General features: G+C 51.5%; 122 protein-coding genes (1 of these 122 running past the window's edge). 15 read left to right on the top strand and 107 right to left on the bottom strand.

Features of this window, described 5'->3' with window-relative positions:
* The 8 genes from EV294_RS06285 to leuC all read right to left on the bottom strand — a co-directional run.
* Positions 1-2669, bottom strand: the 5' portion of a protein-coding gene (locus tag EV294_RS06285; RefSeq protein ID WP_132304827.1) for a dynamin family protein. It extends 1000 nt beyond the left edge of the window; 2669 of the gene's 3669 nt are visible here — the first part of the coding sequence; its start codon is at positions 2667-2669; the stop codon falls past the left edge of the window.
* Between the two features lie 3 nt (positions 2670-2672).
* On the bottom strand, positions 2673-2942 hold the full coding sequence (locus EV294_RS06280) for an NAD/NADP transhydrogenase alpha subunit (RefSeq protein ID WP_127494012.1): 270 nt from the start codon (positions 2940-2942) through the stop codon (positions 2673-2675).
* Positions 2943-2947: 5 nt separating this feature from the next.
* A complete protein-coding gene (gene nth / locus EV294_RS06275; protein WP_132304825.1) occupies positions 2948-3649 on the bottom strand; it encodes an endonuclease III in 702 nt (233 codons plus the stop codon).
* Between the two features lie 174 nt (positions 3650-3823).
* Complete coding sequence (locus EV294_RS06270; RefSeq protein WP_132304823.1) at positions 3824-6307, bottom strand: S-layer homology domain-containing protein; 2484 nt, start codon at positions 6305-6307, stop codon at positions 3824-3826.
* A 35-nt stretch (positions 6308-6342) separates the two neighbouring features.
* Positions 6343-6939, bottom strand: a complete 597-nt coding sequence (locus EV294_RS06265; protein ID WP_132304821.1) for a GerMN domain-containing protein — start codon at positions 6937-6939, stop codon at positions 6343-6345.
* Positions 6940-7057: 118 nt separating this feature from the next.
* Positions 7058-8476 carry an N-acetylmuramoyl-L-alanine amidase family protein gene (locus tag EV294_RS06260; protein ID WP_132304819.1) on the bottom strand — a complete coding sequence of 473 codons (1419 nt, stop codon included), beginning with the start codon at positions 8474-8476 and terminating at the stop codon, positions 7058-7060.
* Between the two features lie 161 nt (positions 8477-8637).
* Positions 8638-9237, bottom strand: coding sequence for a 3-isopropylmalate dehydratase small subunit (gene leuD / locus EV294_RS06255; RefSeq protein ID WP_132304817.1), 600 nt, complete (start codon positions 9235-9237; stop codon positions 8638-8640).
* Between the two features lie 30 nt (positions 9238-9267).
* Entirely contained in the window at positions 9268-10683 is a 1416-nt protein-coding gene (leuC, locus tag EV294_RS06250; protein WP_132304815.1) for a 3-isopropylmalate dehydratase large subunit, read from the bottom strand.
* A 167-nt stretch (positions 10684-10850) separates the two neighbouring features.
* On the opposite strand from leuC, the gene EV294_RS06245 reads away from it, so the two are divergent.
* On the top strand, positions 10851-11744 hold the full coding sequence (locus EV294_RS06245) for a LysR family transcriptional regulator (RefSeq protein ID WP_132304813.1): 894 nt from the start codon (positions 10851-10853) through the stop codon (positions 11742-11744).
* Positions 11745-11748: 4 nt separating this feature from the next.
* Here the strand turns inward: EV294_RS06245 and EV294_RS06240 are convergent, their stop codons facing one another.
* Complete coding sequence (locus EV294_RS06240) at positions 11749-12543, bottom strand: carbon-nitrogen family hydrolase (protein ID WP_132304811.1); 795 nt, start codon at positions 12541-12543, stop codon at positions 11749-11751.
* Positions 12544-12661: 118 nt separating this feature from the next.
* Here EV294_RS06240 and EV294_RS06235 point away from each other — a divergent pair, with 118 nt between their 5' ends.
* From EV294_RS06235 to mtnB, 8 genes are all read left to right on the top strand, one after another.
* A complete protein-coding gene (locus tag EV294_RS06235; protein WP_132304809.1) occupies positions 12662-13111 on the top strand; it encodes a hypothetical protein in 450 nt (149 codons plus the stop codon).
* Positions 13112-13333: 222 nt separating this feature from the next.
* Complete coding sequence (locus tag EV294_RS06230) at positions 13334-14524, top strand: pyridoxal phosphate-dependent aminotransferase (RefSeq protein WP_132304807.1); 1191 nt, start codon at positions 13334-13336, stop codon at positions 14522-14524.
* Positions 14525-14893: 369 nt separating this feature from the next.
* Entirely contained in the window at positions 14894-16000 is a 1107-nt protein-coding gene (gene proB / locus EV294_RS06225) for a glutamate 5-kinase (RefSeq protein WP_132304805.1), read from the top strand.
* A 65-nt stretch (positions 16001-16065) separates the two neighbouring features.
* Positions 16066-17316: a glutamate-5-semialdehyde dehydrogenase gene (locus EV294_RS06220; protein WP_132304803.1), complete on the top strand. Its 1251-nt coding sequence runs from the start codon at positions 16066-16068 to the stop codon at positions 17314-17316.
* 24 nt (positions 17317-17340) lie between these two features.
* Positions 17341-18222, top strand: a complete 882-nt coding sequence (proC, locus tag EV294_RS06215; RefSeq protein WP_132304801.1) for a pyrroline-5-carboxylate reductase — start codon at positions 17341-17343, stop codon at positions 18220-18222.
* Positions 18222-19442, top strand: a complete 1221-nt coding sequence (locus EV294_RS06210) for a 2,3-diketo-5-methylthiopentyl-1-phosphate enolase (RefSeq protein WP_132304799.1) — start codon at positions 18222-18224, stop codon at positions 19440-19442. Before proC ends, EV294_RS06210 begins: the two co-directional genes overlap by 1 nt.
* Positions 19439-20107, top strand: coding sequence for a 2-hydroxy-3-keto-5-methylthiopentenyl-1-phosphate phosphatase (locus tag EV294_RS06205; RefSeq protein ID WP_132304797.1), 669 nt, complete (start codon positions 19439-19441; stop codon positions 20105-20107). The genes EV294_RS06210 and EV294_RS06205 overlap by 4 nt, the downstream gene beginning before the upstream one ends.
* 1 nt (position 20108) lies before the next feature.
* Complete coding sequence (gene mtnB, locus EV294_RS06200; protein WP_132304795.1) at positions 20109-20759, top strand: methylthioribulose 1-phosphate dehydratase; 651 nt, start codon at positions 20109-20111, stop codon at positions 20757-20759.
* Between the two features lie 133 nt (positions 20760-20892).
* Here the strand turns inward: mtnB and pyrE are convergent, their stop codons facing one another.
* The 4 genes from pyrE to EV294_RS06180 form a co-directional block, all read right to left on the bottom strand.
* Positions 20893-21429: an orotate phosphoribosyltransferase gene (gene pyrE, locus EV294_RS06195; protein ID WP_132304793.1), complete on the bottom strand. Its 537-nt coding sequence runs from the start codon at positions 21427-21429 to the stop codon at positions 20893-20895.
* A 102-nt stretch (positions 21430-21531) separates the two neighbouring features.
* Entirely contained in the window at positions 21532-22005 is a 474-nt protein-coding gene (locus EV294_RS06190) for a DinB family protein (RefSeq protein ID WP_132304791.1), read from the bottom strand.
* Positions 22006-22067: 62 nt separating this feature from the next.
* Entirely contained in the window at positions 22068-22868 is an 801-nt protein-coding gene (locus tag EV294_RS06185) for a TIGR00266 family protein (RefSeq protein WP_132304789.1), read from the bottom strand.
* A gap of 114 nt (positions 22869-22982) precedes the next feature.
* Positions 22983-24962, bottom strand: a complete 1980-nt coding sequence (locus EV294_RS06180; protein ID WP_132304787.1) for a glycoside hydrolase family 127 protein — start codon at positions 24960-24962, stop codon at positions 22983-22985.
* Positions 24963-25099: 137 nt separating this feature from the next.
* Here EV294_RS06180 and EV294_RS06175 point away from each other — a divergent pair, with 137 nt between their 5' ends.
* A complete protein-coding gene (locus EV294_RS06175) occupies positions 25100-25957 on the top strand; it encodes a helix-turn-helix transcriptional regulator (protein ID WP_132304786.1) in 858 nt (285 codons plus the stop codon).
* Positions 25958-26024: 67 nt separating this feature from the next.
* On the opposite strand, the gene EV294_RS06170 is transcribed toward EV294_RS06175, so the two are convergent.
* From EV294_RS06170 to EV294_RS06070, 21 genes are all read right to left on the bottom strand, one after another.
* The gene (locus tag EV294_RS06170; RefSeq protein WP_132304784.1) at positions 26025-26705 is read right to left on the bottom strand and encodes a DnaD domain-containing protein; all 681 of its coding nucleotides are present in this window, start codon (positions 26703-26705) and stop codon (positions 26025-26027) included.
* Positions 26706-26746: 41 nt separating this feature from the next.
* Positions 26747-27955, bottom strand: coding sequence for an acetate/propionate family kinase (locus EV294_RS06165; protein ID WP_132304782.1), 1209 nt, complete (start codon positions 27953-27955; stop codon positions 26747-26749).
* The gene (locus tag EV294_RS06160) at positions 27956-28828 is read right to left on the bottom strand and encodes a 3-hydroxyacyl-CoA dehydrogenase family protein (RefSeq protein WP_132304780.1); all 873 of its coding nucleotides are present in this window, start codon (positions 28826-28828) and stop codon (positions 27956-27958) included.
* Between the two features lie 245 nt (positions 28829-29073).
* Positions 29074-30573 carry an AAA family ATPase gene (locus EV294_RS06155; protein ID WP_132304778.1) on the bottom strand — a complete coding sequence of 500 codons (1500 nt, stop codon included), beginning with the start codon at positions 30571-30573 and terminating at the stop codon, positions 29074-29076.
* Positions 30566-31105: a hypothetical protein gene (locus tag EV294_RS06150; protein ID WP_132304776.1), complete on the bottom strand. Its 540-nt coding sequence runs from the start codon at positions 31103-31105 to the stop codon at positions 30566-30568. The genes EV294_RS06155 and EV294_RS06150 overlap by 8 nt, the downstream gene beginning before the upstream one ends.
* 134 nt (positions 31106-31239) lie before the next feature.
* On the bottom strand, positions 31240-31773 hold the full coding sequence (locus tag EV294_RS06145) for a cell wall elongation regulator TseB-like domain-containing protein (protein WP_132304774.1): 534 nt from the start codon (positions 31771-31773) through the stop codon (positions 31240-31242).
* The gene (locus EV294_RS06140) at positions 31770-33086 is read right to left on the bottom strand and encodes an amidohydrolase (RefSeq protein WP_481856039.1); all 1317 of its coding nucleotides are present in this window, start codon (positions 33084-33086) and stop codon (positions 31770-31772) included. The genes EV294_RS06145 and EV294_RS06140 overlap by 4 nt, the downstream gene beginning before the upstream one ends.
* On the bottom strand, positions 33055-33714 hold the full coding sequence (locus tag EV294_RS06135; RefSeq protein WP_132304772.1) for a redox-sensing transcriptional repressor Rex: 660 nt from the start codon (positions 33712-33714) through the stop codon (positions 33055-33057). Before EV294_RS06135 ends, EV294_RS06140 begins: the two co-directional genes overlap by 32 nt.
* Positions 33711-36572 carry an ATP-dependent DNA helicase DinG gene (dinG, locus tag EV294_RS06130; RefSeq protein ID WP_132304770.1) on the bottom strand — a complete coding sequence of 954 codons (2862 nt, stop codon included), beginning with the start codon at positions 36570-36572 and terminating at the stop codon, positions 33711-33713. Before dinG ends, EV294_RS06135 begins: the two co-directional genes overlap by 4 nt.
* Positions 36573-36587: 15 nt before the next feature.
* Entirely contained in the window at positions 36588-37430 is an 843-nt protein-coding gene (locus EV294_RS06125; RefSeq protein WP_132304768.1) for a tetratricopeptide repeat protein, read from the bottom strand.
* 109 nt (positions 37431-37539) lie between these two features.
* A complete protein-coding gene (gene panD / locus EV294_RS06120; protein WP_015844046.1) occupies positions 37540-37923 on the bottom strand; it encodes an aspartate 1-decarboxylase in 384 nt (127 codons plus the stop codon).
* Positions 37916-38809 carry a pantoate--beta-alanine ligase gene (gene panC, locus EV294_RS06115; protein WP_132304766.1) on the bottom strand — a complete coding sequence of 298 codons (894 nt, stop codon included), beginning with the start codon at positions 38807-38809 and terminating at the stop codon, positions 37916-37918. The genes panD and panC overlap by 8 nt, the downstream gene beginning before the upstream one ends.
* Complete coding sequence (gene panB / locus EV294_RS06110) at positions 38784-39704, bottom strand: 3-methyl-2-oxobutanoate hydroxymethyltransferase (protein WP_132304764.1); 921 nt, start codon at positions 39702-39704, stop codon at positions 38784-38786. Before panB ends, panC begins: the two co-directional genes overlap by 26 nt.
* A 246-nt stretch (positions 39705-39950) precedes the next feature.
* Complete coding sequence (locus EV294_RS06105; RefSeq protein ID WP_132304762.1) at positions 39951-40931, bottom strand: biotin--[acetyl-CoA-carboxylase] ligase; 981 nt, start codon at positions 40929-40931, stop codon at positions 39951-39953.
* Between the two features lie 2 nt (positions 40932-40933).
* Entirely contained in the window at positions 40934-42190 is a 1257-nt protein-coding gene (locus EV294_RS06100; RefSeq protein WP_243711587.1) for a CCA tRNA nucleotidyltransferase, read from the bottom strand.
* A 25-nt stretch (positions 42191-42215) separates the two neighbouring features.
* Positions 42216-43379, bottom strand: a complete 1164-nt coding sequence (gene bshA / locus EV294_RS06095; protein WP_132304758.1) for an N-acetyl-alpha-D-glucosaminyl L-malate synthase BshA — start codon at positions 43377-43379, stop codon at positions 42216-42218.
* 82 nt (positions 43380-43461) lie between these two features.
* On the bottom strand, positions 43462-44160 hold the full coding sequence (gene bshB1, locus EV294_RS06090) for a bacillithiol biosynthesis deacetylase BshB1 (protein WP_132304756.1): 699 nt from the start codon (positions 44158-44160) through the stop codon (positions 43462-43464).
* Positions 44157-44582 carry a methylglyoxal synthase gene (gene mgsA / locus EV294_RS06085; protein WP_132304754.1) on the bottom strand — a complete coding sequence of 142 codons (426 nt, stop codon included), beginning with the start codon at positions 44580-44582 and terminating at the stop codon, positions 44157-44159. Before mgsA ends, bshB1 begins: the two co-directional genes overlap by 4 nt.
* A 35-nt stretch (positions 44583-44617) precedes the next feature.
* On the bottom strand, positions 44618-45376 hold the full coding sequence (dapB, locus tag EV294_RS06080) for a 4-hydroxy-tetrahydrodipicolinate reductase (protein WP_208403170.1): 759 nt from the start codon (positions 45374-45376) through the stop codon (positions 44618-44620).
* Between the two features lie 48 nt (positions 45377-45424).
* The gene (locus EV294_RS06075; protein ID WP_165930584.1) at positions 45425-45967 is read right to left on the bottom strand and encodes a tetratricopeptide repeat protein; all 543 of its coding nucleotides are present in this window, start codon (positions 45965-45967) and stop codon (positions 45425-45427) included.
* A 54-nt stretch (positions 45968-46021) separates the two neighbouring features.
* Complete coding sequence (locus EV294_RS06070; protein WP_132304750.1) at positions 46022-46357, bottom strand: nucleotide pyrophosphohydrolase; 336 nt, start codon at positions 46355-46357, stop codon at positions 46022-46024.
* A 145-nt stretch (positions 46358-46502) separates the two neighbouring features.
* Here EV294_RS06070 and EV294_RS06065 point away from each other — a divergent pair, with 145 nt between their 5' ends.
* Positions 46503-47369 carry a YitT family protein gene (locus EV294_RS06065; RefSeq protein ID WP_132304748.1) on the top strand — a complete coding sequence of 289 codons (867 nt, stop codon included), beginning with the start codon at positions 46503-46505 and terminating at the stop codon, positions 47367-47369.
* A 2-nt stretch (positions 47370-47371) separates the two neighbouring features.
* Here EV294_RS06065 and EV294_RS06060 read toward each other — a convergent pair whose 3' ends face one another.
* The 60 genes from EV294_RS06060 to EV294_RS05770 form a co-directional block, all read right to left on the bottom strand.
* Positions 47372-48235, bottom strand: a complete 864-nt coding sequence (locus EV294_RS06060; RefSeq protein ID WP_165930583.1) for a sporulation protein YpjB — start codon at positions 48233-48235, stop codon at positions 47372-47374.
* A gap of 102 nt (positions 48236-48337) precedes the next feature.
* Positions 48338-48976 carry a DUF1405 domain-containing protein gene (locus tag EV294_RS06055; protein ID WP_207918105.1) on the bottom strand — a complete coding sequence of 213 codons (639 nt, stop codon included), beginning with the start codon at positions 48974-48976 and terminating at the stop codon, positions 48338-48340.
* 80 nt (positions 48977-49056) lie between these two features.
* The gene (locus tag EV294_RS06050) at positions 49057-49929 is read right to left on the bottom strand and encodes a menaquinol-cytochrome c reductase cytochrome b/c subunit (protein WP_132304744.1); all 873 of its coding nucleotides are present in this window, start codon (positions 49927-49929) and stop codon (positions 49057-49059) included.
* Between the two features lie 18 nt (positions 49930-49947).
* Complete coding sequence (gene qcrB / locus EV294_RS06045) at positions 49948-50619, bottom strand: menaquinol-cytochrome c reductase cytochrome b subunit (RefSeq protein ID WP_015844031.1); 672 nt, start codon at positions 50617-50619, stop codon at positions 49948-49950.
* Positions 50620-50633: 14 nt separating this feature from the next.
* The gene (locus EV294_RS06040) at positions 50634-51164 is read right to left on the bottom strand and encodes a Rieske (2Fe-2S) protein (RefSeq protein WP_132304742.1); all 531 of its coding nucleotides are present in this window, start codon (positions 51162-51164) and stop codon (positions 50634-50636) included.
* A 265-nt stretch (positions 51165-51429) separates the two neighbouring features.
* Complete coding sequence (locus tag EV294_RS06035; RefSeq protein WP_243711568.1) at positions 51430-51849, bottom strand: DUF2487 family protein; 420 nt, start codon at positions 51847-51849, stop codon at positions 51430-51432.
* A 150-nt stretch (positions 51850-51999) separates the two neighbouring features.
* Positions 52000-52182, bottom strand: coding sequence for an IDEAL domain-containing protein (locus tag EV294_RS06030; RefSeq protein WP_015844028.1), 183 nt, complete (start codon positions 52180-52182; stop codon positions 52000-52002).
* Between the two features lie 213 nt (positions 52183-52395).
* The gene (locus EV294_RS06020) at positions 52396-53415 is read right to left on the bottom strand and encodes a hypothetical protein (protein ID WP_347813049.1); all 1020 of its coding nucleotides are present in this window, start codon (positions 53413-53415) and stop codon (positions 52396-52398) included.
* Between the two features lie 791 nt (positions 53416-54206).
* Complete coding sequence (locus EV294_RS06015; RefSeq protein ID WP_132304736.1) at positions 54207-54806, bottom strand: histidine phosphatase family protein; 600 nt, start codon at positions 54804-54806, stop codon at positions 54207-54209.
* 115 nt (positions 54807-54921) lie between these two features.
* Positions 54922-55524: an anti-sigma factor gene (locus tag EV294_RS06010; RefSeq protein ID WP_132304734.1), complete on the bottom strand. Its 603-nt coding sequence runs from the start codon at positions 55522-55524 to the stop codon at positions 54922-54924.
* Positions 55521-56117, bottom strand: coding sequence for an RNA polymerase sigma factor (locus EV294_RS06005; RefSeq protein WP_132304732.1), 597 nt, complete (start codon positions 56115-56117; stop codon positions 55521-55523). The genes EV294_RS06010 and EV294_RS06005 overlap by 4 nt, the downstream gene beginning before the upstream one ends.
* 513 nt (positions 56118-56630) lie before the next feature.
* A complete protein-coding gene (locus tag EV294_RS06000) occupies positions 56631-57722 on the bottom strand; it encodes a prephenate dehydrogenase (protein WP_132304730.1) in 1092 nt (363 codons plus the stop codon).
* A 4-nt stretch (positions 57723-57726) separates the two neighbouring features.
* Positions 57727-58824: a histidinol-phosphate transaminase gene (gene hisC / locus EV294_RS05995; RefSeq protein ID WP_132304728.1), complete on the bottom strand. Its 1098-nt coding sequence runs from the start codon at positions 58822-58824 to the stop codon at positions 57727-57729.
* Between the two features lie 202 nt (positions 58825-59026).
* The gene (gene trpA / locus EV294_RS05990; RefSeq protein WP_132304726.1) at positions 59027-59833 is read right to left on the bottom strand and encodes a tryptophan synthase subunit alpha; all 807 of its coding nucleotides are present in this window, start codon (positions 59831-59833) and stop codon (positions 59027-59029) included.
* Positions 59830-61026 carry a tryptophan synthase subunit beta gene (trpB, locus tag EV294_RS05985; RefSeq protein ID WP_132304724.1) on the bottom strand — a complete coding sequence of 399 codons (1197 nt, stop codon included), beginning with the start codon at positions 61024-61026 and terminating at the stop codon, positions 59830-59832. The genes trpA and trpB overlap by 4 nt, the downstream gene beginning before the upstream one ends.
* The gene (locus EV294_RS05980; protein WP_132304722.1) at positions 61023-61685 is read right to left on the bottom strand and encodes a phosphoribosylanthranilate isomerase; all 663 of its coding nucleotides are present in this window, start codon (positions 61683-61685) and stop codon (positions 61023-61025) included. The genes trpB and EV294_RS05980 overlap by 4 nt, the downstream gene beginning before the upstream one ends.
* Positions 61682-62479, bottom strand: coding sequence for an indole-3-glycerol phosphate synthase TrpC (gene trpC / locus EV294_RS05975; RefSeq protein ID WP_132304720.1), 798 nt, complete (start codon positions 62477-62479; stop codon positions 61682-61684). The genes EV294_RS05980 and trpC overlap by 4 nt, the downstream gene beginning before the upstream one ends.
* Positions 62469-63521, bottom strand: coding sequence for an anthranilate phosphoribosyltransferase (trpD, locus tag EV294_RS05970; protein WP_132304718.1), 1053 nt, complete (start codon positions 63519-63521; stop codon positions 62469-62471). Before trpD ends, trpC begins: the two co-directional genes overlap by 11 nt.
* Position 63522: 1 nt before the next feature.
* Positions 63523-65085 (bottom strand): anthranilate synthase component I, encoded by a 1563-nt coding sequence (trpE, locus tag EV294_RS05965; RefSeq protein WP_132304716.1) that lies wholly within the window; start codon positions 65083-65085, stop codon positions 63523-63525.
* A 382-nt stretch (positions 65086-65467) separates the two neighbouring features.
* Positions 65468-65836, bottom strand: a complete 369-nt coding sequence (gene aroH, locus EV294_RS05960; RefSeq protein WP_132304714.1) for a chorismate mutase — start codon at positions 65834-65836, stop codon at positions 65468-65470.
* Positions 65837-65841: 5 nt separating this feature from the next.
* On the bottom strand, positions 65842-66936 hold the full coding sequence (gene aroB, locus EV294_RS05955; protein WP_132304712.1) for a 3-dehydroquinate synthase: 1095 nt from the start codon (positions 66934-66936) through the stop codon (positions 65842-65844).
* A gap of 179 nt (positions 66937-67115) precedes the next feature.
* Positions 67116-67277 carry a hypothetical protein gene (locus EV294_RS30235; protein ID WP_165930582.1) on the bottom strand — a complete coding sequence of 54 codons (162 nt, stop codon included), beginning with the start codon at positions 67275-67277 and terminating at the stop codon, positions 67116-67118.
* Between the two features lie 62 nt (positions 67278-67339).
* Complete coding sequence (locus EV294_RS05950) at positions 67340-68125, bottom strand: CheR family methyltransferase (RefSeq protein WP_132304710.1); 786 nt, start codon at positions 68123-68125, stop codon at positions 67340-67342.
* A gap of 37 nt (positions 68126-68162) precedes the next feature.
* The gene (ndk, locus tag EV294_RS05945) at positions 68163-68606 is read right to left on the bottom strand and encodes a nucleoside-diphosphate kinase (protein WP_132304708.1); all 444 of its coding nucleotides are present in this window, start codon (positions 68604-68606) and stop codon (positions 68163-68165) included.
* 180 nt (positions 68607-68786) lie between these two features.
* Positions 68787-69761 carry a polyprenyl synthetase family protein gene (locus EV294_RS05940; RefSeq protein ID WP_132304706.1) on the bottom strand — a complete coding sequence of 325 codons (975 nt, stop codon included), beginning with the start codon at positions 69759-69761 and terminating at the stop codon, positions 68787-68789.
* Positions 69762-69765: 4 nt separating this feature from the next.
* A complete protein-coding gene (locus EV294_RS05935; RefSeq protein ID WP_132304704.1) occupies positions 69766-70623 on the bottom strand; it encodes a menaquinone biosynthesis protein in 858 nt (285 codons plus the stop codon).
* Positions 70620-71249 carry a UbiX family flavin prenyltransferase gene (locus tag EV294_RS05930; protein ID WP_132304702.1) on the bottom strand — a complete coding sequence of 210 codons (630 nt, stop codon included), beginning with the start codon at positions 71247-71249 and terminating at the stop codon, positions 70620-70622. The genes EV294_RS05935 and EV294_RS05930 overlap by 4 nt, the downstream gene beginning before the upstream one ends.
* Entirely contained in the window at positions 71243-72118 is an 876-nt protein-coding gene (locus EV294_RS05925; protein ID WP_132304700.1) for a UbiA-like polyprenyltransferase, read from the bottom strand. Before EV294_RS05925 ends, EV294_RS05930 begins: the two co-directional genes overlap by 7 nt.
* Complete coding sequence (locus tag EV294_RS05920; RefSeq protein WP_132304698.1) at positions 72115-72861, bottom strand: demethylmenaquinone methyltransferase; 747 nt, start codon at positions 72859-72861, stop codon at positions 72115-72117. The genes EV294_RS05925 and EV294_RS05920 overlap by 4 nt, the downstream gene beginning before the upstream one ends.
* A 20-nt stretch (positions 72862-72881) precedes the next feature.
* Positions 72882-73733 (bottom strand): heptaprenyl diphosphate synthase component 1, encoded by an 852-nt coding sequence (locus EV294_RS05915; RefSeq protein WP_132304696.1) that lies wholly within the window; start codon positions 73731-73733, stop codon positions 72882-72884.
* Between the two features lie 123 nt (positions 73734-73856).
* A complete protein-coding gene (locus tag EV294_RS05910; RefSeq protein ID WP_132304694.1) occupies positions 73857-74414 on the bottom strand; it encodes a hypothetical protein in 558 nt (185 codons plus the stop codon).
* Between the two features lie 138 nt (positions 74415-74552).
* Positions 74553-74774 carry a trp RNA-binding attenuation protein MtrB gene (gene mtrB / locus EV294_RS05905; RefSeq protein ID WP_132304692.1) on the bottom strand — a complete coding sequence of 74 codons (222 nt, stop codon included), beginning with the start codon at positions 74772-74774 and terminating at the stop codon, positions 74553-74555.
* A gap of 226 nt (positions 74775-75000) precedes the next feature.
* Complete coding sequence (locus EV294_RS05900) at positions 75001-75276, bottom strand: HU family DNA-binding protein (RefSeq protein ID WP_127494178.1); 276 nt, start codon at positions 75274-75276, stop codon at positions 75001-75003.
* Positions 75277-75440: 164 nt separating this feature from the next.
* Complete coding sequence (locus EV294_RS05895; RefSeq protein ID WP_132304690.1) at positions 75441-76430, bottom strand: ABC transporter permease; 990 nt, start codon at positions 76428-76430, stop codon at positions 75441-75443.
* Entirely contained in the window at positions 76427-77941 is a 1515-nt protein-coding gene (locus EV294_RS05890; RefSeq protein ID WP_132304688.1) for a sugar ABC transporter ATP-binding protein, read from the bottom strand. Before EV294_RS05890 ends, EV294_RS05895 begins: the two co-directional genes overlap by 4 nt.
* Before the next feature lie 74 nt (positions 77942-78015).
* Positions 78016-79140 carry a sugar ABC transporter substrate-binding protein gene (locus EV294_RS05885; protein WP_132304686.1) on the bottom strand — a complete coding sequence of 375 codons (1125 nt, stop codon included), beginning with the start codon at positions 79138-79140 and terminating at the stop codon, positions 78016-78018.
* Between the two features lie 303 nt (positions 79141-79443).
* Complete coding sequence (gene spoIVA, locus EV294_RS05880; RefSeq protein ID WP_132304684.1) at positions 79444-80922, bottom strand: stage IV sporulation protein A; 1479 nt, start codon at positions 80920-80922, stop codon at positions 79444-79446.
* Between the two features lie 272 nt (positions 80923-81194).
* A complete protein-coding gene (locus EV294_RS05875) occupies positions 81195-81959 on the bottom strand; it encodes a DUF3939 domain-containing protein (RefSeq protein WP_132304682.1) in 765 nt (254 codons plus the stop codon).
* Positions 81960-81980: 21 nt separating this feature from the next.
* A complete protein-coding gene (locus EV294_RS05870; RefSeq protein ID WP_132304680.1) occupies positions 81981-82328 on the bottom strand; it encodes a 2Fe-2S iron-sulfur cluster-binding protein in 348 nt (115 codons plus the stop codon).
* Positions 82325-82936: a nucleotidyltransferase family protein gene (locus EV294_RS05865; RefSeq protein ID WP_132304678.1), complete on the bottom strand. Its 612-nt coding sequence runs from the start codon at positions 82934-82936 to the stop codon at positions 82325-82327. Before EV294_RS05865 ends, EV294_RS05870 begins: the two co-directional genes overlap by 4 nt.
* 28 nt (positions 82937-82964) lie before the next feature.
* Entirely contained in the window at positions 82965-83261 is a 297-nt protein-coding gene (locus EV294_RS05860; RefSeq protein ID WP_132304676.1) for a 2Fe-2S iron-sulfur cluster-binding protein, read from the bottom strand.
* Positions 83262-83306: 45 nt separating this feature from the next.
* Positions 83307-83486 carry a DUF2768 family protein gene (locus EV294_RS05855; RefSeq protein ID WP_132304674.1) on the bottom strand — a complete coding sequence of 60 codons (180 nt, stop codon included), beginning with the start codon at positions 83484-83486 and terminating at the stop codon, positions 83307-83309.
* 122 nt (positions 83487-83608) lie between these two features.
* Positions 83609-83884, bottom strand: coding sequence for a stage VI sporulation protein F (locus tag EV294_RS05850; protein WP_132304672.1), 276 nt, complete (start codon positions 83882-83884; stop codon positions 83609-83611).
* A 94-nt stretch (positions 83885-83978) separates the two neighbouring features.
* On the bottom strand, positions 83979-85013 hold the full coding sequence (locus EV294_RS05845; RefSeq protein WP_132304670.1) for an NAD(P)H-dependent glycerol-3-phosphate dehydrogenase: 1035 nt from the start codon (positions 85011-85013) through the stop codon (positions 83979-83981).
* 8 nt (positions 85014-85021) lie between these two features.
* Positions 85022-85627, bottom strand: coding sequence for a glycerol-3-phosphate 1-O-acyltransferase PlsY (gene plsY, locus EV294_RS05840; protein ID WP_132304668.1), 606 nt, complete (start codon positions 85625-85627; stop codon positions 85022-85024).
* Positions 85628-85639: 12 nt separating this feature from the next.
* Positions 85640-86962, bottom strand: coding sequence for a ribosome biogenesis GTPase Der (gene der, locus EV294_RS05835; protein WP_127494203.1), 1323 nt, complete (start codon positions 86960-86962; stop codon positions 85640-85642).
* Positions 86963-87042: 80 nt separating this feature from the next.
* On the bottom strand, positions 87043-87222 hold the full coding sequence (locus EV294_RS05830) for a capping complex subunit for YIEGIA (RefSeq protein WP_132304666.1): 180 nt from the start codon (positions 87220-87222) through the stop codon (positions 87043-87045).
* Entirely contained in the window at positions 87215-88129 is a 915-nt protein-coding gene (locus EV294_RS05825) for a YIEGIA family protein (protein ID WP_132304664.1), read from the bottom strand. The genes EV294_RS05830 and EV294_RS05825 overlap by 8 nt, the downstream gene beginning before the upstream one ends.
* Complete coding sequence (locus tag EV294_RS05820) at positions 88126-88770, bottom strand: YphA family membrane protein (protein ID WP_132304662.1); 645 nt, start codon at positions 88768-88770, stop codon at positions 88126-88128. Before EV294_RS05820 ends, EV294_RS05825 begins: the two co-directional genes overlap by 4 nt.
* Positions 88771-88911: 141 nt before the next feature.
* Positions 88912-90150 carry a 30S ribosomal protein S1 gene (gene rpsA, locus EV294_RS05815; protein WP_132304660.1) on the bottom strand — a complete coding sequence of 413 codons (1239 nt, stop codon included), beginning with the start codon at positions 90148-90150 and terminating at the stop codon, positions 88912-88914.
* Between the two features lie 78 nt (positions 90151-90228).
* Positions 90229-90804 carry a lysophospholipid acyltransferase family protein gene (locus EV294_RS05810; RefSeq protein WP_132304658.1) on the bottom strand — a complete coding sequence of 192 codons (576 nt, stop codon included), beginning with the start codon at positions 90802-90804 and terminating at the stop codon, positions 90229-90231.
* A gap of 4 nt (positions 90805-90808) precedes the next feature.
* On the bottom strand, positions 90809-91513 hold the full coding sequence (gene cmk, locus EV294_RS05805; protein WP_207918104.1) for a (d)CMP kinase: 705 nt from the start codon (positions 91511-91513) through the stop codon (positions 90809-90811).
* Positions 91514-91833: 320 nt separating this feature from the next.
* Positions 91834-92016 (bottom strand): hypothetical protein, encoded by a 183-nt coding sequence (locus EV294_RS05800; protein ID WP_132304654.1) that lies wholly within the window; start codon positions 92014-92016, stop codon positions 91834-91836.
* Between the two features lie 66 nt (positions 92017-92082).
* The gene (locus EV294_RS05795) at positions 92083-92736 is read right to left on the bottom strand and encodes a flagellar brake protein (protein WP_132304652.1); all 654 of its coding nucleotides are present in this window, start codon (positions 92734-92736) and stop codon (positions 92083-92085) included.
* A 60-nt stretch (positions 92737-92796) separates the two neighbouring features.
* The gene (gene ypeB, locus EV294_RS05790) at positions 92797-94155 is read right to left on the bottom strand and encodes a germination protein YpeB (RefSeq protein WP_132304650.1); all 1359 of its coding nucleotides are present in this window, start codon (positions 94153-94155) and stop codon (positions 92797-92799) included.
* Positions 94156-94228: 73 nt separating this feature from the next.
* Entirely contained in the window at positions 94229-94384 is a 156-nt protein-coding gene (locus tag EV294_RS30230; protein ID WP_015843979.1) for a hypothetical protein, read from the bottom strand.
* A gap of 52 nt (positions 94385-94436) precedes the next feature.
* A complete protein-coding gene (gene prsW / locus EV294_RS05785; RefSeq protein WP_132304648.1) occupies positions 94437-95135 on the bottom strand; it encodes a glutamic-type intramembrane protease PrsW in 699 nt (232 codons plus the stop codon).
* A 46-nt stretch (positions 95136-95181) separates the two neighbouring features.
* A complete protein-coding gene (locus EV294_RS05780) occupies positions 95182-96429 on the bottom strand; it encodes a Glu/Leu/Phe/Val family dehydrogenase (protein ID WP_132304646.1) in 1248 nt (415 codons plus the stop codon).
* 134 nt (positions 96430-96563) lie between these two features.
* Positions 96564-97178, bottom strand: coding sequence for a genetic competence negative regulator (locus tag EV294_RS05775; protein ID WP_132304644.1), 615 nt, complete (start codon positions 97176-97178; stop codon positions 96564-96566).
* Positions 97179-97380: 202 nt separating this feature from the next.
* Positions 97381-97746: a hypothetical protein gene (locus EV294_RS05770; RefSeq protein WP_132304642.1), complete on the bottom strand. Its 366-nt coding sequence runs from the start codon at positions 97744-97746 to the stop codon at positions 97381-97383.
* Positions 97747-97877: 131 nt separating this feature from the next.
* On the opposite strand from EV294_RS05770, the gene EV294_RS05765 reads away from it, so the two are divergent.
* Positions 97878-98732, top strand: coding sequence for a polysaccharide deacetylase family protein (locus EV294_RS05765; protein WP_132304640.1), 855 nt, complete (start codon positions 97878-97880; stop codon positions 98730-98732).
* Here the strand turns inward: EV294_RS05765 and EV294_RS05760 are convergent.
* On the bottom strand, positions 98722-98955 hold the full coding sequence (locus tag EV294_RS05760) for a hypothetical protein (RefSeq protein ID WP_132304638.1): 234 nt from the start codon (positions 98953-98955) through the stop codon (positions 98722-98724). The genes EV294_RS05765 and EV294_RS05760 overlap by 11 nt on opposite strands.
* Entirely contained in the window at positions 98952-99554 is a 603-nt protein-coding gene (locus EV294_RS05755; RefSeq protein ID WP_132304636.1) for a CPBP family intramembrane glutamic endopeptidase, read from the bottom strand. The genes EV294_RS05760 and EV294_RS05755 overlap by 4 nt, the downstream gene beginning before the upstream one ends.
* Positions 99555-99659: 105 nt before the next feature.
* Between EV294_RS05755 and EV294_RS05750 the strand changes: the two genes are divergently transcribed.
* Positions 99660-100565 carry a hypothetical protein gene (locus tag EV294_RS05750; protein ID WP_132304634.1) on the top strand — a complete coding sequence of 302 codons (906 nt, stop codon included), beginning with the start codon at positions 99660-99662 and terminating at the stop codon, positions 100563-100565.
* 11 nt (positions 100566-100576) lie between these two features.
* On the opposite strand, the gene EV294_RS05745 is transcribed toward EV294_RS05750, so the two are convergent.
* Positions 100577-100900, bottom strand: coding sequence for a rhodanese-like domain-containing protein (locus EV294_RS05745; RefSeq protein WP_132305308.1), 324 nt, complete (start codon positions 100898-100900; stop codon positions 100577-100579).
* Between the two features lie 393 nt (positions 100901-101293).
* Here EV294_RS05745 and serA point away from each other — a divergent pair, with 393 nt between their 5' ends.
* Entirely contained in the window at positions 101294-102886 is a 1593-nt protein-coding gene (gene serA, locus EV294_RS05740) for a phosphoglycerate dehydrogenase (RefSeq protein ID WP_132304632.1), read from the top strand.
* 200 nt (positions 102887-103086) lie between these two features.
* On the opposite strand, the gene EV294_RS05735 is transcribed toward serA, so the two are convergent.
* Positions 103087-104424, bottom strand: coding sequence for an arsenic transporter (locus EV294_RS05735; protein WP_132304630.1), 1338 nt, complete (start codon positions 104422-104424; stop codon positions 103087-103089).
* A 269-nt stretch (positions 104425-104693) separates the two neighbouring features.
* Here EV294_RS05735 and EV294_RS05730 point away from each other — a divergent pair, with 269 nt between their 5' ends.
* On the top strand, positions 104694-105992 hold the full coding sequence (locus tag EV294_RS05730) for a hypothetical protein (RefSeq protein ID WP_243711567.1): 1299 nt from the start codon (positions 104694-104696) through the stop codon (positions 105990-105992).
* Positions 105993-106212: 220 nt separating this feature from the next.
* Here the strand turns inward: EV294_RS05730 and EV294_RS05725 are convergent, their stop codons facing one another.
* The 9 genes from EV294_RS05725 to EV294_RS05685 form a co-directional block, all read right to left on the bottom strand.
* Positions 106213-107673 (bottom strand): HAMP domain-containing sensor histidine kinase, encoded by a 1461-nt coding sequence (locus EV294_RS05725; protein ID WP_132304628.1) that lies wholly within the window; start codon positions 107671-107673, stop codon positions 106213-106215.
* On the bottom strand, positions 107673-108389 hold the full coding sequence (locus EV294_RS05720) for a response regulator transcription factor (protein ID WP_015843966.1): 717 nt from the start codon (positions 108387-108389) through the stop codon (positions 107673-107675). Before EV294_RS05720 ends, EV294_RS05725 begins: the two co-directional genes overlap by 1 nt.
* A gap of 39 nt (positions 108390-108428) precedes the next feature.
* Positions 108429-109688 carry a cytochrome c biogenesis protein CcsA gene (gene ccsA, locus EV294_RS05715; protein WP_132304626.1) on the bottom strand — a complete coding sequence of 420 codons (1260 nt, stop codon included), beginning with the start codon at positions 109686-109688 and terminating at the stop codon, positions 108429-108431.
* Positions 109685-111352, bottom strand: coding sequence for a cytochrome c biogenesis protein ResB (resB, locus tag EV294_RS05710; RefSeq protein WP_132304624.1), 1668 nt, complete (start codon positions 111350-111352; stop codon positions 109685-109687). The genes ccsA and resB overlap by 4 nt, the downstream gene beginning before the upstream one ends.
* Before the next feature lie 21 nt (positions 111353-111373).
* Positions 111374-111901 carry a redoxin domain-containing protein gene (locus EV294_RS05705; protein ID WP_132304622.1) on the bottom strand — a complete coding sequence of 176 codons (528 nt, stop codon included), beginning with the start codon at positions 111899-111901 and terminating at the stop codon, positions 111374-111376.
* 91 nt (positions 111902-111992) lie between these two features.
* Complete coding sequence (locus EV294_RS05700) at positions 111993-112736, bottom strand: pseudouridine synthase (RefSeq protein WP_132305304.1); 744 nt, start codon at positions 112734-112736, stop codon at positions 111993-111995.
* 55 nt (positions 112737-112791) lie between these two features.
* Positions 112792-113325: a spore maturation protein gene (locus EV294_RS05695; protein ID WP_132304620.1), complete on the bottom strand. Its 534-nt coding sequence runs from the start codon at positions 113323-113325 to the stop codon at positions 112792-112794.
* Complete coding sequence (locus tag EV294_RS05690) at positions 113318-114016, bottom strand: nucleoside recognition domain-containing protein (RefSeq protein WP_132304618.1); 699 nt, start codon at positions 114014-114016, stop codon at positions 113318-113320. The genes EV294_RS05695 and EV294_RS05690 overlap by 8 nt, the downstream gene beginning before the upstream one ends.
* 98 nt (positions 114017-114114) lie before the next feature.
* Positions 114115-115242, bottom strand: coding sequence for a D-alanyl-D-alanine carboxypeptidase family protein (locus EV294_RS05685; RefSeq protein WP_481856049.1), 1128 nt, complete (start codon positions 115240-115242; stop codon positions 114115-114117).
* Between the last annotated feature and the right edge of the window lie 101 nt (positions 115243-115343).

Below are 115343 nucleotides of genomic sequence, written 5' to 3'. Positions count from 1 at the left end.
CGGATGCCATGCTGAAGCAGGTTGGTCTCGACGTGGCTAAGCACGCCTTCAAGCTCCTCCGCATCGGCTGCCAGATCGGCCGCGTTGACGAGGAAGAACATTTTATCAAGCTCGAATTGATCCTTCACGCGTCCAAGCTGCATCAGGAACTGACGGTCGGCTTGCGAGAAGGCATGGTTATAGTAAGTGACGAACAGGACTGCGTCCGCGTTCTTGATGTAATTGAAGGCTACGCCCGTATGCCGGGCATTCACGGAATCTGCTCCCGGCGTATCCACAAGAACGATCCCTTGACGCGTCAGCGGGCAATCGTAATGAAGCTCGATCTCGCTGACGAAGCAGGAACGGGACTCCTCGGCTACAAACTTCTCGTATTCGTCCTGCGAAACCGAGATTTGGGTGCCAAGCAGCGCTTCATGCGCCTCCCAGCCTTTGCGGGCTGCGCGAAGGAAGCTGTAATGCGGACGTCCTCCGGCATGGATCGCATCCGGCGTCAACATGTCAATGGCAAGCATGATAGCCGATGCATTCGGCAAGGCGGATTCGGATGCGTCCTCGCCAAGCAGCGCCAGCGAATAGCGCAAATCTTCGATAATGGCGTCATGGGACTTCATGACGACAAGGGCAGTGCCATGCTCGTGCTCCGCCGTTGGCGGCACGAGGCGGTTGATCGCCGCGGTTGTCGGGTTTGGCGACACCGGCAGCACCGGCTCGCCAAGCAAAGCGTTCGCGAGCGAGGATTTGCCCGCGCTGAAGGCTCCGAACAGCGCGATGGTGAACCGGCTGTCCCGCAGCCGGTTGGCTTTATCGCGCATAGCGTCCGCGCTGGCGGTCAGCGGCGCGTAAGGCGCGAGCAGCGCAGCAGCGCGCTCGAGGCGCGCCGCGGCGCTATGCTGCTGCGCGAGCGCCGCGCCGCCGGCGAGCGCGGCGCTATGCTGCGGCGCCGCTGCGCGAGCGGCCGCGCGCTGCTGCGCTGGCGCGCCGGCGTTGCCGCTTGGCGCAGCAGCGGCGCTTGCCGCCGGCGCAGCCGCGTGCGCGGCGCTAGGCGCCGGCAGCGCCGGCCGCGGCGCGCGCGGCGGCAGCGCCGCGGCGAGCTGCGCCGCATGCGCGGACGCGCGCTGCGCCAGCGCCGCTAGCTGCGCGAGCGCGCCGGCTTGCTCGCCAAGCGCCGCTAGCTGCGCGGCTGCTTCATTCGCCGCGGCTGTGCTCGCGGCGGCAACATGCTGCGCAAGCACGTCGATGATATCGAACGCGTGCTTGCGGTAGATGAGCTTCACTTCCGCGGCAAGCTCGCGGCTGTAGACCATCGTATATTCATTGCCGAAGGTCGCCCCGGTATTTACTTTCTCGATAAGCCAATTCGGCTCAGGCTGCCAGGACAAGCCGGAGGTCAGCTCCTGCTCCATCCGGTCAGCCGGATAGCCGGCCTTCTCAGCCGCACGGCGCAGCAGGTCCTTCACATGCCAGTCAATGGCCGCATTCACCTGGGAGGCAAATTCCGTCCGGAACGTCTCCAGTCTGCGTTCCTGCTCGGCAGCCGTTTTCGCGCCGGCAAACAGCAGGCCGGTCTTGAACCCTGGCTTCCGGCTTTCCAGGAAGACATGCGCTTTATCCCGCAATGGCGCCGGGGTAATGATCGCGTTATCCAGAAGCGACTGGACGCTGCGGCGGAGCTCAACGCGAAGGCGCTCCGGCTCCTCCGCAAGACGGTTCTTCTCGGCTTCAAGCTGAGCCATCTCCGCCTTTACCTTGGCTGCCGCTTCCTCGCCTCCAGCTTCGGCAATCAGGCGTTCACGCTCCGGTTCATCCCGCAGGTCCCACCATTTTTTGTGCTCGGCCACCAGATGATGCAAGGACGCATCTACGCTGTAAGCCGCAAGGGGCACTCTCTCCGCTGCCAACTGGGACAGCAACAGCTCGAACTGCTCCCATTCCTGATGAGGATGATCCGGCTGCCGCAACGACAAATAAACGATTCCCGCCGGCTCCAGGTGCCAAGCTTGAAACGCTTCTTCCACGCTCTTCCGGTACTGCTCGAATGATAATTCACGGTCACGGTGCTTATCAATTTGATTTACGATAAAGTATAAGGGCTTGCCCCAGTCCTTCAATTGCTTCGCAAACGCAAAGTTAATCTCGGATTGGACATGGTTATAATCCATGACATAAAAAACGACATCCGCCAAATGAAGGGCAGATTCGGTCGACATTCTGTGAGCGTCATCCGTGGAATCAATACCGGGAGTATCTAGAAGCACCGTATGGTCGCCAAGGCGGCCGGTAGGATAATAAATGGATACGGATTCGATGTTCTCGCCGTCTTTGCAATACGCGTCCAGCTGCTCGAGCGGAATATCCACGCTGACGCGCTCTCCGTTCTTCACGCTTACGACGCTTGCCTTTGCCGTCTCGCCGCCGCGAATGGCTACGACGTTCGCGCTCGTAGGTATCGGGCTGGACGGAAGCAGCTGTGCTCCGCATAATCGGTTGACCAGAGTTGATTTGCCGGCCGAAAAATGTCCGCAAAATGCAACAGTAAGCCGGCCTTCGGCCAGCTTACTGTTCAACTCCAGTACTTGCTTTGCGTGCAGACTGTCGCCCGCCGACTGCATTTCCTCAGCGACAAGGGACAGTGCTTCTGTCATGCTTCGTACTGTCGTTTCCATCATGGTCTATACAGCTTCCTCTTCCGCAGGCAGGCAGATTTCGAATACGTTGCCGTGCTGCAAAATCATAATGTTGCGCTCTTTTTCCTTCATAACAACGACTTCAGGCTTTTGGCGCATACGCTCGATGTACTGATCCGGCACATCGCCGGAGCCGCTTACGGTAACGCCTTCTACCAGAATATCCTCGTTCTCTTGCGGAGGTGCTTCGAGGACCTGTTCAAAAATATCGGAGAACAGTTCAAAATTGTTTGTATACACGGAAATGCATTTCATCGTCATCATCCTTCACTGGCTTTTTTCGGTTTAGTTGCCTTGATTTTAGTTTTCGTTTGTCCACCCGGCTTCATGCGCTGTTTGCCTTCCTTGCACAGATCCAGCAGCGGGCATATCGGACATTGCGGGTTTTGTGCTTTGCAATGATAGCGGCCGAAAAAAATAAGCCGGTGATGGGTGAGCGTCCATTCCTCGCGGGGCACAAGCTTCATCAGCTTCTTTTCAACTTCCAGCACGGTATCATCCAGCTTAGCCACGCCAAGCCGTTTCGATACCCGCTCCACATGCGTATCTACGGCGATTGCGGGTACGCCAAACGCGTTCGAGACAACAACATTGGCTGTCTTTCGCCCAACGCCGGGCAGCTCCGTCAGCTGCTCATGCCTCTCGGGAACTTCCCCTTCGTATTTATCGATTAGGATGCGGCATAGCTTTTGAATATTAGATGCCTTACTGCGGAATAGTCCGATACGGCGAATATCCTGCTCCAGCTCTTCCAACGGCACAGCCAAATAATCCTCCGGCCGTTTGTATTTCTGAAACAGATTGACAGTGACTTTGTTCACCGTCTCATCCGTACATTGCGCCGACAGCAGGACGGCAATGGTCAGTTCGAACGGGTTGCTGTGATGCAATTCACAATGCGCATCCGGGAACATCTCCGCCAACGTATCCAATATATGTCGCATCTTCTGCTTCGCATTCATCGTCTCTCTCCTAATCCCAAACACTATCGTTCAAAGTGTAGCGAAATTTGTCACGAGAAGCAACCTTATTCGGCCGTAAATAAAGAAAAAACCGCCCTTTTGGACGGTATTTTCACAAAATATAAGAATTTAGGCCGAGATCTTTTTTAAATCCCGTTAATTTTTAACAGAAGCCTACGATTTTACGATTTTGAGTGCCGTATTATTGAAGGCATAAACCGTAATCGTATCTCCGTCTTTTAATGCGCTCACTTGGATGGACGCATTGTTATACAGGATTTTGGTGTTCGAAGTAATATAGGCAAAGTTGCCGTTATCCTCCGACGTATTTTTGTAGGTCCACAGGGTTGCGTTAGGAGCATCGTACTTCCAGTAAGTACGCTTGTCGCCGACTGCTACCGTAACAATCGTCTGCTCGTTCTCGTCCTTGTAAACTTGAATGATATCTCCCGCGGCTACCGCGGAAGACGAATAGGTGGTCTGAGTCCCTTTGATGACTTTTATGCCTTTCGAGAACGTTACCGTTGACGATGTGCCGTTAGGTTCGGTAACGGTCAGGCTGCTTGCCCCAACGGAGGAAACGGTGCCGTATTTCATCGTAATCGTCTTCACCGACTGGATGTTGCTGCCGATGTAAGGGACATTAATGATGGTGCCGCTAGTCAGAGCGCCCACCGTTAAAGCATTCCCATTCTCGTCCGTGATCGGAACATTGACCAGCGAGATGTCTTTTTGCGAGTTATCCGCCGCTTTCACCGTAACAAGCTTTGTAGAAGCGTTTGCGGACACAACCTGGTACTGCAAGGTTTTATGGACCTGAATCGTAGCTGCCTTCTCCTGGTTGGCATCCAGCAGCACGGTTACGGTATCTCCTGCCTGCAGGCTTCCGATTGTCGGCACGGCTACGCCGGGAATTTGGAGCAGCGGCGATACGTAAGGAATGGTTACCTTTTCGCCTGAATCGAGTTTAACGGACAGTAATTTATCCGTGGTATTTACCGATACCAGGCTGCCCGTCTGTTTGTAAATAAAGCTAAGCGAGATAATGTTTTTGCCGGAATACGTAATTTTCACTTTGCGGTTCGCAACCAAGTAAGATCTCGCCTGGCTCACTGTAATGGACGATCCATTGTAATCAATCTTGGTGGAATCCGTGAGGAACAAGGCATTCGCGTTCGATGTGGCAGGATCGTATAACGTAAGCAGCTTATTGTCGCCGCTGTAATTGACAACCGTAGCGGAATCCATCGTCGAGACGTTCCGGTTTACGACTTCAATGCGAGTCACCTGCTGTTCATCGTTCAAAGTAAGCTTGATATTATCAACTTCCTTGAGCAAATCGCTCACCGTAGGCGCATCGATACCGTTTATTACAACAGTCACGTTATCGGCCAGAAATTTGGATTGCAGAGTACCGTCTGCCAAATAATTGATCAGGCCGCTGCCTGCGGAATAAAATTGTCCGGTTACGGTATTAGCGCCAGTCTGTACTTCTGCCGTGATGGATACAACCTGGGGAGCCGTGCGGAAAGTATCCTGTACGATGGTCAGATTCGTATCGCGCTTTAGATCGGAAATTTGGAGCGTTTTGCCGTTGCTGTCTTTTACGGTAACCGCGCTGCTATACGTGAACTTCACAGGCTCGTCGTTCACCCAAGCGTAGAAATAACGGTCCGTCGTATTGATGCGGTCCAGCTTGGCGATTGTCGTTTTGACATGCTGCTCCGTGCCTTGCGTTTCCACATACAGCGCTTTGCCGGAGCCGCCGATCAGCGTAACGTCCGTATACAGCTTGATATCCCCCGCCGCAACGGCGTTATCGCTGTCTGCCGAATAGTACAAGGTATTGGAATCAAGCGTGTAAGTCGTTTCTTTCCCTTCGCTGTACAGCGTGATCGATGTGGCCGTCTGCGCTGTAACAATGCCGTTTACTTGCCCTTCATACGCCACTTGGTACTGCTTCTCCGCCCGGCTGAACAAGGTTGCAAGGCTCGCCCGGTTAACCGGAGCTTTCGGATCAAACTTCGTCGCGGATACTCCCTTTACCAGATCAAGCGATACGGCCGCGTTGACGTAGCCTAAATATTTTGCCGTGATCTGATTGCCGTCAGCGAATGTAGAAGCAGTCTTGCTTAGATCATCCGCCAAAGCTTTTTTATCGATAGCTCTCACCATGAGCTTGGTTACCCATTCGCGAGTTGCCGGAGTTGTCCCCCATGTCGCTTTAGGATTTGCGGCCGCGTTGGCATACTCCTCGTTCTGATCCAGCAATCCGTGTTTGAAAGCTACAATAATATAAGGCTTTGCATAGTTGCTCACTTTAAAGGAATCGGGGTAGGCCACAATATCATCCGGATTTACTTCATCTTCTAGTCCGGCGAAGCGCAGCGCCATAACGACGGCCTCTTCTTGGGAAACGCTTTTTAGAGGGCGGAATTCCGTGGAACCGCTCGACGTTTTATATCCGTTAATAATGCCTTGAAGCGCCAGCTTCGAAACATGTTTCTGCGCCCATGCAGGGATCGTGTCAGCAAAAATGCTGGTCGATACTGCTGCAAATGCAGATGGAGCCGGCACTGAGATGGAGGTGCCACCGGCAAGCAAGGAGAACGCTAGAGCGCCGGCAATAAGTTTGGAACGGGACGAATGCATTGGCATGATTGAATAATCCTCCTCAATTCAATTGTTTGATACTAGGAATGACGAACCGTTGGATGGTCGAGGTCAAAGTGACCCATTAGGCTCTCCAGCGCTTTGCCGTCAACCAGAAGATCATAAGATTGCACAAAATCAAACTGGAACAATGTCTGACCAAGGGAATCCAGCAGCATTTGCTCTCCCGGTGCGCCAAGACGCGCGGTATCCGGCAGCTCAATATCGATTGTTACCGCATTATCCTTAAGCGTCACGGATTTGATCGGGATAGGCTTCCATAAATTCACCGTGTCTTCAGGACCGTCCTGCTGCAAAGCAGTTAATGCCTGCTTAATCAGATCTTCATTCGAGCTCGATTTCACTTGAACGTCCTTTGATACCATCTTCTCTAGCTCTGTATCGGAATAATAGATTTTAACCGTTGTTTCTTGTTCCGCCTGTACGGTCGGTTCCACGGACGGATCAGGAGTCGCCGTCGGCTCCGTTGTTGCGGGCGCTTCTATCGTTGGGCTTGGAGAAGGCGCATTGCCGCTTACTTCATTTCCGGACTGCCCGAGTGGTTTGTTCGTATTTCCGCATGCTGCTGCAGTCAGAATGACCGCAAATAATAATAGAATAATTGCCGGTTTGCGCACGATCGAATTCCTCGCTTTCTCAAGGTGAAACCGCCTTCGCCGCACTTAGACGGCAAGCTTGTTTCATTCCGGTGAGTTCTAAGCCCTTATCTAAGAGAGACGAATAAATTCTTAGAATCTAGGAAAGTTTCAGGTACTCCTTAATTCCAGCTACGATTTCCGCTGCCATTTTATTTTGCGCTGCATCGCTGTAGAGGATGTCGGAGTCGCCTTTATTGGATAAAAATCCGGTTTCGAGCAAAATAGCAGGCATCGTCGTTTCTCTCGTTACATGCAGGTTTCCGTATTTTACGCCGCGGTCCTTAAGGCCGGTAGCCTTCACGAGATGTTTGTGAATCACATTCGCAAGCGCTTTACTGCTGTCGCGCGTGTAGTAGGTTTCCGTTCCGGTTACGCTCGAAGTGGGGTTGCTGTTCCCATGAATCGAAATGAAAATATCCGCCTTGTTGTTCTTGGCGAACGTTACGCGGTCTGCAAGCGTTACGAATTTATCCTCCGGTCTGCTGAGCAGCGGCTTGATATTTTTTTCTTTGTCCAGCAAAGCTTTGACTTTGAGCGAGATGGCAAGATTCACTTCCTTCTCCCAACGCCCGTTGATGCTTTGCGCGCCCGGATCGGTTCCGCCGTGACCGGCATCGATAACAACGTTATAGACTTTATTGCCGGGATCCGTTGTAACGGGAGGAGGAGTCGTTTCCACGGGCGGCGGCGTAGTTGCCGGATCCGTAAGGCTAACCGTTAATACCCCCGCTCCGTTATCTTGAACCAATGCGTCCGCATCCGTATTCAAATCCAGCACTAGTCTAGCGGTAGCCGGATTCGTAGAGAATAGCGAATAACGGAACATGGAGATGTACGGATTATCCGCTACGGGAATCCTTGTTTCCGCACCGTTGAATTGAGAGGACATGACATCCGAGTAAGTCGTGTTCGGGAAATCGATAACGATACGACCCGGGTTGTCCAGCTTAAACGGTTTATTCGCCGTTACTTTACCGTCATAGTTGATGATAATGCCGAAGCTGCTGTCGTATTGAACGGAAGTGATTGAACCTGTCTGGCCGGGATCCGGCGTATTCGAAGGTTCTTCGGGGTCCGCTGCTTTGTACAAATAGACGGACTGCGACGGTTGATCCCATTTCACCGTTAATCCAAGCTGTTCGCTGACGAAACGGATTGGAATCATCGTTGTTCTGCCCTTCTGCAGCTTGGCAGACATGTCCATTTGCACCTTGTTGTTGTTGACGAGTGCAATGTTGTTGTCAATGGTAAGTACAATTTCGTTCTGATCGTTATGTATGGTGACTGTCTTTGTAGCTGCCGCCCAATTCACTTCATAGCCCATGTTCTCGGACACGACCCTGATTGGGACGAGCGTAAAATTGTTGACGATCTGCGGATCGTCAAAAGGCTTAAGCAATTGGTCGTTCAGATAAAGCTTTGGGACGACTGGCGTTGTTGCAGCTTGTCCCACTCCGGTGAACAAAGTAAACAGAACCGCCATAAACAACAAAATAGGTACAAACTTCTTCTTCATTTTCCACCTCGATGACTGAAATTGCCTGCATCGAATGGGAGATCATTCGACTTTGCTAGACGATTAAATAGACGCATTTTGTCAGAAAAAGTTGCGTATAGAGGAAAAAAGAGGACAACTCTTCTTTATCCGAAGAGCTGCCCTCTTTTCAAAGCTATCTATTAACCCAAGTAGGCAGGACGCTTTTGTTCGTAAGCCGTAATTTTGTCTTCGTGCTGAAGCGTCAGGCCGATATCGTCCAGACCAAGCAGCAGGAACTGGCGGCGGTGCTCGTCAAGATCGAAAGAAAGATCAAGTCCGTATTCGTCAGTCAGCTTTTTGTTCTCAAGATCAACGGACAGCTTGTAGCCCTCATGCTTCGCGGTGCGTTGGAACAGGTCTTCGACTTGCTCTTCGCTCAGCTTGATCGGCAGAATGCCGTTCTTGAAGCAGTTGTTGTAGAAAATGTCCGCATACGAAGGCGCGATAACAACCTTGAAGCCGTAGTCCAAAATCGCCCAAGGAGCATGCTCACGGGAGGAGCCGCAGCCAAAATTCGCGCGGGAGATCAGAACGGAAGCGCCTTGATAGCGCGGTTTGTTTGGTTCGAAATCGGCGTTGATTTCACCGTTTTCGTGAAAGCGCCATTCGAAGAACAGGAATTGGCCAAAGCCGCTGCGCTCGATGCGTTTCAGGAATTGTTTAGGAATAATAGCGTCCGTGTCGACATTCACGCGGTCGACCGGGGCAACGATGCCCGTAAGTTGTTTAAAAGCTTCCATGTCGGTAATACCCCTCTCTCACACGTTCAATTAGTTCAACACTTCGGATTTGATTTTCCAGTCGCGCACGTCCGTAAAGCGTCCGTTGATTGCGGCAGCCGCAGCCATTGCCGGCGATACGAGATGCGTACGTCCGCCCCGGCCTTGACGGCCTTCAAAGTTACGGTTGGACGTCGATGCGCAGCGTTGGCCCGGCTGCAGGACGTCAGGGTTCATCGCAAGGCACATCGAGCAGCCTGCTTCGCGCCATTCAAAACCGGCTTCCGTAAATACTTTGTCGAGGCCTTCTTTTTCGGCTTGCAGCTTAACGCGTCCGGAGCCCGGAACAACGATAGCCGTTACTTTCTCGCTTACTTTGTACCCGCGTGCGATTTCCGCCGCAGCGCGAAGGTCTTCGATACGGCCGTTTGTGCAGGAACCGATAAAGACGTAGTCGATTTCGATTTCGGACATTGGCGTACCCGGCTTCAAGTCCATATATTCAAGCGCTTTTTCAGCTGCTTTGCGTTCGTTTTCCGTTGGCAGATCTTTCGGGAACGGTACGGAAGAAGTGATGTCCGTGCCCATGCCCGGGGAAGTGCCCCAAGTGACTTGCGGGATCAGCGAATCAACGTCGAATTCAACCACGGTATCGTAAGCCGCGCCTTCGTCCGTTGTGAGCTGCTTCCAGTCTTCTACGGCTTCGTCGTAGTTGGCAGGAGCGTACTCGCGGCCTCTCAGGTAGTTGAACGTTGTTTCGTCAGGTGCGATCAGACCTGCGCGCGCGCCGCCTTCGATCGACATGTTGCAGACGGTCATACGCTCTTCCATAGTCAGGGAGCGGATAGCTTCGCCCGTGTACTCGATAACATAGCCGGTAGCGAAGTCCGTGCCGTATTTGGCGATAACGCCGAGGATCAAGTCCTTCGCGGTTACGCCTGGTTTGCGGGAACCGATGAAGCGAACTTCCATTGTTTTTGGCTTTGCTTGCTGCAAGCATTGCGTCGCCATAACGTGCTCAACCTCGGAAGTACCGATACCGAACGCCAGAGCGCCAAACGCGCCGTGGGTCGAAGTGTGGCTGTCGCCGCAAACGATTGTCTTGCCCGGGTAAGTCAAGCCGATTTCAGGACCCATAACGTGCACGACGCCTTGGTCGAGGTTGTGCAGGTCGAACAGCTTTACGCCGAAGTCCGCGCAGTTTTGCGTCAGCGTATCGATCTGTTGTTTGGAGATCGGGTCTTTAATATTGAAGCGGTCCTTGGTAGGAACGTTGTGGTCCATTGTCGCGAAAGTCAGGTCGGGACGGCGAACTTTGCGGTTCGACATGCGGAGTCCTTCGAAGGCTTGCGGCGAAGTTACCTCGTGTACCAGATGAAGGTCGATGTAAATGATGCTTGGTTTGCCCTCTTCTTGATGAATGACGTGCTTATCCCAGATTTTCTCAAACAGTGTTCTTTTCGTCATTATGTTCACCCCATCGTTCAAGCGAATAATCGCTTTGCTCTATTAGATGTTACTAGCATAGCACCTCCTTCTTGATTCAACAAAGATATAATATCTATAATGGTTATAGGCAATAGCTATAAAAGATCGATAACTATTCTCATTTGGACTATAAGGGGAATGCTGGAATGGAACTTAGACAACTTCAGTACGTGATTCAAATCGCAATCGAGAAAAATTTTTCGCGCGCTGCCGAGAAGCTGCATATTGCGCAGCCTTCCCTCAGCCAGCAGCTATCCAAGCTGGAGCAGGAGCTAGGCGTCCTGCTGTTCCGCCGCACGACGAATTCCGTTGAGCTGACGCAAGCCGGTCAGGTCTTCGTGGATAAATCGCAGTCGATTCTGGATGCCATCGAGCAGTTAAAGCAAGAGATGGACGATATGGCTCAGATGAAGCGAGGCCGTCTTGTCGTAGGAACGCTGCCAATTACAGGATCGCATATCCTGCCGCTTGTTCTTCCGGTATTCGGAGAGCTCTATCCGCAGATCGAGGTTATATTAGTGGAAGACACAACCGTCAAGCTGGAGCAGCTTACGGCTAACGGGGGGACGGATTTAAGCCTGCTTACTCTCCCTCTCGTCGATCAGACGCTGGAATGGGAACCGCTTATGGAGGAAGAAATTTGCCTGGCCGTTCCACCCAGCCATCGCCTGGCCGGACGCACCGACGAGATTTCGATCGAGGAGCTGCGGGACGAGCCTTTTGTCGGCCTGAAGAAAGGACAGGGCTTCCGCCAGATTCTCGTGCATCTATGCCAACAGGCCGGTTTTACGCCTAACATCGTGTTTGAGAGCAGTAATATTGAGACGGTTCAGTCGCTTATTGCGGGCGGGATGGGCATTACGTTTGTTCCGAAAATGCTCACCCGGGCCGCGGGCGGCGATTTTGTCCCCGCTTACTTAACGCTCAAGGGCCGTCCTTCGCGCACCTTGATTATCGCCAGCCGCAAAGGACGTTATTTGTCCAAGGCGGCCGTGGCGTTTATTGAAACGATGAACAAAACGATCAGCCAATATAAGTAGTTCCTTAATATAAGGAAGGTCTGCGGTCCTCGAATACCGGAATTTTGCCGCGTACGGTATCAACGAGAGATAAATCGATCTCGGCGTAAAGTATGGTCTCTTCTTCCGCCGCTTCGGCGATTGTCTCGCCCCAAGGATCAAGAACCATCGAATGGCCGAAGAAATGCGTCTCTCCGCTAATGCCTACGCGGTTGCACGCAATCACGAACATTTGGTTTTCGATTGCGCGGGCGGTCAGAAGCGTGCGCCAGTGATGCAGCCTTGGATGCGGCCATTCGGCCGGCACAAAGAGCAGCTTCGCTCCACCCAGCGCAAGCTTTCTGGCCAGTTCCGGGAAGCGGATATCATAGCAGATCATCATGCCTGCCCCCGCGCCTTCAATCTCAAGCTTGCCAAGCTTATCTCCCGCTGCGAGGTACTTCTCTTCGTCCATCAGGCGGAACAAGTGGATTTTCGAGTAATCCGCGATTTGGTTTCCTTCCCGGTCAAAAGCGAAAATCGTATTGTACACGCCGTCTTCCCGGCCTTCCGCGATCGATCCGGCGATGATATGAATGCCATGCTTGCGGCTGAATGCCGACAGGTAAGCTTTCGTGCGTTCTCCATGCGGGTCCGCAAGCTTCGTAATTTCCGTTAACGCATAGCCCGTATTCCACATCTCCGGAAATACGATGACATCCGGCTTATTAGGCTGGGATGCCGCCTCCTCGAGCATGCCGGACAGCTTGGCGAAATTCGCTTCCGGCTGTCCGACCTCTATATTCATTTGCAAAAGTGCAATGCGCATTGGCTGTGTCATAGGTCTTGTTCCCTTCATCAATTACTTTTCCCTAATGATACCTTCTCATGGTTCTGTGTCAAGATGGACAGATTAATGGAGAAGAGTTATTCATTCCCGGAAAAGGAGAGAAATAAAAATGCGCCAGAAACGATTAGCGTCCCTGCTGCTCGCTTTATGCTTCATGTTGACGTTCGCCTCTGCCTCCGCCTTTGCTTCAGCACCGGAGGATCAGCCTTTTAAGCCTGTTCAGGTATTTGACGTGAAAGCCGGAAAAGTCGTGCTTACAACGCCAAACGATAAGGAATACCAGGAATTTGCGAACAAATGGATCTCATCCATTACGGGACTTGCCCCTCAGCTCACGAATGACGACAGCTGCAATTACGTTTACCGCGTGCCGCTTGAGAAGCCCGTAACGATATCCGTGAACGGCACCAAGCTGCTGGCTGACGACGTGTTCTTATTTTATTGCGATGGCAAGCCTCCGCTTCTTCTCGTATTCGATGAGCAACGCAGACCCTACCTGCTGCTCTTCAAAGAAGACATTAAACCGTTTATTAAGAAAATCGGGATTCCGGCTGAGTAAATCAGCATCAATGCCCGCTCCATGCCGACTAATTTCATTCTAAGGATTTATAAGTTTTTGCTTATTAATCTCGCTTGGAATTCTTTGGAGTGAAACGCTCTCTGCATTATAATTACGGCATTTGCCGTTTCACCTTGACTCGACATAAACGGTTTTGACATGCTACATTAAAGCTAATGTCGTTCAGGCGATTAGAGAGCATTTATGGTGGAGTGTGAGCAAATGGAAACTCGAGTGAGTGAGCATGTTATAAAACCGGCAGACCGCATGACGGCGCTGCCAACGCAGTTTTTCGCCAAGCTTGTCGGCAAAGCAAATGCCCAAGCGGCCAAAGGCCGGGATGTGATCAATCTGGGGCAAGGCAATCCCGACCAGCCTACCCCTCCCCATATCGTAGCAAAGATGCAGGAAGCGTCTGCGAATCCGATGTACCACCGTTACCCGCCTTTCAGCGGTTATTCGTTCCTGAAGGAAGCGGTAGCCAAGCGCTATAAAGAAGATTACGGCGTTGAGGTTGATCCGGCTGCCGAGGTTGCCATTTTGTTTGGAGGCAAAACGGGTCTTGTCGAAATCAGCCAGTGCCTGCTTAATCCCGGCGACGTATGTCTTGTTCCGGATCCCGGTTATCCGGACTATTGGTCTGGCGTCGCGCTTTCCGGCGCGGAGATGAGCTTTATGCCGCTGACGGCGGATAACCGCTTCCTGCCTGACTATAGCGCTATTGATCCGGAAGCTTTGGAGCGCGCCAAGCTGATGTTCATCAATTACCCGAACAATCCGACAGGCGCCGTAGCGGATCCCGAATTTTATGAAGAGACCGTCGCCTTTGCCCGCCGTACGGGTGTCGTGGTTGCAAGCGACTTTGCTTACGGAGCCATCGGCTTTGACGGCAAAAAGCCGGTCAGCTTCCTTCAAACGCCCGGCGCCAAGGATGTTGGCGTAGAGTTTTATACGCTCTCCAAAACGTACAACATGGCCGGTTGGCGGGTTGGCTTTGCCATTGGCAACGCCCAAATCGTATCCCTGATCAATCTGATTCAGGATCATTACTACTGCAGCCTGTTTGGCGGCATTCAGGAAGCGGCGGCGCTTGCCCTTACGGGTCCGCAGGATTGCGTGACGGAGCTTACTGCCCGTTACGAAAGCCGGCGCGAGGCGGTATTCGGCGCGCTTGCGAAGATCGGCTGGAAAGCCGACCGTCCCGGCGGTTCTTTCTTCTGCTGGCTTCCGGTACCCGAGGGCTATACGTCGGAATCCTTCGCAGATCTTCTTCTCGAGCAAGCCGACGTTGTCGTTGCGCCGGGCAACGGTTTTGGCACCCATGGCGAAGGCTATGTGCGCCTTGGTCTATTGACCGGCGAGGAACGGCTCGTTGAAGCCATCGAGCGGATTGGCAAGCTAGGCATTTTTTAACCTGCCCGGCAGACCGGCATCCCCCGGTCTGCCGGCTGTTTTTATGGCGCTTGCCTTGCTTTACAGTAAGGTATGATCATGATATGCTAGCATTAACTGAACATGTAACGTGATGACGGGACTAGTAAGTGAGATGGCCGTGCCCAGAGAGCAAATTCGTCAGGCTGCAAGATTTGCCTCGGTTCCTTGCTGAATCCAACCCCCGAGCGGCCGGCGAGAGCCGGACAGCGCCTCCTGTTATGAGGCTTGAGATGGACCTGTATGCGCGTATTTGCCATTCGGTCAACAAAGGTGGTACCGCGGAAGCTATAGACTTTCGTCCTTTATGGACGAAGGTCTTTTTATTTTGTCAGGAAATGGGATGAGAAGATGTCGGAGAGAATTGTTGTCAAAATCGGTAGCAGCTCCTTAACCTCGGAGGAAGGCGGTTTAAACCGTGAACGTATCGCCTATTTTGCTTCTGAACTCGCCGCTTTGCACAAGCAAGGCTGCCCACTTATTCTGGTAACCTCCGGCGCGGTGGCTGCGGGCTTCCGCCAGATCGGTTACGCTGCACGGCCAAAAGCGGTACACGAGAAGCAAGCAGCTGCCGCGGTTGGCCAGGCGCTGCTCATGCAGGCTTATCAGGAAGCGTTCGGAGAGTTTGGCATCGGGGTTGCCCAGATCCTGTTGACCCGGGCGGACTTCTCCAACCGCAAGCGAATCCAAAATGCGCTCAAGACGATAGAGGAATTGCTTCGTCTCCGCATTCTTCCTATCATTAATGAAAACGACACGGTAGCTACCGACGAGCTTGAGCTGAAGTTTGGCGATAACGATAAGCTGTCCGCGCTGGTTGCGGCGATGACGAAAGCAAGCAGCCTGATCATGATTACCGATATGGACGGCTTGTATACGGAGGATCCGCGAAAAAATCCGGAAGCCGTCAAGATCGAACGGGTGGATCAAATCTCGGAGGAGATTATGCAGCTGGCGGGCGGAGCAGGCTCTGCGGTTGGCACTGGCGGCATGCGTTCCAAGATAGAAGCAGCGCGCATCTCCATGCGCGGGGGCGTAAGAGCTTTTATCGGAAAGGTTCAACAGCCTGGCGATTTGCAGCTGGCGGTTGACGGTACAGGCAAAGGCACTTATTTCGATACCCGGTTGCACAGCCTTCCGATGAAGAAGCAATGGCTCGGCTTCCACTCCAACCCCCATGGCCGCATTATCGTTGACGACGGCGCCGAGCATGCCTTGCTCGTACGCGGCAAAAGCCTGCTGCCGGCCGGCATCCGCGAAATTCAAGGCGATTTTCATTCGGGGGATGTTGTAGAAGTAACAAATCTGACGGGAGACACGATCGGACGCGGCGTAGTAAACTACGAAGCTTGGCAGGTTCAAGCCGTGGCCGGTCTCAGCACGGAAGAAGTAAAACGCCGGGTGGATGTAGGCAGAATCGAAGTCATCCACCGCGACGAGTGGGTTTCCTTGCGCTAATCTTTCATTAAGTCTATGCTTTCGAAGCATGAATGGCTTCGCAATTCATTTTAGGAGGAATCGAGATGGTTAGTGAAGTTAAACAAAAAGCAACGCTTGCCCAAGCCGCTGCCAGCATCATGAACAAAATGACGACCGAGCAGAAAAATGCCGCCCTTACGGCCATGGCTAATGCCTTAATTGAGAATCAGGCATCTATTATCGAAGCCAATAAAAAAGATCTGGAACGAGGCCGGAAAAACGGCACGAGCCCTTCCCTGCTGGATCGCCTCGCCTTGAACGAAAGCCGTGTTGCGGACATCGCGGAAGGACTGCGCCAGGTTGTGGAGCTGCCGGATCCGGTTGGCGAGCTGCTGGAGCAATTCGACCGTCCAAACGGCCTTCGGGTTGATAAAAAACGCGTGCCGCTCGGCGTTATCGGCATGATCTACGAAGCCCGTCCTAACGTTACCGTGGACGCTGTTGGCCTTTGCCTCAAAACCGGCAACTGCGTGGTGCTCCGCGGGGGCTCCGCTGCCCTGGATTCCAACCGCCGGATCGTGGAGGTGCTCCGCGAAGCGCTGGCCTCAACGGCATTGCCGCAGGATGCGATTCAACTGATAGAAGATTCCGACCGCGCTTCCGTCAACGAAATGCTTAAATTAAACGGATTGCTTGATGTAGTTATCCCGCGCGGCGGCGCGGCGCTGATCCGCAACGTAGTCGAAAACGCGACAGTGCCCGTTATCGAGACAGGTGCCGGCATCTGCCATACCTTCGTGGATGAGAGCGCGGATTACGACATGGCGGAACAAATCGCCTTCAACGCGAAGGTTCAGCGCCCTTCCGTCTGCAACTCGATGGAAACTTTGATTTTGCACCAAGCCTTTGCGGAGCGCCATCTGCGGCAAATCGCCGATCGCTTCCTTGCGGCTAATGTCGAGCTGCGCGGCGACAGCCATACGGCTGAGCGCGTACCGCAGGCCAAGCTTGCGACCGAACAGGATTTTGCGACGGAATATAACGATTATGTTTTAAATATTCGTATTGTAGCAAACTTAGATGAGGCGCTTGAGCACATTCGCAAATACAGCACGAAGCATTCCGAATGCATCGTAACGGAGAATGCATGGAATGCCGAGCGATTCTTGAACGAAGTAGACGCTGCGGCAGTCTATCACAACGCTTCCACCCGCTTCACGGACGGCTTCGAATTCGGCTTCGGAGCGGAAATCGGCATTAGCACGCAAAAGCTGCACGCGCGTGGCCCTATGGGACTGCCGGCTCTTACGTCAACGAAATTCCGGGTTTACGGCAACGGCCAAATCCGCGGTTAAGATAGAGTTTGGAGGGTGAACGAAATGTTATCGATGGAACAAACAAATGCCGGCGTTAATATCGAAGCTTTGAAAATAAGCTTCTATGGCGCAGGCTCGATGGCGGAAGCTATCGTACGCGGACTTATTAATCAAAAGCTGACAAAACCGGAGCAAATCTCGATGCTGAACCGCCAAAACGCGGACCGGCTGAATGAACTAAGCGAGAAATACGGCGTACAGACGGTATTGAACGGTACGACAAACGAGCAGTTTATTCAGGATGCGGATATTGTTTTCCTGGCGATGAAGCCTAAGGACGCGGTCAGCGCGATTTCGTCCATCAAGCACCTCCTTTCGGATAAGCAGCTGATCGTCTCGGTTATTGCCGGTCTGTCGATCTCTTCCATTGAGCGGGTGCTTGGCAGATCCGCCCCTATCGTTCGGACGATGCCCAATACCTCGAGCACAATTGGCCTTGGCGTAACGGGAATGAGTTATTCGGGCAGCGTGACGGAAGAGCAGCGCAAGCTTGCGGAAACGATGTTCGCTTCAATCGGCATTAACGCGGTTGTCGAGGAATCGCTGCAGGATTCGATCGTTGGCGTGTCGGGCAGCGGCCCGGCTTATGTCTATTTCTTCATGGAAGCGATGATGGAAGCCGCGGAGAAGCTTGGCCTCCCTGCTGAACAAGCCAAGGAGCTGATCGTTCAGACCGTGCTTGGCGCTGCCGAGATGGTCAGAACAACCGGCGAGGAGCCGGCTGAGCTCCGCCGCAAGGTTACTTCCCCTAACGGCACGACTCAGGCTGCAATCGAATCGATGGCGGCTAGCGGATTAACGGAAGCCGTCGTGCGCGGCATGCTGCGTTCGGCAGAGCGCGCCGGCGAAATCGGAGCAGATATTGAAAGGAGCACGTTGTCCTAATGAATCAAATGTGTGTTGCAACTTACCGCTGCTTTGACGAGAAAGCGGATTTCGATAAAAAAGCATTGTCCATCGCCGTTGGCTTGACGGTTGGCAGCTGGACGGAGCTCCCGGAGGCACGCAAAGCCGAGATGGAAAAGCATCTAGGCAAGGTATTGTCGGTTAACGTGCATGAAGAAGCAGGCAGCGAGCGTTACGCCGATATCCAGATTGCGTATCCGGACATCAATTTCAGCCGCGATATCCCCGCTCTGCTCGTTACGATTTTCGGCAAGCTGTCCATGGACGGCAAAATCAAGCTGATTGATCTGGATGTCTCGGAGCAATTCCAATCCGCCTTCCCTGGTCCCAAGTACGGCCTGGAAGGCGTACGCCAGCTTCTTGGCGTTCACGACCGCCCGCTTCTGATGAGTATTTTCAAATCGGTTGTTGGCCATGATCTTCCGAACCTGCAGGAGCAATTCTATAAGCAGGCGCTTGGCGGCGTCGACCTTATCAAGGATGACGAGATTTTGTTCGAAAACCCGCTTACGCCTCTGGAAAAGCGCGTGGAAGTATGCATGGAGGCGGCACGCAAAGCCCAGCAGGAAACCGGTCAAAAGCTGCTGTACGCGGTTAACCTGACAGGACCTACCTCGCAGCTCGCAAGCCAAGCCCGCAAAGCTATCGCAGCGGGCGCGAATGCTCTGCTGTTTAACGTATTGTCTTACGGCTACGATGTGCTGCACGAGCTAAGCAAGGATCCGGAGATTAATGTGCCCATTGCGGCGCACCCGGCAATGGCGGGCGCCTTTTATCCTTCTCCGCATTACGGGATCAGCGCTTCCGTCCTGCTTGGCAAGCTGATGCGCCTGGCAGGCGCGGATCTTGTTCTCTTCCCTTCCCCTTACGGTTCAGTCGTTATGCCGAAGGCTGAGAACCTGGCGGTAAAAGAAGCGCTTCTAGCGCCTTCGGATACGCTCCGGACGAGCTTCCCTGTACCTTCGGCCGGCATCCATCCCGGACTTGTTCCTCTTATACTGCGCGACTTCGGCACGGACGTGGTCGTTAATGCCGGCGGCGGCATCCACGGCCATCCGATGGGCACGGCGGCCGGCGGCAAAGCCTTCCGCAGCGCGATTACGGCAGCAATGAACGGCGTACCGCTTCGCGAGGCAGCGGCGCAGCCGGGTAACGAACCGCTTCAGGCGGCTATAGACGCATGGGGGATTAAGGAATGACAACAGCTAAGAAACGCATCATCTTCTGCGACTTTGACGGAACCATCACCGTCAACGATAACATTGTAGCTATCATCAAGCATTTCAACCCGCCGGGCTGGGAAGACATTGCAAATGCGGTTCTATCCCAGAAAATCTCGATCCGCGACGGCGTTGGCCAAATGTTCCGCCTCCTCCCGACTTCCATTCGGAAGGAAGTTGTGGAGTATGGCATTCATAACGTGCAAATCCGTGACGGCTTTGCCGAGCTGCTCCAATATTGCAAGGAAGAGCAGATCGAATTTTACGTGACAAGCGGCGGCATCGACTTCTTTGTGTATCCGGTGCTGGCCCGCTTTGGTATTCCGGAGGATCATATTTACTGCAACGGCAGCGACTTCAGCGGCGAGCAGATCGAAATTACATGGCCGCATCCATGCGATGAGCATTGCAGCAATGACTGCGGCATGTGCAAAACAACGATTATGCGCCGATTCCCGGCAAGCGTTTACGAGCGGATTATTATCGGCGACAGCGTAACCGACTTTGAAGGCGCCAAGCTGGCCGATACGGTCTTCTCCCGCCATCATCTGACCGATAAATGCAAGGAGCTTGGTCTCCCCCATACCGAATTTACAACCTTCCATGACATTGTGCATGAGCTGAAGAAAGAAAGGATCGTTTAATATGGCTTTTACCGATATTAAGCTGGAACAAAAGCAGCAGGCGCTCGCCGAGCTGCGCAGCGTTAAGGAACTGTTCGCCTCCCGCGGCTGGTTTGCCGGAACAAGCGGCAACCTCTCGGTTCGCGTAGGGGATTTCAACCCTGACGAATTCTATTTCGCCATTACGGCAAGCGGCAAGGATAAAACGGTACATACGCCGGAGGATTACCTGTTCGTCGACAAGAATGGCAAAGCTTGCGAAGCTACAAGCCTGAAGCCTTCCGCCGAAACGCTTATTCACAACGAAATCTACCGTTTAACGGGTGCAGGCGCTATTTTCCACGTTCACTCCGTGTACAGCGCCGTTATGTCCGAATGGTTCTGGGAGCGCAGAGCGGTTCCCGTAGACGGGGTAGAGCTGATTAAAGGCCTGAACATCTGGGAAGAGGAAGCGCATATCGATATTCCGATCGTCTCCAACTTCGCCGAGATTCCGCGCATTGTGCCGGAAGTGACGGAACGCCTCGACAAGAGGATTCCGGGCATTATTCTTCGCAAGCATGGCATTTACGCCTGGGGGGCGAACGCCTTCGAAGCGAAGCGCCATATCGAAGCGTTTGAGTTCCTGTTCGAATACGTTTATCGCTGGGAAATGCTGAACGGCCGCAAATGATCAGAAAGTGAGTTTTCAGGTTGAAAAGCTATATTTTCTAAACTGTTAAAGCGAAAAAGCTGGTCAACTCGTTGGATACGAGATTGGCCAGCTTTTTCATTTACCGCTATGCAATTAATAATTCCGGGTTTTGTTATACGCTCTCTTCGACTGCAGCCATTAACTCTTCCATCTTGAACAAGGAGCGGACTTCGAATTCCGCCTCTTCCAGATTGGCTCTGCCAGCCTTTTCGTTCTCGATGACGCAGAGCACCTCTTTCAGCTCCGCATCGTGGTTCAACAAATCCGCTGCGCTTAAGAGCACCTGTCCGCCCGTCGTGATGACATCCTCGATAATACAGACCTTCTTGCCCGTAATATCGATTCCTTCCGCCAATTTGCTTGTTCCGTATTCCTTCGCTCTCTTGCGGACGAAGACGACCGGAATGCCTGTTTTGAGGGAAAGCGCAGTGGCAATCGGAATACCGCCCATTTCAAGCCCGGCTAAAACTTCCGTTCCTTCCGGAACAAGGGGTGCAAGCTGTTCTGCGATCGCAGCTAATAGCACGGGATTGGATTCGAACAAGTATTTATCGAAGTAATGATTCGAGGTTTTACCTGAGCGAAGCTTGAATTCTCCCGTCAGTCGTGACGTTTGCATAATTTCTCTTGCAAGCTCTGTTTTGTTCATCTACAGTCCCCTTCTTCCTAAAAAGTGAATTCCCCTAAACATACGCCGTTTGAAAGTTTAGCAAATCTTAAAGGAATTGTCTATGCGGCTAAAGAGAATTTTTTAAATCGAAGTCGATTGATAATCATCCTTCAATAATTGCTTTGCGACGTAAAAAATCTGGCCCATGTGCTCCGAGTAATGCGTCGCGCATTGATGCAGCATATCCAGATTGCTGCGTTCCTTGCCGCGGACAGGCTGCGTCTGCTCCAGCTGCTCATCCGACAAGGTGCGAACGGTATCTATCACAAATTGAAAGCGTTCCTGTATCGTTCTTGTCAGTTCTTCACGTGTTAGGAAAGCCGGCTTTAACTCCGCATCCCGGTCTCTTACCATATCCTGAAAAAGAATTCCCTTATTAACCCGCTCCAAAATATTGCCTTCCATATGCCTGATTAACGTCGAAATGGAGTGGCTGTTAGGTCCCGGGCTCCAGTTCACCTGCACGTCATCCAATTGATTAAGCGCTTTCAAGATTCTCTGCATGATCTCTTCGAACTTCCTGATCAACCACATTCGATTAAATTCTTTGTTCATTGTTCATGACCTCCGCCAAAAAAACTCCATCCCACCGGGACGGAGTATAGTAGAATAGACTGCTAGTCACCCTTCAGCATATTGAAGATAGCGCCTGCCGCGCTTCCTTCGTCCTTGCCGCCCGTGCCGAATCCGCGGGGCGCTGCGGCGAATACGCGGCTCGCAAGTCTGCTGAACGGCAGAGATTGAATGTAGACGGTGCCCGGTCCTTCGAGCGTCGCGAAGAATAGACCTTCACCGCCAAACAGGAAGGTTTTCACCCCTTTTACCATCTCAATGCTGTAATTCACGCTTGGCGTAAAAGCCACGAGGCAGCCCGTATCGACGCGAAGCTTCTCCCCCGGATTCAGGTCCTTGCGGATAATCGTTCCCCCCGCATGCATAAAGGCAAGACCGTCGCCTTCAAGCTTCTGCATGATAAAGCCCTCTCCGCCGAAGAAGCCCGTTCCGATCTTGCGCTGGAACTCGATCCCCACCGACACGCCCTTTGCGGCCGCAAGGAACGCATCCTTCTGGCAGATCATTTTACCGCCTGCGGCATGGAGGTCGATCGGGATGATTTTGCCCGGGTACGGTGCGGCGAAGCTGGCCTTTTTCTTGCCCATTCCTTCATTCGTGAAGGCTGTCATAAACAAGCTCTCGCCCGTCAGAATCCGTTTGCCCGCGCTCATCAGCTTACCCATAAACCCGCCGGAGGATTGACCGCTGCCGTCTCCGAAAATCGCTTCCATGTTTATGCCGTCATCCATCATCATAAGGCTTCCCGCTTCGGCAATAACCGTCTCGGAAGGATCCAGCTCAATTTCTACAAATTGCATATCGTCGCCATGAATGTAATAATCGATTTCGTGGTTGCTCCTCAACCTAATCCCTCCTGAACGATAATAAAGCTCTCTCCTATCATACCACTACCATCCAATTATTTCCCAATAAAAAAAAGAAAGCATGCGGCATTCGCATGCTCTCCGTACCCGTTCTTATCCCAAAGCCCGTATCCAGACGGTCATCTCGCCTTTCTCCCGATTGCCCCAAAGATAATACGGGACGGCCGTCAGCCGGACCCGCTTTGAAGCGCGAAGCTTCGCGTACGGGCGATACGGCGTGTCTTCCTGCCAGGAATCCTGTTCGTCCAGCTGCCCTTCGGCTTCGATGACAACCGCTCCGCCCAGCAATTGATCGTCATAATAAGAATGAAGCACTCCGGAGGTAACAAGCGACACCGCCGCTAGCGGGCTTCCGTTGTCCGCTTCCTCCAAGCAGTAGACAAGTGGTCCGCGCTCAATCGCCACCTTGCCGGCATTTGCGCGGATTTGCGGATGTGCGGCCGTCAGTTGAGCCTCAAGCGCCGGCTCCCATTCCGCAACGTCTCCTTGCTGCCAATTACGGCTAACGAGCGCGTATCCATTCTCCACCGCGTATTCCGCTGTCCGGCCGTTAATATTCAGTACAGCTTTCCCTTTGCTCCAGGACGGGATGCGAAGAGCCAACGTAAACGGCGTGCCTGGAACATCGGCCATTTCGAATCGCGCATATCCTTTCCATGGCAGCTGCGACTGCTGCTTTAAGGAAACGGAGCCTGCGGCAAGCTCGAACCGCGCTTCGCTGCCGATAAACAGATGGGTGTAGATCGTATTGCTTGCGGCAGATACCGTGTAAATATAGTCATTCAAGGAGCTGAGCAGACGCGCCACGTTTGGAGGGCAGCAGGAGCAGCCAAACCATTTCTGACGCTCGGCCTTCACATGATGGCGGCCCGGATTTTTCTCGGAGGCTTGCGGCCATACTTCAAGCGGGTTGACGTAGAAGTAATGCTTGCCGTCCTGGGACATGCTGCCGACCACGTTGTTATATAATGCGCGCTCCATAACGTCGGCGTAGTCGCTTTTGGCTTCGAGCTTCAGCATCCGCTGCGCAAAGAAGATCAGACCGATAGAAGCGCAAGTCTCCGCGTATACCGTATCGTTCGGCAGATCGTAATCGAACGAGAATGCCTCGCCATGATGCGTGGAGCCGATGCCGCCCGTAATATACATTTGTTTTCCGGTCATGTTGCTCCATAACCGCTCGCAGGCTTCAAGAAGCTGCTTATCCCCGGTCAATCTCGCCAAATCCGCCATTGCGGTATACATATACACGGCGCGGACCGAGTGGCCGACCGCCGCTTCTTGCTCCCGAACCGGCTTGTGCGCCTGGTTGTATGCCAGCTGCTTCACGGTCGGAATTGGGCGTTTGCCTCCGGCCCATAAGCTATAGCCATCCCGCTGCTTCCCTTCTTCCACAAGGAAGTTCGGCTCCGTCCCGCGTTCGTCAATAAAGAACTGGGCCAGCTTCAAATACCGTTCTTCCCCAGTCGCCTGATGCAGCTTGACCAGCGCAAGCTCGATCTCCTGGTGGCCGTCATAGCCTCTCAGCTTTCCTTCCTCCGGGCCAAAGACCGAATCGATATGATCGGCGAACCGGCTCATGACGTCAAGCAGCTTGCGTTTTCCCGTCGCATCGTAATAGGCAACAGCCGCTTCCATCATATGGCCCGCGCAATACAGCTCATGCGCCTCATAAAGATTGGTCCACTGCTTGCCCGGATCTTTTATCGTGAAATACGTATTCAAATAACCGTTCTCATGCTGCGCCATCGCGATAAGATCGATTACTTCGTCAGCGTTACGCTCCAGCTCGGCATCGGGATGATTCGCCAAGGAGTAACCAACGGCCTCCAGCCATTTCGCCACGTCGCTGTCCTGGAACACCATGCCGCCGTAAGGATGCTCTTCAAGTCCTGCCGCGACACGGAAATTACGGATGGCATAGCTTGGCTCCGCATCCGCGATCCGGTCGTTTAACGCTTCCCATTGGTAAGGAATTACGGTCTCGCGCACCAGCTCCGTAAAGCGGTTCCAAAAAGCATCCTCAATATGTACCTGACTGCTTCCCAGCCGTCCGTTAAGTTGCTTCGCCATGAAAGTTCCTCCTGCTCGAATATAAAAGATTTGATTCTTGCTATTTTCTAGTTTATTCTCGAGAAGACAATGAAACTACAAGTAAAACAACCTTCCTTTTTATAAAATATAACACTGACAGGAGATGGTCTATCCGTATGACTCACGTATCCCTGCAGCTTCCTCCCATGCCTTATTACATCGCAACCGGGCAAACCTCATACAAGCCCGGCGAACAGCATCCCAACCGCCGCAACTTAGGTTTGTTTGATCTCCTTTGGGTGACTAAGGGTACCTTGTATATCGGAGAGGAAGACAAGCAGTGGGAAGTTTCGGCCGGGGAGACGTTGCTGCTTCTGCCGGACCGCTATCACTATTCGACTAAGCCTTGCGACAACGAAACGTCGTTTTATTGGGTACATTTTGACTTCAACGGTGAGTGGAAGGAGCATGCATCCGATGCCGCCTCCCCGCCTCTGCCCTTGCGTCACGCCTTTGAAAATCCGTATTTCATCCAGATTCCCAAATATGCTGCGCCGTATGAGTTTACGCTTGCCGAGCGGCATCTCGCTCAGCTGCTGGCTTATGCAAGCGAGCATCAACGAGGCGTTTATTGGCAGGAGCATCAGCTCTTTATCGAGCTGCTGGGCTTGCTGGAGGAACGCAAGGACCGCGAGAGCACGGACTCTCCGGCCATGAAGCTGGCAAGCAAAACGGAAGCTTATATCCGTCAGCACTATCAATCGGAGCTGACCAACGCGGTACTGGCAGAGGCTCTTCATTTTCATCCCAATTACATCGTCAGGTGCATGAAAGAAATCTATCACTGCTCTCCGATGGACTATTTGCATCAATACCGGCTCGAGCAGGCCAAGCTGCTGCTCGTGAAGACCGAATGGTCCATCGCGGTTATCGCCGACAAGACGGGCTTCCGCCATGCCCCCTACTTCTCCAACTGCTTTCGAGCATACACCGGCACATCGCCGCTTAAATACAGGAAGCAATTCTCGCGCTAACCGAATGAAAAAAGCCTTGTGCTCCTTCTTCAGGAGGCACAAGGCTTTCGTATAATGAAGATGAGTGCTATCCGCGCGGTCCGCGAAACTTCTGGGAATGGGCTCTTGCTTCGTCCACGTTCGTAACCCGGTTTCGTCCCCATTCGATCAGAATCCGGTCGATATAACGGAAATTGAGCTTGCCCGCAAACACGGCTTCCTTCAAGGCAAACCGGATCAGCTCATCCGCATAACGGTCCTGGTCCAGCCATCCCGATATCGTCTCGCATTCCATCGGCGATAACAGACGTCCAAATTCCTGCTCGAACACCGAGAATATGTTCCCCGGATCCGTCGCCCGTTTCACGGTTCGCCGCTCCGTTCTCCGGGTCTCCCGTTTCTCTTCGGCCGCCCATTCGGCAGCCTTGAGCAGCCAGCCGCTCCAATTATATTGCTCGGATTGAATTCCCGTTACCGGATCAATCCGCTCGTCGATGGTCAGGAAGCCTTCTTTCATCAAACGGCCAATCGTCTGCTCAATATCTCTTGTCGTAGAGCCGGTACGCTCCGCCAGCTGCTCCATCGTCGGAAACTCGACACCTTCCGCTTCCCCGAACAGCATCAGCTGCAGCAGCAGCATGGCTTCCGTATCGGATAAATTCAATTGGCGGTAAGACCGCAGGAGCAGTGCAGATACATGCACGCCTCCTTCTTTCATGACGGCCGCCATCCCCCGCGAATAGGCCTTCCACATGTCCTCATTGCTCATGCAACCGATCCCTCCGCTACCTTAACTACTGCCATATTCGATTAGTTAGACTCGCCTTTCACGATTTCGTACGTATCGCGGGCAATAAGGAGCTCCTCGTTCGTTGGCACAACCAGCACCTTTACGCGGGAAGCATCCGTCGAAATTTCGCGGACGTCCTTGCTGCGGATATTGTTGCGTTCCTCATCCAGCTCAACGCCCAGGAACGAGATGCCTTCGCAAACGGCTTTGCGAAGAACGTTCGAGTTCTCGCCAACGCCTGCCGTGAACAGAATAACGTCGACGCCGTTCATCGCGGCGGCGTAAGCTCCGATATATTTTCGGACGCGGTACGTGTACATATCAAAGGCCAGCTTGGCATTTGCGTCGCCTTCGCCCATTGCTTCCACGATTTCGCGCATATCGCTGCTGATGCCGGAGATGGCAAGCATACCGCTATGCTTGTTCAGCATGGAATTTACTTCGCTTAAGGTTAGATCTTCCTTGTTCATGACATACGGCACGATGGCCGGATCCAGGTCACCGCTGCGCGTACCCATCATCAGGCCTTCCAACGGCGTCATCCCCATGCTGGTATCGAACGATTTCCCGTCCATAATGGCCGTTGCGCTTGCCCCGTTCCCGATATGGCAGGAGATCACCTTCAACGATTCCAGCGGCTTGCCCAGGTACTTGGCAGCCTGCTCGCTTACGTATTGATGCGAAGTTCCGTGGAAGCCGTAACGGCGCACTTTATGTCGGCGGTACAGCACTCTCGGAATAGGGTACAGGTAGGATGTATTAGGCATAGTCTGATGGAAGGCGGTATCGAATACAACCACCTGCGGAACGTTCGGCATATTCGCTTCTACCGCGTTAATGCCCATCATATGGGCCGGGTTATGGAGCGGAGCAAGATCAAACAGCTTGCGGATTTCCTGCTTTACGTCAGCCGTTACAAGCGCCGAACTCTTGAACACTTCGCCGCCGTGCACGATCCGGTGTCCAACCGCATCGATTTCTCCCATCGAGGCAACGACGCCATGCTCGGGATGAGTCAGCATGTCGATAACCTTTTTAACCGCCGTTATATGGTCAAGAATTTCGCTGACTTGCGTAACGTCCGGCTTGCCGGGAGGTTCATGGGTCACGATCGAGGAATCCATGCCGATTCTCTCTACGCGCCCGCTTGCAAGCACCGACTCGTTCTCCATATTATAAAGCTGATATTTCAGCGAAGAGCTGCCTGCGTTAATTACGAGTACTTTCATCTAGATACGGTCCCCATCCTTGTCATATTTGAAAAATCCGACGCCCGACTTCACGCCGAGATGTCCTCCGCGCACCATCTTCTTAAGGACGATAGACGGACGGTACTTCAATTCCCCGTACTCGCGGAACATCCGGTCAAGGGCGGCAAGGACGGAGTCCAGGCCAAAGCGGTCTGCCATCTCGAACGGTCCGTTCTGGAACGAATAACCGATACGCATCGCATTATCGATATCTTCGGCCGAAGCTACGCCTTCCTCGAGAACATGCAGCGCTTCGTTAATGAAGAGGCAGATCAGACGGGTAGTCACAAAACCCGGCGACTCGAATACCATAATCCCTTTTTTCTCGATAACCTCATCCACGAATTCTTTCGTTGTGTCGAACGTAGCATCGGAAGTTTTCAAACCGCGGACAATTTCAACGAGATCGATCTTGGATACCGGATAAATAAAGTGAAGGCCGATAACGCGCTCCGGATGGCTCGTTACGCTTGCCAGCTCGGTCAAGCTAAGCGTGGAGGTATTGCTGGCGATAATGACGTTTTCGTCGCACATCTCGTCCAGCTTCTTGATTACCTGTTTTTTGCTTTCCAAATCCTCGGTGATGGATTCGATGACCAGCTCGCAGGAGGTCAAATCTTCATAGTTTTTGCATGTATGGATACGATTTAAAATCAGTTTTTTCTCGGCCTGCGTCAGAGCCCACTTCTCAATCTGCTTATCCAGGTTGAGTTCGATCATCTGCATTCCGTATGTTAAGCGTTCCTCCGAGCTTTCGATTACATACACATCCAGCCCTTTAGAAGCGAGCATTTCCGCAATTCCTTGCCCCATTGTACCGGCGCCGATAACGCCAACTTTTTTGATTGCCATAATTCTGTCGATTCTCTCCTCGTATGTTTTTCTCTTTTTCTAAACGTTATTGAGAATAATTCTCTCTTCCTCGCATCCATTATACCCTTTTTCAGACAAAGAATGAAGGCAGGAAGATGAACGGATCTTGAACACCTCATGAACAACGCATGAACGATTTATGCGCTTTTCCGATTAATTATGTTGACACCAAAAAATGAACGGCAGCTTAACCTGAACTGCCGTTCATTACGGTTTGCGACTTCTTATGCGCTTTGGGACAACCGGCTCAGAAGATCGCGGAAATCGTCGCCGCCAAGCGTTTCTTCCTTGATCAGCACATCCAGGGACTGAACGAATACTTGGCGTCTTGCTTCCAGCATCGCTTTCGTCTTGTCCATCAGCTCATCCAGAATCGAACGGGTAATGTTCGCCCATTTATCCGGCGTCATCATGTTGGCGTCAATGATGCCAAGCTCGGTAAGTCCCGATTCCACCATGGTGCGAACAATGTTCATCGCCTGGTCGAAATCTCCTCGGGAGCCGGTGCTTCGGCCGCCGTAAAAAATCTCTTCGGCAGCGGCGCCGCCAAGCGCGATCATAATCTGGCTTTCCAGGAACTCCTTCGTGTACAGGTAGCGGTCTTGCTGCGGGTTATGCCGGACATAACCAAGCGCTTGACCACGCGGGGATAAAGCAACCTGCGACACGCTTCCCGGCCGAACAAGCTCTGCAGATATAGCATGGCCAAGTTCGTGAAGCGCAACACGCTCGCGCTCTTCGGCCGTAGCTTCGCGATCCGTTTTCTCGCCCATCATCACCTTATCGATAGCCATTGCCAGATGCTGTTCCAGAATCGTCCCGCTTTGCTCGCGCATCGCGTAGATGGCTCCTTCATTCATCACGCTCTCCAGCTGGGCGCCGGAGAAGCCAAACGACTCGGATGCGACCCGTTCCAGGTCTACCGATTCGTCAAGCGGCTTGTTGGCCGCATGAAGACGCAAAATGTGAAGGCGGCCTTTCTTATCCGGCAGATCGACCCCGATGTGACGGTCGAAACGGCCCGGGCGAAGCAGCGCGCTGTCCAGCATCTCCTTGCGGTTCGTCGCGGCGATAATAAGGATCCGCGGCGCTTCGTCGGAATGAATGCCGTCCATTTCCGTCAGCAGCTGGTTCAGCGTCTGGTCGTATTCCCGATGCTGTCCGCCGTCCCGCTTGCCGCCGATAACATCGATCTCGTCAATGAAGATAACGGCGCTTTTCTTGCCTGACTTTCTTGCTTTCTCTCGAGCTTCCTTGAACAAATCCCGAATACGTCCCGCACCTACGCCGACATACATCTCGACGAATTCACTGCCTGACGCGGCCAGGTAGATGGAGTCCGTATAATGGGCTGCTGCCTTCGCAAGCAGCGTTTTGCCTGTTCCCGGAGGGCCCGTAAGCAGGATCCCTTTCATCGGGCGGATGCCAAGCTTTGCGATCTCGTCCTGTTTAACCAGGAAGTCCAGGGCCTCGGTAAGCTCTTGCTTGGCTCTGTCCTGGCCGCCGATCTGATCAAAGCTGATCGATACCGAGTGAATCTGCTTGCCGCGCTTTGACCCTGGCAGAGCGGTCATGCGTCCTTTGCCTCCGCGCGATGCAAACCAGACTCCTCCCGCCAGAGCGGCAAAAATCAGGAAGGGAAAAATATTTAATCCTCTGAAAGCAAGGAATACAACGGCCATCAGCACAAAACCTGCCGTAATCTCAATCCAATACTTACGCATTAGCCGACACCTCCAACATAGCGGGAGTGCGTGGAAGCACGACATACTTCGTCGATTTGCCATCCTTCAGCGTAATATACACATTGTTATCGTCAAGAGCGGTTTCGTATTTAATGCCTGCATGATCAGCGGTTGCCTTCTGCAGAGCATTCGGAATTTCCGAATAGTTCTTCTTCTCCATCGCTTCGGCCACGTCAAACAATACCGAAGACCAGACCTTCTCCAATTGCTCGCTTGGAGCCTGATTCGCGATATCGAGCGATAATTCGCGGCTGCCAATCGCCTCTTTGCCTTCTTTGGCAATGGATTCGTAGACGTCCTTCAAATTCGCGTCCGGCTTAAGAGTAACCTGCAACGAGACGCGGTTCTGATCTATAGTTGGGGTATTCGCCGAGGCGATACCATCAATTTGTCCAATAGACTTCTGAAAAGGAGAAACAACGGCAAACTGCTTGTATAGCATCCATCCACCAAAGAGCAGCAAGGCTGTCGCTAGAGCGGAGAGCACGAAAGGGACAATACGAAGTTTCATAGTTGGTTTCCTCCTCTATATCTGTTATATAGAAACACTGACGTATATCAACTCTGCCATACGAAAGTATATCATATATCAGCATCAAAGAGGCGGTGTAAAAACAGGAAGCGGAGCCAGCCGCGTTATTGCGGCTAGCTCGCTGTTTTGGCGGGAAGATGATATTCGGTCACGTACGTGCCGCTGCGGAAATCATAGAAATCGTAGCTGTATTTCTCGGGATTCTTGCCTTGCGAATAGAACACTTCCCAAACCAGCTGGCCGTTTAAAGTTCCCGGCTGAATGCGTTTAATCGCCGCATCCGGTTTCTTCTGCAAGACGGCTTTCTTAACGGTATCTTTATCCGTTGCTTCGGAGGCTTTAACCGTTTGAACGGTCTTCTCTGGACCGATCAGCCATACGTAAATTTCTTCTTTCGCGTCATTCTCGCCCTTCACGATCCACGATGTCGTATCCCAAACCTGCTTCGTGATGGATGATACCTCGGTCAGACCGGCTGCTTCCTTTGCCTCTTTCCGGATCGGATTCTCCGAATCCCAGAACGGCTGCTGAATCGTATTATAGTACATGATGACTACCGCAATTACAGCAACCAGGGCGACAAGGAAAACAGCCAGCCAGCGCTTCGGGCTCATCACCGGCTGACGTTTTCTCGTTGTCGCTCTCATTTTGCGCTTAGCAGCCGTTCAAAGCTGGCTTGAGCCTCGTAACGGATCTTTTCCTCGTCCATCGTCGTGCATTCGCCATTATGAACAACCTTCTTGCCGTCTACCCATACATGCTTGACGTCACGGCCAGACCCGGAATATACGAGATGGGATACGATATCCGTGAGCGGATAGTAATGAGGCTGATCCAGATCAATCGCGATAAAATCGGCCTTCATCCCTGCCGCGAGCTTTCCGATGCTGTCTTCCTGCCAGATCGAACGGGCACCGTAAACGGTTCCCATGCGCAAGGCTTCCATTGCCGGAATGACCGTCGGATCTCCGGAGATTCCCTTATGGAGCAGCGCCGCGAATTTGATCTCTTTGAACAGGTCCAGGTTGTTGTTGCTTGCAACGCTGTCCGTGCCAAGAGACACCGTCACTCCTGCGCGCAGAAGCTCCGGAACACGGGCTACTCCGCTTGCCAGCTTAAGGTTGCTGACAGGGTTATGGGATACGGCAACGTTGCGTTCAGCCAGCAGGGCAATTTCTTCATCGTTCAAATGGACGGCATGCGCGACAAGCGCCGGCCGCGAGAAGAATCCAAGCTTGTCCAAATGCTCGACTGGACGGGAGCCGTAGTCTCGGACATTTTGCTCCACTTCGGCAAGCGTCTCGGACATATGGGTATGAACCGGCAGATCGTAATCATGGGCAGCTTGTACAAACTTCTCGATATAATCCGGCGGGCAAGTGTAAGGGGCATGCGGAGAAATCATCGTTGTGATGCGGCCATCCCCCTTCCCGTTCCAATCGCGGGCAAAAGCAATCGCTTCCTTCAGCTTCGCTTGCTGGATCTCCTCCGAACACAACCCGATGACGCCGCGCGTCAGTGCGCCGCGGATCCCCGATTGCTCAACCATTTGCGCAACTTGATCCATCCGGTCATACATATCGACAAAAGCGGTTGTCCCCGTCCTCAGCATCTCCACGATCGCAAGCGCGCTGCCCGCCCGCGTATCCCGGTCGACGTATTTGGCTTCCATCGGCCACATCTTCTGCTCCAGCCATACCTGCAGATTCTGGTCATCCGAATAACCGCGCAGCAGCGACATGGCGGCATGGCCATGCGTGTTAATCAAGCCCGGCATAAAAGCCAGCTTGCTGCCGTCAAGGCGCTCCGCTTGCTCATCCAGTCCGGTTGGAGGCTCCGCTCCGATATATGTAATTTGATTGTCCGTGACGACCATATGGCCGCGGAAAACCGCATTAGCGTCGTTCATTGTCACAAACAGGCCGTTATCAATCCACAACTGCGCCATTTTCCTGCTCATTCCTTTCCTTCTCTAGATAATAAGCCAAGCTAAGCAATTCCCTCGTAAAATCCGCATGGTGAATGCGGATATGCTCGGGTAAACGCAAGATCGCCGGCGCAAAATTCAGGATGCCTTCGATTCCGGCCTCCACGAATTGATTGGCTACGTTTTGCGCTTCCGGACCGGGCACGGTAATAATGCCAATGCGGATATTGTTTTCTTGAACGGTCTCTTTCAGTTTGTCCATCGGCAGAATGGTCAGATTGTTGATCATCGTGCCGATCTTGCTGTGATGATCGTCGAAAACGGCGACAATTTTCATGTTGTCCTTGGAGTACTTATTGTAATTGCATAAGGCATGCCCAAGATTGCCGGCGCCAACAAGCGCGACGTTAATCCGCTGGTCGAGCTTCAGTATCTGCTGAATTTTCTCTATCAGATAAGAGACGTCGTACCCGATACCTTTACGGCCGAAGTCGCCGAAATAGGCAAGATCCTTTCGGATTTGCGCGGGATTGAGGTCCAGCTTGAGGCCTAGCTCCTGCGACGAAACCGTCTGTACTTCCCGGTTGTACAATTCGTTAAGCACCTGCAGGTAGATGGGAAGCCGTCTGACGACGGCCTCCGAAATTTTCGCCTGCTTCACCCGATTTCCTCCTCTTCCGATTGCAGCCATTCCCGCATCCGCGGTACCATCTGGTCGATATGCATCGTTTCGATTTTTGGACCAGGCAGCGAATAGAGGAAGTGCTTGCCGTAATACGTATCAATGACGCGCGTGTCGTAGATAATAACGATTCCTTTGTCCTTTGCCGTGCGCACAAGTCTTCCGAAGCCTTGCTTGAAGCGGATAACCGCTTGCGGAATCGACAGCTTCATGAAAGGGTTCTGCTTCTGCTTCTGCAAGAGCTCCGATTTTGCTTCGACAAGCGGATGATTCGGCGGCTGGAACGGCAGGCGGACGATAGCCAGGCATGTCAATGCTTCGCCAGGGATGTCCACCCCTTCCCAGAAGCTGCTTGTGCCGAGCAGTACCGTCTCCGGTTGCTGGGTGAACCGTCTTGTCAGCTTCGTCCGGTTGCCGCTGTCGATGCCTTGGCCAAGCACTTGAATGCCCGAGCCCGCCAAAGCTTCCTTAAGCGGTTCGTAGACCTGCTTAAGCATCCGGTAAGAGGTGAACAACACAAGCATGCGGCCTTTTGTCTCCACCGCGGAATCGGCAAGCGAGCTTACCAGCATGGAGATAAACTGCGGGTCGCCGGCCGAACCCTTCAGGGTCGGGAAATTGCGGGGAATAATGACCAGCGCCTGCTCCCTGTAATTAAACGGCGACGGCAGCTGCACGGTTTTCAGCCGATTGTTATCTTCGAAGCCTTCCAGACCGAGCTGCTCCTCCGCATATTGAAACGATTTATGAACGGACAAAGTTGCCGAAGTAAGAATAATGCTATCCTTCACGTCGAAGAAATATTGTTGAAGCTGCTTGCTAACGTCGACCGGTACCGCGTACAGATGCACGGAGCGGTAGCGGTAAGTCGTGCTTGCCTCGATCCAATAGACCTCGGAGTTCTGCTCCATCTTGAGAAACGTACGGAGATCATCCTTTACCCTAGTCAAATCGCGGACGACGCCGTTCAAATCCGTAATCAGGCCTTGTATGGATGGATCGTCAAGCCGATCCTTGATATCCGATGCCATTTTGTCAACCGTCTTCACAACGCGGCTCAGCTCGGTATGCACGTTATTCTCAATCGTCAGTACGTCGTCCCAGCCCTTGGGAGGCGTATCGCTCCGCAAACGGCAAACCGCCTGACCGTTATCGTTTCCTGCCTCGCCCGACTCCCCTACAAAGGCATACAGCAGCTCAAACAGCTTATCCCAGTGCTCCTTCACGTCCTGAAACACCGGTATAACCGTATCGATCGTTTCCGTCCAAGCCTGAACACGCTCGTCATCCTCCTGCTGAAGACGAAGCCTAAGCGCGGGAAGCAGACCGGAACGGGCATCCTTAAACAGCCGCGTGGTCTGATGAGTCAACGAAAAATAATTTAATTGCATGCCAAGATGCTTGCCCGCTACTTCTTCCACATGATGCGCTTCGTCAATAATCAGGTGGCTGTAGCTTGGCAGCAGGCGGTGATCCGCTTGAACATCCGTGAACAGCATGGAATGATTCGTTATGCATACATCGGCGATATTAGACTCATGCTTGGCGCGATGGTAATAGCAGCGCTTGAACCACGGACATTGGCGGTTGAGGCATGAATCCGCGTCGCTTGCGACGGTCGACCAGAAATCCGCTCCTTTATTGCCGAAATTCAGCTCTTCCTGATCGCCGGTTTCCGTTTCGCTGAGCCAAACAACCATTTGCGAAGCCGTAATGGCATCATCAATGGGAGCAACTAGATCCTTTGCATTGATTTTACTTTCAAATTTCCGCAGACACAAATAATTGCCTCTGCCTTTGAAGATCGAAGCTCGGAAATCAAAAGGTAAAATCTCGCGAAGCAGCGGAATATCCCGCTGGCGCAGCTGCTCCTGCAGATTGATCGTATGGGTGCTGACTACGATTTTGCTATCCTGGTGAATCCCGTAATACAGCGACGGAATCAAATAACCAAGGGATTTCCCTGTGCCCGTTCCCGCTTCAATCAGCAGATGCCGGTCATTGCACAAGGAATCGTATACCTCGCGAAACATCGTTGTTTGCGCTTCACGCTCTTCATAATTCGGATACTTTTCCATGAAACGCTGCCGGATGCCGTCCAAATATTGCTCGAAGGAAACATCCTTGAGCGGATCCTCCTCCTGGTCGGCGCGGGCAGGCTGTTCATCGGTCCATTCCCCGGCTTTCAGCGCGAATTGGTTGAAATACTGGTACGCATTCATATCGATGGAGGTATGAAGCTCGGCATATTTCAACGTTTCGGCCATAAACCAGCTCAGATCGCTTCCGTTGTCTATAAGAAAGGATAGCCGCTGCAAAGTAAGCAGCGGCAACTGTCTGAGCTTCTGTACGGATTGAGCAAATAATTCGGCCGTCGCTATCGCGTCGCTGTCGGCCCGGTGATGCTGATCATGGGCAATGCCGAAAAGCTCGGTTACGGCGCCTAGCTGATACGTCGTAATCGACGGGTACAATATTCTTAGCAGCTCAATCGTATCCAGCCGCCGACCGATAAACGGATGGTAACCGCACCGGTCAAGGGCCTGATTCAAAAATCCGGCGTCAAAGTTAACGTTGTGAGCAACCAGCACGGCATCCTCCAGATGGGGGATGAGCTGCATAAGCACCTCATCCAATTCTGGAGCGTCCGCCACCATAGCGGCGTCAATGCCGGTCAGCTGCGTGATGAAGGCCGGGATTTCTATTGTAGGGCGTACAAAGGAGCTGTAGGTTTCAACGATTTCGAGGTTATCGTTCAGCACGGCTAAACCAACCTGCAAAATATCGTCGCTGACGCCATGTCCCGTCGTTTCCAGATCCAATACTGCGTATTTCATTACGTTTCTATCCCCTCATAAGCAGCAAAGCTCGGTACTGCCGAAAAATAAGGATAATTGCTGCGGCGTTTCTTTACAACATTTTAAATTGTTTAACGGGTCCTTGAAGCTGGGGCAGGTTTCGTAAGCCTTTAGGAAAAACTGCTCCGCCTGCTCTAAGTTCATGTAAATCGCTTGAATGCACCCAAGGGCATTATAGCCTAAAGCACGCCACTTCGGATAGTCCGTTAATGAAACCAGCAACTGGAAATGCCGCTGCGCCTCACTCCAATTTTGCAGATGCATATGCGTCATTGCCAGATACAGCCGGGCCAGATTACATTCCGGAAGGTAAGATACAGCGGATTGAAAATGAGTGGCGGCATTGGAAAACATAAATAATTTATAATACCCCTGCCCCTTCGAGATCATCATCGCGTACTCGTATGGCACTTCCATATCGAGCTCCGCATTGTAAGCTTCCTCTGCCGAAACCTGTTCATGTTTCCCTGCCTGGTTGGCATAATGCATAGTCTGCGGCGGCGCAGTTGGCTTCTTGGCTGGCGACGGCGCCGCCGGTTCAGCTGCCGGTGAAGGCTTAGCAGGCGGTTCGCCAAGCTCCGTGCTGCTCTCCATCGCCAGCATGGGCGGCGGAATCATTTGCGTCACGGTGCCTTCCAAGGCAGCTGCATGCTGCTCCACGAAACAAGAAAACTTTTCCTCGAAATCAATCCAGTGCTCGACGAGGGAATCGCTCATTTTCTTGAGCATCACAAGCTGCTCGTCGAATTGGGCTTTCTGCTCGCCGGTTGCCGTTGGATAGGCTTCAATCAGGTGATCCAGCATTTCGTTCATGGCTTCGAACATTTGTTGAAACATTACGCATCCCGCCTTCACCAAAGAATTGAGGAGTGTTATGCTCATTCTTTGTTTCGGGAGTCCTTTTCATACCCCATGCCATTCGTTACATAGAGCTGGAACCCGGGCTTTACAAAACCGTCGCGTGGATTTCCTCGGACAGGCTTTTCAGCGGGCGGTTATCGCTGTCCAGAATCGTTACGATCGGCTTATGCGCGCGAGCTTCTTCGTTGGACATGGAAGCGTAAGAAATGATAATGACTTGGTCTCCAGGCTGAACCTGACGCGCAGCGGCGCCGTTCAGGCAGATAACGCCGGAGCCGCGTTTGCCCGTAATGACATACGTTTCAAAACGCGCGCCGTTGTTGTTATTTACGATTTGCACCTTTTCATTTTCCCAAATATCGGCCGCATCCATCAAATCCTCGTCAATGGTGATGCTGCCGACATAGTTCAGGTTCGCTTCCGTTACGGTAGCCCGGTGCAGCTTCGATTTCATCATCGTTCTATACATGATTTTTCACCTCGGTAGTTGGTACGAATAGGGCATTGTCAATGAGGCGCGTAGTGCCAAATTTAACGGCAAGCGCCAAAATATATTTACCGCTCTGGGCAGCAATTGGCTCGCCCCAGGCTGGCAGCTCCAGAGAAGGATAAGTCAGCCATTCCGCGTAGTCGATATCGGCTTGGCTAGCTTCACTGATTTTTGCTTTCACTCGTGAAAGAAGTTCCTCAGGCGTAATCCCCTTCTCTTCCACCCACGCTTTGGCTGCCGCAAGCGACTGCGATAAAACAACAGCCTGCTGGCGCTGCTCCGCCGACAAATAAACATTGCGCGAGCTGAGCGCAAGACCGTCCGGCTCGCGCACAATCGGACACGGCACGATCTCAACCGGAATATTCAGATCGTCGGTCATTTGCTGAATAACGGCAAGCTGCTGGGCATCCTTCATTCCGAAATAAGCCCGGTCCGGTTGAACAAGATGAAACAGCTTGCTGACGACCAGGCCAACGCCGTCGAAATGCCCCGGTCTGGAGGCCCCGCACAAACGATCCGTGAGCTGGCTAACAATAACCGAAGTGCGCGGCTTCGAAGGGTACATTTCCTTCACGTCCGGCATAAAGACGATATCGATGCCGTTCTCCTTCGCAATCGCGAGATCCCTCGCCTCATCGCGCGGATAGCGCTCGAAGTCCTCGTTAGGACCAAACTGCATCGGGTTAACAAAAATGGATAATACAGAAGCGGTGTTCTCCGCAACCGATTGCCGCATCAGGCTGGCATGGCCTTCATGCAGGAATCCCATCGTCGGCACTAAGCCGATTGTCGCATTGTCGTTAGATTTTTTAATAGAAATAAGTTCGTTTTTGAGTTCAGCTATGGTTCGACACAAAATCACGCCCCTGAGACTCCTCTCTGCTTGCTTGACTGTTGTTTGTATGAGTTGCTTCCCCCGCGCCATACAATTGATTGATCGCTGCCGGCTTGGCGCCAAACGTATGCTCTTCAGCCGGGAAAGCTCCCGCTTTCACTTCATTGACATAGCTGCTAATGGCACTTCGGATCGTGGAGCCGATATCCGCATAGGTTTTGACCATTTTTTTCTCGATATAAGGAGAAGAATATTGCAAAATATCATGATAAACGAGCACCTGGCCGTCGCAGCCGCGGCCTGCTCCGATCCCTATTGTAGGAATGGTCAGTTCTTTGCTGATGGCTTCCGCAATCGGTTCGGTTACGAGCTCAAGAACAACCGCAAATGCTCCCGCAGCCTCAAGCGCCTTCGCATCCTCCATCAGCTTTTCGGCTTCCTTGTCCAGCTTGCCCTGCACTTTGTAGCCGCCAAGCTGGTGCACGGATTGCGGCGTCAATCCGATATGCCCCATAACCGGAATTCCGGCTTTTACGAGTGCCGCGACTTCGGGCGCAATATCCGTACCGCCCTCCAGCTTAAGCGCCTGGGCTCCGCCCTCCTGCATCAGACGCGCTGCATTGCGGAGAGTTGTTTCGCGCCCGATGCCATAAGTCATAAACGGCATGTCGGTTACGATAAAGGTGTTTTTCGCACCGCGCGCTACGGCGCGTGTATGATAAATCATATCGTCGAGCGTGACCGGAATCGTCGTGTCATAGCCGAGTACGACATTGCCCAGCGAATCGCCGACCAGAATAACATCCAGTCCGGCTTCCTCTGCCAGTACGGCAGACGGGTAATCGTAAGCGGTCAGCATCGAGATTGGATTTTTGTCCTGCTTCATCTTCTTGAGGTTGGTAATCGTTAGACGTTTCCTCATTACGCTTCATCCCCTTTTAAGTTTTAGGATAAACACAAAAAAACCTTTTAGCCGCTGCTAAAAAGGTTCCCGAACGAAAAAGGAAACGTATGCTAAATAATTGCTTCCTTCTGTCTCGGTCCCTACGGCTCAGAGCAGAGTGTGCCTTGCTTGTTTATAACATTTATTACCCTTTGCAGTGCAGCTCTTACCAGATACCGCCTGCTTTCTTTATAGTAGCAAAAAAAGGCGTGCCCGTAAACGCCTTTAGCATACGGGCTCGCCCATTTCGGCGGAAAACACGACAACCGTGCTGCCGTCCTCTTTGCGAACGGTTAAAGCGCCGCTTGCATCGAGGCCAATCGGCACGCCGTCGATCGTTCCTTGCGGAGTGATTAGCCGCGCCGGCTTGTTTAGGGATACCGATAACGCTTCCCAAAGCGTAATAACCGGAGCAAATCCTTTGTCCAGATAGAGGAAGTACAACTGCTCCCACTCCTGCAGGAAATCGGTTATAACCGTAACACGGTCAAACCCGTCCCCTCCATTGGCGATTCGAAGAGAAGTAACCTTCTCCAGCATTTCCTCCGGGTAATCCGTCTTCTCCAGATTTACGCTTATGCCAATTCCGGCAATGACATAACGGAGACGTTCCTCTTCCGCCGTGGATTCCAGCAAAATGCCGCTAATCTTCTTCCCTTCGATCAGCAGGTCATTTGGCCATTTGATCCCAATCGGCAGCGCTGTAAGCCGGCGTAAGCTTCGGCATAAGGCAACGGCGGTAAGTAGCGTTAATTGCGGGGCAAAATGTATAGGCACGGAAGGACGAAGCACCATGCTCATCCAAATGCCCTTCCCCTGCGGCGATACCCAGCCGCGGCCCATCCGGCCTCGTCCGTTATGCTGCTGCTCCGCGATCACCAGCGTCCCTTCGGGAGCGCCTTCTTCCGCCAGCTTTTGTGCCAGATTTTGCGTGGAATCCACCGCTTCATGCCACTCGATCGAGCTGCCGAACACCTTGGACCTTAACTCGCTTATCAGCTTGGGAACGGACAAGGTATCCGGTGAAGACAACAGCTTATAACCAAGCCGTCTGGACGCTTCAAAGACGTATCCAAGCGATTCCAGCTTCTTGATCTGCTTCCATACGGCTGTCCTGCTGACGCCCAGCTCATGGCTGATCATTTCTCCGGACACGTATTCGCCGGGATTTTGTTCAAACAATTCAAGCAATCGGTTAGTTGACATCGTTATCGATCCTCGATATTCCATATTTGAGCTTGCTTTAGCAAAGCATCCTTCTCGTTGGGCAGCTTGTCCAGCGCAACCTCGAGCAAAAGACGATTAAGCAGCTGGCCCGTCCATGCTCCCGGTTCCATGCGAAGTCCTTCCGCCAGTTGTTTGCCATTTAGCTTCAGCTGCTTTAACGTTATGGCGGTCATGCCTGCCAGCCATTTATCAAACAAATTACACAGGTGATGAAGACTATGCTTATTATCCCATGCGATTATGGTAAGCCATCTAAGGGATGCTTCTTCCCCATATTGAAGGACCGTACTTGTCCAGACATGCCGCAGATCGGCATTCCGATTCTGTTGGTTCATGGCGGATTGGACGGACAAAACGGACAATATGGCGTTCATCTTCCGCGCAGGCAAACGCAGCGCCTTTAACGTTTCTTCCGCATCGCGAAGCGTGATCCCTCCTGCCATTAATAGCGCAGCATAACGGGTTTCCGGTTCATCCAGCTTGTTTAAATCACAATAATGGGTACTCTGCACCTGATCTAGCTTTTCTGCAGCAGGCAGGACCGTTCCGGTATTCTTTAGCAGCTTGCAGGCAGCGAGCAATTGCAATGCCCTTCCGGGATGGGCTCCGCCAATCATGCGGTCCAGCTCGGCTTGAACCCGCTCCATCGCAATATGCCGAAGCAATCCCCGATGCTTGATTAGCGCTCTCCAGGTAGAGTGAGCAATCGTGAACTCAAATTGCGAGGCAAACCTGATCGTCCGCAGCATTCTCAGAGCATCCTCCTGGAACCTGGCGTCCGCATCTCCTACGCAGCGAACGGTTTTTCTCTTGAGATCGGAAAGCCCGCGAAAAGGATCGTATAGCTCCCCTTCGGCATTCATCGCCATTGCGTTTATCGTTAAATCGCGGCGCAGCAAATCGCCGTCCAAGCGGTCGATGAACTCGACCTGCAATGGGCGGCGATGCTTCTCGTATTCCGATTCCGTACGGAAGGTCGTCACTTCATAAGAGCCGCCATGCTGGAGAACGGTCACCGTTCCATGCTGAAGTCCCGTCGGAATGCAGCGCGGAAAAATAGACATAACCTGTTCGGGTCTGGCCGACGTCGCGATATCGACATCCTTAATCGGCAGTCCCATAGCGGTATCCCTTACGCAGCCTCCGACAAATACCGCTTCAAAGCCTTGCTGCACAAGCGCTTCAAGCACAGGTAATGCCTGGAGCATAAGGTTAGGCAAAGCGAAGCGTGCTTCCATTGGACTCAAGCACTTCCTTCCTGATTTAAGCCTCGCATACCGGCATTGGCAAATCGGCTTCCATTCCCAGAACCCGGTAATAAATTTGTTCATATTGCGTGGTAATCACGTCATTGCAGAACTCGTTGCGCGCCCTGAACAAGCAGGCTTCCTTAAACGACTGATGAAGCTTTTCGTCCTTAAGCAGCCCCGCAGCGTAAGCGGCCATTCCTTCAACATCTCCGATTGGACACAAATAACCGGTCTCGCCATGAGTGACAAGCTCAGGGATCCCTCCGGCAGTCGAACCGACGGTTGGCACTCCGCAAGCCATCGCTTCAAGCGCAACGAGGCCAAAGCTTTCCTTCTCCGAAGGCAGGAGCAATAGATCAGCCATCGAAATCACCTGCGCAACGTCTTCCTGCTTGCCAAGGAAATGGACACGGTCTTCCAGACCCATTTGGCGGATTTTGCATTGGATTTTGGACAATTCCGGACCCTCGCCAACAAGCAGCAGCTTAGCCGGAATTTGCGAGGACACACGCTCGAAAACATCCACAACGTCGCTTACTCTCTTCACGGGACGGAAGTTCGATATATGCATAAGTATTTTTTCGTGCGGCTGCGCATAATCGGCCCTCAGAGAAGCTGCGTCGCGCGGGTAATAAACGCGTTTGTCCACGAAATTGTACGTCAGATCAATCGGTCGCGTAATATCCAGGAGCTGCCTGGTTTCATTGATCAGGTCCTGCGATACGGCCGTCACGGCATCGCTTTCGTTAATCGCCAGGCGGATCAAATCCTTTAGCGACTCATCCTGCGCAAGCACGGTAATGTCCGTGCCATGCAGCGTCGTAACGGTTTTGAAGCCGTCGCCAATCATTTGCTTAGCCAGATGCGCGCATACGGCATGAGGAACCGCGTAATGCACGTGAAGAAGATCCAGCTTCTCCATCTTGGCCACTTGGGCCATCTTGCTTGCTAATGACAGGTCGTATGGCGGATAACGGAATACGTAATAATCGTTGACTTCGACTTCATGGAAAAAGATGTTTTTATTAAATTTCCCGAGACGGAACGGTATGCTATGGGTAATGAAATGAATTTCATGACCGCGCTCGGCCATCAATTTGCCTAGCTCCGTAGCTACAACACCGGAACCGCCCAGGGTAGGATAACACGTGATTCCGATTTTTAATTTACGTGCCATATCGTAAGTCCACCCTCTCGTGTAACATGCTGATATTCTATATATTCGACATTATTTTGATTATGAGATTTTTTTCTTTTCGTTAAAACCACTCGATGGCATGCGGGCGCTTGATAGCAAAGCCCTCCGCATATTTCCAGCCGCGGGTCTGGCCAAGCAGACTATCCCGGGCTTCAACCCGCTCTATATAACGATCCGTAAGAGGAGTCGCCACTCGGTCTTCGCCGGGGGCAGCCGTTTGAAATTGAGATTGATAAGCCATTAAGGATTGTCTTTTCCGGTCGTAAAAGTCCGAAACGTTAACCATCAGCGAGACGTTATCGACATCGTTTATGTAATAATAAATAAATTGTTCAACCTGCGCGGCCGGCAGCTCCGGCATGTAACGACGCAGCTTTGCGTTAAACACGGCCTCTTCAACCAGCTTGCTGCACGCGATATGGTCCGGATGACGGTCCACCCAATAAGGAGCGAAAACGATGCGCGGACGTGCGCGGCGAATTTCCGCAACAATCGCATCGATGTGCGGCTTGCTGATTTCGAGCCCGCGATCTGGCAATCCAAGATTGGTGCGAGTATATAAACCAAGCACCGAGGAAGCCGCGGAAGCTTCCTGCTTCCTGAGCTCCACGGTGCCGTTAGAAGACATTTCCGCTTCGGTTAAATCACAGATCCCTACCCGTTTCCCGGCAGCCGTATACTTCGCGATCGTTCCGCCCATCCCGATCTCCGCATCGTCCGCATGCGCGCCAAAGACGAGAATATCTAACGGTTCGCTCATGGCGCATCCACACCCGGCTTATATTTGTGTACAAGCTCGCGCCATGCGAAATCGCCGCGTGCTAGCGCGCGGACGAGCAGCTCTGCTGTAGCCACGTTTGTAGCAACCGGAATGCCCTGCACGTCGCAAAGACGAAGCAAAGCGATAATATCCGGCTCGTGAGGCTGGGCCATGAGCGGATCCCGCAGGAATATAATCAGATCCATCTCGTTTTGGGCAACCAAAGCGCCGATCTGCTGGTCTCCGCCAAGCGGACCGGACATAAACCGTTGAATCTGCAGATTGGTTTTTTCCATGATACGGGTACCCGTTGTACCGGTAGAATATAATTCATGCGGCGCAAAAACACTCTCATAGGCGGTTACAAAGTTAACCATCTCTTCTTTTTTCCGGTCATGCGCGATAAAAGAAATTTTCAACATCCTATAATCCCCACTCTTTCTAGGCTGTATATAGATTAGTCCATCAAATGTTCAAAGCCATAAATCAAACCGCTGTAGCCCATCACTTTCTTAACCGCTACGTTAACGCCCGGCATATAACCGGCACGGTCATAAGAATCATGACGGATCTTCAGCGTCTGGCCATAACCGCCAAATACTACCTCTTGCTGTGCGAATACGCCAGGAAGTCTGACACTATGTATACGGAAGCCGTTATAATAACCGCCGCGCGCGCCTTCAATGACCTCTTCCTCATTGGGGTTGCCTTGGCGAAGCTCCTGGCGAACCTGCGAGATGAGCTCTGCCGTCTTGATGGATGTGCCAGAAGGGGCATCCAGCTTCTGGTCGCCATGATATTCGATAATTTCGACATGAGGCATATATTTGGACGCTTCAGCAGCGAATTTCATCATCAGAATCGCGCCAATCGAGAAGTTCGGAGCAATCAATGCGCCAATGCCTTTCTCTTGGCAAAGCTTGTCCAACTCTTCGATTTGTTCCGGCGTAAAGCCGGTAGTGCCCATGATGGGACGGACGCCATGCTCGATTGCGACCTTGGTATGATGATAAGCAAGTGCCGGCACGGTAAAGTCAACCATAACATCCGCTTTTGCACGGCTTAAAGCCTCCTCGATTGTTGCGCTAACGGTAACTCCCGTATTCGCTTTGCCCGCAAATACGCCGGCGTCCACAGGACCTGCTGAAGGAGCGACGGCAGCAACGAGCTCGAGCGCCTCGTCCTCCAGCACCATTTTCACAACTTCCCGGCCCATTCGGCCGCTTGCTCCGATTACTGCTACCTTAATAGCCACCAAGATCACCTATTCCTTCTGTTGTTGTTTGCCCATCACCCGTTTGCGCAGCATTCTGCGCTTCCGATTCATATCAGCGAATAAACGGCGCGCCGCGGAATGACCGGGATCCAGTCTGATTGCTTCCCTGGCGTTTAGGACGGATTCCTCCAGCTGCCCCATTTCCGAGTAGGTTAACGCTAGCAAATAAAACGCCTCGAAGCTAAGCGGATCCAGCTCTGCCGCCTGCTGCAGCAGAGGTATTGCATCCGCATACTGCGATGGCTCTTTCGCAAGCTTCTGCTCCGCAGCAGCCACCAGTAGTTTCGATTCAATCGTTTGCAAATAGTATTGATATTCGGGATGATTTCCGTCAAGCTCTACTGCTTGCTTCGCATATTGATGCGCCTTGGTCCACTTACCGCTTCTGGCGCATGAAACCGCGCATATATGTTGATAGCTCGCATTTAGAGGTTCTGCCGCTATCGCTTGCTCGAACCAATAAATCGCTTGTTCAAAATCACTGTTAAGAATAAACTCATACGCCTTCTTCACGCAGCTTTCCCCGTCCATCTGCCCATCCTCCTTGTACACAGGTTGATGGTACAGCATATGTAAAGGTGCGTTCTACTGTTCGCCGTTTTTTCTCGTCCAGCGGTTAGCGTCCCGGGTATTGAATTTCTTCATGACTTTGTTATGCGCTTCAGTCAAGTCAATGTTGAGCGAATTCGCAAAACAGGACAAAATAAATAAAATATCGCCAAGCTCCATCTCAATGGAGTTTTCTTCTTCATTCGGCTTCTTAGGTTTCTCGCCGTAACAGTGATTCACTTCTCTAGCGAGCTCGCCAACTTCTTCGCTCATCCGCGCCATAAGCGCCAACGGGCTGAAGTAGCCTTCCTTAAATTGACCGATATAAGCATCCACTTCGCGCTGGATATCGGCTAAAGATTTCTCTGCCATGTGTGAATAACCCTTTCTCCCTTATGTATAACGCTAATATCACCTATGTTAACGTAAAGAAGCGATGAAAACAATGTTTTTTGAACCGTCTGTTAAGCTATAATACATAAATAGCCCGTTCAAGAACTTAAAAGGAGTTTAATTTATGTCCCGGAAATTCATGCTTCAGCTTCAAACCGTACTGCCCATTTTGGTCGGTACAGCCATCTATGCGTTTGGCCTTCATTATTTCGTAATTCCGAATCAGCTGATGGAAGGCGGAGTAACCGGTATTGGCGTATTGCTCAATTATGCGGCCGGAATTCCTTTGTCTCTTTCCACGCTGATTTTGAACATACCGCTTTTCCTTATCGGCTGGAGGAAATTAGGCCTTGGCGAAATGGCCTACACATTAGTCGGCGTCGTTTCCTTATCGGGCTTCCTCGCCCTCATGGAATGGATGATCGACAAAGGTTGGATCGTCACCTTTCATAATTCGCATGATTACCTGCTTGCCGCCCTTTATGCCGGCGTTACCTTGGGAGGCGGGCTTGGCATCGTATTCCGTGCTGGCGGAACCACAGGCGGCGTAGACATCATCGCCAGAATCGCATCAAGGCGAAAGGCTTTCAGCATGGGGCAGTTTATATTGATTTCCGACGCCGTCATTATCGGAATTTCTTTATTGTACATACCCATTGAAAAAGTTTTGTACACACTGGTTACGGTCTTTGTTGCATCCAAGCTTATCGACTTCATTCAGGATGGCGCGTATGCGGCCAAATCCTTCTCCATTATTACCGAGCAAGGCAAGGAAATGGCTGCCCAGATCACTTCCGAACTCGACCGTGGCGTAACGTTAATGCCGGCAAGGGGCGCTTTTTCCGGACAATCAAAAGAGGTCGTCTACTGCGTTGTTCAGCGGCAAGAAATGCGCCGTCTTAAGAACATCATACGCCGTATCGACCCCAAAGCGTTTACCGTTATTAGCGAAGTTCACGATGTGCTTGGCGAAGGATTCAAAGAAGACTAAAATTACGACAATGGCTTTACGCCGTAAGGCTGCTGCTTGTACTTTCTCCAGCCCGTGTAGGTAAGAACTGCCATGATAATGGCGCCTAGAAGCAAAATCCAGCTTATGGGATGCGCTTCCCCAATCGGCGCCACGACCGGCTCCTCGTCTTGCGGTTGACCGTTATCGAATAACCGGTTTACCGAAAACTCAAGATCCGATATCGAATTATCCGTCCAATCCTGTTTGGTTTGCCCTTTCATCCCCGCTTCAAGAAGAACGTTCGTGTATTGCATCCGATCACGCAATTCGTCAATCCGTTCCGTTGGCCGCTGCATGGAAGCAGCGGCTTCAATGCGCGATAAATGTTGGTTAAAGCTGTTCATCGCCGCTCTCGCCGCGATCGCGCCATCATCCGTCTGCCTGTTCCAGGAGCGGTTCACCCTCTCCAAGTCCTCCAGCATCACTTTCTCATACTGCAGCCATAACGCATGGTCCGGACGCAGCAACGCATCCGTCGTTAAATGAATACGCGCCGCAGCCGTAAGCCAATCGGAGGTTACCTTACCGTTCTTAAGCGTGTAAGTAATCGAAGCGATACTCTCGTCCATCAGCTTCCATCCGGCAGCTTGTCCCGCTTGTCTGATATCGCTCTTGTTCATTAGCTTATCCAGCTGCTGGACATATTTATAGCCGGCTTGGCGATTGTTCGTGTAAGCAGCTTCGTATAAAGCAGCAGCCGTCTCGTCTAAGCGAAGCAGCTCATTCCTTGATTCGTTTTCATGGCCTGTCCCGATCAAGTCCGCAGGAAAGGCCTTGGCAGCCGTAACCGAACAGACGGTCATGACGATACATAAGAATAAGGGCAGCGCAATTCGTATCTTCATGGACATCCCTCCTAAAAACCGCACAATAGGCCAGCCTTGGCTCATGCGGTGATTTACGTCATAAACATTTGCTATGACCACTTTATGAAGGGATGTCCAAATTTATGTCTCTTTTCTTGCTCTTAATGCCAATCCGCCAACAATAAAGCTGAAGATGGTCAAGCTGTATGTAAACCATTTGACTGCGGTTAAATCATCCATAAGCTTGTCCGAAAGCCATGGAAACACATCATACGTATAATCCACGGTATCATTTAGCAGCAACCATAACGTACCGATTACGGCTGCCCATAAGCCGGCTCTCATAAAACGGGCATACAACAGCACTTCAACGGCCATTGCCGTATGCGAGACCATAAGCATCCAATGTTCCCATTGGAGCGGATCCCCTTGGATGCTTCCTGCCACAATCATAGAAACCGCCCAGATGCCATACTTAATAGAAGTAACAACCGCCAGGCCTTCGATAATCATCCGCGCTCCATTGACAAAACGGGAGTTCCCTTGCGGAGGAAACAGCCAATACAGCAAGGTTAAAGTAAAGAACAAGCTTGCTGTTGGGCTATCCGGGACGAATACAACCTGCCACAACGGATGATGGCTCACCGTATCTTCAATCTGATTGCCATACCAGATGTACCCGTAGACGGTGCCGAGGAAATTAAAGATAAACATTACCCACAAAAAGAGGCGATTTAATAAGAAAGAACGGCTCCAGAACCAAGATAAAGGTATGCCCATTGAAATACACGCCCCTGCTTCGGTTAGATTTGAAAAAACCTGACCGCATAAATACGATCAGGTTTTTATGGTGGTGCTATTTATTCAGCCGGCGCTTTTTGCTTCGCAAGCCAAGTTGTTAATTGGTCAATCTCTGCAGCGGATAGCTGATCTTTGAAAGCTGGCATGCCACCGCGGCCATTGGTCACGGTTTCAACCAGTTCTTCCTTCGACAACCTGTCGCCTACGCCAGTCAAAGCCGGTATCTTCGGCGGATTGCCCTTCAGATCGTTAGCATGACAAGCAACGCATTGCGCTTTCTTGACAATGTCCATTGCCGGGTCGTTGGCGTCAACCAGTGCAACCGTTTTTGTCGGCTTCGTCGCGCTAGGAGGCTCTTGACCTTTCTCGGCTGCTTCACGGGCTTTCTCTTCACGGACTTTATGTTCCGGAATCGAATTCGTAGCTTCCATTTCATGTGTGTAGTGACTCCAGGAGATAACCGTCAAATACACACAGGCGATCAAGGACAAGAACATGAGCGATGATGCGATTGGACGGCGATAGAACCGGCGCTCTTTGCCTGTATCCAGGAACGGAGCAAGCAGCAACCCGCCAAACATAATAGCCGGAACCCCCATCGTACCAAGCACGATGTAGTCGCCAGAAACCCATGGATATTTCAAAAACTGATACAAGAACAAGAAGTACCAGTCCGGCATCGGAATAAAGGATGCATTCGTAGGGTCCGCCGGATAACCAAGCGGTGCACCTTCCGCAATAGTCCAGGTTAGGAAACCAACCAGGACTACGCAGCCCACCATCCATTCCTTAAGCAGGAAGTTCGGTATGAACGCTTCCGATTTACCGGGGTAGGACGTATAGTCTGGCGGAATATTCGGATGATTGCTTTTCTTCACCCGCGAGTCGCCGACATAAACGACCTTCTCGTTCGATTTATGACCATGCGCCATAATAAATCCTCCCTTCGCTTAAAGTGGTCCCGAAATGCCTTGCTTCCGAATCATCAGGAAGTGCGCTGCAAGCATTGCAATAAGAGCGCCAGGCAGGAAGAATACGTGAATTGCGAAGAAACGTGTTAACGTTTGCGCGCCTACGATGTCGCCGCCGTACAGGAACTCACCAATGTAAGGACCGATATACGGTACGGATTCTGCGATCTGCACGCCTACCTTCGTAGCGAAGTAAGCTTTGTTATCCCATGGCAGCAGGTATCCCGTGAAGCCAAGGCCTAACATAATGAAAAAGATCAGCATCCCTACGACCCAGTTCATTTCACGAGGAGCTTTGTAGGAGCCCGTGAAGAATACACGCAAGGTATGTAAAAACATCATTACGATAACCAAACTTGCGCCAAAGTGGTGCATGCCGCGAACAATGCCGCCAAATGCAACCTTATGGTTCAAGTAGTCAACGCTTGCATAAGCATTGATAATGTCCGGTACATAGTACATGGTAAGGAACATGCCGGACAAAATTTGAATTACGGTGATAAAGAACGTCAAACCGCCGAAGCAGTAAACGAATGCCGAGAAGTGATGAGCAGGGTTAACGTGCTCCGGTACTTCATGGTCCGCTACATCCCGCCAAAGCGGCGTAATATCAAGACGTTCGTCAATCCAGTTGTACATCGATTTAAACATCTGCTATTAGCCTCCTATACGCGAGAGTTCGCTTTAATCGGACCTACATACACAAAACCGTTTTCAACTTTCACTTCATATTCATCTAATGGATTTGGGGCAACTGCAAGGTTTTTCCCGTCAACGGTATAACGTGCACCGTGGCAAGGACAATCATACTCGTGATGGCCAAGCGTATTCCAACCGATCGTGCAACCGAGGTGCTTACATACCGGCGAAAGCGCAAAAATCTGATTATTCGCATCCTTCGTAATCCAGGCAGAAAGTTCGGGATCGCTTACATACCAGCCATCGACCTGATGAATTTGGAACTTGAATTCTTGAGGCTCAGTTGTTATTTTGCTCTCTTCAACTACTTTAACCCATGTACCCTCGGCTTTTTTTGCCAAGAGCGGATCAACCGCAAAACGGACCATAGGCAAAACCGCGCCACCAACCATAAATGCAGTCGTACCGCCGAGTGTATACGACAAAAATTGACGCCGGGACATCTCTTTGCGTTGAACCGGACGATGCGCGGTTTCTTGATGTTCGTGGTTACTCATCTTCTGTTCTAACCCCCTTTGCCAACCATTTCTCGCGTTCAGCCACACGGCAAAACGCTTGACGAACTAGGACATAAACTATAATAGCCTAGGCGCTTGGGAGCGTCAAGAATATGGCTCGCGATTTATTTACCTATAAAATGCCATTCACAAATTTGTTGGCAATTTGTCACATTTAACCTTGCCTTAACTTTTGTTTCCCCAAAACCCATTTTTTTTATTCAAAAATACACCCGTTTGGAAGATGACAGCGCTTTATTGACGCCTAGGAGTCGCCGCGGTTCCACAAAGCCTGAACGGCTTTCGACACATTTGCGGAAGTTGGCGCTTCCCCTTCCCCGCCCGGACAGATCACAAGGTCGGCATCCGGGTATTCCAGACCGTCCTGATTCTTAGCCGAGATCACGATGACAAACCGGAATCCGGATTCCTTTAACGACCGGCAGGTTGTCGTAACTAGTGCCTCTGCAGACTCCGCATTCAAGTAATGCATCGCCGGATAGGTCACGATTCTTCCCTTAAAAGGAATTTCTATGAGGTCCATTACGTCCCTTAACTTTTCTAATGCAAGCGTTGCTTCATGCGGCTGCTCCAATCCCGTCATTCCGGTGACCGGCAGCAAGCATGTGTCGAGGTAAGGCTTAAGCTCGTCCCATTGTTGCTCGGCAATGTCGCTAAATTTCATTTCCTGCTCCCTTTCCTGTTGAGATTCGTCCGTAATCTCTATGTTACCCATAAAGGGGGTTTTTGCCAATCCAATCAACAAAAAAACTCCCGCTGCTATGACGGGTCCTTAAGTCCTCCATCATAGGGCGGAAGTTTCTATTCGCGCAAATTAGCTCTTTAATTGATTTAATTGAGCGGCTAAACGGTAGAACGTATCCTCGTCACCAACGGCCAGCGCTTGATCGATCGCTTTGTAGATCCGATCCGAGCGAAACTTGTGAACGGCTTCATCCAATACCATCTCCGCTGCTAATCCTAGCATTGCTTCATACGCAACTTTCATTTTGTCCATAGGATACACCTCCAAACCGGCGTTAAAGAGATCCTATCGTCTTCGACTATCGTCACGCGGTGATTCAAGTGAAAGAGTATAGGTCAACTCGTCATTCTCAGTCACAATCGAACCGGCTCCTACTTTAAGCATATTCACCATTCTGCGCGCCGATAAGTACGATTGCCCCCATTCCAATTAATATGCCATCGCCTAATTGGTTTCATAGAAAATTTAATAGAGAAACATCCGATCCTGATCTTCGAGGTTTACTCCGGCGACCAGCGCCCTTCCCAATTTGGTCATCCGCACAACCGTACCATTCTCCTGATGCTCGCCGATCCGTAGCATGCCCAGATGAACCATCATTCCGATTAACCGGATATCCAGCACCTTGTCGGCCGTGTCGTAATAGAACGGTTTGACAAAGGGGATAAGCACCTTGCGCAGCGAGTCAACCGTAACCCATTGCTCTGCCAGACTGTTCATCCAATGCACAAGCGAATGAATGTTCGGTATTGCCCCTTTGTACAGCTTCAGCCAGAATTTATAGATCTGCTCCATTTCACTCGCCGGCTTGCCGCGCAACCGTTCTTCGCCGCTCGGCGATAAGGTCAATACCAGATTATCGTCAGCGAAATACTTCATATAGCTGCAGTAGTCGAACAGGAGAGACATCCGGTTCGGATAATGGTGAAAATGTCTGCCGTAACCGAATCGCCATTCGCCTTTGCCCGGCAGCTCCTCCGAAATGGCCAGCTTTTCCAGAATCTGTCCGCTGAACCGTTTGTACATCGAACCGTCCGCCGACAGCTGCACCTCATTGTGGTAAATATAATGAAGCAGCTGATAAACATCCTCTTGAACAAGCAATTGTTCGTCCCGGTACATATGCGGCTCATCCGTATAGTGCAGCTCTGCTGCAAACTTTTTGCGAAGCGTTTCGCGGAATCTCGTTCTCAGGTCCTGCGGTACCTGGAACATATAACGATTCGTTCCGGTTACTCCGTTGAACAGCCATCCCTGATGCTTGAACCTGGAGATCATCTCGCGCGGTCCCGATTCTTTGGGCGCTTCGGCCTCGGCCTGCTTTTTCTTTGTGCGTTTCGTTTTCTTCTGCGGCGGTTCTTCCGCTGGGGGCTCCAGCTCGCCAAACTTGCTTTGCTGTACCCTTGCAATCAATTCTTCCAGACTGAAGGAATCTCTTGATTCAAATAGAAGCGAGTTCAAGAACCGCATTTCGTCCAGTTTCATACTGCTGATCTGCGCCTCAAAAACATCTTTCCGGCTGACGGTTGAGAGAATCGACTGAATCAAATCATTTTTTGAGTGGCCATTGCACTCACATTGATATACGGAGGCGATTCGGCTCAACTGCTGAATATCCGCATAGCCCAACATATCCGACAAATTCATGGTATCTCTCCTTTCCGTAACTGCCCGCCGTATGTGTCTCGATCGCGAGCTTATTTGATGCGCTAGCAATAATTAGTACCATTATGGGAAGAATTTTGAATTTTAAAACTAGTTGTGTGAAAAAGCTTCACATTGCATTAAAAAGCTTCGGTAATGCACGCTGCGCAAGCACATGTTCTTTCGATCGCCATTGATACCGGATTCCCTTCGATTCGAAGTTGTATGGAGGGGAATCCGGATATCAAAAGCGAACTAAAAGCTTTCTGGAAGAAAGCTGCTTCGAAAGCATAGTCCTCGCTTCTCAATGAACATTTGCTTGCTCCGCTTCCGCTCGCTCGGTTTTCCACACAAAAAAGCCTTGTAAAATTCAACAGCGGGAACGGCAAAAGGGCTGCCATTGATCTTGGCAGCCCTTGCTCTTCATAAAAAAGGCTGCCATGTAAACGGCAGCCTAAACTGTTGTTAAAAAATAAATTGACGAGGGAATGAACGGATATGTATCTCCTGGAGGAGCGTAGCGTTCGCCTTTGTCACTTCTGAATACACCTTATAAATCTAATCTATATTCAGAATGACAACAGCGGCCGGAAGGAGATACATTTCCGAGAATGGCAAGCTCGGAACCACCATCAATTGGTCGTTACTTCCTGCTCCTTCTCCAAATGACGAGTGCAATTATATAGAAGCGGAATCCATTGCTCATCCTTCAGCTGGAGAATCGAGTAAGAAAGATTGCCCAGCTGCTGCTTCTCGAGATCGACGCAAAGCGTATCGAACATTTGCGCCAGAAATCCGCCATGGGATACCACCAGCAGCCTGCCTTCCGGCCGCTGCTTCTGCCAATCCTGCAAGAATGACAGCCCTCTGGAGCGGACTTCGTCGTCCGTTTCCAGTCCTTGCGCAACCTCGCGCCAGTTCTCGCCCCAGCGCTCTACCCTCTCGGGCAGGGTCAGGCCTTCGACTTCGCCGAAATTGCGTTCCCGCAAACGAGGATCTCCGTCCAGAAGCGGAATACCCAGCTTGTCTGCTATAACCGCAGCCGTCTGGCGAGCGCGCTGCAGATCACTCGATATAACGGCATCCCACAACTTCTCATCTTTGCTTAATCGCTCGGCTAGTGCGTTCGCCTGTTTTTTCCCAAGCTCATTTAAAGGAATATCCGTCTGGCCTTGAATCTTCCCAAGCGCATTCCAATCGGTATTGCCGTGTCGTACCATACCAATAATCAATTGTGATTCCGCCCTTTCCGACAATAAAATGAGAAAACCTCTATCGCGGCAGCCGAATAAAACAGCCACGGTTAGAGGTTGAATATCTGAACAACACCTTAATTAAGCTTGTGCATTAGCTTCTCGTTCTAGACAACCAATTCAAGATTAACAACGTCATCACAATCCCAAGAAGAGATAGGGCGACCCAATATTGCGGGAAGGTTGGAACGACTTGAAGAACGAACGGATCACTAACGCTTGCCACGGGAACCTCGAATTCCGCGCTAATGACGAAATCGCTGCCGGAAGCATTAGCGGTATCCATTAATCCCGTCAGTTGCGCCATCTTTTCTTCCGGTGTGCCATGTTCGTTGCCTTTGATAAAGAATATAAGCGAACACGCGAATATGGCCAGACAAGCGGACAGCACAATCGCAAGGTTGCGCCTGAAAGCAGGCGAGAAATAATAGCTTTTCTGGGAAACCGGCATGAGCCACGATTGTTCAGCATAAATGCGATCCATAACGCTGCGATTGACATGCTCCATCTGGACCGTAACAACCTCATCCTCTTCCGAAAGCTTAAGGATCATCTCTTCGCTTTCTTCCCACAGACGGTATTGTTCGGAACAATGCTCGCAATCGAGCAAATGGGCTTCCATCGCTTCCCGTTCGGCATCTTCCTCTGATAAATATCCGAAGACATCGAACTTCTCTTGTACGTCATCGCATTTCATCGTGTGTTCATCCCTTCGTATTCTTCCATCATCGGCGTCTCGCCAAAGTAAGGCTCAAGCTGCGACTTTACGCTGGCTCGTGCCCGGAATAACAACGATTTCACGGAGCTGACCGTTTGACCCAGAATATTGGCGATCTCCTGGTAGTCCAACTGGTCATATTCCCGCAGAATGAGTGCTGAGCGTTGTTTCTCAGGTAAATTGTTAATCGCCTCGCGAACCATCGCCATCCGTTCGTTGCGCAGCACATGCTGCTCTGGCACTTGATCAGGCGGTGCAGCCGGCATCACATTCGACTCGTCAAGCGGGACGTGAGCCGACTTCTGTTTGCGAAGTTCGCTAAGCACAGTATTTCGTGCAATCGTATACAGCCACGTCGAAAAAGAAGCATCCACTTCGCGGAAGGAATGGAGGCTGCGGTATGCTTTATAAAACGTTTCGGAGCACAAATCCTCAGCGAGCAGCTCCAGCTTGGCACTTTTCAACATATGATAGATAAATGCTAGTATCTTGCGTTGGTAACGGCGCATCAGCTCCGAATAAAGCTCGATGTTTCCGTCCTTAATCTCACGTATTAATTGGGAATCAGTCATGACAGGCGAACCTCCTCACCTGCGAATTCTTCTTCCCAGTTCGATTATGTATCATTGTACCGAACCGGAAGCGAAAAGTTGCGGTCATTATCATAAAAAATTTCAATAAATACGATGTATGTAATTCGATTCGCAATAGCCAAATTCCTTCCTGTTTCGACAAAAAGGATTTTAATCCATATTTTAACAATACCCATTATCCTTCCGTATTGTAACACACCAATTCGCATTAGTCTCAAAAAATAAGTAAACTCTAATTTCCGGCTTGCGGGATTTTGTCGGAATTAGCCAGTTAGGCATGTCCACTAAAAAAGAACAAAAAAAAACCACTCCGAAGAGTGGCAGCATTCATATTGAACGCTATAGTTTTGGATAGGAGTGGAGAGAAACCATACTGTACTTTTATTATATGTATACGCTTCCACAATGTCAACGGTTTTTTTGAAAACGCTTAAACTTTTTTTGCCATCGGGAAAGAAAGCCTTGGAAAGCAAAAAAACCTCTTTCGAGGTTTTATTGGCGGACGGTATATCCGGTTTTGCCGAGCAGCTCCATCGCTTGATCCAGATCTTCTTGGGTCCGGAACGATAAACGAAGAACGCCGGGAACATCTTCCCTGCTCTCGATAATATTGATGTTGCTAAGATTTATCCGGGCACTGCCCAGCTCGCTGGCAATATTGCCGATAATGCCGGGATGATCGGGTACATCCACATAACAATCGTATAAGGAGTGAATCATGCCTTTGCGGCGCTCCGGAAGCTTGCTGCGGAATTCCCCGGCCGTCTCGAAAGCTTCCTCAATCGCGTCGCCGTTCAACGATTCCAGCATCGCGGCAAACTTCTCCACTTCCGCATTCCAATCCTTCAGGAGCTTCAGCAGCACCTCGCGGTTGTTGATCAGAATATCTCGCCAGACGATCGGATCGCTGGCCGCGATCCGGGTAATATCCCGGAAGCCGCCGGCAGCCAGCAATTCGTACAAGCCGTTATTCTCATTGTAACCGCGGACCTGATTAACGAGAGCTACCGCAATCATATGCGGCAGGTGGCTGATTGCGCCCACAATCTCGTCATGCGAATTCGCGTCAACGCTGACAAGATGCGCTCTTGTATGAACCAGAAGATTTTTAAGCCGTTCCAACGCTTCCGGCGGGGTCGTCTCTTCCGGCGTTAACACGTAGAAGGCGTTCTCGAACAGATTCGTGGAGGCCGCTTCAACTCCCGAGCGTTCGGAACCGGCCATGGGATGACCGCCGATAAACGATACGCCATTCCGCTCCAATCTTCTGCCGCACTCGGCCACCGAAGCTTTGGTGCTGCCTACATCCGTAACGATGCAGCCTGGCTTCAAGTCAAGCTTCCCGAGCTCCGTTACGTATTCCTCCAGCTTGCCGACAGGCACGCACAGGAATATGAAGTCGGCGCCTTCGGCTGCTTCCCGCAAGGAAGTTGTCGCGTAATCGACAACTCCCCGCTTCAAGTATTTTTCAACGGAGGACTGACGGTTCGAGTAGCCCACAACGGTAAGCTCCGGCTTGCCTTTGAAGCAAAGCGCCAAAGAACCGCCAATCAATCCTACCCCAAATATCGCGATCTTCGTCATAAGGCTATCCGCGCACCGCCGCTTCCTGCAGGACCAGCTCAAGAGCAGCGATGAACTTTTCGTTTTGCTCCGGAGTGCCTACCGAGACTCGGATGTGTGTCGGATAGTACGTCCAGCGCGGTCTCACAATAACTCCTTTGCGAAGCAGCGACTGGAATACGTCGGCGGAAGGAAGCTTCGTGTCCACCATAACGAAGTTGCCGTGCGCTGGGAAGTAACTCAAACCAAGCCGGTCGAAATGGCTGCACAGGTAGTCAATCCCCGCACGGTTCTGCTGGCGGCAGAACGCTATAAAATCATCGTCGGCAAGCGATGCTTTTGCCGCCGCTTGCCCGAGGCGAGTCGTATTAAACGGCTCACGGATTTGATTCATATATTGAATGACATCCGCGTGTCCGATTCCGTAACCGATGCGAAGCGATGCCAGTCCGTAAATTTTCGAGAAGGTGCGAAGCACGATCAGGTTCCGGTATTTTTTCAGCAGCTTAATGCCGTCCGGGAAACCAGGCTCGTCCACAAATTCGCAATACGCTTCATCCAATACGACCAGAACATCCTTAGGAACTTGATCGAGGAAAGAGGTAAGCTCTTCTTCCGCGACGATTGTGCCCGTCGGATTATTCGGATTGCATACCCAAACCAGCTTAGTACGATCCGTAATCTTGGCGAGCATCGCCGGAAGATCGTGTTTGCCGTCCTTCAATGGAACTTCGATAATGCGTGCATTTTCGATTTCCGCGTTATGCTTGTATTGGGAGAACGTTTCGTCGGCCATAACCGTTTCGTCGCCAGGGGCAAGATAGGTTCTCGCGAGCATAAGGATGATGTCGCTTGAGCCTGTTCCAAAAATAATCTGATTGGCTTCTACCCCGTATTTTTCCGCTACTGCTGCAGTAAGCTCAAAGCTGGCGCCGTCCGGATAGGTGGCAATTTGACCTAATTCATTTATGATAGCTGCTTTCGCCTGTTCCGAATAACCAAATGGGTTCTCGTTGGAAGCAAGCTTGATAACCTCGTCTAATCCTAGCTCTCTCTTAACGTCTTCAACCGGTTTTCCCGGCTGATAAACAGGGAGATGCACGATATTGCTTTTTGGCTGCATCGCCGTTCACCTCTTTGTCATATTGGCCTAATTGGCTAACCGCATGTTTTCTATTGTCTCACATCTTGTCAAGGTTTTAAAGAGTCGTCTTTTAAAATAGGAATTGGAGCACACTTGGCCAAAATATCTGCCATCCTTTGGCAGGGGCATACAAGCCTGGAAATAAAAAAAGGACAGAGCACGCAAGCTCTGTCCTTTCGTTTTAGCCCTTCAACCCGGCAACAAAACGGCGGATTTCGGCAAGTCCCTCTTCCCGCTTTGAAGAATCGCCCAATAAAGGAAGCGTTTCTTCGATTTTGCGCACAATCGCGCTGCCTACGACTACGCCGTCGCAGGATTTCTCGAAGCGCTCCACCTGCTCACGGCTGGAAATACCGAAGCCCACGGCAATAGGGAGATCCGTAGCTTCGCGAACCGTAGCGAGGAAGTCGTCAATTCCGCTATGGAATTCGGCACGGACTCCCGTTACGCCAAGCGAGGATACGCAATAGACAAAGCCGCGTGCTTTTTTGGAAATGCGGACAACGCGGTCCTTGGAGGTTGGGGCTACCAGCGGAATAAGGTGTACGCCCTTCGCTTCGGCCAGCGTGCGTACTTCCTCATCCTCTTCAATCGGAAGATCCGGAATAATAAGACCGCTGATGCCCTTCTCCACGACAAGATTCATAAAAGCCTCCAGGCCGAATTGCAGCACCGGATTGAAATAAGTAAACAATATAAACGGCAGCTTGACGCCTGCTTCACGGGCCCCAGCAGCGGTCTCGATGCAATCCAGAATGGAAATATGATTCTTAAGCGCGCGTTCGGATGCCCGTTGAATAACGGGACCGTCCGCAAGCGGATCGGAATAAGGGACGCCAAGCTCCACGAGATCCGCGCCTGCTTGTTCAAGCTCTTTAATAATGGCGATTGAGGTAGGGATATCCGGATCCCCGATCGTCAGAAACGGAATAAGTGCCGTTTGTCCTTCTTGCTTCAATTTGGCGAAAGCAGCATCAATCAAATTCATGCCTCTGCACCTCCCAGGTAACCCATGATCGCTTCCACGTCTTTATCGCCGCGTCCCGACAGGCTGACGACGACAATTTTGTCTTTATCAAGGGTTGGCGCCAGCTTAATCGTCTGCGCAATCGCGTGGGCGGACTCCAATGCCGGAATGATTCCTTCCGCACGGGACAGCAGCTGGAGCGCGTCAAGCGCTTCGGCATCGGTAATCGGGAAGTATTCCGCGCGGCCGGAATCTTTCAAATAAGCATGCTCCGGTCCGATACCCGGATAATCGAGCCCTGCAGAGATCGAATGCGCAGGCTGAACCTGGCCGTATTTATCCTGCAGCAAGTAGCTCATGGAGCCCTGGAATACGCCGTGGCTTCCCATGGTCATCGTAGCGGCATGCTCTTCGGTATCAATACCGCGTCCCGCTGCTTCAACCCCAACAAGACGGACGGATTCGTCTTTAATAAACGGATAGAAAATACCGATAGCATTGCTGCCGCCGCCAACTGCGGCAACCACATAGTCCGGAAGACGTTCTTCCGCTTCGACGATTTGCTTGCGGGATTCGTCCCCGATAATACGCTGGAAGTCGCGAACCATCATGGGGTATGGATGCGGGCCTGTTGCCGAACCCAGAATATAGAACGTATCGTCTACATGGCTGACCCAGTAGCGGAGCGTCTCGTTGCAGGCATCCTTCAGCGTGCGGGTGCCTGACATAACGGGAACAACCTCCGCTCCTAGCAGCTGCATGCGGAATACGTTAAGCTGCTGGCGCTTCATGTCTTCCTCGCCCATGAATACTTTGCATTCCAGTCCAAGCAAAGCGGCAACGGTAGCCGATGCAACGCCGTGCTGGCCAGCGCCGGTTTCGGCGATCACTTTGGTTTTGCCCATGCGTTTGGCAAGCACCGCCTGCCCGATCGTATTGTTGATTTTGTGAGCGCCGGTATGGTTCAAATCTTCGCGTTTCAGGTAGATCTTTGCGCCGCCAAGCTGCTGGCTTAAACGTTCCGCATAATAAAGCGGCGTTGGGCGTCCCGAATATTTGTGCAGAAGATCATGAACCTCCTGCTTGAAGGATTCGTCCTGCGAATAATGCTTATAGGCTTCTTCCAGCTCCAGCAAAGCGTTCATCAGCGTCTCCGGTACATACCGGCCGCCGAATTTGCCAAAGCGCCCGTTCTCGTCTGGTACTTGGTTCATCGTTCTATCACCTTTCTAACGAATAGTCTAATCTTCTCGATGTCCTTGCGGCCGTCCGTCTCAACCCCGCTCGATACGTCAATACCGTCAACCGGGTTGCCTGCCAGAAGCTCTCCCACATTGCCGGGATGAAGTCCTCCGGCTACGTATAAAGGAACTTCAATGGCTCCTGCCGCGTTCTGGTAGTCCGTTATGAGCTGCCAATCGAAGGTTTGACCCGTACCGCCGCCGGCTGTATCGATTAGAATAGCGTCTACGGCTCCCTTATAGGCGGATACCCGCTCCAGAGCATCCCCGCCCTCTGTTCCGATTGAGAGTACTTTCCATACCTTCTTACCCAAGCGGCTCTTAACTAATCGGCAAAATTCCGGAGTTTCCCGCCCGTGCAGCTGAACGACATCAAGAGGCGCTTTCGCCACGATTGCCGTCAGCTCCTCAATATCCGGATTAACGAAAACGCCAACCGTTTGGGGGGCTTCACCCTCAGCCGCTCGAAGCTGCTTGGCAGTCTGGATTAGCGCTGCAGCCGTTTCCGCATCGACCTGGCGTTTGCTTGGCGCAAACACGAAGCCGATCTCATGAAAAGGAAGTCCGTTCATCTCCGCAATGGTAGCGTCATCCCTCAATCCGCAAATCTTGATTCTTGGCGACGCCGTCATGCCCGCGTCACCGGACCCATCAGGTCAATAACAGCCTGTCCGGCATCCGGCTGGCGCATGAAATGTTCGCCGATCAGGACGCCTTGCGCACCGACGGTTTGAAGATAATCCATATCTTTCCGCCCCGCAATGCCGCTTTCGCTTATTACCGTAACCCCTTTTGGCATAAGATCGATAAGAGCTTCCGTCGTTCGAAGATCGGTTACAAAAGACTTCAGGTCACGATTGTTAACGCCAATCAAAGTCGCTTTATCCAGCTCCAGAACCCGCTCCAGCTCTTCACGGTCATGGACCTCCACAAGAACGTCCATGCCCAGCGATTTTGCCGTGTCATACAGCTCCGACAGCTCGGAGGATGTAAGGATTGCTGCTATTAATAGTACCGCATCCGCTCCGATAACACGAGCCTCGTATACCTGACGGTAATCGATAATAAAATCTTTGCGGAGCAGCGGATTAGCTACCGTTTCTTTGATCAAGGTTAAATAATCATTCGAACCTTGGAAATAATCGCGGTCCGTCAGCACCGAAATGCAATCCGCGCCCGCGCGCTCATAAGCGGCCGCAAGCTCGGCAGGTTGAAAATCCGGACGAATGAGGCCTTTTGAAGGAGATGCCTTCTTTACTTCAGCAATCAGGCCGACATCCCGTTTGCGGCCCGCCGTCAGCGCGCGCTCAAAGCCGCGGCATTCGGGAAGCGAAGCGATTTTGCGTTCATACTCGGATAGCTGGAAGCCTGAAGCGAGACGAGCAACCTCTTCCCGCTTCGTTACTACGATTTTATCAAGAAACATGAGTCAACTCTCCTGTCGTTTGAATAAGCTTTTGCAATTGTTGATTTGCCATGCCGGAATCAATCATTCGGGCAGCCAGCTCGACACCTTCGCGGAGAGAATCCGCATAGCCGCCTACGTAAATGCAAGCACCCGCGTTAGCGAGTACGATATCGCGGTACGCGCCGCGCTGCTTGCCGCTGAAGATTGCGCGAATCAACGCCGCATTCGTCTCCGGATCTCCGCCGATTACTTCGGAAATCGGATAGCGGGAGAGCCCCAGCTCCTCCGGAGTCAGTTCATAAGTCACCACGTCGCCGTTTCGCAGCTCGGAAATTTGGGTTGGCGCCGAGATGCTGATCTCGTCCAGTCCGTCCATGCTGCTGACAACCATCGCCCGTTTCACGCCCAGCTCGTTTAATACGGCTGCAATCGTGGACGTTTTGGTACGGTCATACAAGCCGATCAGCTGACGGTCGGCGCCAGCCGGATTCGTTAATGGACCAAGCATATTAAAGATCGTGCGGACGCCCAGCTCGCGGCGCGGCGCAGCCGCATGGCGGAGAGAAGGATGATACAATTGAGCGAACAGGAAGCAGATGCCGATCTGATTCAGGCATTCGGAGGCTTGCTCCGGGGTGAGCGTAATATTCACGCCAAGCGCTTCGAGCACATCCGCGCTGCCCGCTTTGCCGGACATCGCCCGGTTACCGTGCTTCGCTACGCGAATGCCGGCCGCCGAAGCGATAATGGCGGAAGCCGTGGAAATATTGAATTTATGAATGCCGGAGCCGCCCGTGCCGCAAGTATCGAGCAGGCCTTCCTGCTTCGTCTGTACATGGCTGGAATGCTGGCGCATCGCTTCCGCAAACCCCGTAATCTCGTCCTTCGTCTCGCCCTTCATGCGCAGGGCTGTCGCAACGCCCGCAATTTGCGAAGGAGTAGCATTGCCGCTCATAATAATGTCCATGACCAACCGCGCTTCTTCACGCGTCAGATCGGTGCTGTTCATCAGCTTGTTTAACGCGCCTTGCATCGTTACCTGTTCTGTCACCAAACTCATTTTACAACACCTCTCCGCTTGTTACATAGTAATCCGCGTTAACCGCCTGATCAGCCGAACTTTTCCGATTGCCAAAAATCGCTTCCGCCGCGCGGATCGCCTTAAGGCTTGCTTTTGCTTTATTGACCGTCTCCATATATTCGCTCTCCGGAACCGAGTCCCATACGATCCCTGCTCCGCTTTGAACATAAGCTTTGCCGTTCTTGAACACGATGGTCCGGATGGTAATGCACGTATCCAGCGAGCCGCCGAATCCGAGATAACCGATTGCCCCCGCGTAAGCGCCGCGCGCTTCGTTCTCGAGCTCCGCGATAATTTCCATCGCGCGAAGCTTGGGCGCGCCGGATACCGTGCCGGCCGGCAGACAGGACAGGAAGGCATCAAAGAAGTCTTTATCCTCGCGAAGCTTGCCGGATACGTTGGATACGATGTGCATGACATGCGAGTAACGCTCAATCTCCATATAAGAATCGCAGCGTACCGTGCCGAATTCCGATACGCGGCCGATATCGTTGCGCCCAAGGTCAACCAGCATCAGATGCTCCGCCCGTTCCTTCTCGTCGGCGAGCAATTCCACCTCCAGCGCCTTGTCTTCCTCCGGCGTCTTTCCGCGCGGCCTTGTTCCCGCGATCGGACGGGTCTCGATTTTGCGGTCGCCGTTAACCTTTACAAGCGCTTCTGGCGAAGTGCCTACGATCACTTCATCACCCATTTTCAAATAATACATATAAGGGGACGGATTCATCGTGCGAAGCACGCGGTAGACGTGAAGCGGATCAACCTCGGTTTCGATGCTGAAGCGCTGAGACAAGACGACTTGGAAAATATCGCCGGCGCGGATATATTCCTTCGCCTGCTCAACGTTCGAAATAAACTGTTCCTTCGTCAGGTTGGACTTTACATCGCCAAGCTCGGGATCAACCGGGATCGACGAACCCGACGTTACCGGAACCGTAATCGGCTGCTGCACCCGTTCGATCGTAGCTTCGATCTTGGCTACCGCACGGTTATAAGCCTTCTCGATGTCCGCGTTGGTGGCGGCATGAGGGATATGAACATTCCCGATAATTTGCAGCTGCTGCTTGAAGTGATCAAACGCGATGACCTGGTCGCAGAACATAAATTGCAAATCGTTCATTTGCAAGTCATCGATGCGGTGTGCCGGGAGGTTCTCGTAATATTGAAGCAGATCGTAACCGAAGTATCCGATCGCGCCTCCCGTAAACGGCGGGAGCTCCGGCAGCGACGGGCTGCGGTAGCCGCGAAGTTGAGCCTTCAAGAGCTCAATCGGCTTCTCGTCGAACACTTGCTTCTCACCGTTATGCTCCAGTACCATCTTGCCGTTCTTCCCGTAGAGCATCATGAAAGGATCCGTCCCGATGAAAGAATATCTCGCCCATTTCACTCCGCCCTCTACGCTCTCAAGCAGGAACGCGTGCTGCTCCTTCGCAAAATGCTGAAACAGCCTGATGGGTGTTTCCGTATCCGCAAGCATATAGCGTACGATCGGAATAATATTGTATTGGTCGGCCAGCTTCGTTACTTGCTGCAATTCATTTGTCATGGGGGGTTCCTCCTCTTGGTACTCGCTACTTGGTTAGAAGGGCATTAAAAAAGCCCCTGCCGGAAGCAGGGGCGTTGAATGTATAGATGATGACAAATAAGATTGCGAACAAAATAAAGAATAGACCTAAGGCGCACGATAGCGATGCGATCTCCTGCGCTTAGCTGCGATAAACAAGCTCTCTATTCTCAACTGTTCTGCACTCGTCTCTGCTTAACTCATCTCAACTCAACTAAAAGCCTGCTACCTAAGGTGAAACGGCTGCGCCATCCTGTGATGACGGTTAAACGTTTCATTCTAAAACCTGTCTATTAACTTGCTACTCTTCTCTTGCCTAACTATTGTTAGTTCTCAATATACTACCGATTAGGCCTCGCGTCAATCAGGATTTTGACAAATCCGGACGAAGCACGCGCGCGCCGCCAAGATAGACATGGTTAATCTCAGCTTGGGTTTTTTCCGTGTTCAAATGAATCATGAAACGGACGCAGCGCTCAAGACTGCCTTTCACCGGCACTTCCAGCGCGCACATTAAAGGCACCAGATCCCACCCGACCATTTGACGGATCGCAATTGCCGGGAATGTAGCATCCAAGTCTTGCGTAACGGTAATAAACACGCTGGCGACATCATCCGGCACGATATCGTTTTGTTTCACAACCTCTTGCAGCAGCTCAAGCGTTGCCTGCAAAATAGGCTCTTTTTCATTTACGTCAACGGTAATGGCACCGCGAATCCCTCTAACTGTCATCCCTTTTACGCCTCCAGTTTCAATTGCTCAACGATATCCCGTACCCACGCGGACTGAACATCCTTCTTGATTTCCACCTTGCCGACCTCGGTAGGCACAACAAATACCATCGTGCTCTCGCTGAATTTCTTGTCATGCATCATGGCGTCCATAATGGCGTCAACGTCGAAATGCGCCGGAAGCTTCACCGGCAGACCAACCTTGGACAATACCCGCTTCGTGGTGGTATAAACCTCTTCAGGCGCGCCGTAACGTAATCCCAGTCTCGCCGAGCCAATCATGCCGATGGAGATGGCTTCCCCATGCAAAAGCTCGCCGTAGCCGGCTACCGCTTCGAGCGCGTGGCCGATCGTATGGCCAAGGTTCAGAATCGCGCGCAGATCATTCTCGCGCTCATCCTGAGAGACTACGGCTGCCTTTACGCTGCAGCCTTTGTAAAGGGCATATCCAAGCGCATCCGGTTCAAGCGCAAGCAGACGGTCCGCGTTTTCTTCGCACCATGCCGTAAATTCCGCATCCCAGATTAAACCGTGCTTCACAACTTCCGATAAGCCGGCGCTAACATCCCTCGGAGGCAGCGACTGCAGCGTATTCAGATCGTAAAGCACCATCTCGGGCTGATGGAAAGCGCCAATAATGTTTTTCGCAAGCGGATGATTAACCGCAACCTTGCCGCCAACGCTTGAATCATGGGCAAGGATCGTTGTAGGAATCTGTACGAACCTAACGCCGCGCATATAGGAAGCCGCCACGAATCCGGCCAGATCCCCAACAACGCCGCCGCCAAGCGCAACAATCGTCGACTTGCGGTCAAGGCCGGCCTCAAGCGCTTTTGTAACCAGGTTTTCCAGCATCGACAACGATTTGGAGCTCTCGCCCGCAGGAATAACCGCACTGTCGACCGTGAAGCCGCCTTCGCGGAGATTGCTCTTAAGCGGTTCCAAATAGTGCGGGGCAATATGTTCATCCGTAATAATAAGGAGCGGCGATTTCAAGCTGATCTGATGCTTCTTGAAATACGCTGCCGCCTCCTGCAAAAGACCTTCACCGATATAAATGGGATAAGAGCGTTCGCCTAGCTCAACTTTCAGTTCGCGCATGATCTGTACCATCCTAACTGTTTATATTCCGGGCTTTTGTTATGTAAACATCTTTGCTCATTATAGTACAGGCTCCAGGCTTTGACAAGAAATGCGGCAGTTCTAGCAAATGTAAAAAGGCGGATGCTCAAGCCATTTCTGGCTCTGGCATCCGCCTTTCGGGCGGCTATGGAAAAGCGTTAGCTGTTCACAAAGCGCTTGCTTGTTTCCCGGTCAACCTTCACTGCCATCTGACTCATCAGATTAGGAAGCTGGCGGCTGTCGAGACCGAGAATTTGAGCGCATTCTTGAATGGTTATGATTCCGCTTCGGTAAGCATGAATCACTTGTCGCTTGTCCATCTTCATCCTCCAATAAAAGATCGGTTGCCTTTAGTATTGGAACGGATGGAAATCGCTATACATCAGCCGGTTATTCTTCTGTAGAAGAAGGTGTCTGCCGACTCGAAGCCGTACTGGGATGGAGAGAAAATCTGCTCCGTGCTTCCGACGAACAGAAGTCCTCCTGGCCGAAGAGCGCTTGCGAATTTTTGGTACAATAAGTGCTTGGCTTCTTCCGTGAAATAAATCATTACATTCCGGCAGACGATCAGATCAAAGGAATGATCAAAGGAATCGTGCAGCAGATTCTGCTGCTTAAACGAAATCGCGTTTTTAAGCATGTCCGATACCGCGTACATTCCGTGATCCGGCTGGAAATACTTCTGCCTGTAAGCAGCGGGGACATCCCGCAGGGAACGCTCCAAATACTGCCCTTCCTTCGCTTTTTCCAGCACCACGGAATCCAGGTCAGTCGCCAGCAATGAGGTTTTATGCAGAGCGCCAAGCTCCGACAAAATCATCGCGATCGTGTACGGCTCTTCTCCAGTCGAGCAAGCGGCACTCCATATCTTAAGCTTGTCTCCCCGCCCAAGCATTTCCGGCAGGAAGCGGCTTTGCAGCACTTCCCACCGGTTCGGGTTCCTCCAGAATTCGGACACATTGATGGTCATGCGGTCCAAAAACTCGTTCAGCAGGCTCCGGTCCTGTTCAATGGCTTTCCAATAGGCCTCGAAAGTGTGGTAACCGTGCTTCTGGCGCAGCGTCGTCAAACGACGCTTCATCTGGGCTTCTTTGTACTGCGACAAATCGATATTGGTCTTAGCCTTCATTCTTTGGATAAAAAGATCGAAATCCAGATCCACCGACATGGACGCCTCCTGTTGTAACGACAGCGTTATGTATGGCTTAGATCCAGCGCTGTACGGTATGTTCGTATTCCATGAGCTGCTCGGGCGAAAAGAAATTCGCGATTTCCCTAGCCGCGCTTTCCGGAGAATCCGAGCCGTGAATCAAATTTAAATTCGTATGTACGGCAAAATCCGAACGAATGGTGCCAGGCAGCGCGTCTACCGCATCCGTTTTGCCAATCATGGCACGCGTCAGGGCAATGACGTTATCTCCCTGCCACACCATGGCAAAGACCGGACCGGCTGTAATAAAGTTCAGCAGCGGCTCGTAAAAGGGCTTGCCTTGGTGTTCGGCATAATGGGTTTCTGCAAGTTCTCTGCTTACCACCATAAATTTGGCAGCAACGAGCTTCAGTCCTTTGCGCTCAAACCGCGACACAATCTCACCGATAAGGCCGCGTTGCACACCGTCTGGCTTAATCATCAAAAATGTTCTTTCCATACGCTACCTCCTAAAAAGAATTGTGAAGCAATTCTTGCTTCGTAAGCATTCGCTTAAAAGAATTGTGAAGCAATTCTTGCTTCGTAAGCATCCGCTTAAAAGAATTGTGAAGCAATTCTTGCTTCGTAAGCATTCGCTTAAAAGAATTGTGAAGCAATTCTTGCTTCGTAAGCGCTGCCCCTAGTAGTTGCGCTTTCCTACGAAATGCGCAATGTCGATCAGATTCTTCTTCGCCCCGATACCCGGCAAACCCTCTAAAGCGGCCAAAGCTTTTTTGATGTAATCTTTCGCCAGCTGGTCAGCGAGCTGAATGCCTTTACTGCTCTTGATCAGCGAAATGGCGGGCTTGGTATCAACATTCCCGTTATGCTCGCGGATAATCCGGATCTGCTCGAGCAGAGGCTCGCGCACCTTGTCATCCTTCAAGGCGAGAATGACGGGCAGCGTAATGTTTCCCTGTCGGATGTCGGAGCCCGGAGGCTTGCCGATCTGCTTCTCGGTGCCGAACAAATCCAGCATGTCGTCACGGATCTGAAAGGTCATCCCAACATTGTAACCGTAACGGTACAAGCGGTTTAGCGTAGACCGATCCGCCCCTGCCGCCGCAGCCCCCAGCTGACAGCTGATTGCGATTAGCAGTGCCGTCTTCCGGCGGATGCGCAGCAAATAATCGCGGATCGTTTGTTCGGTATTGAAGAAATACCGGATTTGCTCCATCTCTCCGATACTCATTTGCACAAGAGATTTCGAGAGCATTTGATGGATAAACGGATCATCCAGCTCTGTTGCTATCGTGAGCGCCCTGCCGAAAATATAATCGCCCGTATACATGGCAATCCGGTTATCCCATTTGGATTTGACGGTTAGTTGGCCGCGCCGCGTCGATGCATCGTCAATGACATCGTCATGCACCAGGGAAGACATATGAATGAGTTCAAGCGGCACCGCTACCTTCGTCAGTTTATCAAGGTCGTATTGGCCGAATTTACCCGAGAGAAGCACAAATACGGGGCGCAGCCGCTTCCCTCCCGCCTTCAGCAGGTGAAGAGACGTCTCGCTAAGCAGCTCATCGCCGAACGAAATGCTTCGTTCCAGCTCTTGCTCGATTCGGGACATATCGCCTTTTAACTTTGCAAAAATGTCTAATAGTTTCATTCTTTCACCTGTTCGGCAGAGATTCTTCTTTATAAAAGTGCAGGTTCACGTCGTGATCGAGCAAGCCAAGCTCACTAGCGTACCGGAAATAAAGCGTGAGGCCTTCCTGCTGCTTTGGTCCAAAGTCGTAATTGAGGCAAGTAAAGTACATTTGCCAATAAGCCGGATCGCCTCCCAGCTGTTTCGTAGCCTTCTCGATAAGCGGCGTTAGATCCGCTGCGCTCTTCTCCTTGCTGGCCGTAAAAGCCTGGAACAACCGCTCGAAGGCTTCCGGTGAACGCTCCACTGCTTCCTTGCGCGCCGCAACAACGGCGTAAGTCATAGCCAATCCCGTCCACTGGTTCCACACTTCGCCAAGATCAATGACGGTCAAACCTTTGTTCTCCCAGGACTCCCGGATCGCAGGATCGCCGATCAGAAGAGCCCCGTCGGCCCATTCCAGCATCCGGTCAAGGTCGGGTTCGGCCGGCTCGTATACGGGGTCAAGCTCGTAATATTTTTTCATTAATATTTTCAGCAGGTTAACCGACGTTGCCGACGTTGTCGTAACGGCAATCCGCTCAGGAGCAGACTGCCCGATCGGTTGTTTAAGGAACAAAAGGATGGAGTTTACCTTTCCCTCCGACCCCACCGATAAATGCGGAAGCAGGACATAATCCTTGTCGTTCATCCCGTAAGCAAAGGAAGATACAGCCGCGACTTGTATCTCCCCTTCGCGCAAGAGCCGGTTCAATTCGGCCGGCACCTTCAGCACAATCTCAATGCCGGCTTGCTCAGTACTATCTTCCAAATAGTGAAAAAGCGGCCATGCATTCGCATAATCAATCCGGCCGACGCGGAGCGGATTCAGTCTGCCCGTCATGTAAGGTCATCTCCCCATCTTCTGAATAATTGATGCTCGATCGACATGCTATCGAGCACTTTGCCGACAAGGAAATTAATCATTTCGTCCATGGATTGCGGTTTATAATAAAAGGCCGGCATTGCCGGAATGATTCTTACCCCAAGCCGAGCAAGCGTAAGCATGTTCTCCAAATGAATGGCATGCAGCGGCGTCTCGCGCGGAACAATAATAAGCTTGCGCCCTTCCTTCAGCATGACATCCGCCGCTCGGGTCAGCAAATCGTCCGAAATTCCTCGCGCCATCGAGGCGAGTGAGCCCATCGAGCAAGGCACAATCGCCATGCCTTCAACCTGGAACGAGCCGCTTGCGATGCTAGCGCCGATATCGGCATTCGGATGAAAGACCAATCGGCCGGCAGTCACGGCTTCACCGAACCGCTGCTCCAGCGCGGCTTGACGCCGCGTTGTATCCCAGCCAAGCTCTTCCTTCAATACCCGCCAGCCCGCTTCGGTCACGACCACATGGACAAGGTAATTCGCCTGAAGCAATTCTTCGATTAGCCGGATTCCGTAGATCGCCCCGCTTGCCCCGGTTATCCCGACTACCCAGCGTTTAGGTCTTGTTGCACCGTTTGATTTTACCATTGGTGCACCACCAGCAGATCGAACATTGCAAATACGAACAAAACCACGCTGAGCGTCCCGTTCATGCCGAAGAAGGCAATTTGCACGCGTGACAGATCATTCGGCCTTACCAGCCAGTGCTGATAGAAGAGCATCAGAATCGATGCGATTGTGCCAATGAGGTATACCCAGCTCAGTTCGGTCATCCAGAACAAAGCGAAGAAACCGATAGCAGTTACGACATGGAAGCCTCTAGCGATCCACAAAGCACCGGAGAGACCAAAGCGCGCCGGAATCGAATGCAGGCCTTTATCGCGGTCGTATTCGTAATCCTGAGTCGCGTATACGATATCGAAGCCCGCGATCCAAAGGGCAACGGTGAAATACAGTACCCATGCCGCGGCATTCAGGGAACCCGTTACGGCGACCCAGCCCCCAAGCGGAGACAAGCCGATCGTAAGGCCAAGGAACAAATGGCAGAGCCAGGTGACTCTTTTCATATAAGAATACAGAACCAGCATCACAACCGCAATCGGCATCAGCTTCATGGCAATAGGATCCAGGTTTGCCGCTGCTATAAACAACAAGCCGAAAGATACGATAATAAATAAAATGACCTCGAACGATTTCAATAAGCCTGCCGGCAACGCCCGCTGCGCCGTTCTTGGGTTAGCCTTGTCGATGGCTTTGTCAATGACCCGGTTAAGGCTCATGGCCGCGCTGCGGGCACCAACCATCGCAAGCGCAATCCAGCCAATCTCCCCCCATGTAGGCAATTGCTTCTCAACCGCTAACGTGCCAAGAACAGCGCCCAGAAAGGCGAACGGAAGAGCGAATACGGAATGTTCAAATTTTATCATTTCCAAAATAATGCGTAGTTTGCGAATCATTGCTGCGATTTCTCCTTTGTACCGATGTGAAGCGCGGCGATTCCTCCGGTCAGCGGATAGGCTTGTACTTCACGGAGTCCGGCTTGCCGAAATAGTTCGGATAACTGGTTGGCGTCAGGGAAAAGCTTCAGGGAATCCGGAAGCCACTTGTATTCGTCAAAGCGCTTCGCCACCCATTTGCCGATCATCGGCAGCATCCGTTCGAAGTATAAGTAATACATTCCCTTGAACGGCTGCCACAACGGCTTCGACAGCTCGAGGCATACCACCTTGCCGCCAGGCTTCACAACCCGTTCCATTTCCTTCAGCACCTGCAGATAATCCGGAACGTTGCGTAGACCAAAGCCAATCGTAACGAAATCAAAGGAGTTGTCGGCAAAAGGCAGCTCCATTGCGTTGCCCTGTACAAGCGTAACCTGCTCATTCAGGCCTTCACCCTTCACCTTGACGGCACCAACGTCCAGCATGTTCTGGCTGAAGTCGAGACCCGTAATTTGTCCGGTACCGCTCGCTTTCGCAAGCGCTATCGTCCAGTCGCATGTACCGCAGCACAAATCGAGCGCCGTCTGCCCCTGCCGCACGCTCATCTTGCGCATCGTAAACTTCCGCCAAGCCTTATGCCTGCGGAAGCTGAGCAGATCGTTCATCATATCGTATTTGGGAGCTATGTTCTCGAAAAGCGCATGCACATGTTCTTTCGAGCTGGAGCCTGAACTTGATTCAGAGCTTGTGTTTGCATTCATCTGTGTTATCCCTCGTTTCGTTAAGCCCTGCTATGGGCTGCCATCTTCTCCAGGAAGGAATCCGCCAATTCCTGAATCACATTCTTCAGCTGGTCGGACTCCAGCTTTGCTGCCGTACTGCGGAGATTGTCCGCAGCAGCCTTCAGCTTGGAGACCAGTCTTCCTTGAAGCTCGTATTTGCCCCGCAGATCGTAAATAAAGGAATGCTCCGTCTTCCGGGATAGGCTTTGCTGTTCTTCCGGCGTGCCTTCCTGCATGACATGCCAATAAGCCCAGCTTTGATAAAACCGGGATGGTGAATCAAAACGATTCATTTCATCCAAAACCGTCTCGCAACGGCTCACATCCTCCAGCATTTCAGGCCATAGCTTTACGAACGCGCCTTCCATCATTCCGCTGAAAAACTGGAACATCTCGCTCTTCAGCTCCGTCAGCTTGTTCAAATACTCTTCAGCCTTGAGCTGCGATTGCTGCATCTTCGTATAAAGATCCATCTTCAATCGGTTAACTTCGCATACCGCAGCGCTGATCTTGGATACCATGCCGATGTGCCCGGCTTGAGACAAAAGCTGATAGAAACGGCTGCTGAAATAATCGCCGGCCAGTACCTTCAGCTGCCTCGACCTCATCTCGCTCTCAGAGCGCCGGGTTTCCTCCGTGTCTATCAGGTCATGCGTATCCATTCCCAGCTGTACCAGCGATACCACCAGCGAGTAGAGCTCGCTATTGGGCTCCAGGGTTTCATGCTCGCTCAACACGGCATGAAGCAGCCTTAGCCTCGGGTCGGGAAAAGCAGGCAGCTCGGTGTAAGTTTGAATCATGTCATACTCGACATACTTGGATGCGAGTTCGTTGATACGATAAGGTTTCATGGGGTAAGCCTCCGAACAGATATTGCCGCTAAATAATCTAAACTATTATAGCACAACTTTAGGTCATGAGCATACGAAACAAGCTTCCAAGGTCAAATTGTTCATTATTTAGCTACAACTCCGTCAGGAAGATGGAAGGGGCGAGGTAGAATAGGTATCAATTGGTCCCAGCCTGTCTTCCAGCAGGGAGGTATACGCGATTCTCAGTCGCTTCCTCCACAGCTCGTCATGAAGCGGATCGGCGTCGCTTATTTCGTTAAAATTCTCTCCAAGCCAATTGTCGGTCCTCCGGACATCGGCCGCAAACAGCAGCTGACCGCCCGCTTTGGCGTCGACATAGCGGATCAGCAGCCGGTTCACGTTTTCCGTTTGCGTGAATGAAAGCCGGATCAGCTTCTCCATATCTTTATACCAACGGTCGGTCTGCTTCTCGTCGTCGGCCCGCATTTCAACCGTCAGCACCGCCTGGGTCCACTGTACTTTGCCTACTCTTCCCGTCAACTGCAGGCTGACGATGGCATCAACCAGATTACGGCTTGTCAGCCTTTTCATCTCGGAGGGATGAAAGACGGCCACCTCGCCTCTTCCCCTCTCCGGACCAATTCCGGAATGAGGCATTAGGCCGATTACCGCCGTTACCGCAAGCGCCGCGCCAAGCGACGTCAAATATGCCTTTCGCATAACGGAATCCTCCCTCCGCTCTAGTAAACGCACTAAAAATCCCCTATACCCCATTTTACAACCGATGCTGCCAAGCTATGCACAAAAAAACTCCCGGCACGCATTTTCTGCGTGAGGGAGCTTGTCCGAACAATTCTATTACTGGTCTGTATCCACCGTACCGTGCTTGGTCATGACGGAAGCTTTGCCGCGGATTTTAACTGCCGATGTATGATCCGTAAATTGAACGATCAAGATTTCATTCTTGTCCAGCTTCTCCGTATGATGGAACTTGGTATCCTGACCACGCGTGAGGCCGATCACCTGAACGCCCTGATCCTTCGCTTTGATAACGATGTAATCGCCTTGATTCGGCTCCATCTTAACCCTCCTAAAATGAATCATCACTCAATTTGCCATGTTCTGGCTTATTGTGAGGACTTCATTGCTTCGAAAAAGCATTTGCCGTGCAGCGCCTTCGTCTGCTCTAGCATCCTATTGCTGGGCTCGATTATACTATAGACCGGCTTCGACATGCAAGACTTGGCAGCTGGTCAAAAACGAAAGCGCCCGAACGCGTTGGCGTCCGGGCGCTATACAAAAGCAATTAATTGGAAACGAGGTCTTTAAGAGATTTACCAGGCTTGAAAGCAGGCATTTTGCTTGCAGCGATATCAATCTCTTCGCCTGTTTGCGGATTGCGTCCTTTACGGGCTTGGCGTTCGCGAACTTCAAAGTTACCGAAGCCAACCAGTTGCACTTTGTCTCCGCTTTGAAGGGCATCGGAGATGGCTTCGAATACGGCATCAACCGCTTTCGTTGCATCCTTCTTCGACAGATCGGACAGTTCAGCCACTTTGTTAATCAAATCGGTTTTGTTCATTTGTTTCACCTCCCCTAAAGGCAAATGAAGAGTCATCTTATCCCTCTTATTTACTGAAAACTTGAAAAATATACCTCGACCTCAAACAAACTTATAGTAATACAGCCGATTTCCAATTTCAAGTAGCCTATAGAGGTTCTGCGTACTTTCATCAATATTTCATTTTAACCGCTGCGTCTTCTTGACAAATGAATGAAGGTTACGGCAAGCGCAAGAACAAGAACTACGCCTTTGACAATGTCGTTGGCATAGTACTGCACCTTCATCATCGTCATGCCGTTCAGAAGCACGCCGATAAGGATCGCGCCGAAGAACGTACCGATTACATTGGGACGGCCCGCCCCAAGCACGGAATAACCGATAAAGACGGCCGCTACCGATTCCATCATCATCGGAGCGCCGGCATCGATCTGGCCTGTGCCGACGCGCGCCGCGTACAGAATGCCTCCGATGGCCGCAAAAATACCGGATGCGATATAAGCAAACGTACGGATACGGCGCACCCGAACGCCTGACAGCCGCGCAGCTTCTTCGTTGCCGCCCGTTGTATACATCTGGCGTCCCCAGCGGGTGTATTTGAAGAACAGGTGAACGGCGATCACCGCAATAACCATCAGCACAACCGGAACCGGGATGCCAAGCAGCTTGCCTTGGCCAAGCCACAGAAACGACTCGCTGAACTTGCCCGGTGCCGTGGAACCGTCAGGCATAGGCATATTGTTGTAGATCGAATAGCCTTTCGTATAAGTCTTATGAATACCGCCTACAATGTACATAACCGCCAATGTCGCCAGCATGTCCGGAATACGGATTTTGACGATCAGAAGCGCATTGAGCAGACCTACCAAAGCGCCAATCAACAGCGCAACAACGATAACAACGACAACCGGCTGTTCATACCAGACCATAAAGGCGGCCGTTACAACCGTCGTTAACGATACGGTCGAGCCTACCGACAAGTCGAAGCCGTCAACCGTCAGAGAGAAGGTTACGCCGATCGCAACAAAGGTCGTAATCGAAATCGACCGCAAAATATCCGACAAGTTAGCGTACGTAAAGAAATGCTCATCCCACATCGAGAAGAATAGGATGACTAAGGCAATAACAAGTAGCGATCCGAATTTAAAAATGAAATCTAGTGACTTCTCTCTCATGCCTGCTCCTCCTTGCCGCCGCTTGCATAAAGCATCAGCAGCTCCTGCGTGGCTTCGCCCCGGCCAAATTCCTTCACAAGTGCTCCGTCGCACATGACGAGAATCCGGTCTGCGATGCCCATCGCTTCCGCAAATTCACATGTTAAGTAAACAATTGCCTTCCCTTGCTCGGCAAGCGACCCGATAATGCGGAAAATATCGCTTTTTGCGCCGATATCCACGCCTTTCGTCGGCTCATCGAACAGGTACACCTCCGCGCCGGTGGGAAGCCATTTTCCGATGGATACCTTTTGTTGGTTGCCACCGCTGAGCTGACCGGTTTTCTGATTGGGAGAAGAGGTCTTGATGCCAAGCTTACCGATAATCGCGGCTGCGTTATTCGACTCTTTCCTCCCGGACAGGAAGCCGCTTCTCGTCAGCAGCTTCAGAATCGGCAGGCTTAAGTTGTTCTGCACCGATTCTCCTACAAGAATCCCCTGCTTCCGCCGTTCCTCCGGGACCAGCACAATGCCGCCAGCTATGGCATCCGCCGGTTCGCTGTTGTTAATCGCTTTCCTCGCGATGGTCACATGACCCTTATCTGCCTTATCGGCGCCAAACAACACTCTCGACAGCTCCGTTTTGCCGGCTCCGACCAGTCCAACAATGGCCACAACTTCACCGCTGCGGGCATTAAAGCTTACATTGCGGACATGATGGCCGCGCGTAACTCCTGACACCTCAAGCAGCGGCTCGCCGATCGGAACCTCCGTTTTCGGGAACTCCTCCTCGAATACACGGCCGAGCATAGCTTGCACGACGTCGTCAATCGTTAACGAAGAGGTAGACTCGGTCAACACCCGCTCACCGTCGCGCATAACCGTAATGCGATCGCAGAGCTGGAATACTTCCGGAAGCCGGTGGGAAATAAAGACGATTCCAATCCCTTCTTCCTTCAGCTGTCCGATAACACGGAATAACCGCTCCGCTTCTTCAAGGCTCAGCGGTGCGGTCGGTTCGTCAAAAATAACGTATTTTGCTTTCTCCGTCAGCAGTCTGGCAATAAGCACAAGCTGCTTCTCGGCGAGCGTCAGCTCTCCTGCCTTCTTCTTGACCGGAATCGATGCGCCAAGCCGCGCCAGCGTTGCTTCCGCCTGCTTCTCCAGCTTGCGCCAGTTCAGCCACAGGCTGCTGCCTTTGCTGGAAATGCTGTCGAGCATAACATTCTCCGCCACGCTCAGCTGCGGCACCAGAGCGGTGTCAACTTCCTGATAAACGCAATGGATGCCCAATTGTTTGGCATCCCCAGGTGAACCGATATGAACTTGCCGCCCGTCGATTGTAACCGCGCCTTCGTCCTGGCCGTAAGCACCCGATAAAATCTTCATCAGGGTACTTTTGCCGGCGCCGTTGGCGCCAAGAAGCGCGTGAACCTCGCCGCTTAGCAGGTTAAATTCGACGTCGCGGAGGGCGGGGACGCCGGAAAAAGCTTTCCGGATCCCCTTCATTTGCAATTGCTTTGCAACACTCATGTTGTGCACCTCTCCAGCTAAAAAGAATTGCGAAGCAATTCTTGCTTCGTAAGCATTAAGCCTTTGCCCCTGGATTATTTCGAACCTTCCAGCTCTTTCATCCAGTCTTCATAGTTTTGCGTGCTGCTTCCCCAGCCTTTGATATATTGGGACAGTTGAGTCGTGCTTACTTGCTCGGCTGGCAGCTCGTCGCGGCTTACGTATACGGCGTTGAGCACAGTAATCGGATCGTTAGCCTCGCCTTTAAATTCTTTGTACAACGTACGAACTTGAACGCGTCCGATATCCTTCGGATCCACGGCAGCCGAAGCAATCCAAGGGCTGTTCTTGTCTTGAATCATTTGAAGATCTTCGTCGCTCATGTCGATGCCGTATACTTTGATTTCCGTACGGCCTGCTTGCTGGATTGCGCGCGCAGCGCCTTTTGCGAATTCATCCCAAGCTGCCCATACCGCCGTAATGTCGCCTTTGTTCGGATATTGCTTCAGAATCGCTTCCATTTGCGCTTGCGTGTCCATTGCAGGATTGTTAGCGTTACCGAATGCCGCGATTTCTTTGATGTCAGGATATTTCTCTTGGAATGCTTTATAAGCAACTTGGCGGCGTTCCATTGGAGCAAAGCCCGCTACCCATACTTTTACGATGTTGCCTTTGCCGCCAGCGTCTTTAGCCAGCTGCTCAAGCGTCAGGTTCGCCATCGATTGGTCGTCCTGTTGCAGAACAGGTACGCCGTCAACTTTTACGTCTGCGTCGAATACGACAACTTTGATGCCTTTTTCTTTTGCTTTATTGATTCCTTGTTCCAGAGCGCCGGCTTGTCCATGGTCGATCAGGATACCGTCGAAGCCTTGGTTGACAGCAGCGTCAAGGTTGGAAGACATTTTAGCCAGGTCGTTATCGGAAGCGAAAACTTGAACGGAGCCGCCGAACTTCTCAACTTGCTCTTTCACGCCTTCTACGTATTGCGAAGAAAATGTGCCTGTGTTGAACTGCATAACGAGTGCTACTTTCTTGCCTTTCAGTGCGTCAAGCTCGCTGTTGCCCGATGCTGTAGGCGCTTCCGACGCGTTAGCCGATGCGTTGCTGCTAGCTTCGGAATTAGCGGAGTTGTTGTTGTTCTTGCTGTTGCCGCATGCCGATGCTATGACAAGAACGATTGCGACAAGCAGCGTCAATGAAAGTTTACCCCATTTTTTCATGTTCTTCTTCTCTCCCTTTTTATCTAACCAAAATGATAGATGAAATGATCTATTTGTAATCATATCATTTTTACCAAGTATGTCAATCGGAATTTAAGTATTATTTTCACAATATGGGAATCACTCGACAAACACGAATAATAATGTCGAAAAAGATCGAAACGTTCAACAATTGCCATTATATTAACCACAACGAATAATTGCAATGAATAATTTGTTACAGCGTCGGGCAGAATGCCGCAGAACGCAAAAAGAACGGCTGATCCGGCGTTATACCGGTTCAACCGTTCTCTTAATCTAGCTTTAAAGGATAATGGCAATGAGTCCTCCGGAACCTTCGTTAATGATTCTTCCGAGCGTCTCCTGCAGCTTGTAGCGCGCGTTGTCCGGCATCATCGCGATTTTGCCCTGGATGCCTTCGCGAACCAAGGAATGGAGCGATCTTCCGAAAATGTCGGACTCCCAGATCTTGATCGGATCTGCCTCGAAGTCCTGCATTAAGTAACGGACAAGCTCCTCGGTCTGCTTCTCCGAGCCGATAATCGGCGCGAATTCGGATTCTACGTCGACGCGGATCATATGGATCGAAGGCGCAGTCGCTTTCAGCCTTACTCCAAAGCGGGAGCCCTGACGGATGAGTTCCGGCTCATCCAGAGCCATCTCCGCAAGCGTTGGCGCCGCAATCCCGTAGCCGGTAGCCTTAACCATCTCGAGCGCTTCCGCGAACCGGTCGTATTCCCGCTTCGCATGCGAGAATTCCTGCATCAGCTGGAGCAGATGATCCTTGCCGCGGATTTCAACTCCGACCACCTCCATCAGGATGCGGTCATACAGTTCATCCGGCGCGAAGAGATCGATCTCCGCTACGCCTTGCCCCATGTTCATGCCGCTGAGGCCGGCCCTGGCAATGAAATCATAATCGGAGAACTGCGAGACTACGCGGTCGACGTCTCTCAGTCTGCGAATATCCTTTACCGTATCGCGTACGGAGTTTTCGTAGTTGCTGCGCAGCCAGTGGTTTTCGTTCAGCACCATGACCCAGCTTGGCAGATTCACGTTGACTTCGTGAACCGGGAACTCGTAGAGCACTTCGCGCAGGACGGACATGACTTCTTCTTCGCCCATAGTCGCGACGCTCATCGTAATTACCGGAATATCGTATTTGGCCTGCAGCTCCCCGCGAAGCTGAATCGCTTCTTCGCCGCGAGGACGAGTGGAGTTAATGATAAGCACGAACGGCTTGCCGACTTCCTTCAATTCGCCGATTACGCGCTCTTCCGCCTCAACATAAGAGGCGCGCGGGATTTCGGCGATGGAGCCATCCGTCGTTACTACAACGCCAAGAGTCGAGTGCTCTTGAATCACTTTTCTGGTGCCGATCTCCGCCGCCTCTTGGAACGGAATCGGTTCGTCGAACCAGGGCGTGGTAATCATGCGAGGGCCGTTCTCATCCTCGTAACCTTTCGCCCCTTCGACGGCGTAACCAACGCAGTCCACAAGCCTGACGTTTACATCAAGTCCTTCACTGACGCGCAATTGTACCGCTTGATTCGGAACAAACTTCGGTTCAGTAGTCATGATCGTTTTACCCGCGGCGCTTTGAGGAAGTTCATCAACGGCTCTCACACGCTCGGCTTCGCTTGCAATGTTCGGAAGCACAACCGTTTCCATAAACCGCTTGATAAACGTTGATTTGCCCGTACGGACAGCCCCTACTACCCCGAGGTAAATATCCCCGCCGGTACGTTCGGCTATATCCTTGAAAATGTCCACTTTCTCCACTGAATATCCCCTCCCAATTGATTTTCCGGTTCGCCGCCTTCCACCGGACTCAGAGGGCAGGCCAGCGACGCAACTCGTACAGCTTGTTGGACTAGTAATATCATATTGTCCTAGCCTACCGAATATTCCGATTCCTTTCACAATTTTTCCCTTAAGTCAGTCACGCTCTTGCCCTTCCAAGATTGAGTTATATGAAGATGTAAAGATTTCTATACCAAAAAATCCTCACTACCGGTCCGTATAGGAAGGTAATGAGGATTCGTGTTTTAAGCTTATTTGCCTTGTTCCGAAACGGCCTGAGGTTCATGATTCACCCAATGGTAGACCGGCGCTTTAACCGGTACGTACATGTCGGAATCAACCAGCACGGCGCGCAGGTCGGTGTCAGCCGCAATACCCGCCTCGCCTTTCTTCTGCATGGCCTGCATGATGTCAATGCCGTAATCCGCATACACGCGGCCGGACTCGTCCATGATGGCCGCAAGCGTCTGGAAGGAATAGTCGCTATGCAGATCCGGCGCTTTTTTGTTCATCGTTTTATAATCGATATAGGAATAGCCGGGGTAAGCGGGCTCGCCTTTAGGCAGCCGGTTATCGTGGTTTTTCTTATATTCGTTCACCCAGCTTTGAATATCATTGATCTGCTGATAGGTAAGCAGATTCATCAGCTTGATCTGCGGCTTGGTCTCTTCGTTGATAATCAGGAAATAATAATGGCCGCCGTTCTCGAAAGCTGCCGTCGGTATCGAGCTCAAATACCCTTTGTTCTTCAGCTGCGTAAAATCAACCTGAAACTTTTCATAGACCGGCGTATCCTCGCTGCTGTTTTTCATAGGCAGCATCCCGGTCTCCGACTGGTATTGATCAATAGCAGCCTGTACGTTTCGGACAGCTTCCTTCGGGGCGGCCTGGTTTTGCTTAAGCTCGCTCTTCGGGTACATACAGCCGCCCAAGGACAGCACGGTTACGATCAATATAGTAAGCATTGCCAGACGGCCGGAAGCTCCGGGCAACGGATTTCTTTTTTTCACCCGCATCGATTATTGCTCCTCCTCGTTCTACCACAACTCGTCTTTTTCTTCCGCCTGCTTCGCCAGAAGCTTCTGAACGGCGGCGCGAAGCGGATCAAGCGGAACGTCCACTTGCACCACTCCTCTTACTTTAGCCTGGCACGCAAGCCTGTAGCCCTCTTCCTCCAGACCGGCAAGCTTTCGCTTCTCTTCCTCCGCGATCGGCATCAAATCGCTCTCCGGAAGTATTTTCACCTTGCACATGAAGCAAGCCGCGTTGCCGCCGCAGCGGGTCTGAATGAGCACGCCGGCCCTTCTTGCCGCCGAGAGGATTGGCGTTCCCGGCTTAACTTCTATCGTTGTTCCGGATGGCCAGAACGTAATCCTTCCGCTCATTTGGCAGCACCTGCCTGCTTGCGGGAAAGCCGCCGACTCATTTGCTTCCTTGCCTCTATCGTGAACACATTCCGCTGTTCAAGGAGCAATCGGGCTGCCTCATGCCGCGATTCTTCTTGCATATAACGATCCACGACGATTTGCAGCCGGTCTTCACGTTGCCGCATCCAATTGAACCAGAGCTCATGCGCGAGCGGAACAACCGGAACATACAGCTCCTCTTGCCCCTTCATAACGGCAAGCTGCTCAGAGAACGGTTTTAGCAATTCGCGGACTTCGGTTACGTAACGGCAGCCTTCCGCACGGACAACAAAGCCGCCTACGAGTTCAACCGGAATGCCTTCTATTACATAATGGCTGAGAACGGACCGATATTTGCCGCATTCGCTTAACTGCTTCGTATCGGCAGCATACGGCTTCAGACGTTCATAGAGCAGATCGTAATCGGCATCATCGGCATACAAATCGATATCGTTGGGCTTTGCCGATAGCGGCAATCCGCGCAGCATCAATCCCGCACTGCCGCCCAGTACCCAATCGGCCCCTACGCCCTCTAGCGCCCGGACGATGGCAGCAAGAGCGTTTTCTATAGCTGTTTGTTTGTTCATCACTGCACATCCTTTCCGGCGTTGCTAATTAGAAATAAGGCTTGTTTACGGCTTTCACTAGAATATCCGCGCTCTTCACTACAGCCTGGCACGCTAGACGGTAACCGTCTTCAAATTCCTCCGGCTCCATCCGGTCCCATTCGGCATCCGTAATTCCTTCGAGAGCCGCTGCTCCTTCTTCAATCAAGCATCGGCATCTTGCGCAGGTACCTCTTGTGCAATTCGAAGACCAGTCTACCTTGGCTTTGAGCGCGTGCTTAAGCAGCGTAGCCCCAATCTCGGGCTCAACAACCGCTGTTCTTGTTCTCCCCTTCAGTTCAATCATGCGGCTATGGTTCCTTTCACGCTGTCAATATGTATGGTCTTTCTTTTAGACAATGGCAATCAGCCCGCATAGAAAACCGAATACAAGCAGAATAAAAGAAACAAAGGATAATGAAAACTTAATAACGCCTTTGGTCTTTAATCGGGCAAACGTAATGATAACAGCGGCAATCGCCATCAATCCGATCCCGATTAAAGAAATCCACATCTTCGTCATTGGATCCATGAACTAATCTACTCCCTAGTCGATAACGGTAATAAATGCAACACTCATTATAACATCAAGCTCAAAAAAGGACAAAAAAAGCCAAAAGATCTGCTTTTTTAGGCAGATCTTTTGGCTTTGACTTACTTGATCATCATTTTAATCAACGATTCGATGCCGCCCATGCTCATGCCGCTGGCTTTCACGGCCTTTACAATATCGTTCATCGTTTTATCCGATACCGGAACCTTTGCCATATCCGATACCTGCTTAATCAGCTTGCGGAGCTCTTCTTCGTTCTGCATCGTGGATGCCGATACGCCGTTCGCCAATTTTTTCACCGCATTCTCGGAAATGTTTTTGCCGGTTTTCTTATTTATTGCATTAAGAACATCTTTGGAAAGATTCTTGTTACTCATACTTTTGCCCTCCTTCAATGTCGCTGAAGACCTCATAAGCATTAGCCTTGGAACATCATATGAGGAGGGCAAATGTTTGGTATAGGCGCATGTCTTAGCCTAACTGTTCAATTTCGTGCGTCTTTAAGCGGCCCATCAAATTCTCAACCGCGGACTTTGGAGAATTGTTGGCAAACAGCACGCTGTACAACTCTGCCGTGATGGGCATTTGCACATCGTATTGCTTCGCAAGCTCGTTTGCTGCGCGGGTCGTCCTTACGCCTTCCACGACCATGCCCATCCGCTCCAGAACTTCCTCAAGCGGCGTGCCGTCCGCCAGCATCGAGCCTGCACGCCAGTTCCGGCTGTGCTGACTCGTACAGGTGACAACCAGGTCGCCTACGCCCGCAAGACCCGCAAAGGTCAGCGGATTAGCGCCCATCGCCGTTCCAAGCCGGCTGATCTCGGCAAGACCGCGGGTAAGCAAAGCCGCTTTGGCGTTGTCGCCAAAGCCAAGGCCGTCTGACAAGCCTGCTCCAAGAGCGATAATATTCTTGATTGCGCCAGCCACTTCCACGCCAACCACGTCCGGGTTCGTGTAAACGCGGAAATAGCTGCTCATAAAAGCGTCTTGCGCCTGCTCCGCCGCGTTCATGTCCGCAGAAGCAACCACTACCGTTGTAGGCTGCTTGCGAATTACTTCCTCGGCATGGCTTGGACCCGACAACACGACTATCTTATCGGCAGGACGGTTCAGCTCCTCCGACAAAACCGTAGTCATACGTTTCAGCGTATCGGCCTCAAACCCTTTTGTCGCATGTACGACCAAAGCCTCTTTCGGCAAATAAGGAGCGGCTTGCTTCGCAACCGCCCTCATTGCCGATGAAGGAGCAACAAATAAAGCCAGCTCCACGTCGCTTAGAGCCTCCTGCATGTCCGTTGTCGCGTGAAGCGACAACGGCAGAGTAACGCCAGGCAAATATTTCTCGTTCTTATGACTGGCATTCATCTGGTCCGCATGCTCGGCAGACCGCGTCCACAGCTGTACATCGTAACCATTGCCGGCCAGTACAGCGGCAAGCGCGGTCCCCCAGCTGCCTGCCACCAGTACCGCCGCACGCCCTTTATGTTCCGACTTTGCTTGCGACATCCTTCCGATCACGACCCTTTCTTAGCACCAAGCTTGTTCTCTGTTCCTTGCAGCAGCTTAACAATATTCGTACGATGCCGTACAAATGCGAATACGCATAGAATGAGACTGACCGTTAATACGGGAGCGGAATAGAAGAAGATCGAAATAAGTACGGGAGTCAAAGCCGCGAAAATAAGCGATCCAAGCGATACGTAACGGGTAATGGCAATGACAATAATCGTAACAACCCCGGCGATTAGCGCCGGGACAAAGGCAAGCGCGGCAATTGCGCCAATCGTCGTCGCAATTCCTTTGCCGCCTTTGAAATTGAAATAGATCGGCCAATTATGTCCCATGATCGCCGCAAGGCCGCATAACGCAGGCGTCCAGTCAATCCCATCCAATCCGAGCCAGCGACCGATAAACACCGCTGCGATCCCTTTACCCAAATCAAGCACGAAGCAAAGCAGGCCCGGCCCTTTCCCCAGGACGCGGATCGTATTGGTAGCGCCTGCATTGCCGCTGCCATGCTCCCGGATATCTATGCCCTTAACCAGTCTGGCGATTACGATGCTAAACGATACCGAGCCAAGCAAGTAACTCAGAACAACCGCGATTACAGCGTATATCAAGCTTCTTCTCCCCTAATCTTCATCCGATTTCTTTCTAGTGAACAGACGGACAGGCGTTCCTTCAAAATCAAATGCCGCACGGATCTTGTTCTCGAGATAACGCTCGTATGAGAAGTGCATCATCTCCGGATTGTTCACGAAGATCACGATGGTAGGCGGCTTGGTTGCCACTTGGGTCACATAGTTGATTTTGAGGCGTTTGCCTTTATCCGTCGGTGGCGGGTTATAAGCAACCGCGTCAGACACGACGTCGTTAAGCAGATGGGTCTGAATCCGCATGGCATGCTGCTCCGATACATGGTTTACGACAGGCAGCAGCTTATGCAAGCGCTGTTTTGTCTTCGCGGACAAAAAGACGATAGGCGCGTACGTCATGAACAGGAAGTGGTCGCGGATATTTTGCGTGAATTCCTGCATGGTCTTGTCATCCTTCTCGACAACATCCCATTTGTTCACGACAAAGATCGAAGCCTTGCCCGCTTCATGCGCATAACCGGCGATATGCTTATCCTGCTCGATGATGCCTTCCTCGCCGTTAATGAGAACAAGCACAACATCGGCACGCTCGATTGCTTTTAAAGCGCGCATGACGCTGTATTTCTCCGTAGACTCGTAAACCTTGCCGCGTTTGCGCATGCCGGCCGTGTCGATCAGCACGTACTTCTGACCGTCGCGCTCGAACGGCGTATCGATCGCGTCGCGTGTAGTTCCGGCAACGTTGCTGACGATTACGCGCTCTTCCCCAAGCAGCGCGTTAACGAGCGACGATTTGCCGACGTTCGGGCGCCCGATCAAGGCTACGCGGATGACATCGTCGTCATAGCCGTCATCTTCAAGCTCCGGAAGCTTCTCAATCGCCGCATCCAGCATGTCGCCGATACCGAGGCCATGCGAGCCGGATACCGCAATCGGAGTACCGAAGCCCAAGCCGTAAAATTCGTAAATCTCGTCCATCCGGTTCAGGTTGTCCACTTTGTTGACAGCGAGAACGACCGGCTTATGGGATCGGAACAGCATTTGCGCCACTTCGTCATCCGCATGCGTAACGCCCGCTTTCGCGTCGCACATAAAGATAATAACGTCCGCTTCCTCAATAGCAAGCTCCGCTTGCATGCGGACGGATTTCATAATTTCATCTTCGCCATCGATTTCAATACCGCCTGTATCAACGATGCTGAATGCTTTACCATTCCATTCTCCTGGGCTGTAAAGACGGTCCCGGGTTACGCCCGGTTTATCTTCAACGATTGCCAGCCGATCGCCAACCACCCGGTTAAAAATGGTGGATTTGCCCACATTCGGGCGACCAACTATTGCAATAACGGGTCTTGCCATAGGTCAATGCTCACTCCTTCAGAAATACTCACGACTATCATCATAGCAAAAAACAACGTTCTTGGCTAACTTTACATCTTTTAATGATGGTTTACAATGACAATCGTGCCGTTTTTCAAGTCATGCGCACTGGCATCCAAAATTTTTTCAAGCAGGAAAGCGGTCTGCTGCATCGCCTTATCGTCCGGTTCAATAAAGATAGGCGCGCCACCGCCAACCTTCTCGTGCTGGGTGGTTACGACTGCAATGATTTTAGCCATTGTTCGGAGCCTCCTTATTAACGGAAGCCTCGGTAGGCATGCGGACGGCAGACTCCAGAATCGGAACTTTGTTAATGATCTGGAGCGCTTTCGTCGCGTCTTTCTCCTGCGGCAGGAAAAATACGGCAAGCCGTCCGTCCTTCATGTCCAGCTTAGCCATCGGAATAAGCGCCGGCTCCCCGTCATCCCGGTAAACGCCAAGAATCGTGGACAGATCGTACAGGATCGCCTGTCGTTGGCCGAGGTTCCCGATCGTTACTTTGCCATTAGGATTATAGGGAGTTAGGATAAAGCCCATTCCACGCTCCTTGATGATCTCCTGATTCGACTGCAGGCCAACGTTCATGATATAGATGTCGCCGACGAACAGGTCCGGACCGTCTACGCGAACCTCCGCTCCCTCGGTGCGGCATATGTGGGAAATCGTCTTCCCCGATTTTAGGAAGCGCACAAAGAGCAGCGACAGAATTCCGCCTGCGAAGCCAAGGTAAATGTTCCAAATGATAGAGAACAAGCTCGTCACCAGTGCCGTCATAATAACCAGGTAGTTCCGTCCCTCGAAGACCATCGCAATGCCTTCAATATAAGTGGAGCCTCGGCTGACAAGCTCCAGCTCGTCGATCTTGGTTAAAGTCTCTCTTTCCATCTTCCTCACGTCACGGAATTGCTGGGCGGCAAGCGACAGGAAAGTGATCGCCGTATAGTCCTTGTTGTAAAGGGCGGGAACGGCAACCGCTCCAAGCGCGGCGGCAATCACCCCAAGGGAGATATGAATGATCCGCCCGTGAGGGTAAGTCGGATACTGCCTGTAATCGGTAGTCAGCATAAGAAGCCGTGATACAATGCCAAATACGATTCCGAGCAATACGCCTAACAGCATTTTGTGCTCCACAAGATAAGCATTCATTCGGGTGAGCTTCCTCCTTTATTCCGCCAAGGGATGGCTATAAATCGCGTAACGCCGGTTCGCACGAGCAGGAACAGCAGGCTGATCAAGCGCGCAGCGACAAAAGCAATCCAAATGCTGTCCCACCACTGAAGCGAGCCGACGGACGCCTCATATGCGCCATGCTGCAGCAGGGCATGTACAAGCTCTGCTGCAGCGCCGGCATACAGCAGTACGGTTAATTGATGCTGCCCCTTCGACGAGAAGGCCGCTGCCAGCACGCCGGCTACAACGGGACCGTCCAGCAGCGGATCGAGCCAGAAGAACACGGGGTCAACGCTGTACATCTTCCTCACGCTCCCCCAGATCATGCCGGCCAGCAGGGCACAGATCAGAAGATACCCTCGCGAATCCCATACAAGCGGCCCGCGCATCGCAAGCAGGCTGATCAGCATCAGCAGGATTGTTCCCGCAAAAACATGAAGCTGAATGGATCCAAACCGGAAGGTTTCTTGTATCGGCTGAAGCGCCGCGCACACGGCAAGCGCAATAAAAAACCATCTTTTATGCTTAATTGTCAATCCGACAAAATCCGACCAGCCTGTTGAAATCAAAATAGCAGCCATTAGCATAATCCAGATGGAAATATATCCCGCATTCACTAGCAAAATCACCTCTCGTTGACCTATTATGCTCCAAATAAAAGGGGCTATTCCCGTTTTTTGCAATTCCGGAATAGAAAAAGAGGCCATTCCCGATTAGAACCTAATCAGGAATGGCCTCTTTATTACATCGATATTAAATTATTTCAATTTGCTCAGCTTATCGCCGAAACGCTCACCCAGCGAGTAGCTCATGCTGGAGCTGTTCAAGCTGACATTCGGGTTGTTGCCCAAATCTTCAGGCTTAACCTGAGGAGTACGCTCGCGTTGAGGTCTGCCCGATTTAGGAGCTTGCTCGGAAGCAGCCGGCTGCTCGGGAGCTTCTTCCGTTTCTTTGATGCTCAGGCTTACGCGTTTTTCGGCAGGGTTGAAATCAAGCACTTTCGCTTGCACTTCTTGGCCCTCTTTCAGAACTTCGAAAGGAGTTGCGATGTGACGGTGAGCGATTTGCGAGATGTGCACAAGGCCTTCAACGCCCGGAGCGATTTCAACGAATGCGCCGAAAGTAACAAGGCGGCGAACCGTACCCGTTACGATGTCGCCAACGTTGAATTGGCCGGCGGCGGATTCCCAAGGACCTGGTTGAGCCGCTTTGATGCTCAGGCTGATTTTGCCTGCCGCAGGATCGACTTTAAGCACTTTAACCGTAACCTTTTGGCCTTCGGATACAACATCCTTCGGATGAGCAACATGCTGCCAGGACAGCTCGGAAACGTGAACCAGACCGTCGATGCCGCCGATATCCACGAAAGCGCCGAACGGAGTCAAGCGTTGCACGGTACCTTCAAGCTGCGCGCCAACTTGCAGGCCGGCAATGACTTGTTGTTTGTTTTGCTCGTACTCAGCGTCCAGCACGTCTTTTGCCGACAGGATCACTTTGTTGTTCTCGCGGTCGATTTCTTTTACTTTAACGCGGAGCGTGCGGCCTTTGTAATCGCTGAAATCTTCAACGAAATGGCGCTCTACCATCGAAGCGGGAATGAACCCGCGTACGCCAACGTCAGCCACAAGGCCGCCTTTTACAACGTCGGCAACCGCTACTTCGAATACTTCTCCGCTTTCGAAACGGCTTTGCAGAACGTCCCAAGCTTTCTCGCCGTCGATCAGACGCTTCGAAAGAACAAGCTTTTCCTTCTCGTCGTCGATGCTGACAACTTTCAGTTCAACCTCTTGGCCAACTTGAACGGCATCGTTTGCGTTATCCAGCTGCACAGCGGAAAGCTCGCGAACCGGAATGACGCCGTCATATTTATATCCAAGGCTTACATAAGCTTGGTTATCATCGATTTTGATGATTGTACCTTTAACAGTATCGCCTTTTTTCAAGGACACAAAGTTGTCCATTGCTGCCTGGTCTTGAACATTGATTTCTTCTGACATGGAAATAACCTCCTCAATTCATACCCCAACTTTATTTAAATCCGCTTTCACGATGAAAAGCAGTATTTAAAACACCTGTTATTTGTTCTTCTCAATCATCTCGTAAATCCGAGACATAATGGCATCCGTAATACGGTCCAGCTTATCCGGCGAGGATTCATTTATAATAGCAGAAATATCAACCGGTTTGCCGTAGAAAACTCTCATTTTACGGAAAAGCTTATAATGGCCAACTACCGCTACGGGGATTATTGCAGCTCCGCTGCGGTAAGCAATCATGGCTGCGCCTTTCTTTGCCGCGGCTCCGTCGCTGTTGCGAGTGCCCTCCGGGAAAATTCCCATCACTTTTCCTTCGCCAAGAAGGTTAAGCGCGGCGCGGATCGCATCCTTGCCGACGCCACGTTTTACGGGAAACGCGCCCCATGCCCGGATCAAGGATCCAAATACAGGGATTTTGAACAACTCGTCTTTCGCCATATAATGAACCTTGCGCGGCACCCTGATGCCGACAGCAGGCGGATCAAGCAGGCTGATATGGTTGGAACATAGAATAACGGATCCTTCTTTCGGAATATTTTCCAATCCCCGGACTTCCAGGCGGAACAATAATCCGTACAGGACATTAAACACGGCCCTAAAAATGCCATATAACATTAGTTTACTTCGCCTCCGCCAATTTGGTTCGGCTTAATTTCACAATGGAAGCCGCAACTTCATCGATTGACATCGACGTGCTGTCAAGTACAATGGCGTCCTTTGCGCAAATGAGCGGCGAAATCTCGCGCTGCTCATCCAAGCGGTCGCGTTCCGCGATCTCCCGTTCAAGCTGCTCCAAAGTGATCGACTGCGTTCCCGCGATCTCTTTGTAACGCCGCTGTGCGCGTTCTTGTACGGATGCGGTGAGGAAAATCTTCAGCTCGGCGCCCGGCAGCACATGCGACCCGATATCCCGGCCGTCCATGACAACGCCTTTGCGCTCCGCGAGTTGCCGTTGGAGCTTGCTAAGCATTTCTCTTACGGTTTCATTTGCTGCAATATGCGAGACGGCAAGCGTGACTTCCCTGGAACGGATCAGATCCGTTATATTCTCGCCATTCAAGAAGACGGCTTGACCTTTATCGCCCGGCGCCAGCTTGATATCCAGCGTCTTAGCGTGCTCAGCCAGTCTTTCATTGTCCCGCGGCTCAATTCCCGCCCTCTGGGCACTTAGTGTAACAGCCCGATACATCGCTCCCGTATCGATATAGATGTAATCTAGCTGTTCGGCAACCTTGCGTGCGACCGTACTCTTCCCTGCACCGGCAGGACCGTCTATCGCAATGTTGATTCGGTCGCTGTCACCGTCTTGCTGCATCACCAACATTCTACCTCCCCAAAAGAATTAACACACTGCGTACGTGTTGATTCTTGCATCGATAGCCTAAGCCTAATCAAAAGGCTAGCCGAATGCTGACGTTGATGCGGGCATCTGCTTCTCAGGCATTAACGGCTTGGCCGGTCCAAAAGGGCCGAAACCCTTTGAAAATAACCGGGAGTATGTATCATCTCCGGCGAATTCCACAATAACTTGGAATTCAAGAAAAAAGCAGGCACCGCCTGCGATCGTGAAAATTATACCACACAATATACGCAGATGCAAAAACCGCAATTGCCCAAAACCGCTGTCGCCCGGGGCTTAGAAGGCTAGCGGTATGCTTCGCCCTCCCAATGCTCGACGGCTGTCACCCAGTGTCGAACTGTGTCGTTTTGAAGCAAAATTTGCGACAATACCACGGCGATTATAAGGATGAAAGCAAACCTGACGAGCCGTTTCGACACGGCCTCCATTTGCTTTTTCAACTCTTCTTCGTCCTCTGCAATCCGCATCCGGCTTCCATCCTTTTCCTTGTCTTTCAGCATAGGATGCGTAACCGGAGACTATCTTATGCAGCCTTATCTTCCGCGGAATTCCAGCTGTCTCTCGAAGCAGAATCTGATAATTTTTTGTCGTTCGCTGTCGCTGATGGCAATAAATTTGCTCATGACCTGCTTGCGTCCCGTTGCGAGATCGACAACCCGCACCACCTCCGCCTTGAAGGAAGCATGCTCAAGCGTTCCGTTCTTGTAGGGAATCAACAGCCAGCAGTCCATTTCCATACCGGAAGCAATCGGCCATTTCCCGTCGCAAATGAAGGAAATCCCCCCACCGCCCACGTCATCGGTAACGGTGACGAAACGGACATTGCCCGACAAATTTACCGCGATTTCAAGATCGGCTGACACGCGAAGGAAATGCCGGCGCTGGATCTTCGTAATCCGTTCTGGATCCGGCTTTCGGATCTTGATCAGCTTTACGACGTCATCCCGGAAGCCAATGACATGCGAGTCGAAATAATGCTTTATGCCTTCGTCGGATACGTAATGAACCGACAGCTCGTCCCCTAAAAAAAGCCGTTTCATCCGGCCCGAATTTATATTGAGCGGATTCTCGATAAGCAAACCGTCTTCCAGCTCATCCGCAATTCTGGCTTTGTATTGGGCAGCTGCCTCTTCTTCGTCAGCTGATGCGATCTCGAAAAACAACATTTGGTTTACTCTAGGCAACAATTGGCTCCCCTCCCATATTGGTGTTTATTATAACACGTCAATATGAGGGGAGCCATATCGTTATTTGCCGGAACTTGTCCGTTTGTCGAGCGGTGACAGCTCCTCAATCGATTCTTCGACACCGTTCTCCGCATTGATGTAAATTCGGTAATCGCTGCCGTTAATGCTGCCCGTAAATTCGTAACATAAAGTTTCTTCGCCCATTTCGTTCACGATCAGGGCCATCTGATCGTTTGCCACCTTGAATTCCGGGTTAAGCGCTTTGCGCGCTTCTGCTTTAGTCAGCTTTGCTTTCGGAATGCTGCGCTTATGCTGTTCATACACGTAGTCGTTAGCCTGAAGACCGACCGCTTCCCCGTTATCCAGCGCTACCTTAACCGTCAGCTTCTCCGGATAGATAAGCACGCCGTTTTGCGTGCTGACAAAGGTGAAGGCGCCTGTATTATCGAACATATTGTAGCTCACCGCCCTCATGCCTTTAAAGCCATGGTCATTCAAGAACTGCTCGGCCGAAGCTTGCGCCTCTCTCTGACCGATCCTTTTCTCGCCGATATCGCGGGAATCCATAAACCAGATCAGCTTTCCGCCTCTTTGCGTAAAATCCATCTGCAGCTTCTGGCCCGACTTCGGATCGGTCACCGTAGCGGAGTAAGAAGAATACTCCGTGCCTTTGCCGTTTTCTACCACGCGGATTTCCGCCGGCTTCCTGCCGAGGAATTCCTCTACTCGCTTCTTCACGTCTTCAGCCGTAACCATGCTGCCGCTCAGCATGTTGATAGTGCGCTTCTGGTACATGCTTGCGACCGAAGGACCCCAGTTAATCTCAGGGTACTCGCTAACTTTTTTGTCTACCGTTTTGAAACCGTCTATAATCGTATTGTCATTCGGCGAGTTCTGCTTGGCGAGAGCAACCTCGACATCCATCCAGCGCAGATGATCGCTCAGCACCTTCTCCTGCATCTTGTATAAATCCTTCGAAATATCCTCGGACTTGGCATACAAGGTTTTCAGCGTCTTGAACTCGTCTTGGGACAAAGGCTGCTTAGTCAAATCCCTGACGGAGGTTTTGTAAGCGAAATTGGAGATGTGGGACAGGAAATCTTCCGCTTCGTTGAAAGGCAGCATCGTCAAAGGAAGCTGGTTGATTTCGTTCTGCGCCTGACTTGTCAGACGCCACACGTTCACGAGCCCTTTGCGGTGGTAGCTTTGGGAAGTGGAGTTGACAGCCAGCGTATTGCCTAGTTGCTGATGCAGCTGCTCGACATGATAGGTGAGATCATGGAAAGCGCGTTGGTACTGGTTTTCGGCCTTTATAAGAATCGAGTTTTTCTCTTGGTGCTCTTGGTAGCCCCAGTACACTGAGCCAATTAAGAAAAGCGTCATGATGGGGAACAACACCGCGCTTAGACGTTTATACATAACAAAAAAGCTCCTTTCTTCTGCAAAACCTAGCGTTAGTTTGGTTTGCGGAAGGGAGCTTTATGCATCTGTGTCAAATGCTGTGTTCCTCGATATCGAGGTCGTTTGTGTTATTGCAAATACATTGCTTGAAGCCGGTGTCGATCATCCCTTTTTCCCGCTTGCCGCGAAGAACAAACTTCTCGCCGCATACGTTGCACCGGATTGTTACCTTAACTCTCGGTTCCATTCCTTGCCTCCGTCATTTTAACAAATATTACTAATCAGTATTGACGAAAGACTTACAGTTTAACCTCGTCTTCACGGCTGATGAAGCGGAACGGCGAGCGTGAATTGGCACGGTTCATTTTGCGGAGTCCCCATACCCACAAGGCCACCATAAACGGGATGATCACGTAAATCCAATTGGTCTTGAACGAAATCATGATATAGTCGTATGTTCCGTGAAGCAGCAACGGAAGACATAACGAAATCGCCAAATATACGTTACGTTTGGAAGAAGTAGCAAACTTCGCCTTGCCGACGTAATACCCCATCATGACGCCAAACAGCGCATGCCCGGAAACGGGCAATAGCGCGCGCATGAGCAAGGTTCCGAACGTGGAAGGCGAGTAAACCGCGTACAATACGTTTTCCAGCGTTGCAAAGCCAAGCGAGATCGATGCCGCATAGACAATCCCGTCATACGGCTCGTCGAACTCGGTGTGGTTGTAAATCATATGATAGAGCACGAACCATTTCAGAAATTCCTCAATGCCGGCCGACTCTACAAAAGAGAACAGCATGGGCTGATGGTCGCCGAACCATAGCTGCAGCCCGCGTTGAATGACTACGATCGGCACGACGATGAGGACGCCGAGCAGAAACATGCGAACGACCATATGAATCGGCTCTGCGTCATAACGGTCCTTCAGATACAAATACGTAAGCAGCGATATACCCGGGGCCACCGCGGCAGTCAGCACAGAAAACAATAGCAATTCGATGTTTCACCTCCCAGGCATCCGGCGGCTGCGCAGCCGCCGGTTATACCCAGCCGCGATAACGCACCGCCTCTGCCATTTTGCGTACGCCTGCCATATAGGCGGCAAGCCGCATGTTTACGTTTCTTGATTTGTGAATCTCATATACTTGGTTAAAGCCGCGGATCATCATGACGCGCAGCCGGTCATCCACTTCTTGTTCATCCCAGTAGAAGCCTTGATTGTTCTGGACCCATTCGAAATAGGACACGATAACCCCTCCGGCGCTTGCCAGAACATCCGGAACAAGAAGAATGCCCCGTTCGGTTAAAATCCTTGTCGCTTCGAGGGTTGTTGGACCATTGGCCGCTTCCACAACAATAGTCGCCTTGATACGCGGAGCGTTCTCCTCCGTAATCTGGTTCTCGATGGCGGCCGGAACAAGCACGTCGCATTCCAGCTCGAGCAGATCGCTGTTGGATATCGTCTGCGGAAACAGATTCGTTACGTTGCCGAAGGAATCTCTCCTGTCGAGCAAGTAAGGAATATCTAATCCATCTTCATTATACAACGCTCCGTTCACATCGGATATACCAATTACGCGCGCACCGGCCTCATGCATGAATTTGGCAAGGTAACTTCCGGCATTGCCGAAGCCTTGAATGACAATTCTTGCCTTATTCAGCTCGATTCCCTTAAGGGCCAGCGCCTCATGAATCATAATGACAACGCCGCGAGCCGTTGCCGTTTCCCGTCCTCTGGAGCCGCCGAGCACAATTGGCTTGCCGGTAATGAAGCCGGGAGAATCGAACTCCCTAATCCGGCTGTACTCATCCAGCATCCATGCCATAATTTGCGAATTGGTCATGACATCCGGTGCCGGAATGTCTTTCGTGGGACCCACAATCTGGCTTACGGCGCGAACATACCCGCGGCTGAGCCGCTCGAGCTCCCCAAAAGACATTTTTCTGGGATCGCAGATCACTCCGCCTTTTCCTCCGCCGTACGGCAGGTCGGCGATTCCGCATTTCAAGCTCATCCAGATGGATAACGCCTTTACCTCATTCTCCGTTACGGCCGGATGGAAGCGGACTCCGCCTTTAGTTGGACCAACCGCATCGTTATGCTGAGCCCGGTAACCGGTAAACACCTTCGTCTTCCCGTCATCCATCTTGACGGGGATCCTGACGCTCAAGATACGCATAGGTTCCTTCAAGAGTTCAATCATATCTTCTTTATAGCCAAGCTTCAATAGGGCTTCTTCGATTACTACCTGTGTTGATTTGAGCACATCGTTCTTATCCGCCATCATTTCAAGTTCACCCGCCTTTGTCTACTTGTAATATGAGCGTGTATACATCACGATATTCCAAAAGGGGTCCAGAACATGCAAGAAGAGCACCTGCAGACGGTAGGGTCTGCCGATGCTCCACATTCATGTGCTGCTCAATTATAGAAATGAGTGCAAATTTCCCGGACAGCTTGAGATGGCATAATTACCTTGCCGTACTCCTCCAGCATCGCGTAGGTAACGGATGTCGCTTCTCCGTATTCGGCAAGCAGCGCGATAACAGCGTTATGACGCGCCGTTTCGATCAAAGCCGGTTCAAGGGCCAGGATCCATTTTCCGTTGTAGGAGTACAACCGTCCATCCTCCGTAAGCGAAGCAGCCTGGAGCTGTTTGCATACATTAATGACATCCTCAAAATCCCGGAATGAATACATCACGATATCGCTCTGCTCCATCGTAACTTCCATCTCGTATATCTCGTCTTCCGTGTCTTCGTCATCGGTTGACCGTTCATCGGATAGACCGTTCATCTTGCCACGGGTGACTATCACCACCATACCTTGGGCGGGGAGTGCAAACACTTCGACCGCAAGAGGGCCGCTGGCATCGAAACCAAGTTCACTGTATGCTTGTTCCATCATTTCACTGAATAGATCGTGTACTTTGGGAATTTCGCGCCACATGTCCTCCTTCTGGATCCCACGCTCGAGCAGGTCGTCGAACGTCAGGAAAATCCGTATCTTGTCCTGACTAAGCCGTTCGATTTTCATGACAGGATCCCTCCTCTGCAGCATCTGTTGTAAACAGCGTATGAAATTATTAGCAAGATGTGATCAAAATGATCAAATCGTACTATGTATTACTTTAACATGTCTGTCCCCGGATTGCACCTAAAATAGGCAAAAAAAGAATCGCTTGAGCAGCGCTAGGCTTGAAGCGCGTACATCAACCGATTCCAAAAAACTGCTTCATTTAATGCGGTTTGAAAGACGATTCCGCCATGATCTGGCTCGCCTGCTCCTTAAGTCCGGGATCGCTGTTGATCAGCTGTTCAACCTGCTCCCAGCCTCCTCCGTGCTTTGCGGCGGTATCGTCTGAATGCTTTGGGGCCATATCGGCGGCCGCCATTGCTTTCGTCATTCCTCGCTTCATCATCATCGATGCGGCACTTCTGCCAATGGATGAGCATGCGCTCGCAAGCGAGCTGGATGCCCAGGCCGCCATTCCTGGTCTTTTGCGTGATACGTATACGGCTGCCGCAATTCCTGCGACGGCGCCTAACATAAACCCGCCGATTCTCATGGCTATCGTTACCTCCTTCGGGGATAGTTGCAACATATATTTTCTCCCTCATAACCTGTGGCATCCACCACAAATTAAGGAAGCGAGGCGGGAAACGGCATAGTCGGTTATCGTTATGGTAAAATGGTCTTAAGCTAACCAACAATTGACAACAAGGCGGGAAAACAATGAAGAAAGCAGCGCTGAATACGATTTATGCCGTTTTTGCCCTTGCAGCCCTATTGACCTCTTGCGGTTCGCCGTCCAACACGACTGCCGGAGAAGCGAATGCCCTGCCTTCCGCTGGCACGGCAGCCGTTGACGAGCAGGCATCGCCAACCCCGGCAAGCCCGATGCATACGCCAACTCCTGCGGCAGAGACAAGCCCTGCGCCCAAGGTCAAAACTCCTTTGTATACAATGACCAGCGCCTACCGGTTTGTCCCCATCGATGAGACCGTAGCATCCAAAAAAGCCGTTTTGCTTACCTTTGACGATGCTCCCCATAACGAAGAGGTCATAAACAGCCTGCTCGATACCTTGGACAAGCACAAGGCGAAGGCGATATTTTTCGTAAACGGCTATCGAGTGAAGCAGCATCCCGAATTATTAAAACTCATCGCCGACCGCGGCCAGTCCGTCGGCAACCATTCCTGGGATCACATCGATCTGAAGAAAGAGGAGCCCGCCAAAGTGGAGTCGCAGATTGCGGATGTTCAAAGAGAAGTAAAAGCTTTAATCGGAAAAGAACCGCTATTCTTCCGGCCCCCGTACGGGTCCGGCGGAGATACGGTGAAGGCCGCGGCAAAAAACCACGGCATGCTGTTCATGACGTGGTCGAATGGTTCGCTCGATTGGGAGCAGAAGGCTCCCGGCGATCCGGACAAAGTAATCAGCAATGTGCTGGAGCAGCTTCATCCCGGAGCCAATATTCTGATGCATGAATTAAAATGGACGGCTGCCGCGCTTGACGGCTTGCTCGCAAAGCTCGAGGAAAAGGGGTATTCCTTTATCGACCCCGAGACGATTCAGGTCAGTCCGTAAACCGGACGCCATACCAGAACAGCCCTGCCACCAGACAAACGAATAATAAAAATAATACATTATAATACCATTTGGTCACTTTATAAGTACTGGAAGGGTGTACTTTGCGTCTAGGCGGCAGCGCCTCTGCATTCGTGTCGGTCGCGATGCCAGGCTGAACTGCCGCCTGTTCATGTTGTCTTCTTCCTCTTGAGCTACCGAATTTCTCCACTCTGCTCATCACTGCTCTGTTTGCTCCCTCCTAAAACGGATAATCAGCCCCATAATGAAATCCACCAGGAAATGCGCAACAATCGGCGCCCATAAGCTGCCGGACTGAATATAAATCCAGCCTAGCCCATAACTGATCGAAAAGACAAGACCGGTTGGAATCCAGTGCCTCAAATAACGCACATGAATGGCTGCAAAAATAATGCTTGTCCAATAAGGACCAAAAGAGTGCTGCACAGCCCCCCGGAACAACAGCTCCTCGCAAACGGCGACAACCAATGAGATAACGGCAATGTGCCACACCGGCCTGTTGCGGAAAATGCGTTCATTGATACCGCCGTCATCGGTTGCTTCCTCCGGTACCCATCTGGAGATGAGCAGGTCAACCGCGATTACCGCGGCGCCCAATCCCAGTCCCCACCATAAGAAAGCCGGGCTGTCAGGCAATTGTAATAACAGAAATGGATTGGAACGCTGAAATAATGCCCAAACCAAACCGATAACAATAGTAATAGCTTGCGTTACGTAAAGATTTACGAGCAGCATGCGGTCGTCAATCTCATCGACGGATAGTTGGCGAACGCGGATATTACGGAGATCGAATTTTTTCATAGCTTCCCGCCTGTCTAAGAAGGTCATATTTCCTTTTATGATCATTTCACCTATACTGATAGGGCACAAACGACGGCATATCTAATACATAGAAGGAGATTTGTGATGGAGAAACGTTTACCTCGTTCCGCAATGATATTTAGTTTGGGGTTTGTCTTTATGCTCGTCTGCGCGGTTGGTGCATTCTTCTACGGCGTAAAGCTTGGAACGTCCAAAACGGAAACCAAGTACGAAATGAAAGAATTGCAGGCGGCAGCGGTTCAAACCAGCAGCCCCTATCAGCAGCAGGATCTTGTCTCTTTCTATCATACCGTATTTTTGCCTTACCGTGAATTTCAATCCGAATGGAATGACGCGATGGACGACTTTGCGAAGGGCCATGGCGGCAGCGCCTCATCCGCTCTAAAACATTTAGCGGAGCTCGCTCACTCGAAAAGAACCGCGGCTTCCTCTTTCGATATGCAGAAGTCTCCTCTTCTCGGAGAGGCCCAAACGAATTATATCCGAAGCCTGGAGCAATTCGAAAAGGCGGCGAAAGCGGCGGCCGCAAGCGCGAAATCAACGGATGCTTCGAAGCTTCAAAGCAGCATTAAGCAACTGGGATCCTACCAGCTTGCGGTGAAGCAGGCATTGGCCGCTCAACAGGCCTATTACGCCGCCATGATGAAATGGGGGGCAACCGTTGAGCCGAACATCCCTGCTAATTATACAACGCCTAAGGTTATCCAAATCAACAGCTGGTCAAGCCTGCCCCTTATCGTAAAAAACAAGCTGATGGCAGATCAGCTGGCTTCGCGTCAGCAGTTCACTGAATATTATCCGCAGGATCTGACAAGCCGCATCGACGATTTTATCGCTTCCGGCCAACCCGCGAAGCTGAATTTGAAGACGGTGTCCGCCATTGCGGACCTGTTGATTGATACGGAGGCCGTCCGCAGCGGCGACTTCACCGAGAACCGCTCGAAGCTCTACAATAAAGATCTTCTGCCACAGCTTCCGTTCTTCTCTTAACTTAAGCTTCTTTAATCATATTGAAACCCTTGCAACGAGGCTATGGCAGCCATTCCTCCGGTAACATTGTGGAGGTTGCCGTAGCCTTGTTCTTCTAAATAATTGCAAACGGCCGCACTGCGCACCCCATGCGCGCATACTATATATAACGGTTTGTCATCCGAAATGGTTCCGAGACTGTAGGGGATCGTATTCATGGGGATTAACCGGGATGATTCCAAATGATAATATTCCCATTCAAATGTTTCGCGCACGTCGATGATTTGCTCCGGCTCAATCTGCCTGTCCGCAAGCATCTGCAGCAGCAGCTCCGGATCCAATTCCTTCCACTCCATCAATGCCTTTCTCTCCCCTGACCTGTTATTATCTCTTGCAATGCTTTGAATCATAACGAAAATTTCACATTTGATCAAGTTTATACATTGCATTTGTCCACCACCATGCTATAAAATAATAACGGTTGTCCATATCGGTTTAATCACGTTTCGCATTGATATAAATCGTGCATTTTTTCACACATCGGAGACAACAGCTGCCATTTACGATTGCCCGCAATTAAGACGAACCTCTCGTCCGGCTCGCTCTCGTTACTGTGCCGGGACGAGGTTTTTTGTTTTAGCAACAAAACGATCAGAATACAAATGGACGTGAAGTGCCGACATATCGGGCAGACCCCTGTTTGCTCCTTATGTCGGCACTTCACAAAAATTTTAGGAGGCAATCTACATATGTTTAAAGTGTTAGTATCGGATCCCATCAGTGATCTGGGCATTCAACAGCTTGTAGACGCAGATGATGTAGCAGTCGACAAAAAGCCCGGACTAAGCGAAGACGAATTGGTGAGCATTATCGGCGAATACGACGCCCTGCTCGTGCGCAGCCAAACGCGCGTAACGCCGCGCATTATGGAAGCCGGCAAGCAGCTTAAAGTTGTGGGCCGCGCCGGCGTAGGCGTAGACAATATCGATTTGGAAGCAGCAACCCAACGCGGTATTATCGTTATCAATGCGCCGGACGGCAACACGATTACGACTTGCGAGCATACTTTCGCGATGATGATGGCGGTTGCCCGTCACATTCCGCAAGCCTACCTGAAAACCGTTGGCGGCGTTTGGGACCGTAAATCGTTCCTTGGCGTTGAGCTTCGCAACAAAACCCTGGGTGTTCTTGGCATGGGCCGTATCGGCAGCGAAGTTGCAAAACGCGCAAAAGCATTTGGCATGGAAATCATGGGCTACGACCCGTTCATGACGGAAGAGCGTGCCGAGAAGCTTGGCGTTAAGCTGGCTACGGTTGACGAAATCGTTCGCAACGCCGATTTCATGACCGTTCATACTCCGCTTACTCCGGAAACCCGTCATATGATCGGCAAGAAGCAATTCGAAGTCATGAAGCCTGGCATGCGTATCATCAACTGCGCGCGCGGCGGCATTATCGACGAGCTCGCCCTTGTTGACGCGATTGATGCCGGCATCGTAGCCGGAGCGGCATTCGACGTATTCGAAGTGGAACCTCCTACCGAGGATCATCCATTCCTGAAGCATCCTAAAATCATCGTTACTCCGCATCTTGGGGCTTCCACGGTTGAAGCTCAAGAGAACGTTGCAATCGACGTTTCGGAGCAAGTCCTGCACATCCTGCGCAATGAGCCGTTCAGCAATGCGGTTAACATGCCTCCTATCCCGGCTAACCTGCAAAGCAAGCTGCAGCCGTATTATTCGCTCGGCGAGAAACTCGGCAGCCTGGTTGCTCAAATTACGGAAGGTGCCGTACAGGAAATTACCGTACGTTACTCCGGCGAGCTTGCGGAGGTTGATACTCAGCCGCTGACTCGTTACATTGTAAAAGGCGTGCTTTCGCATCATCTCGGTTCCGACCAAGTAAACGTCGTTAACTCGATGCATCTTGCCAAAGTTCGCGACCTCAATATCGTACAGCAAAAATCCCAGGCTTCCAAAGACTTTACGAACCTGGTAACGGTATCGCTCCGCACGAAACAAGAAGAGCGTATCGTAGCTGGCACTCTGCTTACCGGTTATGGCGAGCGCGTCGTTCAAATCGATAAGTTCCCTGTTGACGTTACGCCGGAAGGCAATCTGATCCTGATCTCGCATAACGACAAACCGGGCATCATCGGCCGCGTCGGTACGCTTCTTGGCAACAACGACGTGAACATTGCTACGATGCAAGTAGGCCGTCAGCTGGTTGGCGGTTCCGCGATCATGGTTCTGACGGTAGATAAAAACGCGGGCAAAGACATCCTTGAGCAATTGACTAGCCTGCCTGACCTGAACACAGCGAAAGAAATTACCTTGTTCTAATAGAAATAACGCCGGACATCTTGCTGCAACCAGCTGATGTCCGGCGTTTTTATATGCCCTTTTTGCTAAATGGGACCCGGGCGTCCTAAAAACCCAAGCTTACGGCAAATGGCTCTCATAAACTGATGATGTGCATGATGCGACCTTCCTTCGCGAAGGTCATTTTTTATTTACCGCCGGGTTCTTAGGCCACTCTCCTATCAGAACAACCAAGATACCCAGTAGCTTAGTAAAATTAACGTCACGATAACGGTAATCGGTATGACGACTATCGTAACCTTCAAGTACTGCCCCCAGCTTATTTTCACGCCGCCTTTTCTAAGGATGTGCATCCACATAATGGTGGCGAGCGTACCGATCGGAAGCAGAAGCGAACCCATATCGCTGCCGATCACGCTTGCAAGATAAGAGATCTTGAGCGTAAGCGGATCAAGTCCCATATTCGTTAACGTCAATGTTCCTACCATTAAGGCCGGGTGATTGTTGAACAGGTTGGACAGGACCGTCAGCAGCAGTCCCATCAGGACACTGGCGTGCACCAGACTGCCGGCGACAAGCGGCTGCAGGAAATGAATAAGCCATTCCGTAAGTCCAAGATTGCGCAGGCCATAGATGATGACATACATACCAAACGCGAACACGAGTATATACCATGGGGTTTTCTTTATCATGTCTACAGGAGGAATCTTCAGATAAATCCATCGCCAAGCGAGCAGACAAGCGGAACCGATAACCGCCATCAAAGATACCGGAAAATGAATATAGGACGCAACAAACAGGCTGGCTCGCACGCAAAAAACGAAGATCAGCACATTGCGCATGAATTTGTTGCTTCTTACTTTTACTTCAGCGGACTCTCCTTGGAGCGGATGGCCGCCTGGCTTTAAGCCCCACGGTGCAACTGGAGGCAGTTTTTTCGGAAGGGTACGGTAGAAAAGGAGAAAGAGGAGAACCGTAAGCAATACGAGGCCAAGGGAAGCTGGAACAAACATCATGGCGGTATGCATATAGAGATCCATATGAACGATTTTAAGCGCGATAAGATTGACAATATTGCTGACTCCGATCGGAGCACTGGATGCTGTCGCGATAAGCGCGCCGGATATTAAATAAGGAATCTTTTGATGGTTTTTCAGTCCCATGCTTTTCAGCAGCATTAATAAAATCGGAGTTGTAATGAGAATACTGCCGTCATTGTTTACGAACATCGTCATTAGGAAGCAAAACAGGCTCGTCAGCCAAAATAACCGGATGCCCGACCCTCTTGCTTTCCGAACCAAAAGCTCGGCAGCCCATTGAAAAAAACCAAAGCTTTCTAACACGATAGCCATCACGATCGTTGCGATAATCGTTATGGCCGCTCCGCTGATCGTTTCCGTGATCTCACCGAGGTTGGCCAAGGATACGGTTCCGGTTAAAAGTACGATTATCGCTCCCACGGATGCCGGAATCGCTTCATTAATATTGGGTTTCCAGAATATAAAGCCGATCGTAAGGAAGAAAGTACAAATGGTAATGATCGTCATTAAATCATTCATGCTCTAACCTCTCTTCATGCTCAACTCACTCATTTCTTTATTAATCTAGAAGTCTAGCTTTTTTTAATTTCATAGATGCACTCCCCTCAACTGAATTGGTTATAAGTAACGATATACTGTATTTATATGTACCTGACAAATAGCTCGTACTGGTCTATCACCCTAACTCTATGAAAACCATCTCCTATCTGTAATTGATAGATACCCCCTAATGATATTTACCGGGTATGCACACTTTTTTGTCTTACTGCAGATAAAATAGGCGGTGATTGGAAAGGTTAGAAAAAGACGACCAAAAGCTCAGGAGAAGATTATCGATGCCACATCAGAGATTCCAGTCCGCCAGCATCAAACCTCGCTATTCCAAAGGGCATATTTCCGTCTTCGGAATTAATTCGGTCTATCCCCGCCCCCCTTGGGTTGCGGCCTGGTGGTCAATCGCATTTCCCGGGTTCGGGCATATGTTTCTAGGAAAATACCTGCATGGTTTTGTATTGATCGTTTGGGAGCTGGTCGTCAACAACAAGGCGAACCTCAACATGGGCATCGCCCTTTCCTTTCAAGGACGTTTCGATGAGGCTAAGGCTCAGCTAAACCAGGATTGGCTTTTACTCTATGTGGCCGTGTTTGCCTACAGCATATGGGACAGTTACCGCTGCGCGGTTGAGAATAACAAGAGCCATACCCTTTCGGAGATAGAAGATGCTCCGGTTACGCCATCGGGCGTAAGCTTTTTCGATATTGTAATCCTGGATAAAAAGCATCCGTGGGCTGGACTGGTTTGGTCTGCCTTGTCTCCGGGATTAGGACAGCTTTATAGCGGCAGTACGGTTGTGGGCACGTTTGTTTTAGCATGGTGGATATTCGTCTGTTACAAGGCTATGGCCGTCCGCGCCTGGCTTTATTCGTTTCTTGGCGATTTCAAGAGCATGGCCGACTTAGTCGACTGGCAATGGTTTCTTTTCCTTCCTTCGATGTATGTGTTCGCGCTTTATCAGGCTTTTGCGTCTGTGAACGAGAATAATATTTTGTTCGACATCGAGCAAATACGGTACTTAAGAACGAGGGCTGAAAATTTGGGACAATTAAGGGTCTTGGATAACAATATAGTGAGGATCATCGCTACCTTTGAGCACTCGCCATTTGTGGAAATGGCTATCCATGATTTAGAGAAACTAGGCATACCATCCGAGAGTATTTTTGCACTGCCCTTAGAAAACCTTGATCCGCATACGAATGTCATTGACTCGATTCATCGGGTCGACGGCAGAAGTATTCTCGACGGAGCTATGGTAGGCGGCACCGTCTTTATGGTGCTGGGAACGATCTATGGTTTTATATGGCGCTGGGGGCCGGTGATCTGGGGACTGATTGGGTTAATTACGGGCTTCGTGATTGGACTGGCCATCGAGTTAGCGGTTAATAAGAACAAACTAAGACTGGCTTCCAACCGCAAAAGCGAAGTTGTCATTCAGCTGATCTGTCCCGAAACCATGAAGGATCAATTGATAGCCGTTCTTAAAAAAAGAAATGCAATCGGCTTTGTTGTCATGCCGCACATTTCTTAAGCATGGCGTGGCGCGAAGCGCGCACGGCCAAGGGGCTCGCGAGGGGTGAGGGGGGAACGCTCTTCCCGGAGCGCAGTGCCCGCCTTTCTCGCGTCCATTGCCCGATGCGTACCAAGCAATCCGCCGCGAAACAACAAAAACCACGCCATGTTCCACGAACAACAAGATTAATCCCCCTCATTCAACAAAAAAACGCTCCCCGAAGGGAGCGTATTGACATCTATTGATTCGATTCGACAGGCAGCAGCAAGGTGAACGTCGTGCCTTTTCCAAGGACGCTGTCGACCTCAATGCGGCCGTTATGCTGCGTAATAATGTTTTTGACGATAGCTAGTCCCAGTCCAGTTCCGCCCGAGGCACCGCGTTTGCGGGCCTTGTCGGCTTTGTAGAACCGTTCGAAGATATAAGGCACATCCTCGCTTGGAATACCTTGTCCTTCATCCGCTACAATCAGCTTAACGAACTTCAGGTTGTTGATCGTCGCCAGCTGACCGGCAATCTTAATGGATTTGCCCGCCGGCGTATGACGAAGCGCATTATCCATCAGATTCGTCAGTACCTGCTCGATACGGTCTTCATCCGCTTCTCGTACGGCAAGTGGTGTATCCGGGAGATCCGCAATCAAGCTGACGTCCCGCTCTTTTGCATACACCTGGAACTTTCGGTGAACCCGGCGGATGACATTGCGCAGATCGAATTCCTGAAGACTGAGCTCCACATGACCGGCTTCCATCCGGGCCATGTCCAGAAAGTCGTTGACCAGTCTGCCCATCCGAAGCGACTCATCGTAGATAACCTGGACGAGCTCTTTCCTCTCTTCCGGCGAAGCAACGATATCATCGAGCAGCGCTTCGCTGTAGCCCTGCAGCATGGAGAGTGGTGTCCGAATTTCGTGCGAGACATTCGCGACAAAATCCCTGCGCAGCTTCTCGAGTTTATGCTCCTCCGTCACATTCCGGATAACGGCAACCGCCCCGCGGACAACCCCGTCATTTTGCAGAGGGGCCATGACAACGGACCATGCATTGTTAAGAACCTGTACTTTATTCGTACAGTCGCGTCCGGACTGCATAACGCGCTCAAACGTGTCTCGAAGAGGCCCTGGAACGCTGAGGAACGGCGGAGCTTCTTCCTCTTCCCAATCCATGTCCATCTCCAGATCGGACCACCGGCTTACCAGCATATGACCCGGCGGGTTTGTCAGAATGACCTCCCCATCGGCGTCGAACGTGATAACGGAATCCCCCATACTCCTCAGGATGCTGGACAGATGCTCCTTTTCGTGATTCAAATCATCGATCAGCGTACCTAACTGCTCGGTCATATGGTTAAAGGTTTTGGCCAGATCCCCAATCTCGTCCGAGGACCGGATTTGTACCCTCGTCTTATAATTGCCTCCGGCGATGGAATCCGCCGCTCTCTTCAACTGAAGCAAAGGCTGTTGAATCCTCGACGACAAGAAGAAAGCGAAGAAAGTAGATAGCAGAAAGCCAAGAATGGCTACCACGATAAACAGCACCTTGATCTGATGCTGGGAGTCTTTAAAAGCAATATCGATATACTGAAGCAGGAACGTCCCGAGAATCACAAGGACAAGGGCGACGAGAAACATAATCGTCCACCATAGCTTCCCTACAACGGTATGCAGGGCGAAATGCCCCCAGCGCTTCAGCAGCCTCATTACTTCGGCACCTCGAGCTTGTATCCCACGCCCCATACCGTGGTAATCATCGAAGCCGCGTCGGGCGATACTTTGTTCAGCTTCTCGCGTAGGCGCTTCACATGCGTATCTACGGTCCGAAGATCGCCGAAGAACTCATAATTCCAGACATCCTTCAGCAGCTCTTCCCGCGAAAATACTTTGTCCGGCGATACGGCCAAGTAATGAAGCAATTCATATTCCTTAGGCGTTAAGCTTACTTCTTGTCCACCGGCCGATACGCGGTGCGCATCATGCTCGATAACCAGATGGGGAAATACGATGTTATTGCTCGAATTTACTTCTTTGGTCAAAAAGGCCGTCGCTGACGATCGGCGCAAAATCGCCTTCACCCGGTAGATGACCTCGCGAGGACTAAACGGCTTCACGACATAGTCGTCGGCGCCAACTTCAAATCCTTGCACCCGGTTCATCTCTTCCCCTTTGGCTGTCAGCATAATAACCGGCGTTGCCTTTACTTGCCGCAAACGGGAGCACACCTCCACGCCGTCAATGCCAGGAAGCATGACATCGAGCAGAATAAGCGCATAATCGGTTACAGTAGCCAGCCGAAGCGCCGTCTCACCGTCTTCCGCTTCATCGATTAAATAGCCTTCCTTCTCCAAATACATTTTCAGCAAACGACGAATCCGTTCCTCGTCGTCTACCACAAGAATACGGCTTGCATAGTCGGACATGCGGTGTTGCTCCTTTCAAAACAAATTTCATAAGACTTATTATACGCCTGCGTAGGAGTGTAAACCAGCGATGACAAGGTTAACCCCAACCAGTGTGAATAGAATAACGACAAAGCCGATAACCGCGAGCCAAGAAGAGCGTTTGCCCTGCCAGCCGCGCGATAAACGGAAGTGCAGATAAGCACTGTAATACAGCCAGGAGATAAGCGCCCAGACTTCCTTCGGATCCCAGCCCCAGAAGCGGCCCCAGGCAATATTCGCCCAAATCATGGCGAAAATAAGCGCGCCTAGCGTAAAGACAGGGAAGCCGATTGCGATTGCCCGGTAGCTGATCTCGTCGAGATCGTCCGGATCAATATCTTCCATAAGCGGATGAATAACCGCTCCGATCCGTTTGCGGAACAAGAGACGAATAAGGCCGTAAAGAATCGAGCCCGCAATTACCGACCAGATAACCGTATTCAGCTTGCGCCCGGCGTTAACGCCGTTCATCCAGCTTGGCGCCTCAAACAGCGGCTTGTCCATGCCGAGGAAGGAATCCATATGTTCAGCCTTGCTGTTATAAGGCTTCACGATTGGGGGCAGCGTATATTCCGCCGTATCGGTCGAGGAATGATCCACGCCTTTGCTGTCGATGGTCACGTTTTCTTGAGTAAACTTCGCCTCGTATCCAGCCCCTCTGAAAATAAACACGATCGCAATGAAGCCTATTACAAGGACAATCGTATATAAAGAGAATTCTACCCAAAACTGATCCCGTTTAGCTTCCTTTGAGGTCTGCTTGAAATCCACCACGCGGAGCAGGTACATCAGACCGGCCGCAAATCCTACAGCGAAGAAGGCTTCGCCTAGCGCCGCCGTCGTTACGTGGACTTTCAGCCAGATCGAGCTTAGCGCCGGAATAAGCGGCTGCACTTCCTGCGGGAAGACGGATGCGTAGGCAACAACCAGGACAACAAGCGGCAGAGCGAACATTCCGAGCAGCGGTTTGCGGTAGATCGCATATACGATTGTAAACGCGATCATTATAGCCATGCCAAGGAAGGTAATGAACTCGTACATGTTGCTTGTCGGGATTTGGCCGCTTCCGATCCAACGCGTAAAGAAGAAGGTCAGATGAGCTATAAGGCCAAGCGTCGAGGTAACGAACGAGATTCGCGACCAGCGCTGTTCATGCTTGATTGGATCACGATTGCTCCACTTTTTCCCTGCAATCGTTACCACATAGAATAGGAATGCAAAGCAATACAGGAAGAAGGCGGCGATGAAGGCATCGCTGCTGAAATCGACATAACTCACGCGTTATTCCCTCCGTTATCGAGCGACTTCGGATCTACGTCAATTCCGGATTTCCGGAGCGCGTAAGCCACGTCTGCTCTCATGCCGTACCAGTTTTTGTTAGTATGAGCGCCAAGCGACAGCTTGCCGTCGTCAACGCGAAGCCAGATCCGCCGGTGCTGCCAATAAGAGCCGAGCAGCAAGCCAAGCATCGAAATGGCGGCGCCATACCAGACATAAGTCAAAGCCTTGTCTTTGCGGACGTTCAAATAGGTGGAAGCCTCGGCGAAATGAACATTTTCCATGCCGTTTACCTTGATCTCCAGTTTGTCCGAAATGGAAGCATTAAGCTTGTCCTGATCAAACTTTTCTTTGTCCTTTTGCATCGGGAAATAGATATAAGGCTGGCCTTTCTCCGGCAAGCCGGGACCCGTAATCAAGAAGATAAAAGCAGGCGCATTCGGATCGCGGCTGAGCGTAACGGGCTCCCCGTCTTCCCCGATGCCGAATTCCATATAATTGGCGGCCAGCTTCATTTTGTAAGGTCCAAGCGAATAATCCAGCGGCGCATCCTTCATCGGCAGCTCAAAAGGTCCGTAAGATTCGCCCGTTTCCTTATTCACGAGGACGGGACTTACGCTCTTCAGCTTAGGCGTTACGTCATAGTCGAATTGATAGAGCTTTAGACCGTCGTACTTGAGCGGATGATTCACGAGAATATCCTGTTCCTTTACTTGCTTCAGAACAGGCTCTCCCTCTGCATGGTCTCCGCAATTGTCCGTGCACTTGTATAATACAGCCTTTGTCTCGTATCGCTTTGCACGGATCGTTCCTTTGAGCTCCGGCGGAAGCTCGTCGTCCGTGTAATATTCGACGGTGAACTTCTCGTTTTTCACGAAATAGTTCGTTCCCTCGATCTGTACCGTATCGCCGTCCGGAACGCTTACGTAACTGTCCATTTGCCAGCCCGGGAGACTCCGGGCAAGAATAGCCAGCAGGAACAGGATGAGACCGATGTGATTAATATACGGACCCCAGCGGCTGAACCGGTTCTTCTCGGCAAGCATGGCCGTACCGTCCGTGTGTATCTTGTAGCGTTTTTTCCTCAAATGCGCGGAGAACTGCTTGACCCATTCCTCCGCGTCGCCTTCGACCTGACCGTTGTATACCGCCTTCTGCCTCCTAATAAAGTGCAGGTGCTTGCGGATTTGCTGCTTGCTTAAAGCTCTATACAGCGGCAGCACGCGGTCGAGACTGCAAATGACCAATGACGTGCCGATCATAACCAGCAGCGTAATAAACCACCAAGAATCGTATGTATGAGACAAGCCTAGCTTATAATAAATCTTGCCGGGCAGCCCGTAGGTTTCCTCGTAATAGACGGAAGGCTTGAAATTGTTCAGGAAAGACCCTTCCTGCGGGTAGATCGTGCCAAACATAGCCGTTACCAGCGTAATGACGATTAAGTAGACGGCGATTTTGACGGAAGAGAAGAAATTCCAAATTTTATCTATCGGATTCGGATTACTCTTCTGCGACCGGCGCGCAACGCCGTCGTAACGCATTTCAAGAGGGGCATCGCTCTCGACGTCTTCCATAAGCGGCTTGCCGCAGCTCTCGCACAAGACCGTTCCAACCGCATTCTGATGCCCGCATTCGCATTTCGTGTTATGTAGCGATAACACCGTGAAACCTCCTAGTCAGCTTTACTGCAGCAGTTTGTCTACGCGGGAATCGATGTCCTGCTCGCTCATCCCGCCTACAAATACATCCAGAATGGTCCCGTCCGGCTTGACAAAAAAGGTTGTCGGGTAAGATTCCAGCCCGTATTTCCGCTCCGTCTTTCGGTTCACGTCGCGCAATATCGGATAACTCAGATCAAATCTTCGAACGAAGTTGTTAACCGTAAGCGTATCTTCGCTTAGGTTAATCGCAAGCACCTCGAGACCCGAGTCCTTCCATTTCTCGAACTGGCGCTCGAACTCCGGCATCTCCTTCACGCAAGGCGGGCAGAAGCTCCCCCAGAAGTTAATGACAACGGCCTTGCCTTTATAATCGGAAAGATTGTGCGTATTGCCCTGCAAATCGGACAGCGTAAAATCAGGCGGCTGTTCCCCGATTTTCGGAATTCCCTCGTCCTTAGCGGCGAATAGGGTATTGCCTATGGCATATCCGCCTACAACAAGCACGGCCAGCAGAATGACAACTTGCACCGTTTTTCGATACTTGCCCATTCCCGTCCCATCACCTACATTTCACCATTGATGTCAGCTAATAATACACTCATTATAACGAAAAATGGGCGGCAATAACCGCTGCCGCCGTTTACTTTTTATGAACTTTATGTGTCTTGCGCGCCTGGTCCCGAAGCTCCTTAACCTCAACCGGAGTAAGGTGTCTGAACTGTCCTCTCGCCAGCGTGCGCAGTCCAAGCTCGCCGAATTTCACGCGTCTCAGCTTGAGCACCGGATGCTTGATCGCATCAAACATGCGGCGCACCTGCCGGTTGCGTCCTTCGTAAATGGTAATGCGGATCGTCGACATATTTTTTTCTTCGTCGATATCCTGGTATTCGACCTCCGCTGGCGCGGTCATGCCGTCCTCCAGCATAACGCCCTTCTTCAGCTGATCGAGAAGCGATCCGTGCGGTACGCCTTTTACGGTTGCGTAATAGGTCTTGGGCACGTGATGGCTCGGATGCGTGAGCAGATTGGCGAACTCCCCGTCATTCGTAAGAAGCAGCAGCCCTTCCGTATCGTAGTCCAATCGACCGACCGGATACACGCGCTCTCTAATGCCGGGCAAAAAATCAGCCACCACTTTGCGCCCTTGCGGATCCTTGGCGCTTGTGATGACACCTCTTGGCTTATTCAGCATCAAATAGATCTTTTTCTCACTGCGGATCGGCTTGCCGTTCACCGTAATTTCATCCGATGCCGGATCCGCTTTTACCCCAAGCGTGGTCACTTTCTCGCCGTTGACCTCTACGGCACCGGCCAGAATAAGCTCTTCGCATTTTCGACGGGATGCGACGCCCGCTTGCGCTAATATTTTCTGTAAACGTTCCAATGCTTTCACCTCAACCTCCATCATAACGATATGGAAGAGAAAGCACAAGCGCGGGCTACTTGAATATGTACATGCAGATCATGATTGCAGCCAAAAATCCGACTAAATCCGAGAATAAGCCTACTTTAAGCGCATATTTGGTCTTGCGGATACCCACCGCGCCAAAATATACCGTCAGCACGTACAGCGTAGTATCCGTGCTGCCTTGAATCGTTGACGCAATACGGCCAATCATGGAATCCGGCCCATGCGTGGCAATAAGATCGGCCGTAAATGCAAGCGATCCCGCTCCAGTAAGCGGCCGCAGTATGCCAAGCGGCAGCACTTCCGTCGGAATGCTAAGCCAATCAAACAAGGGGCGCACCGCGCCAAGCATCATATCCATCGCACCGGAGGCGCGGAACATACTGATCGCCACCATCATGCCAACCAGCGAGGGAATGATGTTAATCGCAGTGCCAAAGCCGTCTTTTGCGCCTTCAATAAAAGTTTCGTATACAGGGACTTTCCGAAATGCCGCATATAAAGGTATAAATACGATAATGGCGGGAATAAGCCAAGCCGAAACGCGGGTAAACAACTCAAACAAAATCGCCACCTCCCTTTACCGTTGAGACGGCCGACACTGGAGGATCCATTGCGGTATGAGCCGGCAATGCCTTGCCGGATGCGTGACCCGAAGTCAATTTATTCGCCGGAGGCGGCCCTGACCTCCTCCGGTACCATCGGTCCGCGAGAATAGCGGCACCCGTCGCAACAAAGGTTGCCGCAAGAGTGGTGCCAACGATTTCCGCAGGGTTTGCGGAACCGTAATTCATCCGGATTGCAATTAAAGTCGTAGGTACAAGCGTAATGCTGGACGTATTTAACGCCAGCAGCGTGCACATCGCCGGCGTTGCCGTCTCTTGATCGGGATTAAGCTTTTGCAGCTCCTGCATCGCCTTAATCCCCATTGGAGTGGCGGCGTTTCCCAAGCCGAACAGATTGGCGCTCAGATTGCTCATGATATAGCCCATTGCGGGGTGATTGGCCGGAACGTCCGGGAACAGCCACCGCACGACGGGACTTAACAGCTTGGCCATCTTTCTGAGCACTCCGGCATCCTCCGCAATCCGCATCATCCCCAGCCAGAATACCATAATGCTAATGAGGCCGAAGCTGATGGTAACACCGGATTTCGCGCCATCAAACGCCGCCTGCGTTACCGCATCGATCCGACCGTTCATAGCCGCCACAGCCACGCTTATAACAATAAAAAACAACCATATCCAGTTCACCATAATTGGCTTACCTCCCCCGATTAGCCAAGCGTAAACGGTTGCTTAAGGATGAGCATCCGTTTCGCATGCGAAATACAAGCAATAAACAAGCCTGTATTTCAAAATAGTGCACCGATAACAGCAGTTATCGAATGGATGAAGCTTTCATGCTCTCTGGAAGCTTTTTTGTAATCGAGAAGCAATGCGGCATCCGACTGCGGCTTGCGTTCCGGCAAGCTCATTCTGGCACTGCCGATATCGTAAACAGGAATGGATCCGATTTTCTGACCGTTCAAATACCATTCAAGCGCACCGCGTTCCCCAAGCTTATAGTTCATCGTAGCCATATCAAGAACGACCAGCCTTGATTGCAGACTGCCCCGTTCCTCTTCGGCTAGCGGATAATAGAAGGAATTCCCCACCGCTAACGGATATCCGGCAATCGTCTGACCCTTGCTTGCCACTTCCACCAGCGGATAATGCTTAAAGCCCCAATCAAGCATGTGACGGTGATCGATCCAGTCATCCCGGTCGTTCAATGTAACCGCAGCCAGCTGCTGACCGTTTTTCGTCGCCGAGCTGACCAGACAGCGCAGCGCTTTTTTGGTATAACCGGTCTTAACGCCATCCGCACCTTCGTACATAGCCAGCATTTTGTTCTTGTTGGTCCAGCTGTATTGCCATTTCTCATGAGGATTCGGAACACTTTTGACCTTCGTGCTCACGATTTCGGCAAATACCGGATTCCGAAGCGCGTATGCCGTCAGTTTCGCAAGGTCGTTGGCAGACGAGTAATGTCCGTCTACATCAAGGCCATGCGGGTTTTGGAATTGGGTATGGGTTAAACCAAGCATCTCGGCTTTCTCGTTCATGAGGTGGACAAAGCCTTCCTCCGAGCCCCCTACATGCTCGGCGATTGCCGTTGCCGCATCATTGCCCGAACGCAGCATAAGTCCGTATAGCATATTGAGAAGGGTCATTTCCTCCCCCAGCTGCAGATAAATGGAAGAGCCCTCTTTGCCTACCGCTCTGCTGCTCGTCTTCACTTGATCCGACAGCTTACCGTGCTCGATTGCGACGATTGCGGTCATGATTTTCGTGAGACTGGCAATCCGCATCGATTGGTCTCCATTTTCGCTGTACAGAATTCTCCCCGATTTCACATCAACCAGCGCAGAAGCATTCGCGCTTGTATGGTAAGGTTTCGGCGCCGCGTGCACGAATGCCGTAAAGCTTGTCCCCCAGATCAAACTTGCTGCCCCTAAGGCGATTCCTATCCGGCGAAGCTGTCTTCCTATCACGTCTTTCGCTGCTCCTTTCCTATCGTCAGCCCTCACCTTGTACAGTA

The sequence above is a fragment of the Paenibacillus sp. BK033 genome, from assembly GCF_004345425.1.
Classification (GTDB): Bacteria; Bacillota; Bacilli; order Paenibacillales; family Paenibacillaceae; genus Pristimantibacillus.
This window is presented reverse-complemented; position numbering and strand designations above follow the sequence as displayed.

Bases quoted from the DNA above. Each gene is read 5' to 3' on its own strand.
- EV294_RS06155 (WP_132304778.1), bottom strand. From the start codon at position 30,573: ATGCGTAAGTATTGGATTGAGATTACGGCAGGTTTTGTGCTGATGGCC.
- aroB (WP_132304712.1), bottom strand. From the start codon at position 66,936: ATGCGCGAACTGAAAGTTGAGCTAGGCGAACGCTCTTATCCCATTTAT.
- EV294_RS05950 (WP_132304710.1), bottom strand. From the start codon at position 68,125: ATGTCGGTGGATCTGGATTTCGATCTTTTTATCCAAAGAATGAAGGCT.
- trpA (WP_132304726.1), bottom strand. From the start codon at position 59,833: ATGAATTTGATTGATGCTGCTTTCGCCAAATTGAAGCAAGAAGGACAA.
- EV294_RS05940 (WP_132304706.1), bottom strand. From the start codon at position 69,761: ATGAAACTATTAGACATTTTTGCAAAGTTAAAAGGCGATATGTCCCGA.
- EV294_RS05930 (WP_132304702.1), bottom strand. From the start codon at position 71,249: ATGGTAAAATCAAACGGTGCAACAAGACCTAAACGCTGGGTAGTCGGG.
- EV294_RS05915 (WP_132304696.1), bottom strand. From the start codon at position 73,733: ATGAAACCTTATCGTATCAACGAACTCGCATCCAAGTATGTCGAGTAT.
- dinG (WP_132304770.1), bottom strand. From the start codon at position 36,572: ATGAAATACGCAGTATTGGATCTGGAAACGACGGGACATGGCGTCAGC.
- proC (WP_132304801.1), top strand. From the start codon at position 17,341: ATGTTATCGATGGAACAAACAAATGCCGGCGTTAATATCGAAGCTTTG.
- EV294_RS06035 (WP_243711568.1), bottom strand. From the start codon at position 51,849: ATGAAATTTAGCGACATTGCCGAGCAACAATGGGACGAGCTTAAGCCT.
- EV294_RS05780 (WP_132304646.1), bottom strand. From the start codon at position 96,429: ATGATGGCGGATAAGAACGATGTGCTCAAATCAACACAGGTAGTAATC.
- bshB1 (WP_132304756.1), bottom strand. From the start codon at position 44,160: ATGAGCGAACCGTTAGATATTCTCGTCTTTGGCGCGCATGCGGACGAT.
- EV294_RS06190 (WP_132304791.1), bottom strand. From the start codon at position 22,005: ATGAACAAAGAATTTAATCGAATGTGGTTGATCAGGAAGTTCGAAGAG.
- EV294_RS05745 (WP_132305308.1), bottom strand. From the start codon at position 100,900: ATGGAGTGGAAGGAATTGGATCCGGAGCTGCTGCTGCAGATGCTTGCG.
- panD (WP_015844046.1), bottom strand. From the start codon at position 37,923: ATGTATAGAACGATGATGAAATCGAAGCTGCACCGGGCTACCGTAACG.
- EV294_RS05890 (WP_132304688.1), bottom strand. From the start codon at position 77,941: ATGAGTGTTGCAAAGCAATTGCAAATGAAGGGGATCCGGAAAGCTTTT.
- EV294_RS06180 (WP_132304787.1), bottom strand. From the start codon at position 24,962: ATGGCGAAGCAACTTAACGGACGGCTGGGAAGCAGTCAGGTACATATT.
- EV294_RS05800 (WP_132304654.1), bottom strand. From the start codon at position 92,016: ATGCGGATTGCAGAGGACGAAGAAGAGTTGAAAAAGCAAATGGAGGCC.
- EV294_RS05755 (WP_132304636.1), bottom strand. From the start codon at position 99,554: ATGAAAAAATTCGATCTCCGTAATATCCGCGTTCGCCAACTATCCGTC.
- EV294_RS06065 (WP_132304748.1), top strand. From the start codon at position 46,503: ATGTCCCGGAAATTCATGCTTCAGCTTCAAACCGTACTGCCCATTTTG.
- EV294_RS05770 (WP_132304642.1), bottom strand. From the start codon at position 97,746: ATGTTGCAACTATCCCCGAAGGAGGTAACGATAGCCATGAGAATCGGC.
- EV294_RS30230 (WP_015843979.1), bottom strand. From the start codon at position 94,384: ATGGAACCGAGAGTTAAGGTAACAATCCGGTGCAACGTATGCGGCGAG.
- proB (WP_132304805.1), top strand. From the start codon at position 14,894: ATGTCGGAGAGAATTGTTGTCAAAATCGGTAGCAGCTCCTTAACCTCG.
- hisC (WP_132304728.1), bottom strand. From the start codon at position 58,824: ATGCAGCCAAAAAGCAATATCGTGCATCTCCCTGTTTATCAGCCGGGA.
- EV294_RS06175 (WP_132304786.1), top strand. From the start codon at position 25,100: ATGACTCACGTATCCCTGCAGCTTCCTCCCATGCCTTATTACATCGCA.
- EV294_RS06270 (WP_132304823.1), bottom strand. From the start codon at position 6,307: ATGCCAATGCATTCGTCCCGTTCCAAACTTATTGCCGGCGCTCTAGCG.
- EV294_RS05765 (WP_132304640.1), top strand. From the start codon at position 97,878: ATGAAGAAAGCAGCGCTGAATACGATTTATGCCGTTTTTGCCCTTGCA.
- EV294_RS06210 (WP_132304799.1), top strand. From the start codon at position 18,222: ATGAATCAAATGTGTGTTGCAACTTACCGCTGCTTTGACGAGAAAGCG.
- EV294_RS06020 (WP_347813049.1), bottom strand. From the start codon at position 53,415: ATGAAACTGGACGAAATGCGGTTCTTGAACTCGCTTCTATTTGAATCA.
- trpB (WP_132304724.1), bottom strand. From the start codon at position 61,026: ATGAACCAAGTACCAGACGAGAACGGGCGCTTTGGCAAATTCGGCGGC.
- EV294_RS05925 (WP_132304700.1), bottom strand. From the start codon at position 72,118: ATGATTCGCAAACTACGCATTATTTTGGAAATGATAAAATTTGAACAT.
- EV294_RS05750 (WP_132304634.1), top strand. From the start codon at position 99,660: ATGGAGAAACGTTTACCTCGTTCCGCAATGATATTTAGTTTGGGGTTT.
- EV294_RS06040 (WP_132304742.1), bottom strand. From the start codon at position 51,164: ATGAGTAACCACGAACATCAAGAAACCGCGCATCGTCCGGTTCAACGC.
- pyrE (WP_132304793.1), bottom strand. From the start codon at position 21,429: ATGAACAAAACAGAGCTTGCAAGAGAAATTATGCAAACGTCACGACTG.
- EV294_RS05980 (WP_132304722.1), bottom strand. From the start codon at position 61,685: ATGACGGCGTCGCCAAGAATCAAGATTTGCGGATTGAGGGATGACGCT.
- EV294_RS30235 (WP_165930582.1), bottom strand. From the start codon at position 67,277: ATGGACAAGCGACAAGTGATTCATGCTTACCGAAGCGGAATCATAACC.
- EV294_RS06125 (WP_132304768.1), bottom strand. From the start codon at position 37,430: ATGTTTCAACAAATGTTCGAAGCCATGAACGAAATGCTGGATCACCTG.
- EV294_RS05885 (WP_132304686.1), bottom strand. From the start codon at position 79,140: ATGAAAAAATGGGGTAAACTTTCATTGACGCTGCTTGTCGCAATCGTT.
- mtnB (WP_132304795.1), top strand. From the start codon at position 20,109: ATGGCTTTTACCGATATTAAGCTGGAACAAAAGCAGCAGGCGCTCGCC.
- EV294_RS06070 (WP_132304750.1), bottom strand. From the start codon at position 46,357: ATGGCAGAGAAATCTTTAGCCGATATCCAGCGCGAAGTGGATGCTTAT.
- EV294_RS05850 (WP_132304672.1), bottom strand. From the start codon at position 83,884: ATGAGTAACAAGAATCTTTCCAAAGATGTTCTTAATGCAATAAATAAG.
- aroH (WP_132304714.1), bottom strand. From the start codon at position 65,836: ATGACAGTTAGAGGGATTCGCGGTGCCATTACCGTTGACGTAAATGAA.
- EV294_RS06235 (WP_132304809.1), top strand. From the start codon at position 12,662: ATGCGCCAGAAACGATTAGCGTCCCTGCTGCTCGCTTTATGCTTCATG.
- ypeB (WP_132304650.1), bottom strand. From the start codon at position 94,155: ATGTATAAACGTCTAAGCGCGGTGTTGTTCCCCATCATGACGCTTTTC.
- leuC (WP_132304815.1), bottom strand. From the start codon at position 10,683: ATGACGAAAAGAACACTGTTTGAGAAAATCTGGGATAAGCACGTCATT.
- EV294_RS05875 (WP_132304682.1), bottom strand. From the start codon at position 81,959: ATGCGGGTGAAAAAAAGAAATCCGTTGCCCGGAGCTTCCGGCCGTCTG.
- EV294_RS05725 (WP_132304628.1), bottom strand. From the start codon at position 107,673: ATGAGGCTGCTGAAGCGCTGGGGGCATTTCGCCCTGCATACCGTTGTA.
- trpD (WP_132304718.1), bottom strand. From the start codon at position 63,521: ATGAGTTTGGTGACAGAACAGGTAACGATGCAAGGCGCGTTAAACAAG.
- EV294_RS06260 (WP_132304819.1), bottom strand. From the start codon at position 8,476: ATGAAGAAGAAGTTTGTACCTATTTTGTTGTTTATGGCGGTTCTGTTT.
- EV294_RS05855 (WP_132304674.1), bottom strand. From the start codon at position 83,486: ATGGATCCAATGACGAAGATGTGGATTTCTTTAATCGGGATCGGATTG.
- serA (WP_132304632.1), top strand. From the start codon at position 101,294: ATGTTTAAAGTGTTAGTATCGGATCCCATCAGTGATCTGGGCATTCAA.
- trpE (WP_132304716.1), bottom strand. From the start codon at position 65,085: ATGACAAATGAATTGCAGCAAGTAACGAAGCTGGCCGACCAATACAAT.
- bshA (WP_132304758.1), bottom strand. From the start codon at position 43,379: ATGGCACGTAAATTAAAAATCGGAATCACGTGTTATCCTACCCTGGGC.
- trpC (WP_132304720.1), bottom strand. From the start codon at position 62,479: ATGTTTCTTGATAAAATCGTAGTAACGAAGCGGGAAGAGGTTGCTCGT.
- EV294_RS06150 (WP_132304776.1), bottom strand. From the start codon at position 31,105: ATGAAACTTCGTATTGTCCCTTTCGTGCTCTCCGCTCTAGCGACAGCC.
- EV294_RS05895 (WP_132304690.1), bottom strand. From the start codon at position 76,430: ATGAGAGAGAAGTCACTAGATTTCATTTTTAAATTCGGATCGCTACTT.
- qcrB (WP_015844031.1), bottom strand. From the start codon at position 50,619: ATGTTTAAATCGATGTACAACTGGATTGACGAACGTCTTGATATTACG.
- cmk (WP_207918104.1), bottom strand. From the start codon at position 91,513: ATGTTGGTGATGCAGCAAGACGGTGACAGCGACCGAATCAACATTGCG.
- EV294_RS05870 (WP_132304680.1), bottom strand. From the start codon at position 82,328: ATGAGCGGAAGGATTACGTTCTGGCCATCCGGAACAACGATAGAAGTT.
- der (WP_127494203.1), bottom strand. From the start codon at position 86,962: ATGGCAAGACCCGTTATTGCAATAGTTGGTCGCCCGAATGTGGGCAAA.
- leuD (WP_132304817.1), bottom strand. From the start codon at position 9,237: ATGGAAGCTTTTAAACAACTTACGGGCATCGTTGCCCCGGTCGACCGC.
- EV294_RS06160 (WP_132304780.1), bottom strand. From the start codon at position 28,828: ATGGCAATCAAAAAAGTTGGCGTTATCGGCGCCGGTACAATGGGGCAA.
- EV294_RS05935 (WP_132304704.1), bottom strand. From the start codon at position 70,623: ATGACGGGCAGACTGAATCCGCTCCGCGTCGGCCGGATTGATTATGCG.
- EV294_RS05810 (WP_132304658.1), bottom strand. From the start codon at position 90,804: ATGTTATATGGCATTTTTAGGGCCGTGTTTAATGTCCTGTACGGATTA.
- EV294_RS06145 (WP_132304774.1), bottom strand. From the start codon at position 31,773: ATGAGAGCGACAACGAGAAAACGTCAGCCGGTGATGAGCCCGAAGCGC.
- EV294_RS06105 (WP_132304762.1), bottom strand. From the start codon at position 40,931: ATGTCAACTAACCGATTGCTTGAATTGTTTGAACAAAATCCCGGCGAA.
- EV294_RS06005 (WP_132304732.1), bottom strand. From the start codon at position 56,117: ATGACTGATTCCCAATTAATACGTGAGATTAAGGACGGAAACATCGAG.
- EV294_RS06100 (WP_243711587.1), bottom strand. From the start codon at position 42,190: ATGGAAGCACGCTTCGCTTTGCCTAACCTTATGCTCCAGGCATTACCT.
- EV294_RS06050 (WP_132304744.1), bottom strand. From the start codon at position 49,929: ATGGCGCATGGTCATAAATCGAACGAGAAGGTCGTTTATGTCGGCGAC.
- EV294_RS06245 (WP_132304813.1), top strand. From the start codon at position 10,851: ATGGAACTTAGACAACTTCAGTACGTGATTCAAATCGCAATCGAGAAA.
- EV294_RS06030 (WP_015844028.1), bottom strand. From the start codon at position 52,182: ATGGACAAAATGAAAGTTGCGTATGAAGCAATGCTAGGATTAGCAGCG.
- EV294_RS05920 (WP_132304698.1), bottom strand. From the start codon at position 72,861: ATGAATGCAAACACAAGCTCTGAATCAAGTTCAGGCTCCAGCTCGAAA.
- EV294_RS06170 (WP_132304784.1), bottom strand. From the start codon at position 26,705: ATGAGCAATGAGGACATGTGGAAGGCCTATTCGCGGGGGATGGCGGCC.
- EV294_RS05705 (WP_132304622.1), bottom strand. From the start codon at position 111,901: ATGGGCAAGTATCGAAAAACGGTGCAAGTTGTCATTCTGCTGGCCGTG.
- EV294_RS05845 (WP_132304670.1), bottom strand. From the start codon at position 85,013: ATGTCGCAAGCAAAGTCGGAACATAAAGGGCGTGCGGCGGTACTGGTG.
- dapB (WP_208403170.1), bottom strand. From the start codon at position 45,376: ATGGGCCGGGAAGTTGTGAAAATGGTGCTGGAGGACGAGGCGCTCGAG.
- EV294_RS05690 (WP_132304618.1), bottom strand. From the start codon at position 114,016: ATGGTGAACTGGATATGGTTGTTTTTTATTGTTATAAGCGTGGCTGTG.
- ndk (WP_132304708.1), bottom strand. From the start codon at position 68,606: ATGGAAAGAACATTTTTGATGATTAAGCCAGACGGTGTGCAACGCGGC.
- EV294_RS06055 (WP_207918105.1), bottom strand. From the start codon at position 48,976: ATGGGCATACCTTTATCTTGGTTCTGGAGCCGTTCTTTCTTATTAAAT.
- mgsA (WP_132304754.1), bottom strand. From the start codon at position 44,582: ATGTTGAAAATTTCTTTTATCGCGCATGACCGGAAAAAAGAAGAGATG.
- EV294_RS06000 (WP_132304730.1), bottom strand. From the start codon at position 57,722: ATGACGAAGATCGCGATATTTGGGGTAGGATTGATTGGCGGTTCTTTG.
- EV294_RS06075 (WP_165930584.1), bottom strand. From the start codon at position 45,967: ATGGACGGGGAAAGCTGCGTGAAGAAGGCGTATGAGTTTATTCTTAAC.
- EV294_RS06280 (WP_127494012.1), bottom strand. From the start codon at position 2,942: ATGAAATGCATTTCCGTGTATACAAACAATTTTGAACTGTTCTCCGAT.
- nth (WP_132304825.1), bottom strand. From the start codon at position 3,649: ATGAATGCGAAGCAGAAGATGCGACATATATTGGATACGTTGGCGGAG.
- EV294_RS05830 (WP_132304666.1), bottom strand. From the start codon at position 87,222: ATGGCTAAAATCATTGCAGTCGTAACCACCCAGCACGAGAAGGTTGGC.
- EV294_RS05910 (WP_132304694.1), bottom strand. From the start codon at position 74,414: ATGCGAAAGGCATATTTGACGTCGCTTGGCGCGGCGCTTGCGGTAACG.
- EV294_RS06165 (WP_132304782.1), bottom strand. From the start codon at position 27,955: ATGAAAGTACTCGTAATTAACGCAGGCAGCTCTTCGCTGAAATATCAG.
- panB (WP_132304764.1), bottom strand. From the start codon at position 39,704: ATGAGGAAACGTCTAACGATTACCAACCTCAAGAAGATGAAGCAGGAC.
- EV294_RS05825 (WP_132304664.1), bottom strand. From the start codon at position 88,129: ATGAATGCTTATCTTGTGGAGCACAAAATGCTGTTAGGCGTATTGCTC.
- EV294_RS06205 (WP_132304797.1), top strand. From the start codon at position 19,439: ATGACAACAGCTAAGAAACGCATCATCTTCTGCGACTTTGACGGAACC.
- EV294_RS06220 (WP_132304803.1), top strand. From the start codon at position 16,066: ATGGTTAGTGAAGTTAAACAAAAAGCAACGCTTGCCCAAGCCGCTGCC.
- rpsA (WP_132304660.1), bottom strand. From the start codon at position 90,150: ATGTCAGAAGAAATCAATGTTCAAGACCAGGCAGCAATGGACAACTTT.
- EV294_RS05720 (WP_015843966.1), bottom strand. From the start codon at position 108,389: ATGTCCGACTATGCAAGCCGTATTCTTGTGGTAGACGACGAGGAACGG.
- EV294_RS05775 (WP_132304644.1), bottom strand. From the start codon at position 97,178: ATGAAAATCGAACGGCTTAGTCAGGACAAGATACGGATTTTCCTGACG.
- EV294_RS05900 (WP_127494178.1), bottom strand. From the start codon at position 75,276: ATGAACAAAACCGATTTGATTAACAAAGTGGCTGAACTGTCCGATCTG.
- EV294_RS06230 (WP_132304807.1), top strand. From the start codon at position 13,334: ATGGAAACTCGAGTGAGTGAGCATGTTATAAAACCGGCAGACCGCATG.
- mtrB (WP_132304692.1), bottom strand. From the start codon at position 74,774: ATGGAGCCGAATCAAGGCGATTACATCGTTATCAAAGCGAAGGATCAG.
- EV294_RS06010 (WP_132304734.1), bottom strand. From the start codon at position 55,524: ATGAAATGCGATGACGTACAAGAGAAGTTCGATGTCTTCGGATATTTA.
- EV294_RS05865 (WP_132304678.1), bottom strand. From the start codon at position 82,936: ATGAACAAACAAACAGCTATAGAAAACGCTCTTGCTGCCATCGTCCGG.
- EV294_RS06060 (WP_165930583.1), bottom strand. From the start codon at position 48,235: ATGAAGATACGAATTGCGCTGCCCTTATTCTTATGTATCGTCATGACC.
- EV294_RS05860 (WP_132304676.1), bottom strand. From the start codon at position 83,261: ATGATTGAACTGAAGGGGAGAACAAGAACAGCGGTTGTTGAGCCCGAG.
- EV294_RS06240 (WP_132304811.1), bottom strand. From the start codon at position 12,543: ATGACACAGCCAATGCGCATTGCACTTTTGCAAATGAATATAGAGGTC.
- EV294_RS06140 (WP_481856039.1), bottom strand. From the start codon at position 33,086: ATGAGCAGGAAAATGGCGCAGTTGTGGATTGATAACGGCCTGTTTGTG.
- EV294_RS05735 (WP_132304630.1), bottom strand. From the start codon at position 104,424: ATGAATGATTTAATGACGATCATTACCATTTGTACTTTCTTCCTTACG.